At 46.5% G+C, this 94,735-nt stretch carries 79 protein-coding genes, 1 other RNA gene and 1 pseudogene; 42 read left to right on the top strand and 39 right to left on the bottom strand.

What is annotated here, in order from left to right; genetic code table 11:
- Positions 1-158: 158 nt before the first annotated feature.
- From J2W69_RS15380 to J2W69_RS15390, 3 genes are all read right to left on the bottom strand, one after another.
- Positions 159-1,784: a M28 family metallopeptidase gene (locus J2W69_RS15380; protein ID WP_310280111.1), complete on the bottom strand. Its 1,626-nt coding sequence runs from the start codon at positions 1,782-1,784 to the stop codon at positions 159-161.
- A gap of 61 nt (positions 1,785-1,845) precedes the next feature.
- A complete protein-coding gene (locus tag J2W69_RS15385) occupies positions 1,846-3,549 on the bottom strand; it encodes a M28 family metallopeptidase (RefSeq protein WP_310280112.1) in 1,704 nt (567 codons plus the stop codon).
- A gap of 133 nt (positions 3,550-3,682) precedes the next feature.
- Positions 3,683-4,282, bottom strand: coding sequence for a hypothetical protein (locus J2W69_RS15390; protein WP_310280114.1), 600 nt, complete (start codon positions 4,280-4,282; stop codon positions 3,683-3,685).
- An 80-nt stretch (positions 4,283-4,362) separates the two neighbouring features.
- Here J2W69_RS15390 and J2W69_RS15395 point away from each other — a divergent pair, with 80 nt between their 5' ends.
- Both J2W69_RS15395 and J2W69_RS15400 read left to right on the top strand, forming a co-directional pair.
- A complete protein-coding gene (locus J2W69_RS15395; protein WP_310280115.1) occupies positions 4,363-4,629 on the top strand; it encodes a DUF3081 family protein in 267 nt (88 codons plus the stop codon).
- A gap of 90 nt (positions 4,630-4,719) precedes the next feature.
- Positions 4,720-6,651, top strand: coding sequence for an alpha-amylase family glycosyl hydrolase (locus tag J2W69_RS15400; protein ID WP_310280117.1), 1,932 nt, complete (start codon positions 4,720-4,722; stop codon positions 6,649-6,651).
- Between the two features lie 87 nt (positions 6,652-6,738).
- Here the strand turns inward: J2W69_RS15400 and J2W69_RS15405 are convergent, their stop codons facing one another.
- Positions 6,739-7,476, bottom strand: a complete 738-nt coding sequence (locus tag J2W69_RS15405; RefSeq protein WP_310280119.1) for an abortive infection system antitoxin AbiGi family protein — start codon at positions 7,474-7,476, stop codon at positions 6,739-6,741.
- Between the two features lie 290 nt (positions 7,477-7,766).
- Positions 7,767-7,991: pseudogene (locus J2W69_RS20705) on the bottom strand (DUF6429 family protein).
- 191 nt (positions 7,992-8,182) lie between these two features.
- Here J2W69_RS20705 and J2W69_RS15410 point away from each other — a divergent pair.
- The gene (locus tag J2W69_RS15410; RefSeq protein ID WP_310280121.1) at positions 8,183-8,497 is read left to right on the top strand and encodes a helix-turn-helix domain-containing protein; all 315 of its coding nucleotides are present in this window, start codon (positions 8,183-8,185) and stop codon (positions 8,495-8,497) included.
- 55 nt (positions 8,498-8,552) lie between these two features.
- On the opposite strand, the gene J2W69_RS15415 is transcribed toward J2W69_RS15410, so the two are convergent.
- The 4 genes from J2W69_RS15415 to J2W69_RS15430 all read right to left on the bottom strand — a co-directional run bounded on the left by J2W69_RS15415 (position 8,553) and on the right by J2W69_RS15430 (position 13,902).
- Positions 8,553-10,190 carry a methyl-accepting chemotaxis protein gene (locus J2W69_RS15415; RefSeq protein ID WP_310280123.1) on the bottom strand — a complete coding sequence of 546 codons (1,638 nt, stop codon included), beginning with the start codon at positions 10,188-10,190 and terminating at the stop codon, positions 8,553-8,555.
- A gap of 152 nt (positions 10,191-10,342) precedes the next feature.
- Positions 10,343-11,074, bottom strand: coding sequence for a substrate-binding periplasmic protein (locus tag J2W69_RS15420; RefSeq protein WP_310280124.1), 732 nt, complete (start codon positions 11,072-11,074; stop codon positions 10,343-10,345).
- A gap of 8 nt (positions 11,075-11,082) precedes the next feature.
- Positions 11,083-13,197, bottom strand: a complete 2,115-nt coding sequence (locus tag J2W69_RS15425; RefSeq protein ID WP_310280126.1) for a methyl-accepting chemotaxis protein — start codon at positions 13,195-13,197, stop codon at positions 11,083-11,085.
- A gap of 9 nt (positions 13,198-13,206) precedes the next feature.
- A complete protein-coding gene (locus J2W69_RS15430) occupies positions 13,207-13,902 on the bottom strand; it encodes a TorF family putative porin (RefSeq protein ID WP_310280128.1) in 696 nt (231 codons plus the stop codon).
- Between the two features lie 213 nt (positions 13,903-14,115).
- Between J2W69_RS15430 and ppnP the strand changes: the two genes are divergently transcribed.
- From ppnP to J2W69_RS15445, 3 genes are all read left to right on the top strand, one after another.
- Positions 14,116-14,397: a pyrimidine/purine nucleoside phosphorylase gene (ppnP, locus tag J2W69_RS15435; RefSeq protein WP_310280130.1), complete on the top strand. Its 282-nt coding sequence runs from the start codon at positions 14,116-14,118 to the stop codon at positions 14,395-14,397.
- A gap of 38 nt (positions 14,398-14,435) precedes the next feature.
- Entirely contained in the window at positions 14,436-16,247 is a 1,812-nt protein-coding gene (locus tag J2W69_RS15440) for an ABCB family ABC transporter ATP-binding protein/permease (RefSeq protein ID WP_310280132.1), read from the top strand.
- A 264-nt stretch (positions 16,248-16,511) separates the two neighbouring features.
- On the top strand, positions 16,512-17,582 hold the full coding sequence (locus tag J2W69_RS15445; RefSeq protein ID WP_310280134.1) for a calcium/sodium antiporter: 1,071 nt from the start codon (positions 16,512-16,514) through the stop codon (positions 17,580-17,582).
- A 101-nt stretch (positions 17,583-17,683) separates the two neighbouring features.
- Here J2W69_RS15445 and J2W69_RS15450 read toward each other — a convergent pair whose 3' ends face one another.
- The 4 genes from J2W69_RS15450 to J2W69_RS15465 all read right to left on the bottom strand — a co-directional run bounded on the left by J2W69_RS15450 (position 17,684) and on the right by J2W69_RS15465 (position 19,823).
- Complete coding sequence (locus tag J2W69_RS15450) at positions 17,684-17,884, bottom strand: hypothetical protein (protein ID WP_310280136.1); 201 nt, start codon at positions 17,882-17,884, stop codon at positions 17,684-17,686.
- Between the two features lie 127 nt (positions 17,885-18,011).
- Complete coding sequence (locus J2W69_RS15455; RefSeq protein WP_310280138.1) at positions 18,012-18,833, bottom strand: SDR family oxidoreductase; 822 nt, start codon at positions 18,831-18,833, stop codon at positions 18,012-18,014.
- Positions 18,830-19,624: a type I methionyl aminopeptidase gene (gene map, locus J2W69_RS15460; protein WP_310280139.1), complete on the bottom strand. Its 795-nt coding sequence runs from the start codon at positions 19,622-19,624 to the stop codon at positions 18,830-18,832. Before map ends, J2W69_RS15455 begins: the two co-directional genes overlap by 4 nt.
- Positions 19,593-19,823: a ParD-like family protein gene (locus J2W69_RS15465; protein WP_310280141.1), complete on the bottom strand. Its 231-nt coding sequence runs from the start codon at positions 19,821-19,823 to the stop codon at positions 19,593-19,595. Before J2W69_RS15465 ends, map begins: the two co-directional genes overlap by 32 nt.
- A 175-nt stretch (positions 19,824-19,998) precedes the next feature.
- Between J2W69_RS15465 and J2W69_RS15470 the strand changes: the two genes are divergently transcribed.
- On the top strand, positions 19,999-21,213 hold the full coding sequence (locus J2W69_RS15470) for a methyl-accepting chemotaxis protein (protein ID WP_310280143.1): 1,215 nt from the start codon (positions 19,999-20,001) through the stop codon (positions 21,211-21,213).
- On the opposite strand, the gene nhaR is transcribed toward J2W69_RS15470, so the two are convergent.
- Complete coding sequence (gene nhaR, locus J2W69_RS15475) at positions 21,210-22,121, bottom strand: transcriptional activator NhaR (protein ID WP_310280145.1); 912 nt, start codon at positions 22,119-22,121, stop codon at positions 21,210-21,212. The genes J2W69_RS15470 and nhaR overlap by 4 nt on opposite strands.
- Before the next feature lie 235 nt (positions 22,122-22,356).
- On the opposite strand from nhaR, the gene J2W69_RS15480 reads away from it, so the two are divergent.
- Positions 22,357-22,695, top strand: a complete 339-nt coding sequence (locus J2W69_RS15480; protein ID WP_310280147.1) for a DUF4144 family protein — start codon at positions 22,357-22,359, stop codon at positions 22,693-22,695.
- Positions 22,696-22,743: 48 nt separating this feature from the next.
- Here J2W69_RS15480 and J2W69_RS15485 read toward each other — a convergent pair whose 3' ends face one another.
- Both J2W69_RS15485 and J2W69_RS15490 read right to left on the bottom strand, forming a co-directional pair.
- Positions 22,744-24,318, bottom strand: a complete 1,575-nt coding sequence (locus J2W69_RS15485; protein WP_310280149.1) for an ATP-binding protein — start codon at positions 24,316-24,318, stop codon at positions 22,744-22,746.
- Positions 24,319-24,385: 67 nt separating this feature from the next.
- Positions 24,386-24,745, bottom strand: a complete 360-nt coding sequence (locus tag J2W69_RS15490) for a DUF3703 domain-containing protein (protein ID WP_310280151.1) — start codon at positions 24,743-24,745, stop codon at positions 24,386-24,388.
- 158 nt (positions 24,746-24,903) lie between these two features.
- Here J2W69_RS15490 and J2W69_RS15495 point away from each other — a divergent pair, with 158 nt between their 5' ends.
- From J2W69_RS15495 to J2W69_RS15515, 5 genes are all read left to right on the top strand, one after another.
- A complete protein-coding gene (locus J2W69_RS15495; RefSeq protein ID WP_310280153.1) occupies positions 24,904-25,356 on the top strand; it encodes a hypothetical protein in 453 nt (150 codons plus the stop codon).
- An 81-nt stretch (positions 25,357-25,437) separates the two neighbouring features.
- Positions 25,438-25,824, top strand: coding sequence for a hypothetical protein (locus J2W69_RS15500; RefSeq protein WP_310280155.1), 387 nt, complete (start codon positions 25,438-25,440; stop codon positions 25,822-25,824).
- Positions 25,808-27,199, top strand: a complete 1,392-nt coding sequence (locus tag J2W69_RS15505; protein ID WP_310280157.1) for a TolC family protein — start codon at positions 25,808-25,810, stop codon at positions 27,197-27,199. Before J2W69_RS15500 ends, J2W69_RS15505 begins: the two co-directional genes overlap by 17 nt.
- 12 nt (positions 27,200-27,211) lie before the next feature.
- Positions 27,212-28,597, top strand: coding sequence for a multicopper oxidase family protein (locus J2W69_RS15510; RefSeq protein WP_310280159.1), 1,386 nt, complete (start codon positions 27,212-27,214; stop codon positions 28,595-28,597).
- Positions 28,598-29,013: 416 nt separating this feature from the next.
- Positions 29,014-30,780 carry a S8 family peptidase gene (locus J2W69_RS15515; RefSeq protein ID WP_310280161.1) on the top strand — a complete coding sequence of 589 codons (1,767 nt, stop codon included), beginning with the start codon at positions 29,014-29,016 and terminating at the stop codon, positions 30,778-30,780.
- 64 nt (positions 30,781-30,844) lie between these two features.
- Here J2W69_RS15515 and cueR read toward each other — a convergent pair whose 3' ends face one another.
- Together cueR and J2W69_RS15525 are read right to left on the bottom strand one after the other, a co-directional pair.
- Complete coding sequence (gene cueR, locus J2W69_RS15520; protein WP_310280164.1) at positions 30,845-31,255, bottom strand: Cu(I)-responsive transcriptional regulator; 411 nt, start codon at positions 31,253-31,255, stop codon at positions 30,845-30,847.
- Between the two features lie 5 nt (positions 31,256-31,260).
- Positions 31,261-33,435, bottom strand: coding sequence for a heavy metal translocating P-type ATPase (locus J2W69_RS15525; RefSeq protein ID WP_310280166.1), 2,175 nt, complete (start codon positions 33,433-33,435; stop codon positions 31,261-31,263).
- A 210-nt stretch (positions 33,436-33,645) separates the two neighbouring features.
- Here J2W69_RS15525 and J2W69_RS15530 point away from each other — a divergent pair, with 210 nt between their 5' ends.
- The gene (locus J2W69_RS15530) at positions 33,646-33,849 is read left to right on the top strand and encodes a heavy-metal-associated domain-containing protein (protein ID WP_310280168.1); all 204 of its coding nucleotides are present in this window, start codon (positions 33,646-33,648) and stop codon (positions 33,847-33,849) included.
- 10 nt (positions 33,850-33,859) lie between these two features.
- Here J2W69_RS15530 and J2W69_RS15535 read toward each other — a convergent pair whose 3' ends face one another.
- Complete coding sequence (locus J2W69_RS15535; RefSeq protein ID WP_310280170.1) at positions 33,860-34,672, bottom strand: NAD-dependent epimerase/dehydratase family protein; 813 nt, start codon at positions 34,670-34,672, stop codon at positions 33,860-33,862.
- 244 nt (positions 34,673-34,916) lie between these two features.
- On the opposite strand from J2W69_RS15535, the gene J2W69_RS15540 reads away from it, so the two are divergent.
- From J2W69_RS15540 to J2W69_RS15580, 9 genes are all read left to right on the top strand, one after another.
- Positions 34,917-36,467: a cytochrome ubiquinol oxidase subunit I gene (locus J2W69_RS15540; protein WP_310280172.1), complete on the top strand. Its 1,551-nt coding sequence runs from the start codon at positions 34,917-34,919 to the stop codon at positions 36,465-36,467.
- A gap of 1 nt (position 36,468) precedes the next feature.
- Positions 36,469-37,605, top strand: coding sequence for a cytochrome d ubiquinol oxidase subunit II (gene cydB, locus J2W69_RS15545; protein WP_310280174.1), 1,137 nt, complete (start codon positions 36,469-36,471; stop codon positions 37,603-37,605).
- Positions 37,606-37,616: 11 nt separating this feature from the next.
- Complete coding sequence (gene cydX, locus J2W69_RS15550; RefSeq protein ID WP_310280175.1) at positions 37,617-37,733, top strand: cytochrome bd-I oxidase subunit CydX; 117 nt, start codon at positions 37,617-37,619, stop codon at positions 37,731-37,733.
- A gap of 17 nt (positions 37,734-37,750) precedes the next feature.
- Positions 37,751-39,469 carry a thiol reductant ABC exporter subunit CydD gene (gene cydD / locus J2W69_RS15555; RefSeq protein WP_310280178.1) on the top strand — a complete coding sequence of 573 codons (1,719 nt, stop codon included), beginning with the start codon at positions 37,751-37,753 and terminating at the stop codon, positions 39,467-39,469.
- Positions 39,466-41,100, top strand: a complete 1,635-nt coding sequence (gene cydC / locus J2W69_RS15560; RefSeq protein ID WP_310280181.1) for a thiol reductant ABC exporter subunit CydC — start codon at positions 39,466-39,468, stop codon at positions 41,098-41,100. The genes cydD and cydC overlap by 4 nt, the downstream gene beginning before the upstream one ends.
- 339 nt (positions 41,101-41,439) lie before the next feature.
- Positions 41,440-42,576, top strand: coding sequence for a hypothetical protein (locus J2W69_RS15565; RefSeq protein ID WP_310280183.1), 1,137 nt, complete (start codon positions 41,440-41,442; stop codon positions 42,574-42,576).
- 11 nt (positions 42,577-42,587) lie between these two features.
- Entirely contained in the window at positions 42,588-43,001 is a 414-nt protein-coding gene (locus J2W69_RS15570; RefSeq protein WP_310280185.1) for a type 2 periplasmic-binding domain-containing protein, read from the top strand.
- Positions 43,002-43,065: 64 nt separating this feature from the next.
- Positions 43,066-44,679, top strand: a complete 1,614-nt coding sequence (locus J2W69_RS15575) for a methyl-accepting chemotaxis protein (protein ID WP_310280187.1) — start codon at positions 43,066-43,068, stop codon at positions 44,677-44,679.
- A 183-nt stretch (positions 44,680-44,862) separates the two neighbouring features.
- Positions 44,863-45,453, top strand: a complete 591-nt coding sequence (locus J2W69_RS15580) for a hypothetical protein (RefSeq protein WP_310280189.1) — start codon at positions 44,863-44,865, stop codon at positions 45,451-45,453.
- Between the two features lie 4 nt (positions 45,454-45,457).
- Here J2W69_RS15580 and J2W69_RS15585 read toward each other — a convergent pair whose 3' ends face one another.
- The 3 genes from J2W69_RS15585 to J2W69_RS15595 all read right to left on the bottom strand — a co-directional run bounded on the left by J2W69_RS15585 (position 45,458) and on the right by J2W69_RS15595 (position 50,024).
- The gene (locus tag J2W69_RS15585; RefSeq protein ID WP_310280191.1) at positions 45,458-47,341 is read right to left on the bottom strand and encodes a family 43 glycosylhydrolase; all 1,884 of its coding nucleotides are present in this window, start codon (positions 47,339-47,341) and stop codon (positions 45,458-45,460) included.
- A 123-nt stretch (positions 47,342-47,464) separates the two neighbouring features.
- Positions 47,465-48,859, bottom strand: a complete 1,395-nt coding sequence (locus J2W69_RS15590; RefSeq protein ID WP_310280193.1) for a family 43 glycosylhydrolase — start codon at positions 48,857-48,859, stop codon at positions 47,465-47,467.
- Between the two features lie 127 nt (positions 48,860-48,986).
- Entirely contained in the window at positions 48,987-50,024 is a 1,038-nt protein-coding gene (locus J2W69_RS15595) for an arabinan endo-1,5-alpha-L-arabinosidase (protein WP_310280195.1), read from the bottom strand.
- Between the two features lie 323 nt (positions 50,025-50,347).
- Here J2W69_RS15595 and J2W69_RS15600 point away from each other — a divergent pair, with 323 nt between their 5' ends.
- From J2W69_RS15600 to J2W69_RS15610, 3 genes are all read left to right on the top strand, one after another.
- A complete protein-coding gene (locus tag J2W69_RS15600) occupies positions 50,348-51,733 on the top strand; it encodes an MFS transporter (protein WP_310280197.1) in 1,386 nt (461 codons plus the stop codon).
- Positions 51,734-51,763: 30 nt separating this feature from the next.
- A complete protein-coding gene (locus tag J2W69_RS15605; RefSeq protein ID WP_310280199.1) occupies positions 51,764-52,711 on the top strand; it encodes a glycoside hydrolase family 43 protein in 948 nt (315 codons plus the stop codon).
- 69 nt (positions 52,712-52,780) lie between these two features.
- A complete protein-coding gene (locus tag J2W69_RS15610) occupies positions 52,781-55,117 on the top strand; it encodes a beta-L-arabinofuranosidase domain-containing protein (protein WP_310280201.1) in 2,337 nt (778 codons plus the stop codon).
- Here J2W69_RS15610 and J2W69_RS15615 read toward each other — a convergent pair.
- On the bottom strand, positions 55,110-56,270 hold the full coding sequence (locus tag J2W69_RS15615) for an FAD-dependent oxidoreductase (RefSeq protein WP_310280203.1): 1,161 nt from the start codon (positions 56,268-56,270) through the stop codon (positions 55,110-55,112). The two genes, J2W69_RS15610 and J2W69_RS15615, sit on opposite strands and share 8 nt — an antisense overlap.
- A gap of 156 nt (positions 56,271-56,426) precedes the next feature.
- Between J2W69_RS15615 and J2W69_RS15620 the strand changes: the two genes are divergently transcribed.
- The 3 genes from J2W69_RS15620 (at position 56,427) to aguA (ending at position 59,344) form a co-directional block, all read left to right on the top strand.
- Positions 56,427-57,068, top strand: a complete 642-nt coding sequence (locus tag J2W69_RS15620) for a peroxiredoxin-like family protein (RefSeq protein WP_310280205.1) — start codon at positions 56,427-56,429, stop codon at positions 57,066-57,068.
- Between the two features lie 277 nt (positions 57,069-57,345).
- Positions 57,346-58,236 carry an N-carbamoylputrescine amidase gene (gene aguB, locus J2W69_RS15625; RefSeq protein WP_310280207.1) on the top strand — a complete coding sequence of 297 codons (891 nt, stop codon included), beginning with the start codon at positions 57,346-57,348 and terminating at the stop codon, positions 58,234-58,236.
- Between the two features lies 1 nt (position 58,237).
- Positions 58,238-59,344, top strand: coding sequence for an agmatine deiminase (gene aguA / locus J2W69_RS15630; protein WP_310280209.1), 1,107 nt, complete (start codon positions 58,238-58,240; stop codon positions 59,342-59,344).
- A gap of 139 nt (positions 59,345-59,483) precedes the next feature.
- Here aguA and J2W69_RS15635 read toward each other — a convergent pair whose 3' ends face one another.
- A complete protein-coding gene (locus J2W69_RS15635) occupies positions 59,484-63,458 on the bottom strand; it encodes a S8 family serine peptidase (protein WP_310280210.1) in 3,975 nt (1,324 codons plus the stop codon).
- A gap of 699 nt (positions 63,459-64,157) precedes the next feature.
- On the bottom strand, positions 64,158-68,417 hold the full coding sequence (locus tag J2W69_RS15640; protein ID WP_310280212.1) for a S8 family serine peptidase: 4,260 nt from the start codon (positions 68,415-68,417) through the stop codon (positions 64,158-64,160).
- A gap of 381 nt (positions 68,418-68,798) precedes the next feature.
- On the opposite strand from J2W69_RS15640, the gene J2W69_RS15645 reads away from it, so the two are divergent.
- Both J2W69_RS15645 and J2W69_RS15650 read left to right on the top strand, forming a co-directional pair.
- A complete protein-coding gene (locus J2W69_RS15645; RefSeq protein WP_310280214.1) occupies positions 68,799-69,092 on the top strand; it encodes a peptidylprolyl isomerase in 294 nt (97 codons plus the stop codon).
- On the top strand, positions 69,092-69,613 hold the full coding sequence (locus J2W69_RS15650) for a GNAT family N-acetyltransferase (RefSeq protein ID WP_310280215.1): 522 nt from the start codon (positions 69,092-69,094) through the stop codon (positions 69,611-69,613). Before J2W69_RS15645 ends, J2W69_RS15650 begins: the two co-directional genes overlap by 1 nt.
- A gap of 42 nt (positions 69,614-69,655) precedes the next feature.
- On the opposite strand, the gene J2W69_RS15655 is transcribed toward J2W69_RS15650, so the two are convergent.
- On the bottom strand, positions 69,656-70,918 hold the full coding sequence (locus J2W69_RS15655) for a DEAD/DEAH box helicase (RefSeq protein ID WP_310280217.1): 1,263 nt from the start codon (positions 70,916-70,918) through the stop codon (positions 69,656-69,658).
- A 73-nt stretch (positions 70,919-70,991) separates the two neighbouring features.
- On the opposite strand from J2W69_RS15655, the gene J2W69_RS15660 reads away from it, so the two are divergent.
- Together J2W69_RS15660 and J2W69_RS15665 are read left to right on the top strand one after the other, a co-directional pair.
- Positions 70,992-71,351: a GIY-YIG nuclease family protein gene (locus J2W69_RS15660; protein ID WP_310280219.1), complete on the top strand. Its 360-nt coding sequence runs from the start codon at positions 70,992-70,994 to the stop codon at positions 71,349-71,351.
- A 2-nt stretch (positions 71,352-71,353) separates the two neighbouring features.
- Positions 71,354-72,265, top strand: a complete 912-nt coding sequence (locus J2W69_RS15665) for an AEC family transporter (RefSeq protein ID WP_310280221.1) — start codon at positions 71,354-71,356, stop codon at positions 72,263-72,265.
- Between the two features lie 31 nt (positions 72,266-72,296).
- Here J2W69_RS15665 and J2W69_RS15670 read toward each other — a convergent pair whose 3' ends face one another.
- Both J2W69_RS15670 and J2W69_RS15675 read right to left on the bottom strand, forming a co-directional pair.
- Positions 72,297-72,479, bottom strand: a complete 183-nt coding sequence (locus J2W69_RS15670) for a type II toxin-antitoxin system antitoxin (protein ID WP_310280223.1) — start codon at positions 72,477-72,479, stop codon at positions 72,297-72,299.
- Positions 72,480-72,491: 12 nt separating this feature from the next.
- Positions 72,492-73,343, bottom strand: a complete 852-nt coding sequence (locus J2W69_RS15675) for an SPFH domain-containing protein (protein ID WP_310280225.1) — start codon at positions 73,341-73,343, stop codon at positions 72,492-72,494.
- Between the two features lie 167 nt (positions 73,344-73,510).
- On the opposite strand from J2W69_RS15675, the gene J2W69_RS15680 reads away from it, so the two are divergent.
- Positions 73,511-74,059 (top strand): MerR family transcriptional regulator, encoded by a 549-nt coding sequence (locus J2W69_RS15680; RefSeq protein WP_310280228.1) that lies wholly within the window; start codon positions 73,511-73,513, stop codon positions 74,057-74,059.
- 71 nt (positions 74,060-74,130) lie between these two features.
- Here the strand turns inward: J2W69_RS15680 and tyrS are convergent, their stop codons facing one another.
- The gene (gene tyrS / locus J2W69_RS15685) at positions 74,131-75,333 is read right to left on the bottom strand and encodes a tyrosine--tRNA ligase (RefSeq protein ID WP_310280230.1); all 1,203 of its coding nucleotides are present in this window, start codon (positions 75,331-75,333) and stop codon (positions 74,131-74,133) included.
- Between the two features lie 161 nt (positions 75,334-75,494).
- Here tyrS and J2W69_RS15690 point away from each other — a divergent pair, with 161 nt between their 5' ends.
- Positions 75,495-76,802, top strand: a complete 1,308-nt coding sequence (locus J2W69_RS15690; RefSeq protein WP_310280232.1) for a peptidoglycan DD-metalloendopeptidase family protein — start codon at positions 75,495-75,497, stop codon at positions 76,800-76,802.
- Positions 76,802-77,908: an anhydro-N-acetylmuramic acid kinase gene (locus J2W69_RS15695; RefSeq protein WP_310280234.1), complete on the top strand. Its 1,107-nt coding sequence runs from the start codon at positions 76,802-76,804 to the stop codon at positions 77,906-77,908. Before J2W69_RS15690 ends, J2W69_RS15695 begins: the two co-directional genes overlap by 1 nt.
- Before the next feature lie 31 nt (positions 77,909-77,939).
- Here J2W69_RS15695 and J2W69_RS15700 read toward each other — a convergent pair whose 3' ends face one another.
- The 8 genes from J2W69_RS15700 to hrcA all read right to left on the bottom strand — a co-directional run bounded on the left by J2W69_RS15700 (position 77,940) and on the right by hrcA (position 86,745).
- Complete coding sequence (locus tag J2W69_RS15700; protein ID WP_310280237.1) at positions 77,940-79,070, bottom strand: sodium ion-translocating decarboxylase subunit beta; 1,131 nt, start codon at positions 79,068-79,070, stop codon at positions 77,940-77,942.
- A 9-nt stretch (positions 79,071-79,079) separates the two neighbouring features.
- Entirely contained in the window at positions 79,080-80,867 is a 1,788-nt protein-coding gene (oadA, locus tag J2W69_RS15705) for a sodium-extruding oxaloacetate decarboxylase subunit alpha (RefSeq protein WP_310280239.1), read from the bottom strand.
- A gap of 2 nt (positions 80,868-80,869) precedes the next feature.
- Positions 80,870-81,121, bottom strand: a complete 252-nt coding sequence (locus tag J2W69_RS15710; RefSeq protein ID WP_310280241.1) for an OadG family protein — start codon at positions 81,119-81,121, stop codon at positions 80,870-80,872.
- Positions 81,122-81,408: 287 nt separating this feature from the next.
- A complete protein-coding gene (locus J2W69_RS15715) occupies positions 81,409-81,972 on the bottom strand; it encodes a PqiC family protein (RefSeq protein ID WP_310280243.1) in 564 nt (187 codons plus the stop codon).
- Positions 81,972-83,717, bottom strand: a complete 1,746-nt coding sequence (gene pqiB, locus J2W69_RS15720; protein ID WP_310280264.1) for an intermembrane transport protein PqiB — start codon at positions 83,715-83,717, stop codon at positions 81,972-81,974. Before pqiB ends, J2W69_RS15715 begins: the two co-directional genes overlap by 1 nt.
- Position 83,718: 1 nt before the next feature.
- The gene (locus J2W69_RS15725; protein WP_310280245.1) at positions 83,719-84,999 is read right to left on the bottom strand and encodes a PqiA/YebS family transporter subunit; all 1,281 of its coding nucleotides are present in this window, start codon (positions 84,997-84,999) and stop codon (positions 83,719-83,721) included.
- Positions 85,000-85,120: 121 nt separating this feature from the next.
- Positions 85,121-85,690, bottom strand: a complete 570-nt coding sequence (gene grpE, locus J2W69_RS15730) for a nucleotide exchange factor GrpE (RefSeq protein WP_310280247.1) — start codon at positions 85,688-85,690, stop codon at positions 85,121-85,123.
- A 29-nt stretch (positions 85,691-85,719) separates the two neighbouring features.
- A complete protein-coding gene (gene hrcA / locus J2W69_RS15735; RefSeq protein WP_310280249.1) occupies positions 85,720-86,745 on the bottom strand; it encodes a heat-inducible transcriptional repressor HrcA in 1,026 nt (341 codons plus the stop codon).
- Positions 86,746-86,936: 191 nt separating this feature from the next.
- Here hrcA and nadK point away from each other — a divergent pair, with 191 nt between their 5' ends.
- From nadK to J2W69_RS15750, 3 genes are all read left to right on the top strand, one after another.
- Positions 86,937-87,830: an NAD(+) kinase gene (gene nadK / locus J2W69_RS15740; RefSeq protein ID WP_310280251.1), complete on the top strand. Its 894-nt coding sequence runs from the start codon at positions 86,937-86,939 to the stop codon at positions 87,828-87,830.
- A 79-nt stretch (positions 87,831-87,909) separates the two neighbouring features.
- The gene (gene recN, locus J2W69_RS15745; RefSeq protein ID WP_310280252.1) at positions 87,910-89,577 is read left to right on the top strand and encodes a DNA repair protein RecN; all 1,668 of its coding nucleotides are present in this window, start codon (positions 87,910-87,912) and stop codon (positions 89,575-89,577) included.
- Positions 89,578-89,705: 128 nt separating this feature from the next.
- On the top strand, positions 89,706-90,056 hold the full coding sequence (locus J2W69_RS15750; RefSeq protein WP_310280253.1) for an outer membrane protein assembly factor BamE: 351 nt from the start codon (positions 89,706-89,708) through the stop codon (positions 90,054-90,056).
- A 71-nt stretch (positions 90,057-90,127) separates the two neighbouring features.
- Here the strand turns inward: J2W69_RS15750 and J2W69_RS15755 are convergent, their stop codons facing one another.
- Both J2W69_RS15755 and J2W69_RS15760 read right to left on the bottom strand, forming a co-directional pair.
- Positions 90,128-90,493 carry an RnfH family protein gene (locus J2W69_RS15755; RefSeq protein ID WP_310280255.1) on the bottom strand — a complete coding sequence of 122 codons (366 nt, stop codon included), beginning with the start codon at positions 90,491-90,493 and terminating at the stop codon, positions 90,128-90,130.
- Positions 90,486-90,929 (bottom strand): type II toxin-antitoxin system RatA family toxin, encoded by a 444-nt coding sequence (locus J2W69_RS15760; RefSeq protein ID WP_310280259.1) that lies wholly within the window; start codon positions 90,927-90,929, stop codon positions 90,486-90,488. The genes J2W69_RS15755 and J2W69_RS15760 overlap by 8 nt, the downstream gene beginning before the upstream one ends.
- 121 nt (positions 90,930-91,050) lie before the next feature.
- Between J2W69_RS15760 and smpB the strand changes: the two genes are divergently transcribed.
- From smpB to J2W69_RS15775, 3 genes are all read left to right on the top strand, one after another.
- Complete coding sequence (gene smpB / locus J2W69_RS15765) at positions 91,051-91,533, top strand: SsrA-binding protein SmpB (RefSeq protein ID WP_300928093.1); 483 nt, start codon at positions 91,051-91,053, stop codon at positions 91,531-91,533.
- A gap of 168 nt (positions 91,534-91,701) precedes the next feature.
- Positions 91,702-92,061, top strand: a transfer-messenger RNA (tmRNA) gene (ssrA, locus tag J2W69_RS15770).
- A gap of 545 nt (positions 92,062-92,606) precedes the next feature.
- The gene (locus tag J2W69_RS15775; RefSeq protein ID WP_310280262.1) at positions 92,607-94,361 is read left to right on the top strand and encodes a retron Ec67 family RNA-directed DNA polymerase/endonuclease; all 1,755 of its coding nucleotides are present in this window, start codon (positions 92,607-92,609) and stop codon (positions 94,359-94,361) included.
- Positions 94,362-94,735: the final 374 nt, after the last annotated feature.

Genomic DNA, 94,735 nt, shown 5'->3' on the forward strand with positions numbered 1-94,735 from the left:
CCTATCAATTGAAGGATGCCAAGCCACAACTGAATATCACAAACGCGGAGTTTAATGCGATTACAGTCATGGCTCGTTAAACCGATCTCAGGTTAGTTAGTTAGTCTTAACAAAAAACCGGCACTAAGGCCGGTTCTGTTTTGGGTTGATGCAAATCACTACTGCAACGATTTATCCCTGATTGCTTTAAATTCTTTACCAGGTAACCAGTTGGGCCAGTTGTGGCTGTTCGCTACTTCTAAGCCGACCTGATAAAACAGAAATAAATCCTGCTGCGAGCCGCGTAAATCCCATTTGGGATCGAACTCGTCATTCACTTTATGGTAGTAATCCGTGACATAGTTTTTACGTTGCTGTAAGCCCCAGTCTTTACCATGGGCTACGCTGTCGATGCCACCACGGGCGTACAACATAGGCACACCTTTTTTCGCCAGATTAAAGTGATCTGAGCGGTAATAAAAACCATCCTGTGGTGTAGGTTCAGGCGCTATATAACGGTTTTGCTTTTTAGCGTATTTATCCAGTATGGGTTCCAGCTCTGAGCTGCCGTAACCAAACACCATCACATCCCGCATAGGGCCATAGACATTCATAATATCCATATTGATACCGGCCACTGTTTTATTCATCGGAAACAACGGATGTTCTGCATACCAGGCAGAGCCCAATAAACCACGCTCTTCCACCGTGACCGCAAGAAAAGCGATAGAACGTTCTGGCGCCGGGCCTTGCTTAAACTTCTCAGCCAGCGCTAATAAGGCAGCCACACCACCGGCGTTATCTTGTGCGCCGTTAAAAATTTTGTCGTCGCTGCGGCTGAAGTCCAGACCAAAATGGTCCCAGTGCGCCATATAAATGACAGCTTCATCCGGCTTTTTACTGCCAGGAATAAAACCTATGACATTATTGGAATCAATTTCACGCAGGTTGTTTTTGATACTGATACTGGCTTTGGCATGCAGTGGTATAGCTTTAAAGTCAGGCTTTAAGGCTTTAGCTTTCATCTGTTTTAAGCTGCTGCCATTGGCGGCAAATAAGCGCTCGGCGGCGTCCAGCGATAACCAGCCTTCCACTTCGGCTTTGTGCATATTTTTATTGGCATTGGCCAGTTCAAAACGGATAGGACTGGTGCCTGCCACAACGTTCCAGCCGTAACTGGCGGCGTCAGTTTCGTGCACTATCAGCACCATAGCAGCGCCCTGACGGGCCGCTTCTTCGTATTTGTAAGTCCAGCGGCCATAATAGGTCATGGCATTACCGGTAAAAAGTTTGGCATCCTGAGTGGCAAAACCCGGGTCATTCACCAGCACTACTACTGTTTTGCCTTTTACATCCAAATCTTTGTAATCGTTCCAGTTGTATTCAGGCGCCACTATGCCATAACCGGCAAACACCATCTCGCTGTTCTCCAGCTTTATTTCAGGCAGCATACGGGTTGACCAGGCCATCATATCGGTTTTATAACCCAGAGTAGCTGCGGTTTTATCCCCTGTTAAAGTCATGCCAGATACAGCAACAGGATCAATTTGCACCACAGGCACAGCCTGACGGTAACTGCCGTTTTTATAAGGCGTTAAACCCATACGCTTAAATTCAGTTTCAAGGTAAGCCACTGTGCGCTTTTCACCTTCAGTGGCAGGAGCGCGGCCTTGCATTTCATCCGACGCTATTTTCTCAAAATAGCCGGAAAAGTTCGGGTTAAAGTCGGTTTGCAGTAGTTCAGGCTCAGTGGCACTGGCGGTAAAAACCAGCCCCAAAGCCAGGGTACTTATTAACTTATTCATAGCTTTCCTTTTAAAAAAATAAGGCAGAGTCGATGCTCTGCCTTATGATCTTTTATTCACCTTACTTCTCTGCCAGAGAAACATCCCGTATAGCTCGGAACTCACGGCCTTCGAACCAGTTTGGCCACTGTTCAGAGTTCGCCAGCTCGTTACCTACCTGATAGAACACATTCATATCCTGCTGCACACCGCGTAAATCCCAGCTGTCGTCAAATTCGTCAGCGGCTTTGTGGTAACAACAGACATTGTATTCTTTCTTCTGAGCAGCGCCCCACTCTTTGCCATGTTCAAAACTGTCGATGCCACCTTTAGCGTACAGCATAGGCACGCCTACTTTGGCCAGATTGAAGTGGTCTGAGCGGTAGAAAGAACCATGCTCAGGACTTGGCTCAGGTGCCACATAACGGCCTTGCTGTTCAGTGTATTTGGTCAGAATGCTTTCCAGCTCTGAGTTGTTATAGCCAACCACCACCATATCTTTCATCGGACCATAGACGTTCATCACGTCCATATTGATGCCTGCGACTGTTTTGTTCAGCGGGAACACAGGGTTTTGTGCATACCAGGCAGAACCTAATAAACCACGCTCTTCAGCCGTAACAGCCAGGAAAGCCACTGAACGTTTTGGTTTAGGCGCTTTCGCAAAATGTTCAGCTAAGGCCATGATGGCGGCCGTACCACTGGCGTTGTCCTGAGCACCATTAAAAACTTTGTCTTTTGGATTGGAGAAATCCATTCCTAAGTGATCCCAGTGCGCCATATAAAGCACCACTTCGTCTGGCTTTTCTGAACCTTCGATATAACCCATTACATTGTTGGACGTTAGTTCACTGATATTATTTTTCACTGAAACCGAAGCTTTCACTCCCATAGGCACAGCTGCAAAGTCTTTACTCAGCGCTTTTTGACGCATAGTGTCAATATCAGTGCCCATAGCAGCAAAAAGCTGCTGAGCCGATTCAGTGGTCAGCCAGCCTTCTACTTTGGATCTGTCCATATTTTTATTGGCATTGATCAGATCAAACTTCGTAGGTGAACCACCTGCTACAACCTGCCAGCCATAAGAAGCAGGTTCAGTTTCATGGATAACCAGCGCCATAGCAGCCCCCTGACGGGCGGCTTCTTCAAACTTATAAGTCCAGCGACCGTAATACGTCATGGCATTGCCACTAAACAGATTTGGATCTTTGGTGGCAAAACCCGGATCGTTAACAAACATCACTACGGTTTTACCTTTGACATCCAGGCCTTCATAGTCGTTCCAGTCGTATTCTGGTGCTACTATGCCGTAACCGACAAACACCAGTTCACTGTCTTTGACTTCAACCTGTTCCGTCACTTGCGTGGTCCAGGCCATCATTTGTTCTTTGTATTTCAGCTCTGTAGTCAGCTTGTCGCCCGACAGTTGCATGCCAGACACTTCTTTAGGATCAATACGCACTAAAGACACAGGTTGCAGGTAGCTATCGCCATTAATGCCCTTTAAACCAATGCGTTTAAATTGTTGAGAGATATAGTTTATGGTTTTTTCTTCGCCTGGCGTGGCAGGCATACGGCCCTGAAATTCATCAGAAGCCAGAGTTTTTAAGTAGTCTTTGTACGCTGAGTTAAACTCAGTCCCCATCAAAGCACTGGCGGCTTTGGTTGGTTCAACTGCTGCTGTGGTCGCGCTTTGCTCTGGTTCAGCTGGTTTAGAACAAGCTGTTAAGGTTAAAGCGGCCATCATGGTCAGCGTTGTGGCTGAAAACCAAAATGGTGGTTTCATAACACTCCCGGATTATTATTGTTTTGTTTATCTATATAAACGGACTCTTCGATACTAACCAAGACAGCTGCAACGCACCAGATCAGTGGTCGCAGCTTTTGCCCCGTTAAAGGAGAAATGGCGCTCGTTCAGCTTATTTAGCCGCGCCCCAGTTTGCTTTTGGTAAAGCAACGGCTTTAGTTAAATCAAAATCCACACGAAATTCACGGCCTTCGCGGGTTAACCTGTAGCTAAAACTTTCGTTTGGGTATAAATACATATGCCAGGTATTGCCGATAGACTGTGGCATTTTAGTTTTGATAAACAGATTTTTTGAATAATCATCAGCAGGGAAACTCTGAGCTTCAGTCCAGCCAGGAGTCGCAGTGTGGCCACCGTACATAGTAGAGATGTCATCGCTGCCATCTTCATGTTTATGCTGATGCTGCAACTGAAGACCATCAGCTGTTTTAGTAATAATCCAGGTGCGTGAACGGTTTTCACCCACCACAAAAGGCACCTGAATTTGTGTGTCGCTGCAGTCGCGCACATGCATCACCATACCGCCGCTAAAAGCTGCACTTGGCTGATTATCCAGCGTGGTTTTACCGGCAAAAGCTTTACCACAAAGCGATTTTAACTGATCAAAAAACTGCAGCTGTGCCGGACTTGGTGCCGCAGCAACAGATAAAGACGTAAGGCAAGCAGCTAAGGTAAAGGTGTTGATAAGTAATGTTTTTTTAGTTATGTACATCAGTGGACTCCTTTTTTAGTCACAGCACTATACCTTTATTAAAGGCAAAAACGCAAAGCGCAACAACAACAGGAAAAGTGATGCAAAACTTAATAGACGCAAAGTTGCTGATGAAAGTATTCAGCAAAACAGAACAACAGGGCGAGCCAGTGGACACGCCTTTTGGCAAAGGTTTTGAGCTGGACGGTATGACTGTTGCCAGCGGCTTTGATGGTTACGACTTATATTTTATGGCTGATCAGGTGACTGTCACTTTAGGTTTTCATCAAAAATATCATATAGATGCAAAAGATGAAGAGCATATAGAGCAGTTTATCCAGCGTTTAAAACGTATAGATGCTAAATAAGTCTGACCACAACTGCAAACGTATGCAGCCTGAGTTCAGTGCCAATTGCCTGTGTTAGCATAAGGAAAAACGACATGGATACAGACGAAGATGCAATTTTCTATTTATTCCAAACCCAGCCGCAAAAAAGCCTGGCTGCTCAGCGCTCTGGCGATCGCTTTATTAGGCTCCTGCGGTAAAGCGCCAGTGCAAAACCAGAAACCAGCTACAGAAGTTAAAAAAGCGGCAGAAAAACCAGCCCCGGCACAAGCCGAAGCTCAAACAGGCAAGGTTGTGGTGTATCAGCTATTCACCCGCTTATTTGGCAATAGCAACAACACAAATCAGCCCTGGGGCACTATTGAACAAAACGGTGTCGGCAAATTTAACGATATCAATGAGGCTGCGCTGAAAGGCATTAAAGAACTGGGCGCAAGCTATGTCTGGTATACAGGCATTTTGCACCATGCCGTGATCCGCGATTACAGCGCTTATGGCATCAGCCACGATGACCCTGATGTGGTGAAAGGCCGCGCTGGTTCTCCTTATGCAGTCAAAGACTATTACAGCGTAAACCCGGATTTAGCAGTAGATCCGGCTAAACGACTGGAAGAATTTCAGGCCCTGATCAACCGCACTCATGCACAAGGGTTAAAAGTCATTATTGATATAGTGCCCAACCATGTGGCACGTCATTATCAATCACTGCATAAACCTGAAGGTATTGAAGATTTTGGTGCCAATGACGACACCAGTGTGGAATACAAACGCGATAACAACTTCTATTACGTGGTCGGTCAGCCTTTTCAGGTGCCAAAACCACAAAATGGTTATCAACCTTTGGGTGGCGAAGCGCATCCACTGTCTGACGGTAAATTTGAAGAAACCCCGGCGAAATGGACAGGCAACGGCTCTCGTTTAGCTCAGCCGGATTTTAACGATTGGTACGAAACCGTAAAAGTAAACTACGGCGTCAAACCAGACGGCAGTTACGACTTTGATAGCCTGCCTGCCGACTACGCCACTAAATCTGTACAGCAACACGCTGCCTTCTGGCAAGGCAAAGACGTACCCAACTCCTGGCTGAAATTCCGTGATATCACCTTCTACTGGCTGGATAAAGGCGTAGACGGTTTCCGTTTTGATATGGCCGAAATGGTGCCGGTGGAATTCTGGAGCTTTTTAAACTCCAGCATTAAAACAAAGAACCCCAATGCCTTTTTATTAGCTGAAGTCTATAACCCGGCCTTGTACCGTGACTACATTCGTTTAGGCAAAATGGATTATCTGTACGACAAAGTGGAAATGTACGACAGCCTGAAATTAGTGATGCAAGGCACAGGCAGCACTGATGCTATCGCCAGCGTACAACAAGGTATGGCAGATATTGAACACCATATGCTGCACTTTTTAGAAAACCACGACGAGCAGCGTATTGCCGCCCCTGAATTTGCAGGTGACGCTAATAAAGCCAAACCCGCTATGGTGGTGTCAGCTTTAATCAGCAGCTCGCCAACTATGTTGTATTTTGGTCAGGAAGTCGGTGAATCAGGCACTTTGGATTCAGGTTTTGGCGACCCAAGCCGTACTACTATTTTTGATTACGCTGGCGTGCCCGCTCATCAAAACTGGTTAAACGACGGCAAATTTGATGGTGGCAAACTGACTGAAGAACAAAAACAACTGCGTGAGTTTTACGTGAAGTTAATGACCTTATCAGCCACAGAAGCAGTATTTAACGGTGCTTACCAAGAGCTGCATACGGTCAACAAAACCACACAAGGTTACACCGATAAAACCTATGCTTTCACCCGTTTTAACGATACAACCAAAGTGATAGTGGCCAGCAACTTTGCTTCTACAGCCACCAGTTTTGCACTCACACTGCCTGCAGATTTATTGCAACAATGGCAGCTGAGCGGTGGCGATGTTGAATTAAAAGATATGTTGTCTGAACGTAAAGCGTCTTTGAAAGTGACAGGTGATACAGCTTCAGTGCAAATCGACTTAGCGCCGCTGGAGTCTGTGGTATTGAAGTTTTGATTGGGTTGATTTGATTGGTTTTTGTAGCAAAACAAAAAGGCGTTTTTACGCCTTTTTGTTTTGAGATTTGCGCATTCTTCTTAGAAATTAAAGATCATCAGTGATACTTTGCAACGACGTAACTCTTGACATCAGAATTTTCAATTCAGCATTTGAATAATTGTCTAAATTGCTCTGAATAAAGTTAATAATTTCAGGGATATCAGCATCTTGCTTAACAAAAATATACCTAATATCTTTCGGGGTAAGTTTGAGAGAAAACCTGTCTTTTATCTTTAGGTTATAAACCTCTAATTGGGAGACATCAAAAAAAATCTCTTTGCTTAACCATTGTTGTATGTCTTCACTGTAAGGGACGTAACGCCATTCATTCTCTTGATAAAAATCTTTACTGATGAAATTTCCACCGATATTCATAGTTCCGTTCAATGGCTTAAAGTGCGATAAAATCACGTTCAGATCAGCTCCAAACTTTTCGTAGTAAACTGTTTTAGCAGTATGATCAAAATTCTTGTACATGTTAGTGACCGAGAAGCCATAGTTACTTGTGTTAGATAAATAAGAAACAGGATTCAAACGGCTCAGAAGCGCCCATTCTTTAGTGACGCCTATGCCATATGAGCCGTAAAAATCCACATGGTCTTTGATCCTAGATAGCGGAATGTCACAGAAACAAACCATAGGAAATGCTGTGTAAAAATTACTTTGCATATACCAGGTTAGGTCCTCTAAACAATACCTTGGCCAAAAACCTTCTGTAAGTATTTTTTTAACGAGCTCTAAATTTTTGGTGAAATGAAATAGTGTTTGAGACTTTGGCTTCATTGGATTTCTCGTTCAATAGAAAATGTCCGGACTGAAAGGTCAGCTGTCGCAATGTGTCTAACAAAAATGCTATCACTAAGTCCCCAAAATACAACGCCCAATAAAGCGCAGTAAAGCCAATAAGTGAGCGACCTAAACATACAAAAGCTTTTACTACATGCAGCATCAGTCGCATCTGCTCTTTCGAGTGCCAGAGCAGATTGCAACTCTCAGATCCAGTCTTGTTTCTTGGCCCAAAAGATGTTTAACAATAACACCAAAGCCTCAAAAGGCTATCTCTGTGCTGATGTCTACTTACAAAACAGTGTTTTAAAAAGCTCTTCTGACTTTTTCAACCCTTCATCCGTAAAGACCACTGATTTTGTTTTGCTTATCGGGTCGAGGATAACCCCCTTTTAATAAAGCCGGTTTGTCACATCCCAATCCAGTTGTTTCCATGCCCGGCGCTGTTCATGCAAGGTCAGATAAAGCAAAGCCAGGGCAGCTTCGTCTATTTTATCTTCATCAATATCCATGGTCTTCTCCACTTTGGTGTGCTGAAAAGGAGTTTAGCCGCACTTCGGCCGGCTTGCACAAACCAGCTGGCCTAATACCACTGTCTGATATATCAGACAAAAAACAACAAAATATCTACTTTGTGACTAATATAATAGACAAAAGCCATTCAGCTCGCTTTTATGCAGCTAAACCCTTGGGGACTATTACCATGACAAATACAGCACCTAAAACTCAGCCTTATAAAGACAGATTTGAGCTTAAAAACCAATTGATCAAAGACATGCTGGCAGGGCATATCAGTTTAGGCCAAGTGGGGAAAGCCATTCGTACTCAAGGCTTACAGATGTCACAAACTGAAGTATGCAGCTTGCTGGGATTAAGCCGTCAGGTGGTCAGCGATATTGAAAATGATACAGGCAATCCACGACTGGATAGCCTGAGGTGTTACTTTAAGTTAATGGGGCTGGAGATAGCTTTGCTGCCACGCCAGCGCACAGAGCTGGATGAATTGCTGAAAAACTAAAGCGCCCTGTGGTACGGACACTTTAGCGTTCAACCAAACAATGATGCTTTCACTTTCAGGCTAAACGAAAGTAATTCACATGGCCTGCCAGCCTGCTGGCAATCTGCTTTAGTTCTACACTGGAACGGGCGACCTGATCGGCGGCGCTGGCGGTCAGCTCTGTTGCACCTTTAATTTGCATTACATTACGGTTAATGTCTTCTGCCACTATGCTTTGTTGTTCGGCTGCACTGGCAATTTGCTCATTCATTTGATTTAAGAGATTCACAAAACCTTTGATTTTACCGAAGGACTCCAAAGCACCTGCTGCAAAGTCTACTGTATGACCTGCTTGTTTCTGGCTGCCAGCCATGGCACTGACAGTAGCTTGCACTCCTTCGTGCAGGCGACTGATCATGGCCTGGATCATTTGAGTGGAGTCCTGAGTACGGCTGGCCAAAGTACGAACTTCATCTGCCACTACCGCAAAACCACGGCCTTGCTCACCGGCCCGAGCTGCTTCTATGGCAGCATTCAGTGCCAGCAAATTCGTTTGTTCTGCCACACCCCGTATCACTTCCACAACCTGGCCTATTTCGGCGCTTTGAGCTGATAACAGCTCTATCACGCTAGTGGTCTGGCTGACGTCTTTGGATAGAGCCTCAATGGCGGCAATAGTTTTTGCCATCACCTCGTCACTTAATTTCAGATTAGTTTCAGTTTCATTGGTTTTTTGTGCTGCGTTCACTGCATTTTGCGCAACATCGGCCACTGAAGTACTCATTTCATTCATAGCGGTAGACACCATTTCTATTTCCTGGTGCTGCAAAATCAACTGATCTGTGGTTTTTTCACTGCTGACAGCCAACTCGTCAGCAGCCTGACCCAAAGCGCCGGACGCCAGTTTTAACTCCCCCACTATGCCGGATAACTGCGCCACCATAGCGCGCAAGTGATGCAATAAACTGGAGTTGTCCTGCTGCTTTAATTCAATTTGAATATCCAGCTCTCCGGCCGCCACTTTACGCACTATCATGGCCGCATATTCAGGTTCTCCACCTAAATGCCCAAGGGTATGACGCACTATCCAACTGGCGGCTGTGATAGCCGCCAACACAGCCACCAAAGTTAAAATACTGATCAACCAGACTTCCTTGCTATACAACTTTTCAGAGGCCAAAAATTCAGTTTCCGCCACCTGCAACTGCAAGTTCACCAGTTCGGTAATTTTTTCGCTGATAGGGTCGATACTGCGATACAAAGGGCCATTAAAATCCTGCAAAGTTCCACTGATATCCCCGCTTTGTTGCTGTAAAAACAGCACCAATTGCTTGATATCAGCATCCGCATCTTTAAACAAAGCTGAGGCCTGGTTAGCAAGCTGTTGCTCTTCTGCCGTCAGAGTTGTAGCTATATAACTTGCCCACTCAACATTGATCTGCTGTTGTGCTGTGTGCACCTGAACCAGCGCCTGCTCTGAGGTTAATAAGCCTGAATGGGCCTTATTCACTGCATCGATCACCGAAACCGCATATAAATCCGCGATATTTTTTAAGCCTTTCAGAGGTACTACCCTGTCCAGATAGACAGTCTTCAATCCCTGATTCATGCTGTTCATTGCAAGCAAGCCTGTAGCTGCTAACAACAGCATCAGGAATAAAGGGATGGCAAAAGAGAATGACAGACGAGCGGCTAAACCAAATTTTGTTTTCATAACAGACTCCGATTCCGTTCAGGCGAATGATGACCCTATGGCACAGGCGAAACCCGGGCGAGCCGCAAGGAAAATTCCATAGTTGGTTCAAGTCTAGAAGTTGTTTGTATTAGCGCAAGAGCTGATTAACCTTTGTAACAAATTAACAAAACTTAATCAGAAGGCGGTGATATTGCAGCAGATCCAGATTTAACTTTTTGTAAGTGTTGATTAAATTTTTCTATCAGTTGCTGATTCGCTGGTTCTCGCCGCAAAGCCAGATGTAAAGTTTTCAGTTCAGTTAAGCTGCTGTTAAATTGCACTTTGCCTGACGCTAAGCGTTTTACCTCAGTATCGTGCTCCAGCAAATAGAGCAAAACCCTGCGGTCTATGACCGCCAGATCCAGCCGGCCCAAGGCTACTTTCAGAACATTGAGCCTGTCAGATATCGCCACCTGTGGTTTGAGTTGCCCTGTGGCTATCATCTGGTCCACTTTAGCCAGATTGATATAGTCCTGCACTACACCCAACTGGTATTGAGGCAAAACAGTAAAACTCAGCTGGCCCAGAGGCTGAGCTGTGGCTTCGACAAAACCCAGCTCGCTGCTGCCAAGACTATCCGACAAAATAAATTTTGGGTTATAGGTTTGATATTCGGGGAAATAACCTGCATACAAGCCGTCGGTTTTTTCACTGGTCCTTATGGCCCTGGACCAGGGCAAAAACTCGGTCTGTACGTCCAGTTGCATAGAGGCGAATACTTGCCTGAGCAGCACTGTGGTTTCACCCTGCTGTTCAAGTTGAGAGCCAGTGTAAGGCGGCCAGTCTAAACTGGCCAGCCTGACAGCTTCTGCAGCCTGACCCCACAGAGGCAACAGACAAAGCCAGCCCAGGTAGTTCTTCACTATGTTCCTCAGCAGCGCAATTGCGCCAGTTGAGAGTCCATGGCTCCGGTAATACTATCAATTTCTTTGCTGATCAACAGGTTTTGTTTAGCCAGTTGATGCAAAGCTTTAGTGGCATCATCTATGGCTGTAATGTTGCGGTTAATTTCTTCACTGACCTGATTTTGCTCCTCCGCAGCTGAAGCCACCTGGAAAGCATTATCCGCTATGCTGGAAATACCAGCAGTGGCCAAAGAGAGCTTTTCATAAGAGCTTTCGGCTTCCTGCAAAGTACTGGTGACTTTGTCGGTATTGGTATGAATTTGTTGTACCGCCGCAGCAACTTGTTGTTGCAACCCATGGATCAGATTTTTAATTTCATCTGTTGAACTATGAGTACGGGCTGCCAGTGACCGCACTTCATCGGCCACCACAGCAAAACCACGGCCCTGTTCACCAGCCCGCGCTGCTTCAATAGCTGCATTCAGTGCCAACAAATTAGTTTGTTCGGCTATGGCCTGGATCACATCAATAATGCCATTAATTTTTTGGCTGCTTTGTGCGACTTCATTCACACCCTGACTGGTGTGGCTAAATTCAACAGACACAGTTTTAAAAGCTTCCACCGTATTCTGAAACAAATGATTAGCGTCCGTTAAGGCTGCCAGTGATTCCTGTGCCCCCTGTGCAGTGCTGCCCGCCAGATTAGCAACTTCATGTGCAGTGGCTGACATTTGATGCATAGCTGAAGCCACGTTTTGAATTTCACTGGCCTGAATACTGACAGAGCTATTGGTTTGATCTGTGGTTTGTACCATCTGCTCCGACTGGTACTGCATCAGTTTAGAAGACTCTTTTAAGTTATTGATCATCGATCGTAATTTGGCGGTGAACAGGTTAAAACCATCCGCCATATCATTGAGTTCCTGATGCTGACTTTGCTTTAATTGCCGGGTCAGATCGCCTTCAGAGCCTGCCAGCTCTTTCATCAGCACACTCATATGTAAAATGGGCGCTGTGGCGCTTTTTAAACCCAAAGCCATTAACACCACAAAAGCTAACAATAACACCAGACCTAAACCAATCATGCTTTGAGTGGTTTGGGCTGAGTCTGCATTCAGCTGATCGGCCAGCTGAATCGCCATAGCCAAAGCCGTGGCTTCAGGCACTGCGACCACAACTTTCCAGCCCGACTCTGTACTGTCGAGTTTGATGGGCTGTGTTACCAGCATGGAATCTTTGTACAAGCTGACGTCCGCTTGTTGCTGTTGTAAATGTGCAGCTAAATCCGCATCCAGCACTTTAATCGACTGGCCCAATTGAGCGGGATACTTGTTACTGGCAACCACAAGCCCATATTTACTAATCAGATAAAGTTCAGCTTTGCCACCATAAAGCAAATCAGCCTGAGCCTGTAATAGGGTTTGCAACACAGGCAGGTTTAAATCTACCCCTGACACCCCTCTGAACTGGTCCTGAGTCACCACCGGATACACCAGTGAGGTCAGCAGCACCTGATTGCCAGGCGCAATTTCCCATAAATAAGGCTCCATCAGACAAGCTTTTTTGCTGTCCTTGCTGCATAAATACCATTCGGCTTCACGTACGCCATACTCGTTTTTTGTATCTTTGTACTTCACCTCTGGATCTGGTGTTTGTACAAACTTCAGTTGATTTTGCTCACGGATCCAATAAATCTCCATAGAACCGGTTTTAGAACTGTGATCATTCGCGATGGAATACTGGCTGTCGGCACCATCATAGCCATTAGGTTCAAACTGACCATACAAAGACGAGATACCAGGGTTACTGCCCAAAATATGACCCGCCATCGCTTTTACCTGATCACGACTATAAGGTGTTTGACCGCTGCCTGAAGCTGAGCCGGATAACACTGCAGCAAAGTTTTTCGCCGTATCAAAATTGCGATCCAGTACGTTACTTGTTTCAAGCGCTGTGCGCTGTGCAGCTTCGGTCAGAATTTGCTCGGCCAAGGTGCGAACCGACTGAGTCAGTCGGGTGACAGCAGAATCATTGCTGCTGGTCATCGAATACCAGCCAATAAAGGCCATACTGCCAATACTGATAGCCAATAAAAGTGCGACGCCAAAAGTGAGTTTAAAACGTAAGGAATTCAACTGCATCATCTTCACCTAAAGCCAATTAAAGGTTTTTGCCACTGACAGCGAAAAAGTGGGTTCGCCTAAATCGTCCAGCGCCAAATCTGTGTCATCAAAAGCGGCAGTCCATCTTGCCCCTAACCATTCACCAGCGAGAGCGACCCGCCAATGGTGATAAGTGCCGTCTGTATCGCGCAAAAATTTGTCTGTGTCTGTTGACGTCGAACGGTCCCCTGACAGGATCAGCGTCAGATTGTCCGTCAACTGCATATTATGAGTCAGCATCACAATATAATGCCCGCCACCAGCACCAAAGTAATCACTGGCATACCAGTAGCTTAGTGTGGTGTTGTCATAAGACACTTTGATGTACGCCTCAGGATAATCAAAAGCACTGCTTTCGCTGCTGCCATAATAAGTGTAATGCGCCACCCCAAGGTCTAACGCCCAGTTGCCACCAAGCTCAGTGTAATAACCAGCATAAAAATCCACTTCCAGATCGGTATTTTCGACAAAGCTGACGTTAGAGCCCCAGCTCCCGACATACCAGCCAGAATCAGATACCCAGTCGAGGCTTGGCTGCAAGGCAGGATCATCTTCGGTTAAGGTAATGCCGTTAAATAAATAGTTGGAGGTAAGAGTTACTGTTGAGCTTAAGTTCGCCAGAGCTGCAGGGCTAAGTACCAGCATAAACAAAGCGGGGAAACCGATTTTTTTTGAGATCCGCATAAAAACTCCAATGCTGATTAAGAATTAAATTCAATCACTTAGACAGAATTCATGGTTCTAGCCTTTAAGGTATAGCAAGGCTTTGTAAAAAAAGCCCGAGTCCTGTTCAATTTCCCTAATTCACATATAGACTTCTAAACACCCAGAAATCTCTTTATTTCAATACTGAAATCGGGTTAACTGGTCCTTTCATTTTTCAGGAGTATAAATCAGATGTTTAAAGTAAATAGTTATTTTGACGGTAAGGTGACATCCATCGCTTTTCAGGGTGAAACATTGCCAGCCACTGTAGGTGTGATGGCACCGGGTGACTACGAATTTGGTACCAGTCAGCATGAAGTTTTAACTGTGATTAGCGGCGCTTTAACCGTATTATTGCCAGGCCAGACAGAGTGGCAAACCTTCGCGCGCGGCGCAGTGTTTGAAGTGCCGGCCCAGGCTAAGTTTCAACTCAAAGTGGACACTGACACAGCTTATCTTTGCACTTATCAATAAGGTGTGCATCCGGCACGCCTTTTCAGGAAAACTGAATTATGCGTGGTATGGGAACAGCAGCCAAAAGAGCAGATGCGGCTAAACAAACTGAAGCTCTTAATCTAAAGCAAACAGTACTGTATATGTGGCCCTATATCTGGGCCTTTAAAAGCCGGGTGTTGTTAGCTGTGGCTGCGCTGTTGGCCGCTAAAGCTGCCACTTTGTATTTGCCTTATGCACTCAAACTTATCATCGACGATTTAGATCCCAGCTTAAACTCAGTGTTAACTTTGCCACTGGCGTTTCTTTTCTTTTACGGTTTCTTACGTTTTGGCGCAGTTTTTTTTGGTGAAGTGCGGGATGCCTTATTCAGTCGGGTCACTGAACATGCAATGCGTAAAGTAGGTTTGCGGGTATTTAATCATCTGCATCAGTTGGAACTGAGTTTTCATTTAGACCGTCAAACCGGTGGCATAAGCCGCGATATAGAAAGAGGCACCAACGGCATCAGTTTTCTGATGCGGTTTTTAATGTTTAATATAGTGCCTACCCTGCTGGAAATACTGCTGGTCGCAGTGATTTTTGCGCTGCTGTTTTCGTACTGGTACGCCGTTTTAACTTTTGTCGCTGTCGCTTTGTATGTAGCTTTTACTTTTTATGTCACCGAATGGCGCAATAAATATATCCGCGAAGCCAATCAGGCCGACTCAGCCACCAATAGCAGAGCAGTCGACAGCCTGCTGAACTATGAAACCGTCAAATACTTCAATAACGAAGCTTATGAAGAACGTACTTATGATCAGTTTTTAGCCAACTGGGAACAGGCAAAACTCAAAAACCGTATGTCGCTGTTAGCCCTGAACTCAGGTCAGGCGCTGATTATTGCCGTCGCTATTACCCTGATGATGTGGATGGCAGCACAGGGTGTATTGGATAAAGAGCTGACGCTGGGCGATTTGGCGATGGTGAATGCCTATATGTTGCAACTGTTTATTCCTTTGAATTTTTTAGGTTTTGTTTACCGTGAAATCCGCCGCTCCTTAACCGATCTGGAAAATATGCTGGGGCTGTTGAAAAAAGAAGCGCAAATTAAAGACAAAACTGATGCACCAGAGCTGCAATTACAGCAAGGCCGTATTGAATTTAATCAGGTCCATTTTGGTTATCAGCCAGGCCGCTCTATTCTGAACGGCTTAAGTTTTGTGGTCGAACCCAGCCAAAAACTGGCTATTGTTGGCGCATCTGGTGCAGGAAAAAGCACCATAGCCCGGCTTTTATACCGCTTTTACGATATCCAAAACGGCAGCATTTGTATTGATGGCCAGGATATCCGTGATGTCACTCAAAGCTCGTTACGCCAAAGTATTGCGATAGTGCCGCAGGACACAGTGCTGTTTAATACCAGCATCAGAGAAAACATTCGCTACGGTAAACCTGATGCCAGCGAAGCCGAAGTGGATCAAGTGATCCAACTGGCTCATCTGGAAAGCTTTATTCAGAGCTTACCTCAAGGCGATCAAACTCTGGTCGGTGAACGGGGTTTAAAAGTATCAGGCGGTGAAAAACAACGTATTGCCATAGCCAGGGTGCTGTTAAAAGGCTCACCAATTCTGATTTTTGATGAAGCCACCTCGGCGCTGGATTCTCATTCGGAAGCAGCTATCTTAAAAGCTTTGCGTGAACTGGCAAAACACCATACCTCTGTGGTCATAGCTCATCGTTTGTCTACTGTGACTGATGCAGACAACATTTTAGTACTGCAACAAGGCGAAGTGGCGGAAGCTGGCACTCATCAGCAATTGCTGGCTCAGCAAGGGCTCTATGCACAGTTGTGGGCCAAGCAACAAGAGGCAAAACCCAAAACGGAGTAAAGCACGTTCAAGCGAAAATGAAGATAGATTAAATAAAGTAAAGACCGGGTAAAGAGCTGAACCTGTTTGATCAGGCAAAAACTTATCGGAAAACTATTGGCAAGGCTTTAATCCGGACTTCAGTCTGACCAATGGACAGAGCCATTGGTGCTCAGTCGGGCCTTGCCAAACTATTGGCAAGGCTTTAATCCGGCTTCGCTCTTCCAACTGCTTTGTTTTTCCTCTAAATTAGCGCCCAGTTGAAATAATCAGATGGAGTACAGCATGACCTGGTTTTTGTTGGTGGTCGGCCTGGTGTTATTGGTCGTTGGCGCAGATTTGCTGGTCAAAGGAGCTGCGCGTTTGGCTGGATCTTTTGGTATTCCGGCTCTGGTCATTGGTTTAACAGTTGTAGCATTTGGTACCAGTGCGCCAGAATTGGCTGTAAGCGTTAAAGCTGCGTATTCAGGACAAGCTGAACTGGCTATAGCTAATGCAGTGGGCAGCAATATCTTTAATGTGCTGTTTATTTTAGGCGCAGCAGCCATGATTTCACCTTTAGTGATTTCACGTCAGCTGATCCGTCAGGACGTGCCTATTATGGTGTTTGTTTCTGTGCTTGCGATGTGGATGACCTTTGATGGTGCTATTACACGGGTCGAAGCGGCTATTCTGGCTTTGGGTTTAGTCAGCTATACCTGGTTTTTGTTCCGTCAGGGCAAAGCTCAGGGAGTGGACACAGCAGACGAAGAAGTAGAAGAAATGCTCAAAGCCAAAGTTCCGGCCTGGCAAAACCTGTTGTTATTGTTAGGTGGCTTAGTATTGCTGGTTTTAGGTTCACGTTTTTTAGTCGACAGCGCAGTGGAAATTGCCCGCGCTTTAGGGGTAAACGAAGCTGTTATTGGCCTGACTATTATTGCAGCAGGTACTTCTCTACCAGAAGTGGTGACCTCTGTGGTTGCTACCTTAAGGGGCGAACGTGATATAGCCGTAGGCAACGTGGTGGGCAGTAACATTTTTAATATCCTTTGTGTATTAGGAATTGCAGGCGTGGTCTCCCCTATCCCGCTGCTGGCAGGCGAACAAATGGCCATGGTTGATATTCCGGTGATGGTGGGTGTAGCAGTATTGTGTTTACCACTGTTTTTTATCGGCTCATCGCTGAACCGTATAGAAGGTTTGTTATTTATGCTGCTTTATATCGCCTACACCTGGTATCTGGTGGCTATGGCATTAAAAGAAGATTATCTGCCAGACTTACAACAAGGTATTTTGTATGGACTGCTGCCAGTGGTGGTGTTCTATGTCGTCGCTTCTTTTATTCACGACAGGATAAAAAACAGACCAGCACATTAGTTATATCTACTGTTGCAACAAACTGAAAAACAGGCCCACCCGGGCCTGTTTTGGTTTATAGCAGCAAAGCCAGAAGCAAAACCCGCCGTTATAATTTCATATCAGTCTTTATGGCTTTTATTGCGTAAAGCTAAAGGGTCGGCAGTAAGTCCAAAACCCAGCAGAGGCAACAGTTCCGGTATTTCATCTTCCGGTATGCCCACTTTGTGAAAATGCTTTACCACATACTGCAAATCATGGCCTTGCTCTTTGAATTGTTGTGCAGTTTTTAAATGCACAGTACGCATAAAGTTGGATGTCATGGCAGTCACTCCCTGAAGAAAAAGCGACTGTCATAGTGGTGAAATATCCGCCAGCAGGCAAGCGATTTTCGACGAAAATTTGCACAATTTTTCGAATAAAGCCTAAGCCTTTGATCCCGTTCAAAGATTATCTGGAGAGCTTAAATTTTCGGCTCAGCAGTTTATCCAGCCACTTTTGTGGCATTAAACGCGCCAATAAAGGCAAAGTCACAGCACCATGACCTATACCCACTACACCGCTGCAATAGGTTTTATTCAGTTGTTTCATTAAGCTTTTGGCAAAATGTTCTGCCGACGTCGGCTGATTTTGACTGGCATTGGCACGCAACATCACACCTTCCCGCATTGGCCACCAGAAGGAGTCTGGTTTTAACAGCTGCTCTGCTTCGAGTGTTGCTCTGCTGGCAAAACCTGTATCAATAGCGCCGGGTTGCACTGTCAATACTCTGACCCCCAAAGGGGCAAGCTCCATTCGAAGTGCATCAGACAAAGTATGCAAAGCAGCTTTGGAAGCACAATAGACTCCGGCAAAAGGTGTAGTTAATACACCAGACACACTGCCAATATTGACCACCAGCCCTTTGCTTTGCAGCAGCAAAGGCAAACAAGCCTGAGTTAAATCCATCACGGCAAATACATTAACTTCAAATTGCTGACGTAAAGCTTCGACCCCGGCATCCAGCACAGGCCCTATAGCACCAAAACCAGCGTTGTTCACCAGAATATCGAGCTGACCAGCTTGTTGTTGCAGCTGTGCTACGGCTTGTTGCACTGAATCCGGATCAGTCATTTCAAGTGCAATAGTCTCGAATCCAAGCTGCTGTAAAGTTGCCAAATCTGCTTCTTTTCGCGCTGTGGCAAAGACCCGATAGCCTTGCCGTTTAGCCTCCACAGCCAGAGCTTTACCTATGCCGCTGGAGCAACCTGTAATGAATATAGTTTTAGTCATACAGAAACCCGCTGTAACAAATGTTGCTCTTCAGGTCTTAAGGTCAGTACAGAAAAACCAGTTTCTGTCACCGCTATGGTATGTTCCCACTGTGCAGATAATTTTTTATCTTTGGTGACCACTGTCCAGCCATCAGATTTTTGTTTCACCCTTCTGTCGCCCTGATTGATCATAGGCTCTATGGTAAATACCATGCCGGGTTTTAACGTCAGTCCTGTGCCTGGTTTGCCATAATGCAAAATTTGCGGTTCTTCGTGCATTTCACGGCCTATGCCATGACCACAGTATTCCCGTACCACCGAATAACCATGCCGTTCAGCGCATTGCTGCACAGCTGCAGCTATATCTCCTAAACGAGCGCCGGGTTTCACCTGATAAATACCCTGCCACAACGCCTGATAAGTCACATCCACCAGTTTCTGAGCCAAAGGACTCACCTTGCCAATACAATACATTTTGCTGGAATCGGCAATAAAGCCATCTTTTTCCAGCGTAATATCCAGATTGACAATATCGCCCTCTTTGAGAATGTCCGTCTGTTTGGGCATGCCATGACAAACCACCTCATTGATCGAGCTGTTCAGCACATACTGGTAATCATACTGGCCTTTACTGGCTGGCCTTGACCCGAGCGGACCACGGATAAAAGCTTCGACTGCATCATTAATTTGCATAGTGCTGAGGCCGGGTTTGACCAGCTCATCGAGCATCAGAAATACCTGCGCCAACAGCTGCCCGGCTTTGTGTTGTATATCCAGTTCAGCCGGGGTTTTCAGATGGATCGAGTTCATTCAGTAAGTCCTGCAAAGTAGAAGATTTATTTTTCAGTAATTTACGGCACAACTGCTGGTAGCTCAGTTGCGGGTGCAATTCAGCAAGCATACCCACTCTGATCCAGAATTCAGCCTGCGCATTGATGGATCGGGCCATCACTCTGCTGGCTTCGCGTAAGTCTTCATGCAGATCGTCCGATATTTTCACTATGCCCATAGATATACTTTATATACGTTTCGTATATTCATTGTATAAAAACAATCTGCCTGATGCACTTAAAAAAAGTTAAAAAACTGGTTATGGTATGACACAGAACAATAAAGCCTCTGTAACAGTGGGTTATAGTTCAACATCAGCAATTGGGTTTGGAACTTAGACTGAGAGTCAGGACATGAGCTTATTTAACGATATTTACAGTGCGGTCGAACGGCAGTTTTTTTACAGCCTGACATTAAAAATTGTGGGCAATATTGGCTTCTTGACGCTGATTTTCTGGCTGGCCATGTTTGCAGCTTATCCGGATCAAGGTAGTGCCGGACAAAGCTGGTGGTGGATCCTACTACTAGGCACTGCTGCTTTTATTTTTACCATAGGTTATCTGGTCTACTTAATAGTTCGACCAGTCAAAGCTTTAGTGCATGCACTGCAACAGGCGAATCAGGCCGGCAGCGATTTAAAAACCCGTTTACCCGCTTTTACTTTTGACGAATTCCGCACTTTGTCTGAGCAATACAATTTATTTGTTGATCAATTATCCACCATGCTGCGGGATATTCATCAGCAAGCGTCCAGTAACTTTCATGTCAACCAGCAAGTGGCAGAAGCAGTGCACAGCACCAGACAACAATTGCAGGGTGCAGAACAAAGCAGCCAGCAGATCCGTTCTCAAAGTGATCAGTCATTGCAACGTCTGGCAGAAATAGTACAAAGCAACGATCAAGTGATAGAAGTGGCCAGCAGCACTGTCCACAACGCCAAAACGGCCAGCACACAATTGAACCAACTGACCACCCAACTGCATAAAATTGAGCAGCTGTTGGCTAACTTTGGCGGCACAGTGACAGGTTTGCAGAAAAACGCTGAAAACGTGCGGCAAATTTTGTTAATGGTGGAAAACTTTTCCGATCAAACCAACCTGCTGGCACTGAATGCGGCCATTGAAGCAGCGCGGGCCGGTGAAGCTGGCCGTGGTTTTGCGGTAGTGGCTGATGAAGTCCGTACTTTGGCCGCCAAGGTAAACAGCGCCACAGGCCAGATCTCAGGTTTTCTGAATGAAATGGATGTGTTGGTACGGGACACTAAAAATGAGTCGGAGCAATTGCAACAGCAGGCTGGCGAAGCTCAACAACAAATTCAGCAAACCAGCGGTGATTTCAGCCAGTTGGAGCAACAACTGAAAAATGCCCAGCAACAGCTGAACCATATTCAGCAGCATGTGCAGCAACTGGCACACAGCTCAGAGCAAAATCACCATCACCTGACCGAGATTGAACAAGGTACCAATCTGGCCTATCAGCAAATGGCCGCTATTGATCAGGCTACAGAACAGTTGTTGTCTGGCACTAAGCGAACTCAACAACAGTTGCAGCCATTTTCTGCAGCTTAACGACTTGTTTTCTCACCATTCGTCTGGCCATCCTGTTGCAGCGCTTTGACCAGCTGCAGCACGGCCGGGTGAGTGAGTTTACGTTCAGGTGATATGGCATAAAAACGTTCTGTCACCCTGTGGATCACCCCGACCTTCAATAACCTATAGTTAGTTAATAACTGAGCTTCCAGCAATAAAGGCGCGGCAAAAGCGCCAAGCCCCTGCTGAGCAAAAGCCTGCATTAAGGCACTGTCATCAAATTCAGCCACTACATCAGGCTGCACCTCTACTTCATTAAACCAGCCCATCAACTGCTGGCGAATAATGGATTTTTTACCTTGCAACAAAAAAGGCTGATCGTGCAAAGACCGGGGGAAGTCTGCACTGAGCTGTTCTGCTAAGGCCTCGCAGGCATACACAGCCATAGGAGATTCAGTGACAAGATGGCTGTAAGCTTTAACATGACTGCCAGGCTGGATGGGCTGATCGGACAGCACCATATCCAGTTTATTAATAGCAAGCTCCGATAAAAGCCCGGCCTGCTCACCTTCGCGGCAAATCAGCTTAATAGGCAGCTGCAGAACAGGTTTAAGCATTTCATAGACAAAAGCTTTTGGCAGTACATCGGTAATACCCACACTAAAACTCTGCCAGCTGCTGTGCTGACGGGTCAGAACAGCTTTCAGCTCATCTCCCAACTGAAAGATATCAGCGGCATAACGCTGCACCACCACCCCCAGTTCAGTGGGGATCAGCCGTTTGCCCTGACGGGAAAACAAGGCTGTACCTATACCATGCTCAAAGGCGCTGATTTGGCCACTGATAGTTTGGGGTGTGATATGCAACAACTCGCTGACTCTGGCAATACTGCCGTGTTCAGCCACCAGATAAAAATAATAGAGTTGGTTGTAATTAACAGGAGTCATTTATACGCAATTTTTAACGAACATATCAGCAGTTATATTCGAGTTTTACTTACAAAGTAAAGGGCGTATAACTGGATTCGTTGTGATAGTTCCTGCTGAATTTCACAGTAACAGTGTAACCCATAGGCCATCCGCGCCTTTTGCCCCTTGCTTGCAGGGGGCTTTTTTATGCAGTGATCTTTCATACTTCAGCTACTTTGCAGATACAATGACACAAAAGCGCTAAAGAGTTGTGATGATGATCCAATACCCTGCCATTTTTAAGTTCACAGGTCAGGATGAACTGATTTATCTGGCCGACTCCAGCAGTTTCGGGCAGCAGTATCAGTTACAACAGCCATATTTAACACCAGAAGATCTGCTGATTGATGCAACAGGACAAGCTTATCTGCTGGATCAGGTGAACCAGGATAGTTATGCTTTACCTTCATTATTTCAGCAGTTTGAGTTGTCGGAATTAACAGCTCTGGTGCATGCACATTTTTTTGCTTTAGCTCAGAGCTGTGTGGTAAAAATTCAGGCCCCTTCCATCCCAGCCTTGTTTGGCCTTTTGGCTGATGCTGACGAAGCATAGAATTTAATACTGTGATGTTCTGCCAGCACCAGACCCGGATAGAGGATTTTACTCAGAGCAGACAGGAAAATCGCAATAGAACACTGAGCCTTGCCCTGGTACAGAACTGAAATCAATAGTACCGCCCATGGATTCAATAATGGCTCTGCTGATCGCAAGACCAAGGCCTGTACCTGAACGGGCTTTGGTATCAGAGCCATCAGCCTGGGCAAAACGCTGGAATATTTTTTCCTGAAAATGCAACGGGATCCCCTCGCCTTTGTCTTCCACCTGAATGCGGATTTTGTTCTCCAGCAAGTAATAACTCAGAAAAACCTCAGCACCACTTTTTGAATACTTAATAGCATTGGACAACAAGTTACTGAGCACTTGCTGCAGTCTGTGACTGTCCAGTTGCATCATCAAGGGTTCGTTGTTCAGTAAAGACAATTGCACTGCAAACCTGTCGGCGTATGGCTGGTTTTGAGTGATTGCTTGCTGACATTCCTGCGCTAAATCACAAGGCTGCAGATAAAAATCCATTTTCCCTGCACTGAGTTTTTCCATATCCAGTAAATCATTCACCAGCAACTGCAATCTTTTACTGTTTTGACTGGCTACTTTCAGCATAGCCAGCGCTTTTTCAGGCACAGCACCCAATACCTGATGGATCACCAGATCCAAAGCACCGCTAATGGCGGTAATAGGTGTACGCAACTCATGGCTGACAGTGGAGATAAAATCCGTTTTCATCTGCTCCAAGCGTTTTTGCTCACTGATATCCTGCATCAGCACTAAAGCCCCTAATAGCTGGCCTGAGCGGCTTTTCAGTTGCTCTCCCTGGCAACGCGCCCAACGTGGAGCCTGGCCTTTGGCCTTAATACAAATCTCTTGTCTTACCATAGGTTCGCCGTGAAAAGCTCTGAGCAAAGGAATTCGATCAACTGATAATACAGTCTGCCCATCTTCTTCATATAAGTCGTAATAATGGCTCCACAATTCTGAGTCACATTGGCGCACATCCACACCGTGCCAGTCGCGTGCCACCTTATTAAATTGTTCCAGTTGGCCTTCGCTGTCGCAGGCCACCAAAGCGTCAGGGATAGAATCCAGCAACAAATCCAACAACTGCAATTTGTGTTCGGTGTGCAGCTTTTGTTTATGTTCGTTTAACCTCTCCATCACCAGAGCGGCCAGTTGGCGCAATACAACTTTGTCCTGCTCCGTCATTTGCCGTGGCTCTGGAGAAATAATACACAAAGTCCCCAAGGCATAGCCCTGCTCATTGATCAGCGGGCAACCTGCATAAAAGCGAATATTTGGGATAGTACAAACTAAAGGATTGTCGGCAAAACGTTCGTCTTGTGACGCATCTTCGACGATAAAAATATCGGGCTGTAAAATAGCATGGGCGCAAAAAGCCAGTTTACGATCGGTCTGACAGACATCCAGTCCTTGTTTACTTTTAAACCACTGGCGCTGCTCATCAATCAAAGACACCAGTGCTATGGGCACCTGAAACAAAGTGGCGGCTAACGAAGTCACAGCATCAAAAGTCGCATCAGGTTCAGTATCAAGGATCTGTAATTTAAGCAAAGCCTTTAATCTGTTTTGTTCATTTTGGGGAACTGCGGCAACCTGCATGCGTGCACTCCTTAGCGGGCAACAAAAGGGATGTCAGAAAACATACCACAAAATAAAGAACGACAGCTTACTGCAGGGGATCTTTTGTACCTGATAACAGAAGTTTGAGATCCTCAGGGACAGGCACAGGTTGCAGCACTGGATAACGACTGGAACCCGGATTTCCCAAAGGCAAACGTCCGGTTAAATGACCAAGAGGAGTGAGCAACAGACGAAGTAACTGGCCCCGAATTTCAGGCCAGTTTGTTTGATCGGCCGCCAGTTTCAGCATCAGCCAGTGGCTTTGCAGATGCAATACGAAATTCTGTTGCCCCAGAATATGCGCCCGCTCTAAATGAGACCAGGCTTGTGGCCACAACTGCTGGCGACGCGCCTGCTGCGCTTGTTTTATCTCAAGGCTGTAGGCCTGTTCTGTAGCTGAAAACATGAATAAAAATCTCAGGTAGGACTAAAGAATCTTTACAATGACCTGCCTTTGTTACCCAGTCAAGGCTTTGTGCTGAGCCGCTTTGGCTTGAATTTTCGGGCTTGTTGTATTAGGGTGACGGCATTATTCTATCGGGCAACTCTGGCAAGCAAAACAGCATGAACAGAAATCGGGGTCGCGTATCCTGGGTGAGTTTACTCCTGCTTATCAGCTTACTCCTGTTTAAAGGAGTGGCAGCTGCTGCTATGTTGTGTTGTGGCCCTGATCATTCAGAACACCCTGCCAGTCATTCGCAATCCTCAGATACAGATCACAGCATAGTGGAGCATCATGGCCATCACTCTGCTGCAGTTGAACACAACAGTATGCCGGATGGCTCAGACCAACACGTCATGGATGAGCCTCAGCTTATGGATCACCAGATGATGATGGATACCCATCAATTATCCTGTTCAGGTTGTGCCGTCAGTTGTGCCGCTGCGGTCTTGATGATCAACCCATCGGACTTTATGGCTGAACCTGCACAAAACGAACGTATCCTTAGTTTTACCCCTTTAGTTTTCCCTCTGACGGCCTCTGGCCTGGAACGACCTCCCCGTTTATACAGCTGATCAGCATCCCTGCACCATCAAAAGCCCGTTTTAGTGCTTTTATCTGGTGTGATTTTTCAGCTTAACTAAACAGGATTTTTTATGTCTCAGCTCATTTATCCGGCGCTTTTTGGCGTCTCGGCCTTGCTTTATACAGTGCCAACAGCGGCTGCTGAAAAAGAACACACTCAAGTACAGCCACTGAATTCAGTGATCATACAAAGCCGCACCAAAGACTGGAAACAAGCTAATCAAAAAGTCGCTGAACTCGGCGGCTGGCAATTTTACGCCAGTGAGGCGGGAGTTCATCAGGGCATGGATCACTTTGTGCCTGGCACTGAGGCTGGAGGTCATCAGAACATGGATCATTCAGTGCAAAAGAAGCCTGTCGATCATTCAAAACACAAGCACCATCATCAAGTGGATCATTCACAGCACTCAGAGCTACAACAAAGCCAGACAGGAGATGAGCATGAACATCATCACTAAACTGAGCCCGCTTGCGGCTGTGGTACTGCTGAGCGCCTGTGCCGGAACTTCAGGACTTAATACGACAGCTCTGGTGCAGCAACAAGCTGCGGACCAACAAGTGCAACTGGCAGCAACAGATCCGGCTTTAAGAGCAGAAGCAGAACAAGAAATTGCCCTGCTGCTGGCGGAACCTCTGACACAACAAAGTGCCAGTCGTATTGCGGTATTAAATAACCCGGATTTTCTGGCCGCTTTATCATCGCTGGCCATCAGCACAGCACAATTAACTCAGGCCGGTTTATTACCGAACCCGGGCTTGCGGCTGATCCGAAGCCGCTCAGAAGAGGGTTACAACACAGAGCTCGATTTTTCACTGAATTTATTTAACCTGATTTTTCTGAATAAAAACAAAGCTATTGCCCAACAACAAGCAAAGCAGCAACAGCAGCAGGTCGCTTTACAACTGATGGATTTACTGACAAAAAGCCGCAGCGCTTTTATTGAAGCCGTAGTTGCAGAGCAGCGCTTTCACTATCTGCAGACAGTACAGGAGGCTATAGATGCGTCGGCAGAACTGGCTAACCGTATGTATCAGGTTGGTAATTACAGTGAACTGCAACAAGCCAGGCAGCTAAAATTTGCTGCCGAAATTCGCTTGCAGCTGGCAAAAACCAGGCAACAACAGCAACAAAGCCGTGAACAACTTTACCTGTTGTTAGGTTTATCCGATCCAAAAACAAGGCTGCAATTACCGGCCTATTTGCCAGCTATCCCTGCAAGCCTGGACAGCGTAAAGGATGCAGAACAGCAAGCTCTGACACAACGGCTGGATCTGCAACAAGCCAAAGCAAAGTTAGCCCAACTGGAACTGCAACTGGAATTAGAGAAAAACAGCCTTTTTGTCCGGGGTTTGTCCGCTGAAGTTGCAGGTTCAATGCAACAGAGTGCAGAACGTGAACTGGCTTTAGGCTTTGAACTGCCTTTGTTTGATTCAGGTGCAGCGCGAGTCAGTAAAGCAGAAGCAGAATATCAACAAGCCTGGTGGCTAGCCAAATCTCTGGAACAAAAAGCCCGCTCTGAAGTGCGACAGGCTTACGCATTACAGCAAAGTTCGTATCAGATAGCCCGGCATTATCAGGATCAATTAGTGCCTTTGGCGCAAAAAATTAACCGACAAAATGTGTTGCGCTACAACGGCATGTTAATTGGTGTATTTGAGCTGATAGCCGACACTCAGGCTCAGGTAGAAACAGTCACAGGACAAATGATGGCACAACGGGATTTTTATCTGTCAGAGCTACGCCTGCAACAAGCTTTATGGGGCAGCCCTTCTTTGCCTGTCTCCACAGAAACCAACACCACAAACAGCTCTGCTACTGCAGCAGGCCATTAACAGGAGCATCATATGTTAACCCGTCGTGATTTATTAAAAAAAGTCGGTGCCATTACAGCTGCTGTGGGTGTTGCAGCCGTCAGTCGAAGCACTATGGCTGCTTTACCTGAACCTGTACTGCAGCAATCCGCTGATACCATGGACCCTTTAATTCCAAACACAGGCCGTCCATACAATCCGGTGGTGACATTAAACGGCTGGACTTTACCCTGGCGTATGAACCATGGTGTGAAGGAGTTTCACTTGGTGGCAGAGCCCGTAGTACGTGAGTTGGCTCCGGGTATGAAAGCTCATTTATGGGGCTACAACGGTCAGTCTCCAGGCCCTACCATTGAAGTGGTAGAAGGCGACAGAGTGCGTATTTTTGTCACCAACAAGCTTCCGGAACATACCTCAGTGCATTGGCATGGTCAGCGCTTACCCAATGGTATGGATGGGGTCGCAGGTTTAAATCAGCGTGCCATCAAGCCTGGAAAAACTTTTATGTATGAATTTGTTGCACGCCGTCCAGGCACTTTTATGTATCACCCCCATGCCGATGAAATGGTGCAGATGGCGATGGGCATGATGGGCATGTGGATCACCCACCCAAAAGAGGCGCATCCACATATTGATGAAGTGGACAGAGATTTTTGTTTCCTGTTAAACGCCTATGACATTGAACCTGGCAGCGCCACCCCAAAAATTATGACGATGACTGACTTTAATCTCTGGACCTGGAACAGTCGTGTTTTCCCTGGCATAGACCCTTTAGTGGTACGCAAAAATGACAAAGTGCGGATCCGGGTAGGTAACCTGACCATGACCAACCACCCTATTCATATTCATGGTCATGAGTTTACCGTCACTGGCACAGACGGCGGCCCAGTGCCTGCTTCAGCACGTTGGCCTGAAGTCACTACAGATGTTGCTGTAGGCCAGATGCGCCAGATTGAACTGATTGCCGATGAAGAAGGTGACTGGGCTTTTCATTGCCATAAATCGCACCACACTATGAATGCAATGGGCCATGATCTGCCGACGCTGATTGGGGTGGATCACAGTGGTTTAATGCAAAAAATCAATAAACTGGTGCCGGATTATATGGTGATGGGCGAACGGGGTATGGCCGATATGACCGAAATGCAGATGCCTCTGCCCGCTAATACCTTGCCGATGATGTCCGGTGATGGTCCTTTTGGTTCGGTCGAAATGGGCGGTATGTTCAGCATCTTTAAAGTTCGTAGCAATCAGGCTCCGGGCGATTACAAAGATCCGGGCTGGTATCAGCACCCAGCCGGCACAGTAGCGCAGGAATGGACCGGAGCAGTACCCCAGCTTTCTGTCGCTCCAGCCGAGTCCCCTGAAACTAAGGTTGAACTGAAAGTCAAAAAACCCGGAGCACATCACCCCCATTGATCCGGCAGATGAATTGCTTGATTTTTAACCTCAGCTCCATGAGTTGGAGCTGAGGTTTGACTGGGGAATGAGTTTTTCAGTACAAAAACAACACAAAAAAACAGCTTTAAGACAACTATTCGAGCGCCGCTTATACCGTTTAGAAATAACTAATAACCAAAACAACAAATACACACTTGTTACCAAATGTAATCAAATCCAGCATTTTAGCCGCTCGCAGAACGCCACTCATCGCACAAAACATCTCTAAATACGAAAAAATGAAAACAAAAGATTAAATTTGATAAATACACACCTATTTACATTAACAAAACATTGACCAATTATCATACGGCCTGCCCATCATATTAACTAAATAAGGGACAGGGGTTTCCATGGATGAGGCAATTCACATAACAATAATTTGAGAGAACAAAATGCAACATAAAAAATTCAACCTATCCAAAGTCTCCTTGTTTACTTTATCCGCACTGTCCTTATTAGCTACTGCGGTACAGGCTGCTCCGTTAAATGCCCGCGCCAGCTTAGAAGTGAACGAAACTAAAGCTATTGAGCCACCAACCCGCTTTATCGTTAAATACAAAAATGCCGCTACTTTATCCGCTCAGGGCCTGGCCAGCACAGCAACGAGTTCAGTTAATCAGTTAAAAACTCATGCGGCTTCGGAATTATCCAGCCGTGTCGGTGAACCACTGAGTTATGTGCGAGCTGTGGCTGTTTCAAATCGCCATGTAGTCAAGGCAGAGCGTCGCCTGTCTAAAGCTGAAACTCAGCGCACCATGGAGTTGTTAGCTCAGGATCCAATGGTTGAGTCGGTAGAAGAAGACCAAATGTTACAAATTGCGGCCGTCCCCAATGATACTCAATACACCAGTCAATGGCATTATTACGAAGCCACAGGTGGCTTACGCGCTAACACAGCCTGGGACAACGCGACTGGAGCTGGGGTAGTAGTTGCAGTTTTAGATACAGGTTATCGTCCTCATGCAGACTTAAACGCCAATATCCTGCCAGGCTATGACATGATTTCCGATAGTTTTGTCGGTAACGATGGCAATGGCCGTGATTCAGACGCGCGTGACCCGGGTGACTGGGTTTTAGCCAACGAATGTGGTGGCACCCACTCAGCAAAGAATTCTTCATGGCACGGTACTCACGTGGCAGGCACTGTAGCTGCTGTCACCAATAATGGTGCAGGTGTAGCTGGTGTGGCTTATGGCGCTAAAGTAGTACCAGTTCGTGTTTTAGGTAAATGTGGTGGTTATACCTCAGATATAGCAGATGGTATTATCTGGGCTTCAGGCGGCACAGTATCTGGTGTTCCGGCTAACGCTAACCCAGCTAAAGTGATCAATATGAGCTTAGGTGGTTCAGGTGCTTGTAGCTCTACGACTCAGGCCGCTATAAACTCAGCCCGTTCACGTGGTTCAGTCATTGTGATAGCTTCAGGCAACGACAACAGCAATGCCAATAACTTCAACCCTGGTAACTGTGCTGGTGTGGTGAACGTGGCAGCTACCAATCGCAGCGGTGGCCGCGCTTATTACTCCAACTACGGTACTTCCATTGATGTGGCAGCACCTGGTGGTGCAATGAACTCAGCCAACGATCCAAATGGCGTTTTGTCTACTTACAACACTGGCACTACCACGCCAGGTTCTGACAGCTATGGTTACAGTCAGGGTACGTCAATGGCCGCACCTCACGTCGCTGGTGTTGCAGCTTTAATTGCCCAGAAAAAACCTGGTGCTACACCGGACGAAATTGAAACTATTCTGAAAACCACCACCCGTTCCTTCCCGGCAACCTGCACTAACTGCGGTACTGGTATTGTCGATGCAGCGGCAGCTGTAGCTGCAGCTTCTGGTGGCGGCGGCACTGGTGCAACTTCCAGCATAAACAACATCAGTGTTGCAGTGAACAGCTGGAAATATTACACAGTGGTCGTGCCTGCTGGCATGAGTGTACTGACTGTGAATACCTCTGGTGGCACTGGAGATGCAGACTTGTATGTACGTCGTGGTTCACAACCAACCACTTCTACTTATGATTGCCGTCCGTACCTCAATGGTAATACGGAAAGCTGTACTTTCAACAACCCTGTTGCAGCCACTTACCATATTGGTATCCGTGGTTACACTGCGGCATCTGGTATCACGTTAACAACCTCTTATCAGCCTTAATCCCTGGGCTTTTAAGTGAAGACCCCGGTATTTTCCGGGGTCTTCTTTTTTTGTCATCAGAAACTTACTTTTGCAAGCCATCTAAAATTGCACACTGGGGCTGGTCGTCGCCACAACAACTATCTGCTAATTGTTGCAACAGGCTTTGCATTTGCTGTAATTCTGCTACTTTTTTCTTGATTTCATCCAGATGCAGTTCAGCCAGCTGTTTTACTTCTCTGCTGCTGCGGTTTGGATCCCGCCATAAGCCTAACAAAGAGCTGATTTGCGCTATAGAAAACCCCAGAGCTCTGGCCTGTTTGATAAAGCCCAGCTGTTGCAACTGCTGACTGTTATACAACCTGTAGCCAGCATCTGTTCTGTTGGCTTTTAGCAACAGGCCTTCTTCTTCATAATACCGAATCATTTTGGCAGAAAGACCTGTCTGCTTTGCGGCTTGCCCTATTGTCACCAAAGTCTTGACTAAATTCGCCATTAGTTTTATTCCTTTGCTTTCCAGCGTTGCAATAACAAGGCATTACTAATCACCAGTAAACTACTGCTGGCCATAGCTGCACCGGCAATCACAGGATTTAAATAGCCCAGAGCTGCAAGAGGTATCCCCACTATATTAAAGATAAAAGCCCAAAACAGGTTCTGCTGAATTTTACGGTAACTAAGCCGCGCTATCTGCAAAGCTGCGCTGACAAGAACTGGCTTACTGCGCATCAAGGTCATAGCTGAAGCGCTGACGGCCACTTCAGTGCCACTGGCCATAGCGACACCTAAATCTGCCTGCGCCAAAGCAGGTGCATCATTAATACCGTCACCGACCATAGCCACTGTATAACCTTGTTGCTGCCAGAGCCCAATGGCAGCAGCTTTCTCTGCTGGCACCACTTCTGCTTTCCAGTCGCTGAGTTCCAGTTGCTGCGCTATTAAAGCAGCGCTGGCCTTACTGTCGCCTGTTAACATAGCCACAGTGATACCTTGTTGCTTTAATAAGCTGACGGCATGCAGCGCATCAGCTTTTAACTGATCAGTAAAACAAAACAATGCCAACAACTGATAACTTTCGCACAGCTGCTCTGCCAACCAGGATACAGAGGCAGCGCTGATTTCAATCTGATCAAGAGGTAATTCCAGTCCAAGCTGCTGCATCCAGTGACTGCTGCCAAGCACTAATTGATGCCCTTCCACTTTGCCCAACACACCTTTGCCCGCCACCACCTGAAATTGCTCAGTATCAATAGCAGTCACCTGATGTTCAGTAGCATAACGAAGCAAAGCTTTCGCCAAAGGGTGTTCACTGTGTTGCTGCAAGGAGGCTGCCCAAAGTAAAAGGTTGGGCTCATCGACAAAAGTGCTGAATTGCTGCAGTTCGGGTTTGCCTTGAGTTAAAGTGCCGGTTTTATCAAACACCACCAAGTTGACTGTTTTGGCTTGCTCTAAAGCTTTGGCATCCTTGATCAGAATACCAGAACGCGCGGCAGACCCGGTGCCCGCCATAATAGCTGCAGGAGTTGCCAACCCCAAAGCACAAGGACAGGCGATCACCAGTACAGCCACTGCATTTAAAATCCCCGTCACCCAGTCTGAGGTGATCCAACCCCAGCCCAGTAAAGTCACCAAAGCAATGACTAACACCACAGGCACAAAAATGGCGCTGATTTTATCCACCAGGGCCTGCACCGGAGCTTTGGCCCCTTGTGCCTGCTCCACCAGTTGAATAATACGCGACAAGGTCGATTCAGCTCCAACCGCTGTCGCTCTGAGTTGCAATACCCCATCCAGATTCACTGAACCACCTGTCACTTTGTCACCCGGACTTTTACTGACAGGCACAGACTCCCCGCTGATCAGCGCTTCATCCACATGACTCTGGCCCTGCTCAACCAAAGCATCTACCGCAATACGCTCGCCGGGTTTGACCAACACCAAATCACCTTGCTGCACAGTCTCTGCTTTGACTTCAAGCCAAAGTCCGTCCTGAAACAAAGTCGCCACAGCAGGTTTTAAATTCTCCAGTGCCCGCAGCGCATCAGTGGTACGTCGTTTTGCCTTCTGCTCCAGGTATTTACCCAGTAAAACCAGACTTAATACCGCGCTGCTGCTTTCAAAATACAAATGGGGCGCGCCGTGCTGTCCCTGATGTGCATCAAAACTCCACCATAAATACAAAGACAAGCCATAAGCGGCGCTGGTGCCAATAGCCACCAGCAGATCCATAGTGCCACTGCCGGCCTTTAATGCTGTCCAGCCTGCTTTGTAAAAACGCGCACCAAAATAAAACTGCACTGGTGTCGCCAGCAGCCATTGCCATAAAGATGGCAACATCCAATCCTTTCCGAACAACAAACCAAACATCGGCAATACCAAAGGCAAGGTCAGTGCAATACTTGCGACAGCTGGCCAGTACTCTTGTTGGTAAAACGCAGTTGTAGTGATTTCAGCTGTTGGGGTTTCTGCTGGCACATTGGCGTGATACCCGGCCTGCTCTACTGCGACTATCAGCAGTTGTGGTAAGAGCGCTTCCCCTATGACTGTTGCAGTTTCAGTGGCAAGATTAACGCTGGCTTGTTGTACGCCGCTGACTTTAGCTAAGGCTTTTTCAATACGGCCAACACAGGAAGCACAACTCATTCCACTGATGCTCAGTTGGATTTGTTCAGGCATAACATGACTCCGGACAAGAAGGGCGAAGGCCCGATATGTATAAGGCTAAAGCTTGCCCTCAGGGTAAGGTCAACTTAATAAATTTCGTAACATGACTTGACCTTAGGGTAAGGTCAACTTAATAAATTTCGCAACATGCCTTGACCTTACCACAGCAGCAGAGTTCATCATGTTCGCAAACTCACACAGAGCGCAAAGAGGAAATAGTGAATGAAGACAGAATTGAAAGTAACAGGCATGAGCTGTAATCACTGTATTAGTCTGGTGAACAAAGCCATCACAAAACTGCAGGCAGATGCCAAAGTGACTGTGAATTTGGCTTCGCAGCAGGTACAGGTAGAAAGCTCTTTAGCAGCTGAAGATCTGATTGCAGCTTTGGATGAAGCCGGTTTCCCGGCTACTGTAAACGACTAAAAATGGTGCTCTAGCTACAAAAAGGCAAAGCAGCTAAAGCAGACTCATACTGATAGGAGAAACCGGCAATTTTTTGCGATTTTGTACTCAGCACTCTTCTGCCTGGTGCAGCTGCGGTGTTTTTGGGTTCAAACTCCGGAGCTGGCAAGGATGCCAGTTCACAGGCCGTCAGATAAAACTCGGCTTTTGAACAAAAAGCCGGGCTGGATAAGTTAAACAACTCTGGCCATAACTTTTGCTGAACTATGGCAGAGACAGCAGCACAAATATCAGTGCTGTGCACCATATTCACAGCCACATCAGCTAAACCAGCCTGTTTACCGGATAAAAACCGCGCCGGGTGACGGCCAGGGCCAATTAAACCTGCCAGGCGTAAAGTGCAACAAGGCACAGCCTTGTTTATCAATTGCTCTGCAGCAGCTAACACTTCTATACGTGCATCTGTCAGTAGCAACTCAGTTTGCTCATCCACTTCTCCGGTTAAACCTTCGTAGATCCCGGTGCTGCTTAAATGAATGCAGGCCAAAGCTCCGCAATTTTTCATCAGAGTAGCAAGCTGAGCAACAGCTCTGGTGTAACCATCGCCGTCGGTGCGGCTGGCAGGTACAGTACAAATAATAAGGGCATCTTTAAATAAGCTTTCCAGCTCTGCCGTAGGCCGCACTGATTGGGCTAAATCTAAAACAAAATGACCAAACTGTTCAGCAACCACTGAAGATTTGGTGACATTGCGGCTGCTGAGCCATAACTCATGCCCGTCAGCCTTGAGCTGAGTTGCCAGTTGAGTTCCTAACCAGCCTGCACCTATCACTAAAATTTTCATCTCTGACACCTTCCCAAACTTACTGATGAATTTGATGGTAACAGAATATTTACTGCGATTTTTATCAAATTTTAAGTATTTTCCACTAACGCACTGATTTTTATTGATCCGCGTCAACATAACAAGCAGACAAAAGGCGTAGCTTAGTGCTCACTTATGCTGATGTATGAGTTTTAGCTACTTATTGGTGCTGCATTCTTAGCACCAGACCAGGCCCACAGTTCCAGATCGAGGAGCAATCCGAATGGATGTTGTAGAACTATCACGGTTACAATTCGCCTTTACGGCAATGTATCACTTCTTATTTGTGCCCTTAACTTTAGGCATGGCCTTTTTGCTGGCTATTATGGAGTCGGTTTATGTCATGACAGGTAAAGAAATTTACCGCGATATGACGAAGTTCTGGGGCAAACTGTTTGGAATTAACTTCGCTTTGGGGGTCACCACTGGCATAGCGATGGAATTCCAGTTTGGTACCAACTGGTCTTATTATTCGCATTATGTCGGCGACATTTTTGGTGCACCTTTGGCCATTGAAGGCCTGATGGCATTTTTCCTTGAATCCACTTTAGTGGGCTTGTTCTTTTTTGGCTGGGACCGCTTGTCGAAAGTGCAGCATTTGACGGTGACCTGGCTGGTGGCTCTGGGCTCAAGCTTATCCGCTTTATGGATTTTAGTTGCCAACGGCTGGATGCAGCACCCGGTCGGCTCTGAATTTAATTTTGAAACCATGAGAATGGAAATGGTCAGCTTCAGCGAAGTGGTATTGAACCCGGTCGCTCAGGTGAAATTTGTGCATACGGTTTCTGCAGGTTATGTCACAGGCGCTATGTTTGTGCTGGCGATTTCAGCCTGGTATATGCTCAAAGGCCGTGATTTAGCTTTTGCCCGCCGCAGTTTTGCCATTGCTTCAGCTTTTGGTTTAGCCAGTATTTTATCTGTGATTGTGTTAGGCGACGAATCTGGTTATGAGCTGGGTGATGTGCAAAAAGTAAAACTGGCCGCTATAGAGGCTGAGTGGAAAACGCATCCGGCACCAGCAGACTTTACCTTGTTTGGTCTGCCCAATGAAGAAACTCAAACCACAGACTACGCCGTCAAAATACCTGGCGCTATGGGCCTGATAGCCACACGTTCTCTGGATAAAGAAGTGATGGGGCTGGCTGAACTGAAAGAGCTGCACCGTGCACGAATTCTCAATGGCCAGCTCGCTTATGGCCTGCTGAAAAAACTGCGGGCCGGTGAAAAAACGCCGGAAAATATCGCTGCTTTTGATTTAGTAAAAAATGATTTGGGTTATGGCTTGCTGCTGATGGCTTACACAGAAGACCCTGTCAATGCCACACCTGAACAGATTGAACAAGCAGTGCAAAACAGCATTCCCAAAGTAGCGCCGCTGTTCTGGTCCTTCCGTATTATGGTGGCGGCAGGCTTTATTATGCTGCTGGTATTTGCGCTGTCCTTTTATCACAGTGCCAAACGTACACCGGAAAAACCACGCTGGTTATTAAAGGCCGCTATTTTTTCCCTGCCTTTACCATGGATTGCCTGTGAAGCAGGTTGGTTTGTCGCTGAATACGGCCGTCAGCCCTGGGCTGTAGGTGAAATATTGCCTACTCATATGGCTGCGTCTCAACTGACAGCAGGTGAAATCTGGATCAGCTTATTGGCTATTACCGCGCTTTATACAGTGTTTCTGATCATCGAAGTTTGGTTGATGCAGCATTTTGCCCGTAAAGGCCCTGCGTCTATTCATACCGGCAAGTATCACGGCGAACAGGCCCGGGAGGTTTAACATGGATTATGAATTTTTACGTTTTGTCTGGTGGTTGCTGGTCGGTGTATTGCTGATTGGTTTTGCAGTGACTGACGGTTTTGATATGGGTGTGGGTGCGCTGTTAAAAGTCATAGGCCGGGACGATACTGAACGTCGTATTCTGATCAATGCAGTAGCGCCGCACTGGGATGGCAATCAGGTGTGGCTGATCACCGCTGGTGGTGCCTTGTTTGCAGCCTGGCCCCCTGTCTATGCCACTGCGTTTAGTGGTTTTTATCTGGCCATGATGCTGACGCTAGCGGCATTATTCTTACGCCCTATTGGTTTTGATTACCGCTCTAAGCTCGACAATGCCAAATGGCGCAGTAACTGGGACTGGGCTTTAACCGCAGGTTCTGCCATACCTCCGATTATTTTTGGCGTGGCTTTTGGCAACTTGTTGCAAGGTGTACCTTTCCACTTTGACGACTTACTGCGGATTTATTACACAGGCTCGTTCTGGGCTTTATTAAACCCCTTTGCCTTGTTGGTGGGTGTATTGAGTTTGTTGATGTTTATTAATCAGGGCGCCTGTTATCTGCAAATGAAAACCGAAGCCCCACTGCGCCAGCGCGCTCAGGCAATATCGATGATCTGCGCAACTCTGGCCGCAACCTTGTTTGTTATAGCTGGTTTCTGGCTGGCAGCTGCAGGTATGGGCTATAAAGTGACCAGTGTGATTGACAGCAATGCGATTAACAGTGCTGTGACTAAAACTGTGGAACACAGTTCAGGCGCATGGTTCAGTAACTATGAAAGTTATCCGTTGCTGTGGATTTTCCCTGTGTTAGGTGTAGCGGCCTTCCTGCTCTCAGCCTTTTTCAGCAAACTGGCCAAAGGCTGGCAGTCTTTTGTGGCGTCGTCACTGGCAATGACTGGGGTTATTATGACTGCAGGGGTGTCTATGTTCCCATTTATTCTGCCATCCAGCAGCATACCCAATCATAGCCTGACGATGTGGGATGCTACATCCAGTGAGCTGACGTTAAAAATCATGTTGTTCGTCGCCTGTATTTTTGTGCCTATAGTGCTGGGTTACACCCTTTGGTGTTACTGGAAAATGTGGGGGCGGTTAAACCGCAACACCATCAGCAGCAATAACCATTCATTGTATTAAGGAGCAGATGTATGTGGTATTTCACCTGGATTTTAGGCGTATTACTGGCGTGCTCTTTTGGCATTATTAATGCGATGTGGCTGGAGTTTAATGGCTATCCCGGCGAAGAGGACGAGCCATCAGAATAAAACCGGATTCAACAGCCATGCAGTCTTTAAGGCAGTTAGTTAAATCAGAAAAAAGCCGCCTGCACCTTGCTATAGCGCTGGGTGCACTGGCTTCTTTATTAATGATCTGGCAGTGCTGGCTACTGGCTACTTTATGTGATCTGGCGTTACATCAGCAGCAGATCCCACCCGATCTGCTGCTACATATTTTAGTGCTGTGGCTGCTGCGGCCCCTGCTGTTAGCAGCCAAAGATTTGTTGGGGCTTGCTGCCAGTCAAAAGCTACGAACCTCAATCCGGCATCAGTTGCTTCGCATCATCAGTCAGGCAGGACCGCTGCGGCAACGCATTGCTGCAGACGGTGATTTATCTACCCGTTTACTGGAGCAAGTGGACGCGCTGGACACTTATATCAGCCGTTATTACCCGCAGCTTTATCTGGTGGTGCTCTGCCCTTTATTTATTTCCATAGCTGTCGGCTTTCAAAGCATGCTCGCGGCCTTATTGTTGCTTGCGACAGCCCCGCTTATTCCGTTGTTTATGATTTTACTGGGCAAAAAAGCCGCAGAAGCCAGCCAGCAGCAAGTTCAGGCTCTGGGTTTATTGGGCGGACGTTTTCTGGAGTTTCTGCGCGGCGCTGTTTTGATCCGGCAATTGCGCGCCGAACCTCTGGTGTTAAACAGATTAAAGAATGCCAGCGAAGAGTACAGAAGCCGCACCATGTCAGTGCTGAGTAAAGCGTTTTTATCCGGTGCTGTACTGGAGTTTTTTGCTTCCTTAGCTATAGCGCTGGTGGCTTTGTATTTAGGTTTGGGGTTATTAGGCGAGTTGCCTTGGGCCAAAGCGCTAATTCCTGTTTCTTATCAACCTGCACTTTTTATCTTACTGATGGCACCAGAGTTTTATGCGCCACTGCGTCAATTGGGTGCGGATTATCATGCCAAAGCTCAGGCCGAAGCCGCTTTTGCCAGTCTGAAGCCGATCTGGGCTTTACCAGTTTGCACCGGAGGTGATGCTCAGGCCCCCACAGAAGCTGTGGTTATTGAGTTTCAGCATTTAAGCCTATTGGGGTCTGAGCACAGGGCTGCACTGCTCAAGGATATTCAGCTACAGCTCCAACCCCAACAACGTATTGGCATTATTGGCCCAAGCGGCGCAGGAAAAACCAGCCTGCTGGAAGCTTTATTAGGGTTTCAGCAGCCGGATCAAGGCCAGATCCGAATTGCAGATCATCGCCTGACTGAATTGGATCCAGACCAATGGCGACAACAACTGCTGTATTTGTCGCAACAGAGTCAGTGGTTGAGTGGCACTGTGCGCAGTAATTTACTGCTGGCTAAACCTCAGGCTACTGAACAGGAACTCGATCAGGTATTACAGCAGGCGCTTTGTGCCGACTTTGTTTTTTCTTTACCTCAAGGTCTGGACACACAACTGACTGAGGGCGGAATTGGCCTCTCAGGTGGGCAATTCCAGCGCCTGGCGCTCGCCCGAGCCTTATTAAAACCAAGTTGGCTTTGGCTGCTGGACGAACCTGCTTCTATGCTGCCCATTGAGCAACAGAGGCAATACCTTCAGCAGCTAGAGCTGTTAAGCCGTGGCAAAACTTTGCTGCTGGCAACTCATCAATTGCAGCACCTGCAGTGGTTGGACGAGGTGTGGCTAATGAACGAAGGCCAGATTGTAGCCAAAGGTTTTGTAGCAGAGATCCAGGCTCACCCTCTGTATCAAGCCAGCTACAGACAGGAATTAACATGAAGGATCAACTGAAACTTTCAGCTTTGATGCGTCTGCACTGGCGTTGGTGGTTACTCAGCCTGACACTGGGTGCTCTTACCCTCGGCAGTGTGATGGGTTTACTGGCAGTGTCTGGCTGGTTTATTACAGCAGCTGCAGTGGCTGGCTTGCAGTTTGTAGGTGCTGGTACTTTTAACTACTTTAGCCCGGGCGCTCTGATCCGCTTTTTTGCCATCAGCCGTACAGCCAGCCGTTATTTTGAACGTTTAAGCTCGCATCAGGCCGTGTTGTTATTACTGCAACAATTAAGGCTTTGGTTTATGCAGCGCTTTTTAGCCAGCAGTTTCAAACCTGATACCCAATCAGCGGATCTGTTACAACGGCTAATCACTGATATAGACCGACTGGATCAATGGCCTTTGCGTGTGGTCGCTCCGGTATTCTGGGCTTGCCTGCTAAGTGCTGGCTGGCTGACAGCGCTTTGGTTTTGGCAGGCAGAACTGGCTCAGATTGCTTTGGTTTATCTGCTGGTGTTGCTCTTTGTACCAGTGCTTGGAGTTGCATTGGGTTATAGCCGGGCCTGTACTTTAGTTGAGCTGGCATCAGAGCGCAGGCAAGAGTTGCTTGAACCTTTATCCGCCTTAACCATGCTGCAACTGCATCAGGGCTGGTCAGCGGCTGAGCAACAATGGCAACACACAGAACACCAGTACCAAGCGTTGTTATGGCGTCAGCAATTGCTGGATTTGTTCTGCCAGTTTTTGCTGTTCAGCGCCATAGCCCTGATGAGTTTTCATTTGTTAGTAACGGCTTTGCCTTTAGTTCAGAACCAACAGATCAGCATTGCAGCTTTGGTGGCCATGCTGATGTCAGCTCTGGCTTTACCAGAGATCTGGTTACCGCTGGCCACTTTGTATCGCCATCTGGCCGACAGCAAGATGGCAAAACGACGCTTAAATCAAATTCAGCCAGCGACCGAAAATGGCAGCTACAGCACTGTGACTGAGCCTTTGCAATTAGAGCTGCAACAGCTGTCTGTTGGCTACCCGGGAGCTATGCAACATACATTGCCACTGAGTATCAGCTTAAAAGCAGGTGATCTATTGTGGCTACAAGGCCCATCAGGAGTGGGGAAATCAACGTTTCTCAGCACGCTGGCGGGTTGGCTGCAGCCTCTGTCAGGCCGGGTTTTGCTTAATGGCACAGACTTACAGCTTTATACAGCCTGCACTCAAAGGCAACATATCAGCCTGCAGTCTCAGCACGTCAGCTTATTTAATATGACGCTGGCAGCCAACCTGCGTCTGGCGAAAGCAGAAGCCAGTGACGAAGAATTACAGCAGGTCTTAGCTGATACTCAATTGAGCGAATGGGTTGGCTCTTTGCCACAAGGGCTGGACACTGAACTCGGCGAGTATGGTGTTGCCGTATCAGGAGGACAAGCCAGACGTATAGCTTTGGCCCGCTTGTTGTTGCAAAATGCCGGTATTCTGCTACTTGATGAGCCTTTAGTCGGGCTGGACCCAACCACAGCACAGCAATTAATCCACAACCTGCGTCTTCGTTGTCGTCAGCACATTTTGATCATGACCAGCCATCAGCCGTTTGCAGCTGATACAAACTGCTATCAGTTACAACTAAAGGTGTTGTAAATCAAACAAAAACACCAACTACATCTGCACCTTAGACTATGTTTAACAGATAAAAGCAGTGTATTTGTTTCAAATCACAATGCAAAATTTGATAAATATGAAAAAACTAGCAATGCGTTTCGACGGGTTGTATAATTCGTGCGACAAAAGTTAATGCAATTGCAGAAAGAAACAACCGCGCATACCAGCAAAGTGTGGCAAGAACAGCTCAGCAGAAGCTGGGCCGCATACCTTATAGAAAACCAAAACTTAGTCAAGGTTGACTGCAGATATTTTAAAGGGCTGAGACTGTTTGGTCGCTGATGACGTACAACACTATAAAATTGATAAGGATACCCTATGTTAAAACGTAAATTACTGGCAGCAACTATTGCCGCTACCTTGTGCGGCGCCAGTCAGGCTGCCGTAGACTTTAATGGTTTTGCTTCGATTAAAGGCGGTATGGCGCTGGGTAGCGGTGACACTTTGTATGGCTACGATGATGATTTCAGTTTTAAAAATGAAAGTCTGGCTGCTTTGCAGGTGAAATCAGATTTAGGCGACAAACTTTCTGTCACTGCTCAGCTGTTAGGCCGTGGCGCTAACGACTGGGACGTTAAATTTGAGTGGGCTTTTTTAAGTTACGATTTAACCGACAGCTTACGTGTTAACGCAGGCCGTTTAAGAACCCCTTTTTATAAATACTCAGATTTCCGCGATGTAGGGTACGCTTACGACTGGTCTCGTGTGCCACAAAGTGTGTATGGTTTAGGCTTTGATAATATCGAAGGCGCTTCGTTATACCACACCACCACCCTGGGTAATTTTGACTCATCATTACAGTTGATTGTCGGCAGCTATGACGGCGATGCAGCTATTGGCGATGCCGCAGCAGATGCCCAAATTGACAATGTGACAGGTGTAGCCTGGGAACTGGGCCAGGATGGTTATTCATTCCGTATGGCTTACCTTGTCGGTAAAACCACTTTTTATGTGGATCCACTGGACAACGGCACTACAGGTTTGTATGCACAACTCAGAGCTTTTGGCCTGGGGGCGCTGGCAGGTGAACTGGACATAGTGGACGAATCCAGCTCTTTTGCCGGTATTGGTTTTAATATTGATAAAAACGACTGGCTTATCGTTTCTGAAATCACCAAAGCTTCTGTAGATAACTCATTTATCTCTGATCAGGAATCCTACTACATCTCCGTAGGGCATCGTTTTGACAACATTACGCCTTATGTGTCTTTTGAAAAAGAAGACAATAAAGCGAAAACTGAACTCTATGCTGGCGTGCCAGCAGCGTCACCTATTTTTGCTCCGGTCGCTGGTTTGGTGAACCAAATGGAGATGGAGCGTAATAGCATCAACCTAGGTGTACGTTATGACTTCCACCCTTCAGCTGCATTTAAAGCCCAATACACTAACGCGGACAACAAAACTGCAGACCGTAAAGACAGCGTATTAGTTGTTGGCGTGGACCTGGTGTTTTAAGGAATCAAATCATGTTAAAAAAATTAATCTTAATTCCAGCCCTGACGCTGAGCTTTATGGCTTTAGCCAATGTTGCAGTGATAGTTCACCCATCCAATGCGGCCACCTTGTCGCAGGATGATATTAATAAACTATTTACCGGCCGCGCCAAAAGTTTTACCGATGGCAAAGCCGCTGAACCTGTTAATCTGGCCGAAGCAGTTGCAGTTCGGGCTGATTTTGATCAAAAAGCTTTGGGTCGTTCTTCCAGCCAAATGAAAGCCTATTGGTCTAAACTGATATTCACAGGGAAAGGAACACCACCCAAAGAAATGGCGTCTGAACAGGAAGTGCTGGATGCAGTAGCCAAAAATCCTGCGGCTATTGGTTATGTTAGTGCAGGCGCTGTGACTGGCAGTGTCAAAGTGGCCTTCACGCTGAACTAAAGCTTGTCCAGGCAGGTGATTGCATCACCTGCCTTTGTTGTAAGCCATATTCTGGATACTACTTATGCTGAAATACCTGAGTTTATTAAAAAAAATCTGGCTTATTATTGCTATCGCAATCTTAGCTTTTTTAATAGTACTGACTTCATCTATTTACTTTACAGCCCGTAATGCCGACAGCATTGTGCTGATTAAAGACAAAATGTATGACAGCTCCAAATTGGCCTCCAGAATGGTGGTTGAGTTTAATGCGGTGGAAGAGTTTTTTACTCAGTCAGTTTCGTTGTCAGACCCTGACATTCTGAGTACAGCTAAAACCACACAAGAACGAGTGGTCGCTCATCTGACCAAACTAAAACAACTGGACACTGCCAACCTGAGGCAGTTGGAAACTCTGGAGCAGAATTTTAGTGCCTATGCCAAAGCCGCTGCTGAAATAGCTCAGTCCATGATTGACGGCACTTTGGATATGGGAGCAGCACAAAGCATTATTCAAAACAAAACTACCTTGTATGAAACGGCAAAAAGTGGTTTTGTTGCCTACGAAAAACAAACCGATGACAGCTTCCAGCAAATTCTGGTGGATATGTCGGCTTCATCTGAGCGCTCAGTGTTAATTATCGTATTATGTGGCACTATCCTGTTGATTATAATGGCAGTTGTCGGCCATGTGATAGGCAGAAACATCAGTAAAACAGCCCATAGTCTGGCCAGTTCTTTACAAGTGTTAGCCTCAGGTAAAGGTTCCCTGTCCAGCCGTCTTTCGATAGATTCTGAAGACGAGTTTGGCGCTGTGGCCCGTAATTTCAACGAGTTTATCTCGTTGCTGCAAAGCTCTTTTGTTGCCATCGCCCAGTTAGTTGATCCGGTCAGTCGCACAGCCGATGCTTTGGCAAAAGGCATGCAAGAGCTGGACGGCATGACGGGTCAGCAAAAAAATGATGCGGACACTGTGTCGCATTCAATGGAAGAAATGCAAAGCAGCGTCAAGGACATCAGCCAGTCGGCCAATGCGGCTTCTGGCAGTGCTAACGATGCAAGCCGTTTAGCCAAGCTGGGGTATGAAAAAACTACCTCTTCAGTGCAGGCCTCCAAAGATTTAGCCGGTGAAATAGCGCACACCAGCGCCGTGATCACAGAGCTGGCCAAACAAACTCAGGAAGTGGGTGGTATTTTAAAAAGTATCAATGATATTGCTGACCAAACCAACTTACTGGCGTTAAACGCAGCTATTGAAGCCGCACGAGCCGGCGAGCAAGGTCGTGGTTTTGCTGTGGTTGCAGATGAAGTTCGTTTATTGTCGTCGCGCACAGCTTCGTCCGTCACCACCATTCGTGACTTGCTTGGCAAACTGACACAAAACGTCGACAGCGCAGTACGTTTAATGGATCAGGCCGTAAACAAAGCCAATCACAGTGCTGTGCTGACGGCTGAAGCAGGCAGTTCTATCGAACTGATCAATCAGGAAATTGACAAAATTAATATGGTCAATGCCCAAATTGCTACAGCCACTGAAGAACAAACCATGGTAGCCAGCCTGGTACTGGACAATACCCATCAAATGGCTGACTCCTTCAGCCGGACTATTCAGGTACAAAATACAGTGGCAGATATATCAGATCAGCTGCGTGGCCTGGCTCAGGAATTAAATACGGTGTCGTCTAAATTCAGAGAGTAAAACACTCAGCGAATTTAGAACTCTGTCAATAAAAAACGAAGAGAACAAAACCCAGGGACGGGTGTTGTTTTACACAAAATAAATTTTTCACTACAAGCCATTGAATAAAATAAATTATTTAGTCTATGCCCTTATTGCTGCTATCTTATAGCCATAGTCGCAACAAGAGGTAGGGTCATCCTTATGCGTATTTTTTCTTTTTTTGCCATTACTTTGTTCAGTTCCTCTTTAATGGCTGCCGATTTTCAGCTACCTGATTTTGTGTTGGGCAGTACAAAAGCCGGGTTAAAAGATGAAGTTCTGGCCAAAACCAGCCTGACCCTGTTTGAAGCACAAGCCACAGTAGAAACACAATGGGCGGAAGATAAACTGCAAGCTGTGTTGCTGACTTATTATCAGGGCACCGACTATGCAGAACTCAAACGAAAATTCTCTGCTCTGCAGCAACAATTCATCACAGCTTTTGGCGCTCTGGCCTGGGTTTCATCCGAAGCAACGCCGGATACCACTCAGACCATAGAGCAACAATTGGCTTTGCTGGATCAAGTGATGAAAACAGCTCCGGAGCTGGCTGCAGGCTACAGACAAAGCCATTTGGCACATTCCAATCTGATCCTGGATTTTCAGCCCTCCCCACAACCCGATAACAACAGGTTGCATCTGCAAATCCGATATTTTTCCACAAGCGCTGAATATAGTTTGGTTCTATTTGTAGACGAAAAAACCACAGCTGAGCGTACCGCTGCAGCTGTAGTTAATCTTGAGGCTCTTTAAATCTTTAATTTGCTGTCCTCAGCTGAAATTGCTGGCATATAACATCAGGCAAAGCCGGAGCCTGTTTTAATTTTTCCAGATCCTGCAAGCTACAACTGGGTAAGTCAGCCACTTGTTTTGTGTGTTGGGATAACAAAGACAAAGCACCGTTGGCTAACAATTGCAAAGCCCACTGGCTGGAGCTGGCAGCACAATTCCCCAACACCAGATCAGCTCCAGCGGCTAAAGCATCCTCTTTAACCTGAACACAAAGTTCTTGGTTTTGGTTGTTTTGTAACTGAACAAAACCTTGTTGCCCGGCTTTCCAGTTCCACTGCTGACAGCTTTGAGCAGCCCAGTTTTGTTGAGTCACTGCTGTACCGCTCTGTGCACTGCAGCCTTGGGTACTCCAGACTTTGCCACTTTGCCTGCTGCTCAGTACAGTGTTGCCTGTCGGCAGTATGAACCAGTCGTCACATAACTCAGCTTCATCCCCTGCTTTGCAGGCAGTTGAGCTTAATGCCCTTTGATCTGCGGCATTTAATAACTGATAGTAGCCATCAGTGCCCGCTTTCAACTGCCATTGCTGCGTTGGCTGATTGACCCAGGCAGACAACTCAGACGTTGCGCCGATAAATAAACCAGCCGAGTTGGCTAGTCGATAACGGCCTTTGCTGGTTGGATCAATAATCCAGTGGCCTTGCTCAGTACAACTTTGTTCTGTCAAACCTTGCTCCGCTGGCGTCAGACATAACTGGCTAGAGCGATTGATTAACTGCCATTTCACGCCTTGTGGTACCACGGTCAGAGGACCATTTTCGCCGGAAGGCGCTGCCACTGTCTGGCCTTCAGGCACCGGAGTGCCAAAATCCGGTGTACCATCCGCCTTGAAGCTGAAAGGCTGAGCTCTTACTGAACGGCTGGCACCGCAGCCATCGGTTGCTTTGTTATTACCGTGATACACCAGCCAGTTTTCTGTACCATCCGGTGAGGTGAAAAAACCATTATGACCAGGACCAAATACACCATTACCCCGCTCAAACACAGGTTGCTCTGCTTTCACCCATGAACTGGCATCCATAGGATTGTCACCCACCAGTTCCAGCAAGCCCAGTTTATAATCCGGTGTGTCACAGTAGCTGGCGGAATAAATCACAAAGGTACGGCCATTGTGTTTCAGCACTTCAGCACCCTCATTTACTTTACGACCCGATTGCTCCCAGGGTAAAGAAGGACGGGATAACACCATAGGCTCTCCGGTTAAAGTCCAGGGATTAGACATTTCGCTGATCCAATTCAGTTGTTCATCCCCAACCCACTCCGACCACAACAGATACAATTTTCCGTTGCGCTCCAGATAGTTGCCGTCAATATTCCAGCTATCCGGCATAGGAGAACCTTTGTACTGATAAGGCCCCATAGGATCATCACCGGCACTTTCCAGCACAGACAAATGCTGACCATCTAAATTTTCCTGTTTGCCCGAGGTATACATCATGTACCAGCGTGGACCGTCAGGACCTTGTAGGCGATGAAATTCAAAAGCCCAGAAGTTGCAGCAGCTTTTTGGGTTCGTTTCAGACCAGACATTCACCGGGGTGGCCGTGGCTAAACCTGCCAGAGTAGGCGATTTACGCATCACCAACTGAGAAGTCCAGGTGGTGGTGGTCAGGTAATAATTACCTTGCCAGTATTCCAGCCATGGGTCGGCCCCATTGGCAAAGAGTGGATTGGTAAAACTTTGATCTTCAACAGCGGCTGAAATAGTAACAGCTGGCGCGGCAGCGACTGAAACTATATTGCTGTTTTTTTGTTCTGGCGAGCAAGCGGCCAGCACACACAGAAGGCCTGCCGCCAATGGAATGGGATACCCTGTTAAGCCGGATAAAGGCCTGGTTTTAAAAGTCATAGCTAACCCTGTCTGGTCTGTTGATTTTATATTTGTACTACAATAAGACTTTATGAGTCTAAAACGAAAAGCAGCGGAAAACAACAGGGGCGGACAGTTGTGTTTGCCATCCGCCGTCCAGATTTACAACCTCTCCAGCAGCCACTGCTGGTTAGTGCCACCGGTGACTGTCCATTGCAGCACTTTGGCATCATTGGCTGTGCTGGCACCGCTCACGTCCAGCACATGGTTACTTAATACCGAACGAATACGGCTAAAACCAGCACCAGCATCTTCAATCAACCATTTTTGTCCTGCGCCTCCCCAGTAAGGCCACTGCGCTATGCTGGCTCCTGCTGCGGTAGATAATTCCCAGACATCCAGCGCCTGACCACTGTGACTGTTAATCAAACTATAGCTGCCATCGCCCAGGCTAATTAATTGCCACTGCTGATGTAAGCCCGAAGCCAGACTGTATTGTTCCACCAAAGCGCCATTGCCGGTTGAGGCATTGTCTAACGACAAATACTTGCCACTATGACGGGCTTTAATACGGTATGTGCCTTCACTGACACCACCACAACTGCCCACACTGAAATTGCGGGTTAATGTTGGCCAGCCAGAACTGAAGCTCATTTTCAGCAGATCCAGCTTGGCATTACCACCGTCGTTTAAGTCGTAATAGTGAGTGGACACATACTGACAACCGCTGTCTTTTAATACTCCGACATGGCCTGGCCCTTTGTAATTGCCACTTTGATTAGGCAATAAACTGCGCTCGTTCTGATAGGGCCCCCAGACTGAGGTGGAACGAGCCACCTGAATGTAATAACTGCTGTTACTGCCCTGACAACAAGCGCCACGGTTCAAATACAGGTAATAATAATTGCCCTGACGACTGATGTAGGGAGCCTCGATGCTCTGATGATTGCCGCCGTAAATATGCTGCACATTACCGCTGGTTTTGCCTGTGGTTGTATTGATTTCGACCAGCCCTAAACCGCCAAAAAAGGAGCCATAACTCATATAAATACGGCCATCGTGATCACGAAACAAGGCAGGGTCTATCGCATTAATATCAGTGCTGGCACCACTGGAACTGACCACCATACCTAAATCCACCCAGTTTGGATTTTTCAGCGAAACACTACGCGCTACACCAATAGCAGAACGTGAGCTGCCAAAAGTAGACACCGAATAGTACAGGTAATAATAACCTTTCATCTGAATGACATCAGGAGCCCAGAATGCTCCGCTAAACCCCGGCACAGCACTGTCGATCCAGGCCGGCCAGCCTGACGGAAACACAGGACTGGCTGTTGCAGACCAATGGGTCAGATTAGTGGAAGTGGAATACCAGATCCCTTGCCCTGTGGTGAAATGAAAGTAGGTGTCGCCGTCTTTGATAAGGCCGGCCGGATCGTGCGAGTTGGGCACTCCGGTTATAGTCACAGCTTGTACAGCAGCGCAGAATAAACTCAGAAGGCCCTGCAGGCCGGATCGCCAGTAGCCTGACGATCTGGTATTTTTTTGTTGCATAAGTATGTCCTTGTCTGTCGGAATAGTTATTTTTAGTTGCCATCGTCATTGGTAATACAATAACAACTAAATAAACTAGAACAGAAATTCACAAATGCAACTTTTGATTGCTGAAGAAAAGCAGCAATCAGTTTTTAAGTAGCTGACTCTGATAACTCAACCAGTCTTTATCGTCAACCTGCGGCCAGCCGTTTTCATCCCAATTTAAGGCGGTAATTTTCAACTTTTGCAGGCCGTTATCGGCCATCTCATAGGCATGAAACACCAGATAATCTTTGCCGTCGAAGCCGTATACTGAGTTGTGACCTAAGCCTGGCCAGTCGCTGTTGCCTTTGAGCAATACAGAGCCGCCGCCAGCAGCTAAATCTTTGCCCTCTTTATCCAGATAAGGCCCGGTTAAGCTTTTAGAGCGCCCGACCACCATATGATAAGTGCTGTCTTTACCACGACAACATTTTCCATAAGAAACAAAGAGATAATAAAACTGATCTTTTTTGTAGATAAAAGGCGCTTCCAGCTCAGCCGGGCCAGGTTCGGCATCATCTAACAATGCTGGCCGCTCTGCTTTGGCCAGCGTATGCCATTGTTCAGGCTGCGCTATGCGGGTCAGGTTTTGATCCAGCTTCACCAGTTTCAGCCCACCCCAAAAGGAGCCAAAACTCATCCAGGCTTCACCTTGTTCATCCAGGATAATGGCAGGGTCTATCGCATTCCATAAGTCACGTTGTGGCACAGACTGCAGCACTATGCCCTGATCAACCCATTGATACTTTGGATCTTGTGGATCCAAAGTAGTGTTAACTGTGACTCCGATAGCCGAGGTGTTTTTACCAAAAGCTGAGATGGAGTAATACAAATAAAACTTGCCCTGATACTGAAAAATATCAGGTGCCCAGATATGACCATCAAAACTTGGGGATACCGATTTTGCCCAATCTGGCTCAGTCGCAAAAACCCGACCACCTAAACGCCAGTTTTTTAAATCGCTGGATTGATAAAAAGCGATACCAGGCCCTGTGCTGTATAAAAAATACTGCCCCTTTTCTTTCGCCATCACCGGATCATGAATACTGACTTGCTCAGCCTGCAATGGGTTTGTCAAAAGCATAGTGCCACTAAAAAGTGCCAACCTAAGTGCAACAGCTCTGAAATTAAGCTTGCTCATGTCGTCTATCCTGTTTTAGTTGAATTTGTATTACAAATAGCATAAGTTCAACGCAGCAAGCAATAACGGGCAGAAACACCACTGCTTTAAGTTGCGCTGAAGACAACAAAAAAACTCTAAAAATAACCATACAAAACAAATGGATAACTATTAAATATCAGAAAAAGTTGAAGCTTTTTTTCTGGCTTGCCAGCTGAATTTAATAGTAATACTATAAGATTATAAACCAAATAAAACAGGTTTTAGCATCAGGATCCAACCGCGTTTTAACGGCGGATGAGAAAAACTGAGCATAAAACTGACGTAAACCACAGGGGAGTCGAATGGCAGGTTATAAACTATCTGTCATGGAGAAAATTGGCTTTGGCGCCGGAGATATGGCCGTCAATGTCGTGATTTCTTCCATGATGCTGATCATCACGTTTTTTTACACTGATATCTTTGGCTTAAAAGCCGCCGACGTTGCAATTTTATTTCTGGTGGTACGGCTGATTGATGCGGTCACAGATCCTTTGATGGGTATGCTGACCGATAAATTCACCACCCGCTGGGGCCGCTACCGGCATTATTTCCTCTTTATGGCTATCCCTTTTGGCATCTCGGTATTTTTGACCTTCTCAACACCGGATCTGGATTACAACGGTAAGCTGGTGTGGGCTTATGCCACCTACATCTTCGTCACCCTGATGTTTACGGCTGTCACTATCCCCTATATTTCCATTATTGGCGTTTTGACCGACTGCCCAAAGGAGCGTTTATCCGCCAATGGCTATCGTTTGTTTTTCGCCAAAATTGCTGCCTTTTTAGTGACTATTATTGTGCCAGTGTTAGCTGCACAGTGGGGCGAAGGCCAGCTGGCTGCCGGTTATCAGGCCGCTATGGGACTGATGGGCGCTATGGCCAGTTTATTGTTTTTATTCTGCTTTTTTAATACCACTGAACGTTTGCAGCATCAGGTGGAAACCAAACCTTTTTTCAGTCAACTAAAGCTTTTGCTCAAAAACGATCAGTGGCTGATTTTATGTGCTGTTTGTGTCACAGGCACTATTGGCTATGTGATCCGGGGCTCAGTGGCGGCTTATTACGCCAAATATTATCTGGGTGGTGATGCAATGATGCTGTCGGCCTTTTTATCTACCGGTGTGGTGGCAGCTATTTTGGCGATGGTGGCTTCGACCTGGATCACCAAACATTACTGCAAGGTAAAACTCTTTCGTCTAAGCCAGATTGTGGTGGCAGTGTTAAGTGCGCTGCTGTTTGTGCTGGTGAAACCAGGTGATTTATGGCTGGCTTTTGTGTTGTATTTTTTACTCTCTTTTGTAGTGGATTTGCATGCACCAGTGTTCTGGTCAGCCATTGCCGAAGCCGTAGATTACGGTGAACACAAAACAGGTCAGCGCGTATCAGGTTTAGCTTTTGGTGGCATTTCCTTTTGCCAGAAAGCAGGCATGGGCGTAGCGGGTTTTGTGGTGGGCAGCTTGCTGACCTTTTTTGATTATCAGCCCGATCAAGTGCAAAGCGAATTTGGCTTAGTAGGTATAGCCCTGATGTTATCTGTGATCCCTGGCTTCTTCCATTTGCTCATGGGTCTTTTGATGTACAAATACAAAATTACTGACAGCTTTTATCAGCAGATGGTGGCAGGCCAAATCGAGCCCCCAAAGCCTGAGCAGGCATCACCTGCAGTCCAACTGGTCAATGCTAAATAAGTCTTTTTAAAATAGCGCACTGGAGTTTTTATGCGATTGTTAACGCCTTTAATTGAACAACGGGCCGACCCCTGTATTTACCGCCACAGCGATGGTTATTATTATTTCACCGCCTCAGTGCCTGCCTACGACAGAGTGGAATTGCGCCGAGCCCGCACTATTGAAGAGCTGCCTCAGGCAACACCAATCACAGCCTGGTTAAAACCCGATACAGGGCCATATTCAGAGCTTATTTGGGCGCCGGAAATTCATTTCCGTCAGGGCGCCTGGTATATCTACTTTGCTGCAGCTCCAAGTCGTGAGATTAAAAACAAACTGTTCCAGCACCGTATGTATGTGATGTGCTGCAAAGACGCCAACCCTGTTGAAGGGCAATGGCAGTTTTTAGGCCAGATGGATACAGGCATGGATACTTTTTGTCTGGACGCTACGACCTTTGAACATCAAGGCGAACTGTATTATCTGTGGGCGCAAAAAGAGAACCAGATTGAAGGCAACAGCAATTTATATATAGCCACTATGAACACACCGGACAAAATCAGCAGCGCACCAGTGCTTTTGAGTAAACCGGAATTTGACTGGGAAACCCGTGGTTTTTGGGTCAATGAAGGCCCAAGCGTGCTTATTCGTCATGGCAAAGTTTTTATCAGCTACTCCGCCAGTGCCACAGATGAAAACTATGCAATGGGCTTATTGTGGGCTGATGAAAATGCCAACCTGATAGACCCACAAAGCTGGCATAAGTTAAAAGAGCCAGTGCTGCAAAGCTGCTTTGAACATAAGGTGTATGGCCCGGGACATAACAGCTTTACAGTATCGGCTGATGGTAACACCGACTTACTGGTGTATCACGCCCGCACTTACACTGAAATAGTTGGCGATCCACTTTGGGATCCAAACCGCCATACCTATGTTAAAGCGCTGAGTTGGGATGATCAGGGTATGCCGGTATTTGGCCGACCTTCCGTACAGGAATAAGTACAAGAATAAGTGCAGGAATAAATACCGGGTCAGAGCCTTGGCTCTGACCCTCGAGGATATAAAGCCATGCGACTATTATTTTCCTTGTTTTTGGCCACCAGTTTCTGTGTGCACGCTGTTGCGTTGACGACAGTGCCACTCAAAGAAGTACGCTTAACCGACGGCCCATTTTTGCATTCAGAGCAAACCAATCTGAAGTACTTATTGGCGCTGGATACGGACAAATTGCTGGCACCACTACGCCGTGAAGCAGGTATTGAAAACAAGGTAGAGTCCTATGGCAACTGGGAAAATAGCGGTTTAGACGGTCATATGCTGGGGCATTATTTAACAGCTCTGGCCTTTATGCATAGCGCTACAACAAATGAACAGATCAAAGCCCGGCTGGATTATTTACTGACTGAACTTCAGAAAATTCAGCAGGCACAGCAGGGATATTTAGGCGGAGTACCTGGCAGTAAAGCCTTGTGGCAACAAATTCAGCAAGGCCAGATTGAAGCTGATTTATTTAGCCTGAATAAACACTGGGTGCCTTTTTACAATATCCATAAAACCTTCGCTGGCCTGCGGGATACCTACCAGCAAAGCGGCGATGAACGAGCCAAAACCCTGCTGCTGAATTATGGCAACTGGCTGAAAAATCTGGTCAAAAACTTATCACCGCAACAAATCCAGCAAATGCTGCTGACCGAACATGGTGGCATGAACGAAGTGCTGGCTGATATGGCGGTCATTTATGACGATAAAAGCTATATGGCATTGGCCAAAGAATTTACTGAATTACGTATTCTAGAGCCGCTACTGAAAGGCGAAGACAAGCTGACGGGCCTACACGCCAATACCCAAATTCCTAAAGTGGTGGGTATAGCCCGTATTGCCGAATTGTCCGGTGATAAAAACTGGTTAAAAGCGGCTGAATATTTCTGGTCTTTAGTGGTAGAGCAGCGCACTGTCGCTATAGGTGGTAATAGCGTGAGGGAGCATTTTCATCCCACAGACGACTTCAACCCTATGCTAAATGAAGTGGAAGGGCCTGAAACCTGCAATACCTACAATATGCTGAAACTCTCCATGCTGCTGTACCGCCAGACTAGCCAAAGCAAATACCTCGATTATTATGAGCGGAGCTTGTGGAACCATATTCTGGCCAGCCAGCATCCGGAGCATGGCGGCTTTGTTTATTTTACCCCGATGCGGCCCCAACATTACCGGGTTTATTCCAAAGTGGATCAAGGCATGTGGTGCTGTGTGGGATCAGGCATAGAAAGCCATAGCAAACATGGCGAATTTATTTACAGTTTTGATAACAACGCTTTGCAAGTGAACTTATGGATAGCATCCAGCATGAACACTCCAGAGATAAAACTGCATCAGCAGACCCTATTCCCGGATGAAAACAGCACTGAATTGGTATTTGACGCAGCAAGCGAACTGAACCTGCAGCTGCGTTATCCATCCTGGGCCGGAGCCGTTAAAGTCTGGCGTAATGGCAAAGCAGTTGAAGTAACAGCGAAAGCCGGTGAACATATTCGGCTCGCTGGCCCCTGGCAGCAAGGCGACAAAGTGAAACTTGAGCTACCGATGCAGCTCAGTTTGGAAGCTATGCCAGCCAAGCCCGATTATCATGCGGTATTGTACGGCCCTATAGTGCTAGCCAGTCGCAGTGCACCTTTTAAAAACGAAAGCTTAAAATTTATTGGTGACGACAGCAGAATGGGTCATATAGCTTCGGGCCCAACCTGCCCTGTCTCAGCTGCCCCACTTTATATTGGCGATACAAAAAACTTTCTCACCAGCTTAAAGCGTCTGCCCAATCACCCCTTGAGCTTCAGTACAGGCCAGGGCTTTTTACAAGGCCAGCCTGAGCTGATTCCTTTTTTCCGACTGCATGACAGCAGATACCAAATCTACTTTCAACACACTAGCCTTGAAGGCTGGCAACAACAAAAAGCATCGCAACAGCAGCAAGATGAAGCAGCAGCTTTACTGGAACAACAAACGTTGGATAAAATCTATCCGGGTGAACAGCAGCCTGAGTCGGATCATTTTTATCAGGGTGAACAAAGCGAAGCAGGTATCAATTTAGGCCGACATTGGCGGCACAGTAAAAGCTGGTTTAGTTATCAGTTAAGCCACAAGGGCCAGCAACATCTGACCTTACGGCTGGAGTATTTTGGTCTGGATGGCGGACGAGCGTTTGAAGTCTGGCTGGATGATAAAAAGCTAACCGACGTGGAGCTGAAAAGCGGCCTGGGGCCGGACTGGTACAGCGTCGATTATCCAATCCCGAATGATTTGCTGCCGAAAAATGCCGATCATTTCAGGATCAAATTTGTCGCCAAGCCCGGCAGCATCGCCGGTGGACTCTATCAGGTGCGTTTGCTGACGTTATCGCTTAACTGATGCCCACCGCATAACGGCTGACCCAGTGCTTTAACGGGCCAGCCTTTTCTGCCACAGCTAAACCCAACTGACGTAAAAAACGCACAGGGGGCAAGCTGCTGCTGAAGCTTTGATAAAACAGATCCATAGCCGACATCATCAGCGCATTTTCACGCTGACGTGTGCTTTGGTACTGCTTTAACAAAGTACGGTCTGCTAAATCCTGACCTTGCGCAAAAGCCTGCTCCAGTAGCTCAGACAATAGCATCGCATCGGCAAAACCTAAGTTCACGCCCTGACCTGCCAGCGGATTAATACTGTGAGCTGCATCCCCTACCAGCACCAGCCGCCCTTTGACATAGTCCTTCGCATGCACCCGGGCTAAAGGGAAGCTTGCCGCTTGTTCCACTGTAATTTTGCCAAGTTTGGCCGGAAAAGCCTGCTGAATTTGTTCCGCTAATGCGGTTTTAGATAATGCCGCCAGCTGTTTAATTTTATGATGATGGTCGTACCACACTAAAGAGCCTTGCTTGCCTGGCAAAGGTAAAAAAGCCCGTGGGCCTGATTCGTTAAACTGCTGCCAGGTGATGTCCTGCTGCTCATATTCTGTATTGACTGTAACCACTAAACAGCTTTGTTGATATTGCCAACCCGACACGCCAATTTGTGCTAACTGGCGCAGCTGCGACTGCCCACCATCAGCTGCTATCACAAGTTTGGCTTTTAGTTCACCAAATTCTGCTGTGGTGACACTGGCATAGTCAGCGTGCTGCTCAAAACCAGTGACAGTGGCTGGGCAAAACAGTTGCAAGTTGGCTGGAAAATTAGCCCAAAGCGCCTGCTGGATCAGGTTGTTTTCAACTATATGACCCAGATGGGTCAGCGCCACTTCATCGGCATGAAAAGTGAGTCCGGCCTGTTCGCCTTCAAACGCCTGTAATCGTTTATAAGGGCATAAACGCCATTGCTGCAATAAAGACCAGGCGCCCAAATCCGTCAGCCACTGCTCACTTCGTCTGTTAATAGCGGATACACGAAGATCAACAGTACTTTGTGGGTCATAAACTGTGACAGGCTGCTTTTCAATTAAGCCCACTTGTAAACCGGCACGGCTTAACTTTAGCGCCACTGAAGCGCCGACCATACCACCACCTACAATTAATATATCCAGCACAACAACCTCCTGCTCAAACCTCCTGCTCACTTCAGAACATTCTACCCTGCTTTTCGGTTTTTACTTTGCGCTATATCAGCAATTATTCGTCGCCCGCTGAAAGATTATTCAGGCTATTCCGGTATATAAGCCCATATGACTTAAGGAAAAACCAAAATGAAAATTCAGCATATTCTGTTACTTAGCCTCAGCCTGTTTAGTTTTAGTCTGTTGGCAGAACCCCGTATTGCCCAAAACCCTGAAGACATTAAGCCCTTATTAAATGGCATGCAGGCGCCTATGGTCAGTCTGCAGGATGCGACAGGCAAAGCCGTAGAGCTTAGCTCAGTGCTCAAACAGCAAGACACTGTACTGGTGTTTTACCGTGGTGGCTGGTGCCCTTATTGCAACCTGCAACTGGCCGCTTTACGTGAGATTGAACCTAAACTTGAAGCTTTAGGTTATCAACTGATTGCTGTGACACCAGACAGCCCTGCTGCTATTCAGGCCAGTTTAAAAGAGACCAAAGGCGCCGCTATTACTTATACCCTGTTATCGGACAGTCAGTTCAATTTAAGCTCAGCTTTTGGTGTGGCTTATTATCTGGATGAAAAAACCAGCGTTACCTATTTAACTACCTACAAACTGAATCTGAATAAGGAAGCAAGTAGTGGCAAAGTGGTGCTGCCTGTGCCTGCTGTTTATATCCTGAATAAAGAGGGTTTAGTGCAGTACAGTTATCAGCATATTAATTACAAGGTCCGCTTGCAGCCGGAACTGTTGTTGCTGGCGGCTCGTTTAGCCAAAGAAAGCAAATAACCCGTTCACATTCACTAAAAACCCGGTATTTTTGCATATTAATCCATAGTTAATTCAGGGCAGCGATAACTGCCCTGAAACTGTGGCTTAACAGCCTGAAACTCATTGACGACAGCGCAAAAATACGGCATTTTGCGCGCCCTTGCAGCCCAGGCTTTTGATTGCCCCTGTTTGATTGCCCTCAAGGGCAAAACTGACTAAAGTAGCTGCATCTTTAAATCCGAATTCTGTTTTGAATTCAATTTTGAATTATAGCCCTGGCTTGAGGAGACTTTGCATGCGTAAGGTAACTGTGGCGGCTACCCAAATGATTGGTGGCTGGAATGTTGACGAAAATATTGCCCGTGGTGAGCGCTTAGTCCGTGATGCAGCGGCTCAGGGTGCGCAAATTATCCTGCTGCAGGAACTGTTTGAGCGTAACTACTTCTGCCAGAAACAAAAGTATGAATATTTAGAGTTCGCTACTAGTGTCGAAGACAACGCGGCTATTAAACACTTCAGCAAAATTGCCAAAGAGTTGAATGTGGTGCTGCCTATCAGCTTTTATGAAAAAGCTGGCAACTGCTTTTACAACACTGTGGCCGTGATTGACGCCGACGGTAGCAACCTGGGTTTATACCGCAAAAGCCATATTCCTGATGGCCCGGGCTACAGCGAAAAGTTCTATTTCACTCCAGGTGACACAGGCTTTAAAGTCTGGGATACAGCTTATGCCAAAATTGGTATAGGTATTTGCTGGGATCAATGGTTCCCTGAATGTGCCCGCAGCATGGCATTAATGGGCGCAGAACTGCTGTTCTACCCAACAGCTATCGGCACTGAACCTCATGATGAAACAGTCAATTCACGTGAACACTGGCAACGCACTCAGCAAGGTCATGCAGCTGCTAACTTAGTGCCTCTGATTGCGTCCAACCGTATTGGCCGTGAAACCGAAGACGATTACGCTATTACCTTCTACGGCAGCTCTTTTATTGCCAACGAATTTGGTGCCAAAGTAGAAGAAGCCGACGAAGTCAGCGAAGCTGTGTTAGTTCACACCTTCGATTTAGACGAAACCGCGAAAAACCGTCGCAACTGGGGCGTATACCGTGACCGTCGTATCGACTTATACGGTGCTATTTTAACCAAAGACGGCAAAACCACACCTACGGAAGGTAACAACTAAGATGGCTGTGACTCTGAACAGTACGCCTCGTGCCGATGGTTTTTTTATGCCAGCCGAATGGGCAACGCATAAACAAACCTGGATGGTATGGCCAGAGCGTACCGACAACTGGCGTTTAGGCGCCAAGCCAGCTCAACAGGCGTTTTGTGCTGTGATTCGGGCTATTGCCCGTTTTGAGCCTGTCACAGTATTGGCTTCTGCCGCTCAGTTTGCTAATGCTCAGGCGCAGTTGAGCTTAGAGCCAACCACTCACCCAATTCGTGTGGTTGAAACCTCAACAGACGACGCCTGGTGTCGTGACACAGGCCCTACTTTTGTCACCAATGGCAAAGAAGTGCGGGCAGTGGATTGGACCTTTAATGCATGGGGTGGTTTAAACGGCGGTTTGTATTTCCCGTGGCACAAAGACGATCAGGTGGCACAAAAGATTGCCAATATCGAAGGTACAGCACGCTACCGCACTGAAGGCTTTGTGCTGGAAGGTGGTGCTATTCATGTTGATGGCGAAGGTACGTTGCTGACCACTGAAGAATGTTTGCTGAATAAAAACCGCAACCCGGATTTATCCCGCGAACAAATCGAGCAGATGCTGTCGGACTATTTAAGTATTGATAAAGTGATTTGGCTCAAAGAAGGCATTTTTAACGACGAAACCGATGGTCACGTCGATAATATGTGCTGTTTTGTCGGCCCTGCCGAAGTCTTACTGGCCTGGACTGACGATAAAAACGATCCACAGTACGAACGTTCACGCGCAGCTTTAGAAGTGCTGGAAAACAGCACTGACGCCAAAGGCCGTAAATTCACAGTACACAAGCTGCCTGTGCCTGCTCCTATGCTGGCCAAAGCAGATGAATATGCCACAGTGGATTTAACAGGTGCAGCTGTACCTCGTGAGTCTGAAGCCCGTTTAGCCGGTTCTTACATCAACTTCTATTTATGTAATGGGGGTTTGGTGGTTCCGGTGTTTGACGATGCAAATGATCAGGTGGCGATAGAGATCCTGAGTAAAGTCTTTCCAAAACATCAGGTGGTCACTGTGCCTGGAAGGGAAATTTTATTAGGTGGCGGTAATGTGCACTGCATAACACAGCAGCAACCTGCGTGATTTCACTTTAACTTAAAGTGAATAAAGAAAAACGGAACTTCAGGTTCCGTTTTTTTATGGAAAGCACAATCACTCCTGTTGGTACAGATAAAAAAAACCGCCGATAACGGCGGTTTTTACGTGGAACTACAAAGTTCTGTTAGTTACGACGACGGCGTAAGAAAGCCAGAGGTAATAACATCAGCGATAACCAACCTAAGCTACCGCTTGATTTTTTAGGAGGAGTAACCACCGGAGCTGGTACATCAGTGATATTCAGCGTGACCTGAACTGTATTAGAACTTAAAGTTCCATCAGAGGCGACAACACTGAATACAGCTGTTGTATTTGCCGTAACACTTGGCGCTGTGACTGTGACAGATGCTGTATTTGCAGTGATACTGATCGCTGGACCAGAGACCTGAGTCCAGGTGTAAGTTAAAGCATCACCATCAACATCTGCACCAACCACAGCCAAGGTCGCACTGGCGCCTTCATTCACAGTCACAGCAGCTCCTGCAACCAGAGTTGGAGCGTCATTAACAGCATTCACTGTTACTGCCACTGTAGTTGGAGCTGTTTTGGTACCTGACTCATCCTGGGCCTGATAAGTAAAGCTATCAGTACCGTTAAAGTCTGCAGCAGGCGTGTACACAAACTGACCATCAGTCACAGTAACAGTACCATTGGCTGGTGCTGTCACTACTACAGGGTTAGTTAGTGCACCTTGTGCATTCACTTTCAGCTTGTTGAACGCGTCATATACCTGACCATTACTTGAAACCTGAGCCTTGATTATTTTCTCAAAAGAGGTTGCATCGTTCGCCAATACATCAAGCGCACTACTTGCAGTGTCTTCATCTACAGTAATAACATCAGCCTTACCTAACTCAAGTTCACCAGTGTTTTCAACAGAGTAGTTCATCGCCAACCGGCCACCAGCTACAGTGGTCAGTGCCAGAGCTTGTGATGACACAGGCGCCGTACCAGTACCGTTGTAGTAGCGACTTAGACCCAGAGTACCTGCCGTATCTTCTGCACCTACAGTGACATTAGCTGGCATAGGCCCCATGGCTAAGTAGTTAAAGAAAATATCTTCTGGAGCATTTAACGCCATCCATGCCTGGAAAGTGTACTCATTGCCGCTGGCATCGTCATAAACACGTACTTTATTCCACTCGACGACCAGGTAATTTACGCCACTCACAGTCAGGATAGAGTAATACAGATTACCGCCGCCCGTGCCACCACCTGCTAAATCCATATCAGCCCAGAACGGAGCAATAAGATTATTTGGCGCAGTTGGACTAGGCAACTGCTGGTTAGTGAACGACGCTGCCGGGGTAGTTGCAGTATTAGAGAAATTAATAATACCGTTGTCTGACACATAAACACGGCTATAGGTCTGCCCGTTAAATGTGACTGGCATACCTATACCGCCAACGTTCAATCCCTGATAGAACTCATCACAACCACCTGTACATGCTATACGTGTACCGCCATTAGTGGCCAGTTCATAGTTTATTGGCGTGTCAGTGTTCAAGCGCATACCTGGCACATTCAAACGACCAGACCAGGACACTGCCGGTGTATCACCTTTGGCATCAAACAAGAACTGAGTACCACCAGTTACTGTAGCCACACCACTGGATTCAACCAGTTTAGTTCCTGCCGGAAGTCTAGATACAACAGAGATCTGGCCTGTGAAAGCCTTGTTGTTAAAGGTTGTAGAAACCTGAGCTGGAGCATCCGGGCTTAACTCACCTACTGAGACAGCAGAAATCATTGAACTGTCAGAAGATGTAGCAACACGTACAGCAATAGGCATAGTGGCAGAAGGGATGCTTGCATCACTTGCTGTCCATTCAACTTTGCCAAAGCTCCAGGTGTTTAAGGCAGCAAAAGAACCATTTAACTTCAGGCTGAATTCAGCAGAATCACCTTCTGTACCGTAAGGTTTTAAGGTAACAGAAGACACATTGAATTCCCCTGTCATTCCGGCATCGCTCAGAGACAGAGAAGGTGTCCAGGTCACTTCTTCATCCGTCATGTTACGAATAGTCCGAGTAAAGGTACATTCAGCAACACAAGGGTCCTGTGCAAAAGATGGTTTATCAAAAGTAACACCAGCTTTAATGGCCCGCTCTAAATCAAGACGGCCGGCACCAACATCAAAAGGAGTGGTTGCAGTGACAGAGTCTTCTTTCTTCAATCCATTCACAGCAGTTGAAGTTAATGCTGTTTTAATTTCAACAGCTGTCCAGTCAGGATACAATTGCTTCATCACAACTGCAGCACCAGCTACGTGTGGAGAAGCCATTGAAGTACCACTGTTAAGCTGGAAAGTACGTGAATCAGCAAAAGCATCAGGTGAGGTTGAAGACAAAATACTGCTGCCTGGAGCACCAATATCAGGCTTCAGGAAGTTACTGTTACCATTAGGACCACGAGATGAGAAGTCACTCATGATATCTGTAAACTGTGCAGACATGACTTTGTCCGCCTGAATACTGATAGTAGCTACAGCATCAGCCACCAACTTCGCACCATCCGCCTTACTAATCATGACTGCAGGTATAGTGATACCAGGAGTAGACATGGTAGACGGTTCGCCGTCACTGTTTTGGATCACTATTAAACCAACTGCACCAGCAGCCGCAGCATTATTAGCCTTGTCACTAAAAGCACAGGTACCACGGGAGATCACCGCTATCTTGCCCAGAAAGGTATCTGCCGGGAAAGCGGTACAACCTAAAGCGTTAGTAGGAGCAACTACAGAAGCTAAGACGAGAGGAGCAGAAATGTCTTCCTTCATGTCTTTTACAGTAGTTTTGAATTCTGAACCAGCAATAGCCAGAAAATCCTGCCCACCCGCTGTTACCTTATTGGCAAAGTAGCGACCATGCGTAGTACTGGCTACGGTTATACCGCTTTCAATACAGGCAGGACAACCTATAGTTTTAGCTGTAGGACCATCGTTACCAGCCGCAGTTACTACAACAACACCTGCAGCTTCAGCTGCTAAGAAAGAATCGCGATAAGGACTGGCTGCCGGATCACCACCTGCACCACCACCCCATGAGTTATTGATAACGTCAGCGCCATCTTTAACTGCCCAGTCTAACGCTTCTAACAACATGATGTTAGAACCACTGCCTGTGACAGTGCCATCTGCACGAAATACCTGAAATAATGCTTTATAAGCCATCAGATAAGCGCCAGGGGCCACACCTGAAACGTCAACTTCTGTAAATCCTTCTTTAGCCTCAGTGACTACAATACCTTTGTCGTCAGTGTTACCACTACCGTTAAAAAATACTTTAGTTGGCATACCGGTTACAGTGCCGGCCACATGTGTACCATGACCACCCTGACCCAGAGGACTCATATATTCTTGCGGAATAGTAGCGAAGGTTGGAGCGCTGTATCGAGCGACAATTAACTTGTTATTACAAAAATCAGGTTTAGTAGTTGCACAGTAGTCGTCTGTTGCTCTTACTTCAGGCGCAGTAAAGCCTGTGTCACGGAACATTGGGTTTTCTGGACGGATACCACCATCTATTACTGCAACCTTAACGCCTTTACCCGCTTCGGCGTTCCCACCTAACTGCTCCCATACCTGTTTTGCTTTAATCAGATCCAGTGAAGCGTCCATTTGTTCATAGTACATTTCTTCACGATAGACTTGTGCCACACCAGGCATCGCTGATAACTGCTCAAAAATATCGGATTCTGAAGTTACGACCACGGCATTCATTACTGTATCGTAATGACGCTCAACCTGAGCATCCGGTATAGACTTTTTCAGACTCTGAGCAAAACTTTGACGCTCAGCAGCCAATACAGCTGAATGCTTCACTGCAGCAGCAGAGCTCATATCCAGTCTATTGCCTTTAGCTTGCACAGACTTTTCAGATACTGAAGCAGCCTTAGCTAAAGGTGCATTTTCCAGTTTTACAATAAAGTAGTTTGGACGTTGCTCTAACTTAACTTTGTTTTTGATAGAAGTATCGAAACTGATTAGATTTTCGACTTCCGGAGAATATTGAGACTTTTCTGGTGCAGAAGCCAAGACTGGACCTGCAAGAGCCGCAGAAACTGCGACCGCTAATAGTGAATAACCTTTACGTTGCATTATGAACCTTCCTAGATTTCTAAGTTTTTTATTATTAACACTGCTATTTTTACTGAGCTTGCGCACATCCATATATATTACAGTTGACTTACAGATTACAAGAAGATGTTAACCAAAAAATTAAAAAACATGCAGAAGACAAAGAACGAAAACACATAAAACATATAACAATCAAAATGTTACAAATAAAAACACCCGTTAAATTATAAAACCATTAAAAGATAGATGAAATTAATTAATTCACAAACTCACAAAAACGGTCGGCATCAATGTAAATATATACAAAATGCCTGTGTATAAAATTCAGGCAACCAGTTCAGGCACAAATATCTCAAGCTTTGCAGGATCTAAACGATGGAAGAGACGCCTATGAAGCCCCACACTATGCTGACTATGCAGCAATGGTTTGCTAACAAAGCTACCGGCAATTTCCCGGTACTGGCTTTGTTGACTGCGCCATTTCGCCCAGGTCACACAGGTTATCTATGATCCCGGAGTCTCACAGGCTTGTCGCCGCCCTGTATCTTCAAGTCACCTGGGTATATAACAAGGCCGGAGCGAAGCCGGGCCTGTGCTGATTAGAGAAAAAAAGCCTGCAACATTGCTGTCGCAGGCTTTTTGTTTCGATCCTTCTGAGCGCTTGCTATCGAACCTATGTTACCAATAAACGGCTGTACTCATACGAAGGCTAAACCTCTGTTAGTTACGACGACGGCGTAAGAAAGCCAGAGGTAATAACAGCAGCGATAACCAGCCGAAGCTACCACTTGATTTTTTAGGTGCCGGAGCAACTGTTACATTAAAAGTAGCTGTGTTGGAGGTTAAACCAGCACTGTCAGTCGCAACTACAGTCACAGCGACAACGCCTGCTTCATCCCAAGTCGGTACCCGGGCCAGATTGATCTTACCATCGGCATAAGTAAACAGAGCTGGTGTCACTGTGACTTTATCCAGAGTCGCCTCTGCTTCGTTGATAGTCACAGCCACAGTACCCACCTGAGTACCAGCCGCAGCAACTGTTGCCACTATAGTACCGGCCGTGCCTGATGCAGAAATAACTGGCGGAGTATCAGCAACGTTCGCTACTGTAATATTTACAGCTGCCGGCGCAGAAGTAGTACCCGCCTGATTCACTGCAACAACAGAGAGTTGAGCACCAGTGAAACCCGCTTCATAATCCAGTAAGGAAGCATCAGCAACCACTACAGTACCATTTTTCTCAACAGTAAAAGCCAGACTCGAGCCACTTGTCACCAGGAACTCTGCAACAGCCGGATCCAGCAGGCCTGTTTCAGCCGTCAGTTGGCCTAACACAGTTCCTGTCGGACTGTTTTCATTAACAATGTATTGAACAGTTCCGGCCATAACAGGAGCAGGAGCAGGAGCAGGAGCAGGGTTCACTGTGACATTAAAAGTGGCTGTGTTGGAGATCAAACCAGCACTGTCTGTAGCAACTACAGTCACAGCAACTGTGCCTGCTTCCTCTTTAGTCGGCACACGGGCAAGGTTGATCTTACCATCAGCATAAGTAAACAGAGCTGGTGTCACAGTCACTTTATCCAGAGTCGCACCAGCTTCTCTGATAGTCATAGCTACATTACCCACCTGAGTACCTGCTGTAGCTACAGTTGCAACTATGGTCGCAGCAGTTGCTGAAGCAGTAATAACAGGCGGAGTATCTGGCACGTTAGCCACTGCAATATTTACAGTAGCTGGTGCAGAGATATTACCTGCCTGGTTCACTGCCACAACAGAGAGTTGAGCACTGGTGAAACCCGCTTCATAATCCAGTAAGGAAGCATCAGCCACTGTGACAGTGCCATTTTTAGACACTGAAAATGCCAGACTTGAGGCTCCGGCCACCAGGAACTCAGCAACAGCCGGATCCAGTAAACCTGTTTCAGCCGTCAGTTGGCCTAACACAGTGCCCGCTACGCTGTTTTCGTTAATGCTGTATTCAACAGTTTCAGCCATCACAGGAGCAGTTGTTGAAGACGGAGATTCTGCAGCAAAAGCCACATCACCTACAGCAGACAACAAAACAACGCCGGCACCCTCTGCACCATCAATCTCAATACGGGCTTCCTGACCTGGCGCCAGACTATGTATCAGATCACCTATCGCAGATGGTGATGCCTCAGTAGGAGCAGGCTCTGCACTCAGTGAAGTTAAAGTCACAGTTGGAGCTGAAACAAGTTCAGCATCAGCTTTAATAGAATCATCCAGTTCAGGACCCCAGTCTGCGCCAATAGCATTACCATCATTAATAGTGCGGTAACGCATACCAATAGTGCGACCTAAATCACCTGCAAATAAACCAATGTCTTCAAAACAAGCTGACAAGGTAACGCTACGTTGACCCACTGAATGGAACAGATCAGACACAGAGCCACTGTAGGCACCGTATCGCGTGATAAATGTACCCATCACTGCAGGGAAAGCTGCATAGTTAGCACCCAAACGAGTCAGTAATAAGCTGTTCAGTTGATAGTCGTATACACCATCATTATCAATATCTAAATCCACACCCACGTTCACTTGCTGAAGATGACTCAAGCCATTTTCCAGAGTTAAAGTAGGAGCTAACAATAAACCCGAAGTACAGTAAGTTGTTGGGACCTGAACCACATCAAGTGAAGCTGCACGTAAATCGTAAGGGTTGCTTGCATCTTTTGGAGAAGTGCCAACCAGCTGAGTCGCAAAAATATCTGCTTCTACAGCGCCGGTGTTTTTCACTACTTTTACTGAAGCGTTACCAATAAATCTGCTGCTTAATTCCAACGCTGCATTAGCTCTGGGCAGAATGTGATACACCAGATGTAAATCGTTGGAGGCTTCAGTGGTTGCATCGTTAAAAATTAACGCGCCATCGTATTCAACTGTCGTCAACTGAGCGTTTTTCTCAGTTAGTTCAGAGGTATTCGCCAGTTCCCACTCAGGCAACTTCGTAGGATCAATGGTCACTTTCACATCAAACTTAGTCGATTGACCAGGCGCAACAGTCACAGTTTCTGGAATTACCCAGCTTAAAGCTCCGGTTTCTGTGTCATCGGCAAAACGATCCTGAATACTCAGACTGTAGGTTTTTGGCTCTGTACCAAAGTTTTTCAGCGTCACAGTTTTTGTCAGCGTTGTAGTTTCAGTCAGAGTATTCAGACCAAAAGACAATGCTGCCTGAGCAGTATTAAATTTCGCATCTTCAACCCAGGCTGCAACAGGCAGCTTGACTGCTTTTTCAACGTTCACCAAACCAGCGCCCATAGCAGAAATAGGTGCTAATTCAGTATCAGGATGCGCTTTTGGCAGGGTATAAACCTCCATATCCGCAGTGTTCATCAGGGTAGCTTTCACTTCCTGAGCTGTGCGGTTTGGCAGCGCTTCACGTAATAAAGCTGCGGCACCGGCCGTCATAGGACCAGAAAATGAAGTACCTGAGTTCAAGGCTGTTTGATCACCAGTACCAACAGCTGCCATCACAATGTTTGTGCCTGGAGCAGTAATTTCTGGTTTTAACAAACCTTCAATAGACGGACCACGTGAGGTGAAAGTCGCTAAACCGCCCGCAGAGCTGATTGATTTAGCCACTATGCTGTAGGCTACATCACCGTTGGTCAAGGCAGCTTTGATTGCATCGCCATCTTCTTTTGAAATACCCACAGATGGAATAGCAACAGCAGGGTCTGCACCACCGGCATTCACCGGGCCTAAACCATTAGCATTATTGGCAATAAGCACAAAGGCTGCACCGGCATTTTGAGCATTGATCACTTTTGCCGTAAAGTTACAGGTACCATGGTCGATTAACACTGTTTTGCCTGTTAACGAACCTGCTGCAAAAGCAGTGCAACCCTGAGCATTGGTTGACACAAAAACCAATGGGTTCGCTGTGCTGTTAAAGCTAAATTCACCGACTGTGTTAAAACCTGAAGGGATCATGTCGATTTTTTTGCCGGCAATATCGTTCGCCTCAAAAATAACCGAAGACCCGGCAGGATGCGTCATAGCACCAACAGACAATGCATTTGGTGTAGTACTTGGACCACCGACAATAAATGGATTCGGGCCATCGTTACCAGCTGAGATCACCATATTGATACCCAGAGTGGCCGCTTTTTGAATTAAAAACTGAGTACCACTGGTGGCCTTTGTGGTGCCAACGTCACTACCCAACGACATATTGATCACATCAACACGGTCAGAAATATCGCCATCGTCATTTGGATCCAAGGCGGCATCTAAAGCACCAATCTGAGCGGCACCAGGGCAAGTTGCAGTGCAAACGGTATACCCATAAAACTCGACATCAGGAGCAATAGCACTGACTGAACTGGCGACAAAAGTGCCGTGGCCTGCGCTACGAGGATCAATTGGGTTTGGATCATCGTTTACGAAGTCGTAACCACCTAAGACTTTACCCTGAGGCCAGGTTGGCTGAGCGCGCTGATTTACAGCATTATAAGCTGCAACTGTGCCGGCACCGCCCATTGATTTATCGGTGTAATCTATACCTGTATCCAATACAGCGACTGTAATACCTTTACCTGAAGCAATACCAGCTTTGACTACTGCATCTGCTTTCATATACACAGCACTGTCAACAGCCATTGGTTTGCTGTCGTAAACAGGGTAAATAGAAGCGACAGCAGGATTTGCCTGCAGCTTTTGCAGAGCATCAGCTGATGCACGAACCACTAAACCTGATGCCAGATTTTTTGTCGTTGCCAATACCTGCGCGTCACGATCTAAAGTTAATAAAGCTGAGGTTACTGATTGCACAGAATCAGAAATACTTGCAGAGGCGGCCTGGATGGACGCTGGATCAGCGCTTCTTAAATCCTGCAAACCTGCTTGTTTTAAAACGACGTAATAAGAAGACGGGATACCTTGAGCTTGATTTTTAGTTATGGAACCTTTTGCTTCTTTGCCAGCTAATAAGTCTTTAACTGACTGCGTACCCATTTTATATTATTCTAAGGTTGCAGCCGTAGCACCGCACGATAATGCCAGGCCTATAGCTGAAGCCAGCGCTGTTTTGCCAATATGTTTCATGTATTCTCCGTTTAGGATGTTATGTATTTCTCTGGACCATCTTATTATTTTCGATGCACGTCAGTTCTTTGACCTTTATCACGCACACTTCAATTACATTAATTAACACATCAGTACAAGAATGTCACACGCTCCCGCATCGGTGTTAGCACTAATTTACAGGGGAGCAAACTTTAGGTTGGATATTTATTCGAGCTGCTCAAATTGCTCAGAAAGCTCTGTATCATCTGGGCAATGCAGCCCGGCTGCTTTAAACTAGCGGGACAATTTAGTTCAGACTGGATACGCACCATGGCCAAAGCCTGCGCCTGCCATATTTTGGTAAAAACTGCTGCAGAGGCAGAAAAATTAAAACAATTGCTGGCCAAAGGCGCTAGTTTTCATGATTTAGCTAAAAAGCATTCACTTTGCCCTTCTGGCAAAAAAGGCGGCGATTTAGGTGAGTTTAAACCGGGCCAGATGGTCAGGGCTTTTGATGACGTTGTGTTTAAAAAAGCAGTACTGGAAGTGCATGGCCCCATCAAAACTCAGTTTGGTTATCATCTGATTAAAACCCTGTACAGAAGAAGTGAGCGGAGAACCTGATGCGTTTTGTACACTGCAGTTATGAAGAACATGCCGAAGCCATTCTGATCATTTTTAACCACGCTATTTTAAATACTACTGCTTTATATGAATACAAGCCCCGCACTATGGAGACTATGCAGCAATGGTTTGCTAACAAAGCAACAGCTAACTTTCCGGTGTTGGGGCTGATGAATGAACAAGAGCAACTGGTGGCTTTTGGCAGTTTTGGCACCTTCCGCGCTTTTCCGGCTTTTAAGTATTCAGTAGAGCATTCGGTCTATGTGGCACCTGATCAAAAAGGCAAAGGTTATGGTGCTTTGGTATTGCAGAAAATCATAGAACAGGCTCAGCTGGAGAATTATCACCTGTTGATTGGTGGTATAGATGCAGCTAACGATGCCAGTATTGCTTTGCATACCAAACATGGTTTTCGCCACAGCGGTACTATCACTCAGGCTGGCTTTAAGTTTGGCCGCTGGTTAGATCTGGCTTTTTATCAGTTGACGTTAAAAACTCCAACTGACCCTACGGACGGATAAGAGGGCTCACCCCCTCTGTTTAAGCCGTCCGTTCAGGCTGTTTTATTTTTTCCCTGTCAGTTGCGAACGTAACTTGGCTTTTTCTTTTGCCAGCTGTTTATTGCGGCTTGCCACTTTTTGTACCCGTTCTTCTTCAGCGTCAGCTTTTTTGCTGCTGTGATTCATTTTTGGGTCGTGTTCGTAACCCGGTAAAACCTGCTGTGTGATCACTTGTTTGGTCAGTTTTTCTATAGCTTGCAGCATTACCAGATCATCTGGCGTGATTAAGCTTAAGGCCAGGCCTGAATTTCCCGCCCGGCCTGTACGGCCGATACGGTGCACATAATCTTCAGCCACCTGCGGCAAGTCGTAGTTGACGACTATTGGCAGCTCTTCAATATCTAAGCCGCGGGCCGCGATGTCAGTTGCAACCAACACACTTAATCTGTTGTTTTTAAAGTCATCAAGCGCTTTGGTGCGGGCGCCCTGGCTTTTATCACCGTGAATAGCGCCGGCTTCAATGCCATCCAGCCGCAACTGTTTAGCTAAACGGTCAGCGCCATGTTTAGTACGGCTGAAAATCAACACCTGTTTCCACTGCCGCGAACCAATCAGATAAGACAACATCTCGCGTTTGCGCTGTGAGTCCACTCTATACGCCAGTTGCTCTATTTTATCTGCAGTACTGTTAGGTTTAGCCACTTCAATCAACACCGGCGACTTTAATAACGTATCAGCCAGCTCTTTAATTTCTTTGGCAAAAGTTGCGGAGAAAAACAATGTCTGCCGCTCTTTGGGTAAACGCGCCATAATACGTTTGATATCGTGAATAAAACCCATATCCAGCATACGATCGGCTTCATCCAGTACCAGAATTTGCAGCTCTGACAAGCTTATTGTGCCCTGATGCAAATGATCCAATAAACGCCCCGGTGTGGCGACTAAAATATCTAAACCACGGCTGGCCTGATCGTATTGAGGGTTAATAGAAACACCACCGTAAAACACCGCATACTTTAGCGGTAAATCAGCGCCATAAGCTTTGACACTGTCGGCCACCTGCTGTGCCAGTTCCCTCGTAGGCGTCAGCACCAAACAACGCACCTGCAGATTATTAACTTTGGTGGTGTTTTTGCTGAGCAACTGTAATACAGGCAAAGTAAAAGCAGCAGTTTTCCCTGTACCGGTCTGAGCACCGGCAAGCACATCTTTGCCTTCTAAGATCACAGGTATGGTTTGCTGTTGAATAGGGGTTGGGGTGTGGTAACCCTGATTGGTCACAGCAGAAAGAATACGGGGATCTAAACCAAGCGTGGCAAATGACATGCAATTTCCTTTAAAGTATCGGCCTTTGAGCCTTTAAAACAGCGCTAGTGTAGCAGAACAGACGGAACAAGGCATGACCGCAGTATCAACCCTATGGTTTGTTTATATGGTACGCACCGCAACAGGCGCTTTATACACAGGGATCAGTACCCAACCTGAACGGCGTTTACGCCAGCATAGCGGCGAATTAACAGGTGGTGCCAAGGCGCTGAAGGGTAAGGGTCCGCTGCAGTTAGCCTTCAGTTACCCCATGCCCTGTCGCTCCTCAGCCAGTAAACTGGAATATCAACTGAAACAATGGGCTAAAAGCGACAAAGAGTTGCTGCTTCAACAAGCCGACAAACAACTGAAGCGGCTTGAGCAGTTATCAGGCGAAAGTCGCATAGGCACAGAACCCGCTTCAGATTACACTGTTCTCTGTATAAAGGAGTAGCGATGGAAAGTTTTGCTTTGGTTCTGGTGTATCTGATCATCGGTGCTTTGCTGCGTAAGCTGCCGCAGTTTCCGCAGGAAACAGGTTTAGTGCTGAATCAGTTTGTGCTTTTTGTTGCCCTGCCTGCATTAGTGTTACAAAAAATTCCGCTGTTAGAATTCTCCAGCCAGCTCTGGTTACCAGCTATTACGCCTTGGGTACTGCTGGTGATAGTGGCGGCTTTAATTATTCTGGCGGGTAAATTCTGGCACTGGGAAAAAACCACAGTCGGCGCTTTGCTGGTGGTTTTACCTTTGGGCAATACCTCTTTTTTAGGTTTTCCTATGGTGGAAGCCTTTTTTGGCGAAAAAGCCCTGCCCTTCGCCATGATTTACGATCAGGCAGGCTCCTTTGTGGCGCTGGCAACTTACTCCACTATTTTAGCCGCCTGGTACAACCCCAATGCAGCCACACCAACAGCAGGCCAAATCGCTACCCGAATTTTAACTTTCCCGTCTTTTATCGCCTTAGCTCTGGCGTTGGCACTGAAACCCTGGCCTTACCCGGCATTTTTCAGCCTGATACTGGATAGCCTGGCCGCTACTTTAGTACCGGTCATTATGATAGCGGTAGGTTTTCAGTTCAGATTGCAGCTGGACAATAAAGAAACAAAACCTCTTATTTTTGCCTTGGGCGTAAAACTGTTTTTAATGCCTCTGCTGGCTTTAGGATTTTTAAGCTTATTTAAACCAGATCCTTTATTGCTGCAGGTGGTAGTGTTTGAAGCTGCTATGCCGCCTATGGTGTCGGCCGGCGCCATCGCTATTGGGGCCGGACTGGCATTGCGTTTAGTACCTGCTTTGGTGGGGTTGGGCTTACTGTTCAGTTTTATCAGTCTGCCGCTTTGGTATCTGCTGCTGCAGCTTTACCTGTAAACAGAGGCTGATGGTCTTTTGCGGCTTTAGGCTAATCAGGTTCAGCACCAGGCTCTGTCGGAGGTTTTTTTTTCATTCGCCCAGCCTGAATTAAAGCATCCCGCAGCAGATATTCTATTTGGCCATTGACACTGCGAAACTCATCGTCGGCCCAGTGCTGCAAAGCCTGCAGCACTGTTTCATCCATACGTAACGCAAAGGCTTTTTTTGACACTAGCTCCTCCGCTTAGTACAAGGTACCGGTATTGATCACAGGCTGCACCTGATGATCACCACATAACACCACTAATAAATTGCTGACCATAGCGGCTTTACGTTCTTCATCCAGCTGCACCATATTTTTCTCTGATAAACGTGCCAATGCCAGCTCCACCATGCCTACGGCGCCTTCAACCAATTGCTGACGAGCCATCACCACAGCTCTTGCCTGCTGCCGCTGTAACATAGCGCTGGCAATTTCAGGCGCATAAGCCAAATGACTGATACGGGCCTCTAGTACTTCAACACCGGCTTTTTCAAGTCTGGCCTGAATTTCACCTCTTAATAAATCTGTGACTTCAGGGCCATTGCTGCGCAGGCTGATCTCGGTGTCTTCTGCAGCTTCATAAGGGTAACTCGAGGCTAAAAAGCGCAACGCAGCTTCACTTTGAATGCTGACAAAGTTTTCATAGTCTTCCACTTCAAATACGGCTTCAGCGCTGTCTACCACTTTCCATACCACCACAGCCGCTATTTCAACCGGATTACCACTGTGATCATTGACTTTAAGTTTGCCACTTTCAAAGTTACGCACCCGTAGCGACACTTTTTGTTTACTGTAAAAGGGGTTAGCCCAACGTAAGCCGGTTTGCAAATCAGAACCTACATAACGACCAAATAACTGCAGCACAGCACACTGATTTGGTTGCACCATATAAAAACCAAAAAAACCTATTCCCACTAAAATCAGCGCCAGTATAGCGATCAGTTTCAGTGCCCCGGCAAACGCCAGTAAAGCAACACCCGATACCACAAAAGCTGCAGGCAACACAGCTAACATCATTAAGCCACTGCGGCTTGTTGCAAGATATTCTTTCATTACCCCACCTCAGTTTGATATCAATTCAATATCAAAATAGCTTCACTTAGGATAAATGCAAGGGAATAAGTACAAAAAGCATGCAATCGACCGCAAAAAGCTGTGACTTCATTGACACAATGACATTTGATAAATATGATAAAAGTAATCAAATTAGAAAGGTCTTTATGTCAGAGCAAAATCAACTTCTTTCCACCCGACAAGCGGCAATACTTTTAGGTGTTTCAGTCCGTACTATTCAGCTTTGGGTTGAACAAGGTTTGTTAAGCGCCTGGAAAACGCCGGGGGGGCACAGACGAATAGTGCAGGAATCCCTGCTGAGTTTGCTCCATAAAAGACAAAAATTGCAACCTCTGACTTATGTGCTTTGCGTCAACCTTGATGCAGATTTTTTCAAATTATTACAGGTTTTATGTCAGCAGTGGCATTTCCCGGTTGAACTACAACAAGCCCGCAACGCTGTTGATGCACTCTTGATGATGGGTGAACAAAAACCTGAACTGGTGTTAATGACATTTGAACAGCAAGGTATTGATATGACCTTGCTGCAACAAGAGCTTGTACAACATCAGGTCAAACTGGCGTTATTATCTGCCGAAGATCCACAGCCCGGGCTTACGATGGAAATGATTTGGTTACGCCAGCCATTTGAGCCACTGCAATTTAAAACCGAACTGCAAAAATTATTGTTTGCCCGTTTGCAACAAGCTGGCTGACCACTCTCCGATAGCAGACCAAGAGTCAAAAAAACCGGCATCAAAGCCGGTTTTGTCAGTTAAATCAGCAGTTAAACCAAACTGACTTTGGCAAATTTACGTTTGCCCACCTGGAAGATATGGCAACTGCCTTTGGCAAATTCCATTTTGCTGTCTTCCACTTTAGTTTCACCGTCCAGTTTCACAGCGCCTTGCTTAATCATACGCAAAGCTTCCGAGGTACTCTCAACTAAGCCCGCTTCTTTTAATAAGTTGGCGATCTGAATACTGTCAGTAGTTAAGGTCAAAGTCAGTTCAGGAATATCGTCCGGTAAAGCGTTTTTCTGAAAACGCTGGATAAAATCCTGTTCTGCAGCATCAGCGGATGCCTCATCGTGGAAACGGGCAATAATTTCCTTCGCTAGTTCAATTTTGATATCACGCGGATTACGGCCATCTGCAGCTTGTTGTTTTAATGCAGCAATATCGGCAATAGGACGGAAACTCAGCAAATCGTAATAACGCCACATCAGCTCATCACTTATGGACATCACTTTGCCAAACATCTCAGACGGCGTGTCAGTAATGCCAATATAGTTGCCCAACGACTTGGACATCTTTTGCACACCGTCCAGACCTTCGAGCAATGGCACCATGATAATGGTTTGTGGGCGCTGACCTTCGTCTTTTTGCAGCTCACGCCCCATCAACAGATTAAAACGCTGATCGGTTCCACCCATTTCGATATCGGCTTCAAGTGCAACCGAATCCCAGCCTTGCACCAGCGGGTATAAAAACTCGTGGATAGCAATAGACTGATTATTGGCATAACGTTTTTTGAAGTCGTCACGTTCCAGCATTCGGGCAACTGTCTGACGGGCTGCCAATTTGATCATACCGGCCGCGCCTAACTTTTCCATCCATTCGGAGTTAAAAGCCACACGGGTTTTTGCCGGATCAAGAATTTTAAATACCTGCTCTTTATAAGTCTGTGCGTTTGCCAACACATCCTCTCGGGTTAACGGCTTACGCGTTACGTTTTTACCTGTTGGATCACCTATCATGCCGGTGAAGTCGCCAATAAGGAAAATGACATCATGGCCCAACTGTTGAAAGGTACGTAATTTGTTGATGAGAACCGTGTGACCTAAATGCAAATCTGGTGCAGTGGGATCAAAACCTGCTTTGATTTTTAAAGGTTTTCCTTCCTTTAACTTGGCAATCAGCTCTTCTTCTAACAAAATCTCTTCGCAGCCGCGTTTTATCTCAGCCAGCGCCTGCTCCCAGTGAGCCATGGTCTACTCCTACTTCTTTTGTATTCGGTAAAATTCCAAGTCTGCATTCTACTGAAACATTTCTTTAGATCAAACCAACAAAAGTGTGGCATCGCACAAAAAATCGTTATATGCTCATTTTTTTATTGGTTTGTCTGATAATAATAAGAGATGCGCTTTCTATGATTTCTTCTTTGCCTATCAAACATCGGTTATTAATCGGCGCTCTAAGCGGCATTGTTGCCGTTATGCTGTTGATCCCGTCAGAACAAGCTTCAGCCTCCAGAACTACAGAAACATCTGAGCTGGAAGTTGGAAAAAGATACAGTATTGATATTCCTTTGGTGGAAGAGAAAATTGCAGCTTCGCAGCTTGCAACTCTGCCACACGAAGACAACTCACTGGAGTGGGTGACAGTGGATGTGAAAAAAGGCGACATTCTGTCTGCAATTTTTCGCAAAGCTAAATTAGATCAAGCCACAATGCTGGAAGTGCTTGAACTGGGTAAGCCAGTGAAAACTTTAACCCGCATCTTTCCTGGCGAGCAAATTGAATTTGGTTTAGATAATCAGGGCAAATTGCAGGAAATCCGTTACCCAATCAACAACCTGAAAACTTTACGAGTGCAACGTACCGCCAACGGCGAATTTGCAGCAGAAGAACTCTTAAAGGAAGTTGAAACCCGTACTGAAGTCGTCAGCGGCGTGATCAACGGTTCGTTCTGGAATGCAGGTCTGGAATCAGGTTTAACTGAAGCTCAGATGCTGACCCTAGCCAACAATATCTTCAGCTACGATATCGACTTTGGTTTAGACATCAAAGCAGGTGACAGTTTTAGCGTAATATTTGAAACACGTTATGCCGATGGCCAGTTTGTCGGTAATGGCAATATACTGGCAGCACAGTTTACCAACCAGGGTCAGGTGTATCAGGCAGTTCGTCACAAAGACGGCGCTTTTTATAAGCCGGACGGGAAAGGCACTAAACAAGCATTTTTACGCGCCCCTGTTGCTTTCCAGTACGTCAGCTCCAATTTTAATCCTCGCCGTTTACACCCAGTGTTAAAGAAAGTTCGCCCTCACAATGGCGTGGACTATGTTGCTGCTGTCGGCACTCCTATTATGGCGGCTGGTGATGGTAAAGTCATTGCTTCCACCAATAATGGGGTGAATGGTAACTATGTGTTTATCAAACACAAAAACAACATAGTGACTAAATACCTGCACTTGTCCAAACGTGATGTGAAACAAGGTGAAAACGTACGTCAGGGTCAGGTGATTGGTCGCTTAGGCGCTACTGGTCGTGTGACTGGCGCTCACTTGCATTATGAGTTTGTGGTAGGTGGTGTGCATCGTGATCCACGTACTGTTAAATTGCCCCAGGCAGAAGCTTTATCACCCAGTGAACGTATCGCTTTTGTCAATGAAGCAAAACAGTTGATTGCGCAAATGCAAAGCCATGAACGGATCACGGTAGCTGCGGCTGAGTAATGTCCAGCCTTTATATAGGTATTATGTCCGGCACCAGTCTCGATGGCATCGATCTGGTGCTGGTTCGTTTTAGCCAGTCTGCTCGGGAAAAAACCCAGCCTGAATTACTAAACTCCCTGCTTTGTCCTTTCCCTGAACAGTTACGCCTGCAGCTAAGCCAATTGGCTCAGTCTGGTCCTGACGAACTTGAACTGATGGGCTTAGTGGAACAGCAACTGGCATTAGCTTATGCCGATGCAGTCAAACAATTATTATCCAGAGCCAAAGTTACCCCTGAACTGATAAGCGCTATTGGCTGCCATGGCCAAACCATCCGTCATCGCCCTTACGCAGCATTTCCTTTTACCTATCAGATTGGCGATATGTTCCGCCTTGCTGCTGAAACACAAATTCGGGTTGTTGCTGATTTTCGTCGTAAAGATATGGCTTACGGTGGGCAGGGTGCACCTTTAGTTCCGGCTTTTCATCAGGCAGTTTTTGCCAACAGCAGTTACCGCGCCATTTTAAATATTGGTGGTATAGCCAATGTCACTTTGCTGCAACCTGATCATCCAGTGCGGGGTTTTGATACAGGCCCGGGCAATGGACTGATGGATAACTGGATCCAGCAACAAGGTTTAGGTTTATACGACAAAGATGGTCAGTATGCCGCTTCCGGTGCAATACGGCAGGATTTATTGGCAGATCTCTTATCAGACCCCTACTTTCAGTTACAAGGCCCGAAAAGCACAGGCAGAGAGTATTTTAATGATCTGTGGTTAGAGCAAAAATTACACAACGGAAACTATACCCCGGCAGATGTGCAGCGTACCCTCACCCGCTTGACCGCACAAAGCATCAAAATTGCATTAGTAAATGAAGCCATAGATGAGTTATTTGTCTGTGGTGGCGGCGCTTATAACCAGGTACTGATGAGCGACTTGCAGCAAATATTCCCCAAAGTAAAACTGGACCAAACAGCCAGTTTAGGTGTGAAAGCTGATGATGTGGAAGCAATGGCTTTTGCCTGGCTGGCCTATGCTTATGATCAAAAAATTCCGGGTAATATTCCTGAAGTCACAGGTGCCCGCAAAGCTGTGGTTTTAGGCGCGGAGTTTAGCTATTAGCTGAATATGACTAAACCCCACACCAGTTTTGCTATTTAACCAACGCCAGCAAAATACCAGCAGCTACGGCCGAACCTATCACACCAGCCACATTAGGCCCCATGGCATGCATCAGCAGGAAGTTATGTGGATCCGCTTCCAGCCCTACTTTATTGGCCACACGGGCTGACATAGGTACGGCCGAAACACCAGCAGCGCCAATCAACGGATTCACCGGATCTTTGGATAATTTATTCATCAGCTTCGCCATCAATACACCTGATGCTGTGCCTATGCTAAAAGCTACGGCGCCTAATAACAAAATACCTAAGGTTTGAGTCGTCAGGAACTGATCGGCACTTAACTTAGAGCCTACAGCTAAACCTAAAAAGATAGTCACTGTATTAATCAGCTCATTTTGTGCCGTTTTAGATAAACGATCCACCACACCAGCTTCACGTATTAAGTTCCCCAGACAAAACATACCAATTAACGGAGCTGCTGTAGGTAAAAACAAGAAAGTTAAGATCAACACCAGCAGAGGAAAGATGATTTTTTCTTTCTGGCTGACTTGCCTCAGCTGCGCCATCTTAATTTTGCGTTCATCCACTGTCGTCAAAGCCCGCATAATAGGCGGCTGAATAATAGGCACCAGCGCCATATACGAATAGGCAGCCACAGCTATAGCCCCCAATAATTCAGGCGCCAGTTTTGAAGCTAAGAAAATAGCGGTAGGGCCATCAGCCCCGCCAATAATGGCGATAGCTGCTGCTTCCTGCATAGAAAAACTTAAACCCGGTACCCAGTTCAGCGCAATAGCGCCCAATAAAGTAGAAAAAATACCAAACTGAGCAGCAGCGCCTAATAACAACATTTTAGGGTTAGCTATTAAAGCACTGAAGTCGGTTAAAGCCCCTACACCTAAAAAGATCAGCAGAGGGAAGATCCCACTTTCAATACCAACCTGATAGATGGAATACAATAGACCACCCGGATCGCCCATTCCTGCCAGAGGGATATTAGTCAAAATAGCACCAAAGCCAATAGGAAGAAGCAACAGCGGCTCAAAGCCTTTAGCTATCGCCAGATACAATAACAAAAAGCCGACAGCCATCATAACAAGAGCTGGCCAGGTTAAATGTGCCAGACCTGTAGAATCAATCAGTGTTAACAAAACGTCCATGATCTATCCTCAGGCAAAACTAACCAGCAGATCGCCGGTAGTGACTGCAGATCCAACACTGATATGAATTTCACTGACAATGCCCGACTGACTGGCACGAATTTCAGTCTCCATTTTCATAGCTTCCATTAACAGCACCACCTGTCCTGCTTCCACCTGTTGACCCACACTGACTTTAAGCGCCAGAATATTGCCGGCCAAAGGTGAATTTAACTTGCTGGCAGGCTGAATGCTGGCCGACTGAGGAATATTTTCACCCACCAGGGCTTTGATCTGCTGCACTGCACCTGCAGGCCCCACTTCAACCTGATACAGCTTGCCATCCACTTTGACACTGTAAACACCCACGCCGGAAGCAGTGTTATTGACCTGTTCCACCTGAGTATTCGCCTGGTTTACCGGCTTTTGTTGGCGGGGTGCAGGTTCAAACTTCGATGCATCACCTCTGTGCTGTAAAAACTTCAGGCCAACCTGTGGGAATAAAGCATAGGTCAACACATCATCAATTTTGTCTTCAGCCAGTTTCAGTTGCAGCTCCTGAGTCTTACTTTCAAGCTCAGTGGTTAATGCCGCAAGTTCAGGCTGTAATAAATCGGCCGGACGACAGACAATGGCTGCTGCACCAGCCAGTACCCGCTGTTGCAATGCCAGGTCAACAGGAGCTGGTGTTGAACCGTATTCACCTTTGAGCACTGCAGCAGTTTCTTTGGTGATGGTTTTATAACGCTCACCCGACAGCACATTCAGCACAGCCTGAGTACCGACAATTTGTGAGGTTGGCGTGACCAGCGGTAAATAGCCTAACTCTTTGCGTACTTTAGGAATTTCAGTCAGCACTAAATCCATTTTGTCCAAAGCGCCTTGCTCTTTCAGCTGGCTTTCCATATTGGTTAACATACCACCTGGTACCTGAGCCAATAAAATACGGGCATCAACCCCTTTGAGTGAACCTTCAAACTGAGCGTATTTAGTCCGTACATCACGAAAATAAGCGGCAATTTCTCCGAGTAAGACTAAATTCAGACCAGTATCCCGCGCTGTGCCTTCAGTGATCGCCACCATAGTTTCAGTTGCGCTGTGGCCATAGGTCATGCTCATAGACGAAATAGCGGTATCCAGCATATCTATACCGGCATCAATAGCTTTCTGATAGGTGGCCGTACTTAAACCCGTTGTAGCATGACACTGCATAGCTATAGGTAACTTGACCCGTTCTTTTAAGCGGGTGATCAGTTCTTCGGCCACATAAGGTTTCAGTAAACCCGCCATATCTTTAATACAAATAGAATGGCAGCCCATATCTTCCAGCTGCATCGCCATATCCAGCCAGCCATCAATGGTATGCACAGGGCTGACTGTATAAGACAAAGTGCCCTGTGCATGAGCCCCTACTTTGACCGCAGCCGCTACTGCTGTATGCAGGTTACGCACATCATTCATGGCATCAAAAATGCGGAATACGTCTATGCCATTGGCAAAGGAGCGCTCAACAAAGGCTTGCACTACATCGTCAGCATAATGGCGATAGCCTAATAAATTCTGACCACGCAACAGCATTTGTTGTTTGGTATTGGGCATGGCCTTTTTTAGCTCACGCAAACGATGCCATGGGTCTTCACCTAAATAACGGATACAGGCATCAAAGGTGGCACCGCCCCAGGATTCCATCGACCAGTAGCCTACCTGATCAAGTTTGGCCGCTATGGGCAACATATCTTCTAAACGCAGGCGCGTGGCTAATAAGGATTGATGGGCGTCTCTGAGCACCAGCTCAGTCAGTAATAATGGTTGGCTCATTTTTATCCCTTATTTTGTTTTTGATGATGTTCAATGGCTGCGCTGATAGCAGCAACAACAGAAGGAGAAACAGCTGCCTGTGGTGTTGTTCCAACAGCAGCGGGTAAAGTCGGGCTCGAATGCCGGAGTAATCTGGACATGCCTTGAACAGCAAAAACCAATATCATCAAAAAACTAAATACAACTCCCATGCCCACGACCATCAACACAGCTGCATCCAACAGTAAAACACTGACTTGTTGCTCCGCGTCCATCTTATGTCCTCTCCATAAATAATTTGCATTGATTAATAGCAGTTTTCTCTAAAGAACATAAGCCATTGCTTAATCACTTTGATTGATGCCTGTTATTTATACAACTTATACGTAACTCTATTGACAAAGGCAAGAAATAGCCATTTAGACAGCTAAGAATCTAAACTTCTACTACAACGGTAAGCTGGGGCTGAACTTGATCGGGCAGGTAAAAAAACAAAGCCCACCAATAAGGTAAGGCTTTTATTCAACTGAAACTGGCTTTGGCCAGTTTCTTCACGACAAAATTAAGAAGCAGGATTTTCTGTGATCATAGCTGCTATCTGACTGGCGACCTGACTCCAGCCCTGGCCCAAGGTTTTCACTACTGCATCATAACCATCATTGGCAAGAGGCAACTGCAGCTCAAAAGGCTGCTGCTTCACCACTGCACCTGACAATAAATGCGCCTGACCACTGATCAATATCAGGCCCTGTGCAGTGGTATGAAATTGGGTCACCTGTACTGTCAGGCGGCTATCCCCAGGACTACTGACCTGTTGAGTTACACGCCAGTCCGTTAAAGCCGCTGATAAATGCGCCTGCAAATTGCGGGTCAGCTGTTGATCCAAAGCTTCAGCCCAATGGTGACTGCGGGTCAGTTGCAGATTGACTTCATTATTCTGATACACCAGCGCATTAGTGTTTAAGTAACTGGCAACCATGACTGGTTCTATCACCAGTACTTTAATGCTGGCTGCAGCCGGAGCTTTGGCAGCGACAGCGGGCAAGCGATAATACTGCAGTTCAGATGGAGAACTGCCACAACCGGCCAGAGCCAGACTTAAGCATACAAAAGCTAAATAACGCATTAGTTGGCCTTCTCAGGTTCTGGATCTTTAGGCAGATCGGCTTTAAAAATCAGTGAGTTACTTTGATTATTCATAGTTTTGATCACAGGCTGCAAATCACGTAACAATTGATCCATCGATTGCAAATTGCCATTTAAGCGCTCATAAGCAGGCGACCCCGGAGAAAAACCAGCCAGCGTTTTACGCAATTCAGCCAGACTTTGCTGCAGATCAGCAGGCAATTGTTGTACCGCATTGTGTTTCACCAGTTGATCCAGGGACTGGATCAGTTGCTCAGCATTTTTCAGCATGGTTTCACTTTGTGCCAAAGTAGCTGAGCTTTGCGCCAACACATCTTCCACAGGTAAACGGTTCACCTTATCCAGCACCTGCAATACTTTTTGTTCAATATTGGCTAAACCACTGGGTGCTGTAGGCATAATTTTCAGACCCGCATAATTCGCTAAGGTAAAAGGTGCAGGCACTGAAGCTTCGCTGGAAAACGCGGGCGTTTGCGCTGTCGCGACCTGAACTTTTTCCGAAGGCTCTGCATCCGCAAGGTTCGAAACAGCCACTTTCACTTTAGGGGATCCAATCTGTGTATCGGTTTGCACCAGTTCAATATACAAAGCTCCGGTTAACAAACTACCGGTTTTCAGTACAGCTCTTAAACCCTGTTGCACAGCGGTTTCCAGCTCCTGCGCCAGCTTTTTCAGGCTCATTTCACCTGCCAGACGACCAGCTTCCACCCGCACTAACACTGGAATACCTTTTTTAAAGGCGACATCCAGCGGATTTTCCATATTAAAAAAGTAAGGGGCTACCGCCACAGTACCAATACGTATCCCTTTATATTCCAGAGGCGCACCAGCACTCAGTCCGCGGATCGACTCGTCAAAAAACATCAGGTATTCGTTGTATTCGGTATACAAACCTTCTTTGATCGCCTTTGGGTTTTTAAACAGCTGAAACTCACTGTTGCTGGCTACTTTATCGCCTGCAGGCCAGCCATCCAACACAGCAAAATGCACACCGCCACTGAGTAAAGTAGCGACAGAAGCTAACTCAACCCGCACGCCTTGCGCTGACACATCAAGCGCCATACCGCTGGCTTGCCAGAAACGTACGTTTTCAGTGACTAAGGAATCGTAAGGTGCCCGGACAAACAACTGGTAGGTCATATGGCCTTGTTCAGCCACAAAGTTGCTGGTCTCTACCGTACCGACCGCATAACCATGATACAAAACAGGGTCGCCTACAGCCAAAGCTGTGGCATCATCACTTAACAAAGTAACACGCACCCCTGGCGCATCGGCCGGCGCTATAGGCGGGCTGTCGAGTAATTCATAATAGTATTTATGGACTGAGGCTTTGCCCGGCTGCAGTTCAATATAAGCACCGGACAACAAAGTATTTAAACCACTGACACCACCCCGGCCTACTGTAGGCTTGACGACCCACAACTGCGAGTCTTCATTCAGCAAAGCCTCAAGACCAGGGTCCATTCGGGCTTTGATTAATACTTTGCTTAAGTCTTCCGACAGCTGCACAGATTCAACCCTGCCTATATCCACACTGCGGCTTTTGATTTGAGTTTTACCTGCCACTATACCTTCAGCGTTCAGTGTCACCAGCGTGATGACTGGCCCCTGATTTTTTTGGGTGTAATACAACATCCAGATACCAATCACAACAGCCATTACCGGCACTATCCAGATAGGTGACAATTGTCGGATTTTTTTCACCGCGGCCACCCGGCCTTGCATCTTAGCCACGTCGCAGCTCCTCTTTTTTATTCCGTTGATCCCACAACAAACGTGGATCAAAACTCATAGCGGCGAGCATAGTGGCAATCACCACAGTCGCAAAAATAATAGCGCCCATACCAGGGTACACGCCCATCAATAAATCAAACCGTACTAAAGCGGCCAATATAGCCACCACCAGTACATCCACCATAGACCAGCGGCCTATCCAGTCGACCAGCAAATACACCCGGGTCGACAGCAGCTGTCGTTTATGCCCGCTGTGACTGGCCAGATAACAGAGCCAGAACATCACTACTATTTTCACCACTGGCACCACCACACTGGCTAATAAAATCACTATAGCGACAGGATAAGCGCCATCCTGCCACATCAATATAATACCGCTGATGATAGTCGACTGAATGCTGCTGCCCAAAGACACAGTTTCCATAATAGGCAGCAAGTTAGCCGGAATATATAGCAAAGAAGCGGTGATCAGCCAGGCTAAGGTTTTTTGTAAACTGGCCGGAATTCGGGCTGTGACTTTAGTACCACAACGATCACAATATTTTTGCTCCAGCGGCACTATAGCAGTACAGCAGCTGCAACTGGCTAAATTCAGCGAAACTCCGGTGCGGCCTGCAAAATCAGCAGAAACAGGCTGAGGCGCAGGGGCTATAGACTCCCACAAGGCGTGGCGGTCTATCACCTGAAAAGTACGTAAATGCAGCAGGCAAAATAAACAAAAAGCCCAGAAACTCATGCCTACAGAAATATCGGCGTACACCACCAGTTTGACAAAAGCGACCAGAATACCGATCAGGAAAATATCCACCATGCTCCAGGGTTTGAGCATATAGAGCACGCGGGCAGTCCAGACTAAGCCCCGCACCCGGCGTATCATACCCAGTTTGATATAAATTACGGCCAGCATACAAAAAGCCGGTATGGCCTGAATAAATAACCAGACCAGCACAGCCAGCCACTGCTGATGTTCGTTGAATAACACCGAGGAGGTATCAAAAAAACTCATGATATGAACGTTACCCGCCACATCCATACCAATAAAAGGAAAGAGGTTGGCCAGGATCAGCATAAACAATGAGCTTATGGCATAAAGCACAGGACGTAACACAGGATCTTTCTGCCGCATATCCAGTAAATAACCACAGCGGCTGCAGGCAGCTTCCTGACCGATGGCTAACAGCGGCAGTTGTTGCAATAGATCGCAGTGGCGACAAAGCACCAGTTCAGCAACAGGTGGCGCAGAATGCTCTAAACCAGACTCCAGATCAGACAAAGATATTCCTTTGCAAAGGCCTACACCGCGAATAGCGCTATTGTAAGCAAAAAAAATGGAGTCAGATCAGATTATTTCTAAAGAATAATCTGATCTGACTCCATTTTTAAGCCGTTACTTGTTACTCAACAGCTTTAGATACACCCACCATAGCAGGACGTACTAAACGGCCGTTCAGCTCGTAGCCTTTTTGCATCACAAAAGTGACGGTATTTGGCGCCACATCAGCACTTGGCTGAATAGACATGGCCTGATGGAATTCAGGATTAAACGGCTGACCTTGTGGGTCAATTTGCTGTACACCGTTTTTCGCCAGCGTATCCAGTAAACTTTTCAGCGTTAAATCTACACCTTCACCAATAGCTTTCTGGCCGTCGTCTTCACGATTTAAGAAAGTTAAAGCACGCTCGAGGTTATCTACTACGGGTAATAAATCACCGGCAAAACGCTCCAACGCAAATTTATGGGCTTTTTCAACGTCCATGGCTGAACGACGACGACTGTTGTCTGCTTCAGCTTTAATTCTAAGCATTAAATCATGCTGATCTGCCAACTGGGCTTTTGCCTGCTGTAATTCTGCATCCAGCTTTGCAATAAGTTCCTGCTCCGGCGTCAGTTCTACGACCTGTTGCTCTGCCGCTGCTTCCGCAGCCTGTTGTTGTTCAGTTTGCACTTTATCTTGCTCGCTCATTAGTTACTACTCCACCATAGGTTGGCTTATTATGGGGATTGATTAAGATGATTCAAGTTAAAAAACATTTGTTGTGCTACAGCTTCAACTAAAGGCACAAAACGACCATAGTTCATCCGGCGTGGTCCAAGCAAGGCAATAAAGCCATGTGGCTCAGAACGGTAGCGTGCACAAATCAAACTCACCTTGGCTAAAGGTTCAATACCAGACTCACGTCCCAGTATCAATTTTGGCTGATGGTCCTGAGTGACTGGCGTTAATAATTTCACCAGACAAGATGGATTATCCAAAAGCTCAATCACTTGCTGCAACTCTGGATCGCGGTGATAGTCGCTCGCCTGCATCAGTTGATGCTGACCATAAATCAGCGGCTGATGTTGCTGCATCTCATCCAGGCTCAGTTGCGCCATAGCAGTTTTCACCAAAGACTGCACTGCACCAGATTCCTGCTTAGCTATCAAAGCTAAGCGCGAAATACCGTCCAGCCAGTCCTGACCACATAAAGCCGCATTCAGTAAGCACAATACCCGGCTTAAGGTTGGGTTATCAATTAAATCGTCGTAAAACAACACCCGGTGCAAAATATCACCGTCTTCGTCTATCACCACCAGCAATAAACGTTGCGCCGCTAAACGCACCAAATCAACCTGCCGTATCACCCGGCCCTGTTCCTTAGGTGCACTGACAATACTGACCATACCCGTTAAGTTGGCTAACAGCTGTCCGGCTTGCTGACACAGCAAAGACACGGGCAATTGGGGGGGTAAATTCAGTTGAATAGCATCGAGCCAACGCCCGGACAAAGGTTCAAACTGCAGCATTTTATCGATAAAGAGCCGTATACCCGACGTAGTAGGCACCCGGCCAGCCGATGTATGAGGAGAGCGGATAAATCCCTGCTGTTCCAGCAACATCATGGTATTACGCACTGTGGCTGAGCTGACGCCAAGTTCGGACTGCTCACAGAGCAGCTTAGACGACACCGGCATGCCGTCCGTCAGGTACTGCTCAACAATGAGTTTTAATATCAGTTCTGGTCTGCTTAACTGAACCACTACAGCTGTTACTCCGGTTAAAAAGACTGTTCAGACAACGACACTAAAATACCGCCTGAAATACTCTGGTTTATTGTGGGGCCATTATTTAAAAATTCAAGCCTTGCCCTTTGCCAAAGCTCTGTACGCACAAAGCTGTTCCCTGTCAGAAACTATGGTTATACTGAGGCCGCACTTTGAAAGGAACACTCATGAGTCAAAACCCTGGCAGCGCATTTCAAACTATTGGATTAATTGGCAAACCTAATCATCCGGGAGCTAACACTACTCTTGTTAGTCTGTACCAGTTTTTAACGGCACAGCACCTGAAAGTGTACGTCGAAGAGAAAGTAGCTGAATCTTTGGCTTTGCCTGATGTGCAGGTGATGGATTTAGTGGCCTTGGGTAAAAACTGCGATCTGGCCATAGTAGTGGGCGGTGACGGCAATATGCTTGGCGCCGCCCGGGTACTGGCACGTTTTGGTGTAGCTGTGCTGGGTGTAAACCGCGGTAACTTAGGTTTTTTAACCGACTTATCGCCGGAAAATTTTGAAACCCCTTTAGCAGCTGTGTTAGCAGGTAATTTTGTTACCGAAAAACGCAATCTGCTGGAAGTGGAAGTGTATCGGAATGACTGTGTAAAAAGCAGTAACAGCGCCGTTAACGAAGCGGTATTACACGCAGATAAAGTAGCGCATATGATTGAGTTTGAAGCTTATATCAATGGCGAATTTGTGTTCAGCCAACGCTCCGACGGCCTCATTGTCAGCACGCCAACAGGTTCTACAGCTTATTCATTATCAGGTGGAGGCCCTATTCTGACGCCTGAACTTGATGCGATGAGTTTAGTGCCCATGTTCCCCCATACTTTAAGCAGCCGTCCTTTGGTGGTGTCCGGTACCAGTGAAATTGTCCTTAAAGTATCGCCAAGTAACGACGCGCATCTGCAAGTCAGTTGCGACAGCCACGTGATACTGGCCGTGATGCCGGGCGATGAAATTCGTATTCGTAAACACCCTAAGCCCCTCAAACTGGTGCACCCGCCAGGCTATAGCTACTTTAACGTGCTGCGTAATAAGCTTGGTTGGGGCAGTAAACTCTACTAAAAAATCTCTGCAACACTCCCTTGCTAAAAACTGAATTACTGTATAAATTAACAGTTATTCAGTATAAGGGAGTTGGACCATGCTCAACCATCTGCATATCAGCAACTTTGCCATAGTGCGCGCACTGGAACTCGACTGGCGCGGCGGCATGACCACCATTACAGGCGAAACAGGCGCAGGTAAATCTATTGCCTTAGATGCCTTATCCTTATGTTTAGGTGAACGTGCCGATGGTTTAGTAGTACGACCCGGTTGCGACAAAGCCGATATAGTAGCCACTTTTGATATCAGTCAATTGGCCGCAGCCCGGCATTGGCTGGCCGAACAAGATCTCGCTATGGGCAACGAATGTATAGTGCGCCGTGTGGTGGGCAGCGAAGGCCGCTCCCGTGGTTATATCAATGGCGTACAAGTACCGGCCCAGCAACTGAAAGCTTTGGGTCATCATCTGCTGAGTATTCATGGTCAGCATGCCCATCAGTTATTATTAAAATCCGATCACCAGCGTCAGTTGCTGGACGCTTATGCCAATACCCATTCCGCTTTAGCCAATTGCCGCCAATACTGGAAAGCATGGCAACAGCTGAAACAAGAATATGGCGAACTGCAAAGCAGTCAGCAGCAACGTGAAGCACAACGTCAGTTGCTGGAATATCAGGTGGCTGAGCTGGATCAGTTTGCCCCTGGTGCAGAAGAATTTGCCGCACTCGAAACCGAACATCAGCGTTTAAGCAACAGCCACAGCCTGATTCAGGCCAGCCAACAAGCCTTACAACTGGCTTATGACGATGAAGAAACGAACAGCTATCGTTTATTAAGCCATGCTTGCCAGCAACTGGATGACTATAAAGAAGTAGATCCGGCTTTGGCCCCTATTCATCAAATGCTGACAGAAGCTTTAGTACAAATTGAAGAAGCAGGCCGCGAATTACGCCGCTACAGCGAAAAAGTGGATATAGACCCGGAGCGTTTAGCAGAGATAGATCAACGTTTAGGCTTGTGGCTGAATTTAAGCCGTAAACATCAAATTCCACACGACCAGCTGGCTTTGTTTCACCAGCAATTGTCGCAGCAGCTGTCAGAGCTGGCAGGCGATGATGAGCGCATAGTGCAACTGCAGCTGGAAATTCAGCAGGCACAGCAGCTGTATTGTCAGGCCGCTGAAGTGGTGTCTGAGTTGCGTCAATCTGCAGCTTTGGAGTTATCCGATAAAATTGCCAGCAGCATGGCCGATTTAAGTATGGCTAACGGTAAGTTTTATATAGCTGTTGAAAGTGCAGGCATAGATAAAGCCAATGCAACAGGCTGGGATCAAGTCGATTTTCTGGTCAGCACCAACCCTGGTCAGCCTTTACAAGCGTTGCATAAAGTGGCATCAGGCGGCGAATTATCCCGCATCAGCCTGGCTATTCAGGTGATACTGGCTGGTAAAGTAACAACTCCAACACTAATTTTTGATGAAGTGGACGTCGGCATCAGCGGTCCTGTTGCCGCAGGTGTAGGCCGGTTATTACGTCAGTTGGGAGAATCGACTCAGGTGATTTGTGTTACCCATTTGCCGCAAGTCGCCAGCCAGGGCCATCATCAGTTGTTTGTTGAAAAATACACGGACGGCATAGCCACAGAAACCCGTATTCGCGAGCTGGCAGATGAAGAGCGGGTTCAGGAAATAGCCCGCTTACTGGCCGGTGAAAATGTCAGTGCTAACGCTATTGCCAACGCCCGTGAGCTGCTATGTGCACCTTAATCACTGGCTTATCAGCAAAATTTTCAGAAAGCCCGAACTTAGCCAGGTGACTTAGGTCTGATTAAGGCTTTAATTTCAGCCCACGCTTGCGGTATGATGCCGTCAGACTTATTCAGATGAAGAGACAGATGAAAGCAGTAGTGAAAACGGCCTTAGTGTTGGCCACAGCATTGACTCTGGGAGCATGCAGTAGTTGGATATACCGGATTGACGTGCCACAAGGCAACTTTCTGGAACAAAAAGACATCGATAAACTGCGTGTTCAAATGACCAAAGAACAGGTTCGTTTTGTGCTAGGCAACCCTGTTGCTGAAAACGCTTTTGACGACAACATCTGGCATTATTTTTATGCATTAAAAGGTGGTCGCGGTGAGAACTTTGAAAAACAACTGATCGCCAACTTTAAAGACGACAAGCTGGTTGATATTACAGGTGATTTCACCAAACCAGCCAACTTTAATACACCGCTGGATCAATAATGTTTTGCGGGGTCAGAGCTTCAGCTCTGACCCACTCATCATTACTTCAGTGTAATCTTTCTGCTTATTCATCAACTGCCAGATTGTGGATCAGAGTCAGTACTCTGCCCCTGTTGTGGCCTGCCTCCAGTCGTTTTATTTGCTCTGCCTTCGTCTTTGGCTTTTTCAGCGCGGCGACGACGCATATCTTTTGGATCGGCAATTAAAGGCCGGTAAATTTCAATTCGGTCACCCGCTTTTGGCACTTCGTTTAACTTGCAGGTGCGGCTCCAGATCCCCACTTTATTCTGACTTAAATCAATTTCTGCATGACTGGATAAAATGCCAGACTGTTGAATAATTTGTTCCACACTAGCAGCAGCATCCACAGTTAAACTCAACAAACTCTGCTTCGCCGGTGTGGCGTAAGCCAGCTCTACCGCTTTAGTTTCAGCCATGTTGCTCTCCGTATACCTGTTTGGCCCTTTGGGTAAAAGCACCCACCATAGCTGCAGTTAACTCGTTAAAAATTTTGCCAAAAGCAAACTCAACTATTCTGTTGGAAAACTCAAAATCCAATGCCAGCACTACTTTACAGGCTTCATCACTCAATGGAATAAAAGTCCATCCACCGGATAAAGCTTTAAAAGGGCCGGATTCCAGTTGCATCTGAATTTGCGAATCTGTCACCAGCGTATTACGTGTAGTGAACTCCTGACTGATCCCGGCTTTTTTCACCTCTAACTTAGCCAGCATTTGTTGTGCAGATTGCTGCAAAATTTCAGCTTTAGCGCAACCGGGTAGAAATTCCGGATAACGTGGCACGTCGTTCACCAGCTCAAACATCTGGCGCGCGCTGTAAAAAACCAGTGCGCTGCGCTCAATTTGTGGCATACTCTCTCCCCTTAATGCAGGCGGCGATTGTAACAGATCTGGCCGTAGCCTCAATGTCCCAGGCGCAAGCCTTTTGCCATAAAATTCCTTGGCTTTTACAGAGTTAATTCGTTTAGCAAAGATGAGCAAAAAACAAAACAACAAAAATCAGGGCGGCACCATAGCCCAGAACAGAAAAGCACGACACGATTATTTCCTGGAAGAACGGTTTGAAGCAGGCCTCTGTCTGCAAGGCTGGGAAATAAAAAGTATCCGCGAAGGCAAAGTCAATTTGTCCGACTCGTACGTTATTCTCAAAGATGGCGAAGCTTTTTTAATTGGTGCACAAATTCAGGCGCTGCATAGCGCGTCCTCTCACGTGGTCTGTGATCCAGAGCGCTCGCGCAAGCTGTTGCTGAACAAACGTGAACTGAACAAACTGGTCGGCAAAAAAGAGCAGGACGGTTACACCTTAATAGCCACGTCCATGTACTGGAAAGCCTGTTGGGTGAAGTTAGAGTTCCATCTGGCTAAAGGTAAAAAGCACTTTGATAAACGTGACGATATCAAAGACAGAGACTGGTCGCGTGAAAAAGAACGCATGATGAAGCACAGCAAAAGATAATCACGCCAGAGTTCTTATGAACCAGGCCTTGAGATTGTTCAATTCATCACCATATAGAGTAATAACAGCCAAACGCAGCAAGAAAAGACCAGTTCTTACCTTGCCGCTTTGAACTGCAGAGCGTAGAATGCGCTCAACACAGAAGTGTTCAGAAGTACTAAAGAATTCGGGGCCGATACTGGATTCGACGGGATTCACGAACTCTTAGGTGCATGCCGAGGTGCGGTAGGCCTCGTAAAAAAGCCGCAAACTAGTAGTCGCAAACGACGAAACATACGCACTCGCTGCCTAATAAGCAGTAGAGCGCTCTTCCCCTCACGCATGCCTATAAGCTGAGACTCTGGAAGATCACCCCTAATAGGATCGCATGGCGGCTTTGTCTGGAGCCAAGATGCTAAAACCAATCAGACTCGCCCGACGATAGCCTGCCAGCTGGCGCTCATAGGGTTAACTAAATAACTGGATAAGCATGTAGTACCGACGATCTAGGTTTTTCGGACGGGGGTTCAAATCCCCCCGGCTCCACCAATAAAAGCAAAAGGCCACCGCAAGGTGGCCTTTTGCTTTTATTGTGGTTTCGCGGCGGACGCGAACAGCAGTTCGGGCTTCAGCCGGAGCTTGTGCAGCAAGCGCAGACAACGCCCAAAGGGCGGCCTCTCGTTGAAAACGAGAGGTGAGCGGCAAAGCCGCGAATAAATCCCCCCAACTACCTAGCCACCGCAAGGTGGCATTTGCCATCAGTCGCAGCAAGAAATTGAGTTGCCGCCATTAAATACCAAGCACAAAAACAGGTGCAAAGGGCAAGACCTGTCACCAATCCTGTTTAAGATTCCTACAGCAGCTCTTTTAACCGTTTTTTCTGGGTCAGTGAGCATACAAATTCGTTGCAGTGATTGTCTGTCTATAGTAGTTTCATAATCAGACTTACAGGCAGATTATTGGGTTGTGTTTCGCAACCCGTGACAAAATTGTCAGAGAGACTCGCATCGTTGCGGTGCAGCCATGGACGAACTGAATCTTTAAAAGCATAGGAGTGCCTGTAAGTCTACTCCCTCATAAAGTAAGCGATTTATATGTTTCTGATGACTAGACTGTCGAGCCTGAAAAACGCAAAAACAAGATCAGACCTCGCACGTCTTCTTGATATCAAACCTTCATCTTTAACATATCTCCTTTTCCACTTAAAAGTTGAGAACCTTTATGAAAGCTTTGAGATTAAAAAAGCGTCTGGAGGTAATAGGGTAATTAATGCACCAGATATACGGCTAAAAGAAATCCAGTCAAAACTATCCTATTGCTTACTTGATTGTCTAGATGAAATAAATGAAAAATTTCACTCACATAAACAGCTTAGCCACGGATTTGAAAGAGATCGTTCAATAATAACTAATGCAGCTAGGCATTTAAATAAAAAAAATGTCGCTAACATAGATCTTCAAGATTTTTTTGGTAGTTTCAATTTTGGCAGAGTTAGAGGCTATTTCATTAAAAATGAAAACTTTGCTCTGGATCCAGTTATAGCAACAACTATCGCTCAAATTGCTTGCTATCAAAACGCCTTACCTCAGGGCAGCCCATGTTCTCCTGTAATTTCAAATCTTATAACTCATAGCCTTGACATTCGTTTGGCATATCTAGCGAAAAGATATAATAGTGCTTACTCTAGGTATGCAGATGACATTACATTCTCTACGAGAGAGAGGGAGTTTCCAGCCAAATTATTCACAGTCGAGGATGGAAAATTAGCTATCGGTTCAAAAATTGTAAGAGAAATAGAAAGAGCTGGATTTACAGTTAACCCTTTAAAAACACGCACCAACTTTAAAAACTCTAGACAAGATGTAACAGGTCTAGTTGTTAATAACAAAGTCAGTATAAAAAGTGAATACTGGCGAAAAGTTAGATCTATGTGTCACAAATTATTCGAAACTGGAAATTTTTATACTGAGGATGGCGCAAACAAAGTGAACGGAAATATTCCTAAATTGGAGGGAATGCTTTCATTTATAGACTCCATTGATAAATATAACAATTTCCGACCTAAAGCTCAATTCAAGCCAACTTATGTCCCTATTAAATATGGTGCCAATAGCGAACCGTTACTAAATGTAAGAGAGAAAACCTACAGTAAATTTTTGTTCTTTAAAAACTTCCACATAAATGAAACGCCAACTATTTTATGCGAAGGAAAAACAGACAATATTTATCTGTCATGTGCTATAAAAAGATTGGTTGATTCTTACCCAGAACTAGCTCAAAAAAGCAATCCGAAAAAAGACATTGAGCTCAAAGTGAAATTTTTCAATAACTCAAAAAAAACCAGATACTTGATGAATCTTTATGGCGGAACATCCTATTTAAAGCTGTTTATTGAGCAGTATTTGAAAAATAAAGGCAGGTATACATATTCAGGATCAAATACGCCTGTGATTATAATTCTCGATAATGATGACGGACCAAAAGAAATTGTAAGTATGCTTAAGGAAAAAAAATTCTCAAACTGTCCTGATGTTCCAGATACAATTAGATCATCAAATTACATTCATATTTTTGATAATCTTTACATCATATTCATACCGAAGATAGACAAAAAAAATACCGAATTAGAAGATTTTTTTGACCATAAGACTTTATCAATAACGATCGGTGGAAAGTCGTTTAATCGTAATAACGAGACAGATTCTAAAACAGAATATGGTAAACATGTCTTTTCACAAAAAATTGTTATGGAAAGAAGAAATACAATCTCCTTTGACAATTTCAAGCCTATACTGGATACAATTGTCACAATAATTGAAAAACATGCAGCGCCTAAAGCTGCTACATAAAAATCGTACATATGAAGCAACTAATTGAATTAACTGAATTTGTTAACTGTTGAAATCCCCCCGGCTCCACCAATAATCGGCATAGGGGCGATCAATATTGTTGATCGACCCCTGCCACACCACCCTGCATGCGGGTCCGCACAGGGCGGTTCGGGAAGTTGAGGTCATGAGAGCCTCGGTAATCCCAGTTTGTCGAAGTAGTTGATGGTCAGCACTGTGTTTAACAGATACTGACTGTTTCGCCACCAGCGTTTGCAGTTCCCTGCCACGCGTCTGGCGACTAGTGCTCTTTCCACTTAATTCTGACTGATTAAATTGCCATACGCCCGGTTCAATTTTCGCCGGGCTCCATCCACATCAAACATCCAGTTGAT

This window comes from Rheinheimera soli (assembly GCF_031457405.1).
GTDB classification, from domain to species: domain Bacteria; phylum Pseudomonadota; class Gammaproteobacteria; order Enterobacterales; family Alteromonadaceae; genus Pararheinheimera; species Pararheinheimera soli_A.

Coding starts and splice junctions, on each gene's coding strand:
- J2W69_RS15380 (WP_310280111.1), bottom strand. CDS start 1,784: ATGAATAAGTTAATAAGTACCCTGGCTTTGGGGCTGGTTTTTACCGCC.
- J2W69_RS15385 (WP_310280112.1), bottom strand. CDS start 3,549: ATGAAACCACCATTTTGGTTTTCAGCCACAACGCTGACCATGATGGCC.
- J2W69_RS15390 (WP_310280114.1), bottom strand. CDS start 4,282: ATGTACATAACTAAAAAAACATTACTTATCAACACCTTTACCTTAGCT.
- J2W69_RS15395 (WP_310280115.1), top strand. CDS start 4,363: ATGCAAAACTTAATAGACGCAAAGTTGCTGATGAAAGTATTCAGCAAA.
- J2W69_RS15400 (WP_310280117.1), top strand. CDS start 4,720: ATGCAATTTTCTATTTATTCCAAACCCAGCCGCAAAAAAGCCTGGCTG.
- J2W69_RS15405 (WP_310280119.1), bottom strand. CDS start 7,476: ATGAAGCCAAAGTCTCAAACACTATTTCATTTCACCAAAAATTTAGAG.
- J2W69_RS15410 (WP_310280121.1), top strand. CDS start 8,183: ATGACAAATACAGCACCTAAAACTCAGCCTTATAAAGACAGATTTGAG.
- J2W69_RS15415 (WP_310280123.1), bottom strand. CDS start 10,190: ATGAAAACAAAATTTGGTTTAGCCGCTCGTCTGTCATTCTCTTTTGCC.
- J2W69_RS15425 (WP_310280126.1), bottom strand. CDS start 13,197: ATGCAGTTGAATTCCTTACGTTTTAAACTCACTTTTGGCGTCGCACTT.
- J2W69_RS15430 (WP_310280128.1), bottom strand. CDS start 13,902: ATGCGGATCTCAAAAAAAATCGGTTTCCCCGCTTTGTTTATGCTGGTA.
- ppnP (WP_310280130.1), top strand. CDS start 14,116: ATGTTTAAAGTAAATAGTTATTTTGACGGTAAGGTGACATCCATCGCT.
- J2W69_RS15440 (WP_310280132.1), top strand. CDS start 14,436: ATGCGTGGTATGGGAACAGCAGCCAAAAGAGCAGATGCGGCTAAACAA.
- J2W69_RS15445 (WP_310280134.1), top strand. CDS start 16,512: ATGACCTGGTTTTTGTTGGTGGTCGGCCTGGTGTTATTGGTCGTTGGC.
- J2W69_RS15450 (WP_310280136.1), bottom strand. CDS start 17,884: ATGACATCCAACTTTATGCGTACTGTGCATTTAAAAACTGCACAACAA.
- J2W69_RS15455 (WP_310280138.1), bottom strand. CDS start 18,833: ATGACTAAAACTATATTCATTACAGGTTGCTCCAGCGGCATAGGTAAA.
- map (WP_310280139.1), bottom strand. CDS start 19,624: ATGAACTCGATCCATCTGAAAACCCCGGCTGAACTGGATATACAACAC.
- J2W69_RS15465 (WP_310280141.1), bottom strand. CDS start 19,823: ATGGGCATAGTGAAAATATCGGACGATCTGCATGAAGACTTACGCGAA.
- J2W69_RS15470 (WP_310280143.1), top strand. CDS start 19,999: ATGAGCTTATTTAACGATATTTACAGTGCGGTCGAACGGCAGTTTTTT.
- nhaR (WP_310280145.1), bottom strand. CDS start 22,121: ATGACTCCTGTTAATTACAACCAACTCTATTATTTTTATCTGGTGGCT.
- J2W69_RS15480 (WP_310280147.1), top strand. CDS start 22,357: ATGATGATCCAATACCCTGCCATTTTTAAGTTCACAGGTCAGGATGAA.
- J2W69_RS15485 (WP_310280149.1), bottom strand. CDS start 24,318: ATGCAGGTTGCCGCAGTTCCCCAAAATGAACAAAACAGATTAAAGGCT.
- J2W69_RS15490 (WP_310280151.1), bottom strand. CDS start 24,745: ATGTTTTCAGCTACAGAACAGGCCTACAGCCTTGAGATAAAACAAGCG.
- J2W69_RS15495 (WP_310280153.1), top strand. CDS start 24,904: ATGAACAGAAATCGGGGTCGCGTATCCTGGGTGAGTTTACTCCTGCTT.
- J2W69_RS15500 (WP_310280155.1), top strand. CDS start 25,438: ATGTCTCAGCTCATTTATCCGGCGCTTTTTGGCGTCTCGGCCTTGCTT.
- J2W69_RS15505 (WP_310280157.1), top strand. CDS start 25,808: ATGAACATCATCACTAAACTGAGCCCGCTTGCGGCTGTGGTACTGCTG.
- J2W69_RS15510 (WP_310280159.1), top strand. CDS start 27,212: ATGTTAACCCGTCGTGATTTATTAAAAAAAGTCGGTGCCATTACAGCT.
- J2W69_RS15515 (WP_310280161.1), top strand. CDS start 29,014: ATGCAACATAAAAAATTCAACCTATCCAAAGTCTCCTTGTTTACTTTA.
- cueR (WP_310280164.1), bottom strand. CDS start 31,255: ATGGCGAATTTAGTCAAGACTTTGGTGACAATAGGGCAAGCCGCAAAG.
- J2W69_RS15525 (WP_310280166.1), bottom strand. CDS start 33,435: ATGCCTGAACAAATCCAACTGAGCATCAGTGGAATGAGTTGTGCTTCC.
- J2W69_RS15530 (WP_310280168.1), top strand. CDS start 33,646: ATGAAGACAGAATTGAAAGTAACAGGCATGAGCTGTAATCACTGTATT.
- J2W69_RS15535 (WP_310280170.1), bottom strand. CDS start 34,672: ATGAAAATTTTAGTGATAGGTGCAGGCTGGTTAGGAACTCAACTGGCA.
- J2W69_RS15540 (WP_310280172.1), top strand. CDS start 34,917: ATGGATGTTGTAGAACTATCACGGTTACAATTCGCCTTTACGGCAATG.
- cydB (WP_310280174.1), top strand. CDS start 36,469: ATGGATTATGAATTTTTACGTTTTGTCTGGTGGTTGCTGGTCGGTGTA.
- cydX (WP_310280175.1), top strand. CDS start 37,617: ATGTGGTATTTCACCTGGATTTTAGGCGTATTACTGGCGTGCTCTTTT.
- cydD (WP_310280178.1), top strand. CDS start 37,751: ATGCAGTCTTTAAGGCAGTTAGTTAAATCAGAAAAAAGCCGCCTGCAC.
- cydC (WP_310280181.1), top strand. CDS start 39,466: ATGAAGGATCAACTGAAACTTTCAGCTTTGATGCGTCTGCACTGGCGT.
- J2W69_RS15565 (WP_310280183.1), top strand. CDS start 41,440: ATGTTAAAACGTAAATTACTGGCAGCAACTATTGCCGCTACCTTGTGC.
- J2W69_RS15570 (WP_310280185.1), top strand. CDS start 42,588: ATGTTAAAAAAATTAATCTTAATTCCAGCCCTGACGCTGAGCTTTATG.
- J2W69_RS15575 (WP_310280187.1), top strand. CDS start 43,066: ATGCTGAAATACCTGAGTTTATTAAAAAAAATCTGGCTTATTATTGCT.
- J2W69_RS15580 (WP_310280189.1), top strand. CDS start 44,863: ATGCGTATTTTTTCTTTTTTTGCCATTACTTTGTTCAGTTCCTCTTTA.
- J2W69_RS15585 (WP_310280191.1), bottom strand. CDS start 47,341: ATGACTTTTAAAACCAGGCCTTTATCCGGCTTAACAGGGTATCCCATT.
- J2W69_RS15590 (WP_310280193.1), bottom strand. CDS start 48,859: ATGCAACAAAAAAATACCAGATCGTCAGGCTACTGGCGATCCGGCCTG.
- J2W69_RS15595 (WP_310280195.1), bottom strand. CDS start 50,024: ATGAGCAAGCTTAATTTCAGAGCTGTTGCACTTAGGTTGGCACTTTTT.
- J2W69_RS15600 (WP_310280197.1), top strand. CDS start 50,348: ATGGCAGGTTATAAACTATCTGTCATGGAGAAAATTGGCTTTGGCGCC.
- J2W69_RS15605 (WP_310280199.1), top strand. CDS start 51,764: ATGCGATTGTTAACGCCTTTAATTGAACAACGGGCCGACCCCTGTATT.
- J2W69_RS15610 (WP_310280201.1), top strand. CDS start 52,781: ATGCGACTATTATTTTCCTTGTTTTTGGCCACCAGTTTCTGTGTGCAC.
- J2W69_RS15620 (WP_310280205.1), top strand. CDS start 56,427: ATGAAAATTCAGCATATTCTGTTACTTAGCCTCAGCCTGTTTAGTTTT.
- aguB (WP_310280207.1), top strand. CDS start 57,346: ATGCGTAAGGTAACTGTGGCGGCTACCCAAATGATTGGTGGCTGGAAT.
- aguA (WP_310280209.1), top strand. CDS start 58,238: ATGGCTGTGACTCTGAACAGTACGCCTCGTGCCGATGGTTTTTTTATG.
- J2W69_RS15635 (WP_310280210.1), bottom strand. CDS start 63,458: ATGCAACGTAAAGGTTATTCACTATTAGCGGTCGCAGTTTCTGCGGCT.
- J2W69_RS15640 (WP_310280212.1), bottom strand. CDS start 68,417: ATGGGTACGCAGTCAGTTAAAGACTTATTAGCTGGCAAAGAAGCAAAA.
- J2W69_RS15645 (WP_310280214.1), top strand. CDS start 68,799: ATGGCCAAAGCCTGCGCCTGCCATATTTTGGTAAAAACTGCTGCAGAG.
- J2W69_RS15650 (WP_310280215.1), top strand. CDS start 69,092: ATGCGTTTTGTACACTGCAGTTATGAAGAACATGCCGAAGCCATTCTG.
- J2W69_RS15655 (WP_310280217.1), bottom strand. CDS start 70,918: ATGTCATTTGCCACGCTTGGTTTAGATCCCCGTATTCTTTCTGCTGTG.
- J2W69_RS15660 (WP_310280219.1), top strand. CDS start 70,992: ATGACCGCAGTATCAACCCTATGGTTTGTTTATATGGTACGCACCGCA.
- J2W69_RS15665 (WP_310280221.1), top strand. CDS start 71,354: ATGGAAAGTTTTGCTTTGGTTCTGGTGTATCTGATCATCGGTGCTTTG.
- J2W69_RS15675 (WP_310280225.1), bottom strand. CDS start 73,343: ATGAAAGAATATCTTGCAACAAGCCGCAGTGGCTTAATGATGTTAGCT.
- J2W69_RS15680 (WP_310280228.1), top strand. CDS start 73,511: ATGTCAGAGCAAAATCAACTTCTTTCCACCCGACAAGCGGCAATACTT.
- tyrS (WP_310280230.1), bottom strand. CDS start 75,333: ATGGCTCACTGGGAGCAGGCGCTGGCTGAGATAAAACGCGGCTGCGAA.
- J2W69_RS15690 (WP_310280232.1), top strand. CDS start 75,495: ATGATTTCTTCTTTGCCTATCAAACATCGGTTATTAATCGGCGCTCTA.
- J2W69_RS15695 (WP_310280234.1), top strand. CDS start 76,802: ATGTCCAGCCTTTATATAGGTATTATGTCCGGCACCAGTCTCGATGGC.
- J2W69_RS15700 (WP_310280237.1), bottom strand. CDS start 79,070: ATGGACGTTTTGTTAACACTGATTGATTCTACAGGTCTGGCACATTTA.
- oadA (WP_310280239.1), bottom strand. CDS start 80,867: ATGAGCCAACCATTATTACTGACTGAGCTGGTGCTCAGAGACGCCCAT.
- J2W69_RS15710 (WP_310280241.1), bottom strand. CDS start 81,121: ATGGACGCGGAGCAACAAGTCAGTGTTTTACTGTTGGATGCAGCTGTG.
- J2W69_RS15715 (WP_310280243.1), bottom strand. CDS start 81,972: ATGCGTTATTTAGCTTTTGTATGCTTAAGTCTGGCTCTGGCCGGTTGT.
- pqiB (WP_310280264.1), bottom strand. CDS start 83,717: ATGCAAGGCCGGGTGGCCGCGGTGAAAAAAATCCGACAATTGTCACCT.
- grpE (WP_310280247.1), bottom strand. CDS start 85,690: ATGAGCGAGCAAGATAAAGTGCAAACTGAACAACAACAGGCTGCGGAA.
- nadK (WP_310280251.1), top strand. CDS start 86,937: ATGAGTCAAAACCCTGGCAGCGCATTTCAAACTATTGGATTAATTGGC.
- recN (WP_310280252.1), top strand. CDS start 87,910: ATGCTCAACCATCTGCATATCAGCAACTTTGCCATAGTGCGCGCACTG.
- J2W69_RS15750 (WP_310280253.1), top strand. CDS start 89,706: ATGAAAGCAGTAGTGAAAACGGCCTTAGTGTTGGCCACAGCATTGACT.
- J2W69_RS15755 (WP_310280255.1), bottom strand. CDS start 90,493: ATGGCTGAAACTAAAGCGGTAGAGCTGGCTTACGCCACACCGGCGAAG.
- J2W69_RS15760 (WP_310280259.1), bottom strand. CDS start 90,929: ATGCCACAAATTGAGCGCAGCGCACTGGTTTTTTACAGCGCGCGCCAG.
- smpB (WP_300928093.1), top strand. CDS start 91,051: ATGAGCAAAAAACAAAACAACAAAAATCAGGGCGGCACCATAGCCCAG.
- J2W69_RS15775 (WP_310280262.1), top strand. CDS start 92,607: ATGTTTCTGATGACTAGACTGTCGAGCCTGAAAAACGCAAAAACAAGA.